Genomic DNA, 114,872 nt, shown 5'->3' on the forward strand with positions numbered 1-114,872 from the left:
TCCGGCCGACGCCGGGCAGCTTCGCGATGCTGGTCGACGGCAGCGGCCAGATCGTCGCGCATCCCGATGCGGCGCTGACCGGCAAGGCCTTGTCGACGCTGTCGCCCGATCTCGCGAACCTGCCGCTGGCCGCGCTCGACGCGACCGACAAGCCGTTCGTGGCACGCATCGGCGGCGGCAACAAGTTGTTGCGCGCGCAACCGATCGCGGGCACCGACTGGCGGCTGGTGGTGGCGATCGACGAGGCCGAGGCGATGGCGGGGATCCGCTCGCTGCTGGTGACCTTCGCGATCGTGTTCGTCGTGATCGTGCTGCTGGCCTCGGCGGTGGTGGTGGCCCTGACGGGCACGGCGTTCCGCCGGCTCTCGCAGGTGCGCGAGGCGATGGCCGCGATCGGCTCGGGCTCGGGCGACCTGACGCAGCGCCTGCCGGCCGAGGGGCGCGACGAGGTGGCCGACATCGCGCGTTCGTTCAACGCCTTCGTCGGCAAGCTGCACGACGTGATGCGCGAGGTGCGCGATGCCAGCGAATCGGTGCGCGCGGCGGCCGACGAGATCGCGGCCGGCAATGCCGACCTGTCGTCGCGCACCGAATCGGCGGCGGCCAGCCTGCAGCAGACGGCGGCCTCGATGGAGCAGATCACGGCCACCGTGGGCCAGTCGGCGAGCGCCGCCACGCAGGCCGACGAACGGGCCGGCGAGGCCTCGCGGATCGCCACCCACGGCGGCGAGGCGGTGTCGCGCGTGGTGGCGACGATGGAGAAGATCGAGCAGGCCTCGAGCCGGATCGGCGACATCATCGGGGTGATCGACGGGATCGCGTTCCAGACCAACATCCTGGCGCTGAACGCGGCGGTCGAGGCGGCGCGCGCGGGCGAGCAGGGGCGTGGTTTCGCGGTGGTCGCGCAGGAGGTGCGCAGCCTCGCGCAGCGCAGCGCGCAGGCCGCGCGCGAGGTCAAGGCGCTGGTCGAGACCACCGTGGAGCGGGTCGGCGACGGCGCCTCGCAGGTGCGCTCGGCCGGCGCGACGATGGACGAGATCGTCGGCAACGTGGCGAACGTGACGACCATCATCTCGGAGATCCGCCACGCCGCCAACGAGCAGACGCGCGGGATCCAGGAGGTCAATCACGCCGTCACGCAGCTCGACGAGATGGTCCAGCAGAACGCGGCCCTGGTGGAGCAGTCGACGGCGGCGGCCGCCGCCTTGCAGAGCCAGGCCGGCGCGCTGGCGGCGACGGTGGCGCGATTCCGCGTGGCGTGAAGCGGTAGGCGATGCCGGCGCGATGTGCCGGCGAGGTGCCGCCGCGTGGCTAGGTGGGCGTCACGAGCCGGACATGATGCAGACATGAGGCATCGCGATGCGCTTGCGATGCAGGACAAGAGATCAACGGGTTCGGCGCGAGCCGGGCGATGCCGGGTGCCACGGCCGTCGCCCGCGCGAAAACGGGCGGCCGAGCCCGCGGCAACACCGTGGTTCGACGCGTGACGTACGGCGATCGATGCATTCGCCGCGCGCCACGCGTCCCGTTTTCGCGAACAGTTCGGGTCGGTCGTACACGGTTTCGCCAGTTCGCGGCAGCGAGGACGGCGCCGGCGGATAATCGCGCTGGCCGCCGTGGTCGGGCTCGCGTCGCGCAGACAGGCGCGTCGCGGGCGGGGCCGACCGTCTGCCTTCACGTGGCGTCGCATCGCGTGCGCGGTTGCGGCATCGAGGTGGCCGGATCGACCCGGCAATTCCCGCATCGGCATCACAGGGGGGCGGGGACAGGAGCATGTAAAAAAGCGAGCCACTATCTCAAAATAGTGGGTTGAGACCTGTTTGAGCATTACCAACCGTCGCGCGCGCATCGACTCGACACAACCCATACAGGGCGAGCGGGGACGACGGTGTTCTACGAGGAAGCTGTCATGTCGAATTACCACGAGCTGCTCGCTCAGCTCAACGAGCTGACCCGCCAGGCCGGCGAGGCCCGCGAGGCCGAGCTCAAGATCGTGATCGCCGATATCCGTCGCGCGATCGCCGAATACGGGCTGACCGAACGAGACCTGTTCCCGCCGCGCCTGGGCCGGCCGCGCAAGGAAGACCAGAAACCGAAGCCGCGCTATCGCGACCCGGAAACGGGCGCCACCTGGACCGGCCGCGGCCGCGTGCCGGGCTGGATCGCCGGGCAGGATCGCGAGCGCTTCCTGATTTCCTGAGCGGCGCCGGCGGGCGCGCCCGCTGCCGTGGCGGATGATGCGGCGGCAGCGTTCCGCCGTCCCGCCGCGGCGGCCGTCAGTCGAACCACGGCCGGCAAGAGGTAATCGACGCTGCAGGGGAGGTTTCGGTGCGATTCGCGCGCCGGATTTTTTTTCGAATGACAGGTCAAACGTTTGCGCCTCGCCTGAATCGATCGAATTGAGGTTCCCGGCGCCGATCCGGCGCGAAACCACCGGCACCGAAGCGCAGCCGGCGCCCACCCGACCGACGCGGTCCACGATACCGCGTGACACCAGCCCCCCCGCCCGCGCCCCGCCATTTCCAGGCACGCGCCCCGACCAGAAACGTGACAGATTTTCCCGTTTTCGTGCATTGAGGCCGCGCGCCCATGCTTCTAGACTGGCTTGCCCGGTCCGATCCACGGCGCCGTCCGGCGCTGGCGCGAATCGCGAGGCCATGCCCAATCCAAGGAGACAGCCCGATGCTGCGAGCTTCACTACTGATCGACAACCAGGACCGCCAGGCCGCCAACGGCGCGAGCTTCACGCGCGCCAATCCCGTCACCGGCGAGGCGCGCACCGAGGCCGCCGCGGCCACCGTGCAGGATGCGCTCGATGCCGCCAACAGCGCGGCGGCCGCGTTCGCCGGCTGGTCCGCCACCACGCCGGGCGAGCGGCGCGCGATCCTGTTCCGCGCGGCCGATCTGATCGACGCGCGCGGCGAGCGTTTCGCCGAGGCGATGGCGGCCGAGACCGGCGCGGCCGCGAGCTGGGCGCATTTCAATTGCCGGATCGCGGCCGACATGCTGCGCGAGGCGGGCGCGATCACCACCCGCATCGTCGGCGAGGTGATTCCCTCGAACCTGCCGAACACGATGGCGATGGCGCTGCGGCAGCCGGCCGGCGTGGTGCTCGGCATCGCTCCCTGGAACGCGCCGGTGATCCTCGGCGTGCGCGCGCTGGCGATGGCGCTGGCCTGCGGCAATACCGTGGTCCTCAAGGGTTCCGAGCTGTGCCCGATGACGCATTGGCTGATCGGCGAGGCGCTGCGCGACGCGGGCCTGCCGCCCGGCGTGCTGAACGTGGTGTTCAACGCGCCCGAGGATGCCGCGCCGGTGGTGGAGGCGCTGATCGCGCATCCGGCGGTGCGGCGCATCAACTTCACCGGCTCGACGCGGGTCGGCCGCCGCATCGCCGAACTCGCCGCGCGGCATCTCAAGCGCTGCCTGCTCGAGCTGGGCGGCAAGGCGCCCTTCGTGGTGCTCGACGACGCCGATCTCGACGAGGCGGTGAAGGCGGCCGCCTTCGGCGCGTTCTTCAACCAGGGGCAGATCTGCATGTCGACCGAGCGCGTGATCGTCGATGCCAGGCTGGCCGACGATTTCGTCGAGCGGCTCGCCGCGCGGGCGACGGCGCTCAAGGCCGGGTTGCCGGGCGAGCCGGGCGCGGTGCTGGGCTCGATGATCGGCGCCGAGGCGGCCTCGCGCGTGCGCCAGATGATCGACGACGCGGTGGGCAAGGGCGCCGTGCTCGCCGCCGGCGGGCAGTCGCAGGGCAGCGTCATGCAGCCGGCGGTGGTCGACCGCGTGACGCCGGCGATGCGGCTCTACGGCGAGGAGTCGTTCGGCCCGGTGGCGGCCGTGACGCGCTTCAGCGATATCGAGGAGGCGATCTCGATCGCCAACGATTCGGAGTACGGCCTATCCTCGGCCGTGTTCGGGCGCGACGTGCAGCGCGCGCTGGCGGTCGGCCGGCGCATCGAGGCCGGGATCTGCCATATCAACGGCGCCACCGTCCACGACGAGGCGCAGATGCCCTTCGGCGGGGTCAAGGCGAGCGGTTACGGCCGCTTCGGCGGCACCGCGGCGATCGACGAATTCACCGAGCTGCGCTGGATCACGGTCCAGTCGGGGCCGCTCGCGTATCCGATCTGAGGTCGAGGTCGAGGTCGGCATGCGGCGGCGGCAGGCGACGCGCCTTGCCTGTCGCCAACGCCGCCCGGGCCGCCGGCGTCAGGGCCAATCGGCGTAGCTGCGTGTCGCGTCGTGGGCGACATCCGGCCCGTCCTGCGCCTGGCGGCGAAAACCGGCCGGCGTGAGGCCGGTCTTGCGGCGGAAGAAGCGGCTGAAGTGCGTGGTCGACTTGAAGCCGAGGTGGTCGGCCACCTGCTCGATGCTCAGGCCCGAGCGCACCAGCCGCAACCGCGATTCGTGCACCACCCGTTCGTGCAGCAGGGCGAGCGGCGTGCGGCCGAGGCTGCGCGTGCAGAGATCGTGCAGCCGGTCGGCGGAGATGCCGAGCTGCCGCGCATAGTGCTCGACGGTCCAGTGCGCGCGGAAATGCAGCTCGACCAGGTGCCGGAAGCGCAGCAGCAGCGAGGCGCCCGCGCCCTGGCCCTGCTGGCTCAGGTCCTCGCAGCCGGTCAGGCGCCAGCACTGGATCAGGATCAGCGCGAGATGCGCCGACAGCAGGTTCCACGAGCCGCGTTCCTCGCGGCGGATCTCGCGCAGCAACGCGTCGAAGCTGTGGCGCAGGTCGCCCAGCGCCTCGGCCGAGCCGATCGTCTCGATCGCCGTCGGCCGATCGGCCAGGTAGCGCAGTTGCACGGCCTCGGCGTTCTGGCCGAGCGCCTCGCGGGCGAGTTCGCCCGATACCGCCAGCAGGATGCCGGCCGAGCCGGGCGCGAGGCGCAGATGATCGTCCGGTGTGGCGGGTGTCCACAGCAGCGCGGGTGCCTGCAATTGATGGATCTGCCGGCCGGCGGCAACCTCGGCGCGGCCGCTGAGCAGCAGCAGCGCGGCGCGATCGAGGCCGGCTTCGCCCTGCGCGAGCGGGTAACGGCGCGATTGCAGCGCCGCGTCAAGCTGGCGGGCGGCCGCGTGCGCATGCAACTGGCTGCTGGATCGAGGAGCAGGGGGCGAGGTGTGGTCCATGCGTGGCGCGTCGGATGCAGGTGGCGCGTCGCGGCGCCGCCCGCCGGTGGGAAATGCGGCCGGCGTCGCGCAGTGTACCGCGCCGGTTGCTGCGGTTGCGCATCGCCGCGTCCTGGCCGGCCCGAGGTGATTGCGCGCAGGCGATCGCGGCACATGGTTTGCTCCGGCTGGCCCCGCGCCGCCAGGTCGCTCGGCCGCCTTGCGCTTCGCCGTCGGCGGCGCGCTCGCCTTGCGCGAAGCCACGCGCGCTCGAATCTCACCGAACCCCCAAGTCCGCCGTCGCGCCCCTGCCGTCGTCGCCCGGCCATCCCCCTGTCAGTTCACGCATTACAGCGCGCTTCCGTTTGCTTTACGCTCACGCGATCAATAACCGGGCCACATCGCATGGCTTCCCGCATCCGCCGCATGGCGACGCGCCGGCAATCCGAGGCAGCCGGCATCCGCACGTCGCCTTCGCGCGTCAGTCCGCTTGAAAAAACATCATCAGAACTGGAGGGGGACATGGCAACACATCGGGCAGCACGTCGTTTCGTGAAATCGCTGATCGCATCCTGTCTGTGCGCGGGCCTGCTGGCCGCGTGCAACGACGACGGCACGCAGTCGGAGGGCGTCGGCAGCCAGCCGGGCGCCGCCGCGCTGGCGTTCCGGATGGATGCCGGCGGCCAGGTCAACGCATTCTTCCGCCAGGACAAGGTGGCCGCGCACCTGCTGATGCGCTCGTCGACCAAGCCGCGCCTGCTGGTGGTGTTCCCGGCCGGCAACAGCGGCACCGGGCTGTGGTTCGACGACACGGCGCAGGCCGTCAACTGGAACCTCGACACGGCACCCTCGGCGATCTCGAACCAGGACCATCTCGGCCGGCCCTTGTACGGGATCGCGTCCGACGTGTCGGTCGACACCGGCACGCTGACGATCCGCCAGGGCCTGCTCAGCAACGTGCGTTTCCTGCGCGACTACAACGGCGGCGCCACGGTGCCGGCACAGATCGTGGTGGCGCCGGGCGTGCAGGGCAGCACCGCGCAATGGCAGCGCGACCGCGTGGATGGCGCGCCGGGCCAGGCGCTGCGGATCACGCTGCGCGACGGCGGCAGCATCAATACGACGGCCGACGGCAAGCTGGTGCTGCAGGCGCCGGCCGGCAGCCAGCGGCTGCGGCTGCACGTCGAGGCGCTGACCGGCGAGACGCCGCTCTCGGCGATCGGCCACGACGATCTGTTCGAGGCCTCGGTGGGCGCCGATCCGGTCAGCCAGGACGTGGTCGAGTTCCTGAGCTTCAACGACAAGCTGCTGGCCGGCTCCTGGCAATACGACACCTACTTCGGCCGCGACACGCTGATCTCGGTGCAGATGCTGATGCCGGTGCTCAAGGCGCCGGCCATCGAGGCCGGCCTGCGCTCGGTGCTGAACCGGCTCTCGCCGGATGGCAAGGTGGCGCACGAGGAGGGCATCGGCGAATTCGCGCTGATCGACAACGCGAAGAACGGCCGGCCCAACGATGCGACGCCCACCTACGACTACAAGATGATCGACGGCGACTACCTGCTCGCGCCGGTGATGGCTGCCTGGCTGCTCGACGACACGCGCGGGCAGGCGCGCGCGGCGGCATTCCTTGCGCAGTCGGCTGGCGCCGGCGCGACCAACGGCAGCCTGTTCGTGAGCAACCTGCTGCATGTGGCCAGCACCGCGCAGCCCTTCGTGCAGCAGCCCACGGCCGCCAACCTGATCCACCTGAGGAGCGGCGAGATCGTCGGCAACTGGCGCGACAGCACCGACGGGCTGGCAGGCGGCGTGGTGCCGTTCGACGTCAACGCGGTGCTGGTGCCGGCCGCGTTGCGCGCCGCCAGCAACTTCCTGGCGCGCGGCCTGCTCGATCCCTACCTGAGCGCCGACCAGCGCGCGGTCCTGCAGAACGCCGCCAACCAGGCGAGCGCCTGGGAGCAGCAGGCGCCGCCGCTGTTCCGGGTCGGCGTGCCGGTGGCCCAGGCCGCCAGCGACGCCTCGAGCTATGCCGCCTCGGCCGGCGTGCCGGCCGGCGCCGCGCCGGCCGCGCCGCTCGATTTCTATGCGCTGTCGCTCGACGCGCAGGGCAATCCGATCCCGGTGATGAACTCGGACGGCGGTTTCGCGCTGCTGCTCGGCACGCCGTCCGAGGACGAACTGCAGCGCATCGTCACCGATGCGATCCAGCCGTTCCCGAATGGCCTGATCACCGACGTCGGCATGCTGATCGCCAACCCCGCCTATGCCGATCCCGCGCTCTGGCCGAAGTTCACCAGCTCGGCCTATCACGGCACGGTGATCTGGTCCTGGCAGCAGGCGATGTGGGTGGCCGGGCTCGACCGGCAACTGGCGCGCCAGGATCTGTCGGACGCCACGCGCACGCTGCTGAGCCAGGCGCGGCAACGAATCTGGCAGGTGATCTCGAATGCGCGCGAGATGCGGACCTCGGAGATGTGGACCTGGTCCTGGGCCAACGGCCAGTACCAGGCCGACGCGTTCGGCACGCGCAGCGCCGACGCGACCGAGGCCAATGCCGCCCAGCTCTGGAGCACCACCTACCTGGCGATCCAGGATCCCGGCACGCGCGCCGGCAAGTTCTGGTGGCAGGCCTCGTCGGGGCCGCAGGCGGTGACGATGCCGACCGTCGCGCGGGCGGGGAGCCGCGGCGTGGTGGCGATGGGCGGGTCGTGAGGCACGGCGGCGAGTAAAAGCCGACAAGGCGAGCCAACACGACGAGCCGACACGGCGCGGCGCTGACCGCGTCGTGCTCGATGCGCGCGCAACCATCGCCGGCATCGATTCCTCAGATATGAACGCTCGCGCCGACGCAGGTTTCGTGCCGCGCCGGCGCGCGGCCCGCGACGCGCGGAATCGGCGCGATCCCGTGTTTTCCCGTCCTGCGCAAGTCGCGTCGAGCCGCTATAACGGGCAAATCGACGTTCGCACGGGAGAGGGCCGGGATGAGATGGCTGACAGGACTGCTGATCGTGCTGCTCGGCACGGCGCTGGTCGCCGCGCGGCGGCCCGATATCGATACGTCCGTGGTGCTGGCGGCCGGTTATGGCGCGACCGTGGTGATCGGCGTGATGGCCGGGCGGCTGATTCGGGCGCGCGCGGCTCGCAACCGGCGCTGATTCCGGCTGGTCAGGGCTGGTTCGCGTGGAGCCGCGTCGCTCGATGCCGGGCGGCGCGGCCGAGCCTCGCCGTGCCGGCTTGCCTCGTTCAACGGCTGCCGCGTGCGTTCGCGCCGGGCCGGGCCACCGCGCCACGTACCTCGAAGGCCACGTGGTCGACCGGCTTGCCGCCCGCGTCGAGCAGTTCCAGTTGATGCCGCCCCGGCCAGGGCAGCCAGGCCAGGCGCTCGCCATGGCCGATCACGCGGCCGTCGAGCCGCCAGCTGCCGCGCCCCCCGTTACCCGTTACCCGCTCGAACCAGACGCGCTGGTTGTGCGGCGGGATGTCGGGATCGAGCGCGAAGATGGTGCCGTCGGTCGGCGCGGCAATCGCCAGCGGCGCACGCGCGTTCGAACCGGCGCCGGTCGAGACGTTGCGGATCCGCGCGGTACCGGCGCGTGACTGAGCGGCCGCGGCGGGCGAGCCGCCTGCGCCGGCCGCCAGCCGCACCTGGCTGGTTTCGGTGCCGCGCACGAACCACTCGTCGCGCGAAGGCTCGATCGCGCGCTCGAAGTCCACGCGCTCGCGCACCACGCCGGCCGGCGGCCGCGGCGCGACGCTGCCGCCGTCGCGATGCAGGCGAGCGACCAGCGCCGCCCACACGGGAGCGGCACCCGTCACGCCCGATACCTCGCGCATCGGCGAGCCGTCGGCGTTGCCGACCCAGACGCCGATCGTGTAGCGCGAGGTGAAACCGACCGCCCAATTGTCGCGCATGTCCTTGCTGGTGCCGGTCTTGACGGCCGAGAACACGTGCGTGGCGAGCGGGCTGTCGAAGCCGAAGGTGCGCGTGCGCGCGTTGTTGTCGGCCAGCATGTCGGTGACGATGAAGCTGGCCTCGGGGCTGAACACGCGCCTGGCCGCCGGGCTCGCGCCCGCTTGCGTGGCCGCTCGTGAAGCCGCTTGCGGCGCCGCTTTGGAGGCCGCCTGCGCGGGGTCGCGCGGCAGGTCGTGGGTGGGCAGCGCGAGGCCGCCGTCGGCCAGCGCGCGATAGGCATTCGCGAGCGTCAGCAGCGACACGTCGGCGCTGCCCAGCGCGAGGCTGTAGCCGTAGTAGTCGCCCTCCTCGGTCAGCGGCAGGCCCAGCGAGGTGAGGGTGCGCGAGAAGCGATGCGGGGTGACCAGCACCAGGGTGCGCACCGCCGGCACGTTCAGCGAGGAGCCGAGCGCGCTGCGCACGCTGACCCAGCCCTTGAAGTCGTGATCGTAGTTCTGCGGCACGTAGAGGCCGCCGCCGGCGGCCAGGTCGACCGGCGAATCGTCGAGCAGGGTGGCGCCGGTCAGGCGCCGCTCGTCGATCGCCTGCGCATAGAGGAAGGGCTTGAGCGTCGAGCCGGCCTGGCGCAGCGCCAGCACCGAATCGACCTCGCGCGCCGCCGACAAGGCGCCCGAGGAACCCACCCAGGCGCGGATCTCGCCGCTGGCGTTGTCGATCACCACTGCCGCGCCGTCCTGCACGTTGCGCGACTGCGGCGGCGCGTTCAGCTCGGTCAGGGCGCGCGTGAGCGTGTCGCGCGCATAGCGCTGCAGTCCCGCGTCGAGCGTGGAGCGGATTCGCGCGCCGGGCAGGGGATGGGTTTCGGCGGCCACGCGGCGCGCGAAGTGCGGCGCCAGCGATTCGCCGTCCTGGAACGCCGAGGAGGGCGGCGCGGGCCGCGCGAAGGCCAGTTGCACGAAGCCGTCCAGGCCCTTGCAGCCGGCGCTGCCCTGCTGCATGTCGCGCAGGATCCGGCAGGCGCGCTCGGCCACCTTCGGATAGCTGGCGTTGGGCGCGCGGATCAGCGCGGCGGCCACCGCCGATTCGCGCTCGTCGAGTCCCGAGGGCGCCTTGCCGAACAGCGACCAGGACAGCGCCGAGAGGCCCACCGTCTCGCCCCGGAACGGCACCAGGTTCAGATAGGCCTCGAGGATCCGGTCCTTGCGCCAGGTCCGTTCGAGCCACAGCGCGTCGATCGCCTGGCCCGCCTTCTGCGGCAGCGAGCGCTGGCCCGAATGGCGCGAGCTGTCGCCGAGCAGGCCGGCCAGCTGCATGGTGACGGTCGAGGCGCCGCGCGTGCGCGAATTCCACAGGTTGGCCCAGGCTGCGCCGGCGATGCCGCGCCAGTCCACGCCGCTGTGCTCGTAGAAGCGCTTGTCCTCGGACACCACGATCGCCTCGCGCAGCGCCGGCGAGACGTCGGCCAGCGCGACCCAGTCGCCGCGCCGTTCGCCGGTGTCGACGCGGGTGCGCTGCAGGGGCGTGCCGTCGCGCGCGAGCAGGACCCAGTCGGAACTGCGAAAGTCGCGCCGCACGCTGTCGTAGCTCGGCACCGCCTGCGCGGTGCAGGCGGTGCCGAGCAGGGCGCCGGCCAGCAGCAGGCGCAGCGCGCTCGGCGCGCGCCGGAAGCCGTGCAGGGCGAGGCGCTGGTCGAGGCGCGCGGGCCGCGGCGGCATGCCGACGCTCATGGCTGCTGGCCCGCCACCGGCTGCACCACGATCGGCGCGTTCGGCAGCATGCCGTAGGCGGACGGCGCGTAGAGCGCTTCCACGCGCGTCGGCGGCAGGCCGAAGCTGCCGACCGCGTTGAGCCGCATGGTGTACTCGATCGAGGTCTTGCCGGCCGGCAGGTAGCTGTAATAGGCGCGGTAGCCGTCGAAGTCGCGCTCGATGAAGCTCGGCCAGGCGCCATCGCGATTGTTCTCGCCCTGCGTGGCGGTTTCCGAATCGCGGCCCAGGCCCGAGCCCATGATGCTGGTGCCGGCCGGCACCGGATCGTTGATCACCACCCAGGTCATGGCCGCCTGCGCGTCGATGTCGAGATGCACGCGCACCAGGTCGCCGCGCGTGTAGGCGCCCTTCACGGCAGGCTCGAGCGGGGTGAGCGTCTTGGTGATCCGGTAGCCGGACACCACCGGGCGCTTGAGCGGCACGGCCGCGAGGCTCTGGATCGTCGCCCAGGGCTTGCCGGTGCCGTCCTGGGTCAGCGACAGCGTGAGCGGCGCATGCGGCGCGGCCGGCCAGGGCAGCAGGGTCGAACGTGCCGCCGCGTTGCGCGTGGCGGCCGGCGTCGAGGCGGCCGCCGAGGGCGCGGCGGTCACCGCCGTTACCGGTGATGCGGCGCTGGCCGGCGCTGCCGCCGCCGCGCTGCCGCCCCAGGCGATGCTGCGTTCCACGTCGCCGAGGCGCAGCGTGGTGCGCCCGGTGACCGGCGTGGTCTCGTAGGTGCGCGAGAAGCGTTCGACGGCCAGCTCGCCGAGCAGGTTCGAGGTGGTGGTCTGCCAGGCGCCGTTGCGTTGCAGCGCCAGCAGCCCGGCCACGATCCTCGGCATCTCGTCCTTCCAGGCCGGGTTGCCGTTGAAGGCCAGGGCGAGCCGCGCGGCATTGCTGTCGTTGCCGCTCATCAGCCACCAGAGGTCGTCGTCGCGCGCGGTCGAGAACACCAGCTGGGTGCCCTGGTAGGCCAGCCGCGCGCGCAGCAGTTGCTCGACCTGGGCGCGTTTGTCCTCGCGCTGGGGGATGTCGGCCACGCGCGACAGGATCGCGTAGTAGTCGAGCAGGGCCGAGGTCGGCCAGCGCTCCGGCGTGATCGCGATCGAGCCGAGCATGCGCGCCTGGGCCGCGTCGTGGCGCGACAGCGCCTCCAGCGCCGCCAGCTTGCGTAGGTCGCGATCCTCGCGCGGCGCCCAGCTGTCGCGCGTGATGCGGCCGTCGACGAAGCTGGCCAGCCCGGCCTCGAGCTGCGTGCGCAGCGCGTCGGGCAGGGCGAAGCGCGGGTCGAGCTTGCCGGCCTCGTCGGTCACCGACAGCAGGTAGGCGGTCAGCGCGGTGCTGCCCTTCTCGCCGCTGTCGGCCGACAGCGGGAAGTAGCCGGCCAGGCCGTCGGCATCGAGATAGGACGGCATCTGCGCGATCACCGACTGCCACAGCGCCGCGTCGTGCAGGCCGAGCGCGCGCGAGGTCTGCTGCTCCAGGCAGCGATACGGATACTGCTGGAACCAGCGCGTGACGCCGGGCAGGCCGTCGGCCAGCTTCGACTGCAGGGCGACCGAGATGCCGCCGCGCGGCAGGCCGGCGCGATCGGCGGCCGCGTCGGCCGGCGCCGCGACCGGCAGCGAGAAGCTGCCGTCGACTTGCGTGAGGGTGGCCTGCTGGACCGTGACGGGCACGGCCGGCACGATCTTCTGGGTGATCTTCAGCGCATCGGCCGCGTGCGCGCCGCCCTGTTCGGCGGCCGAGATCGACCACGGCAGCGCGCCGCCGCCGTCGGCCGCGCCCACCGGGATCGCGACGCGCCAGCTCAGCTCGCGCGAGGCGCCGGCCGCCAGCTCGACGGTCTGGGCCGCAAGCGCGAGCCCTGGCGCGTTCGGCGTGACCAGCACCTTCATCGCGCGTGAGGTGGTGTTGCGCAGCGTGAACGGCGCGACCAGCGCGTCGCCCTCGCGCGCCAGCGGCGGCAGGCCCGAGATCAGCTGCAGGTCCTGGGTGCTGCGCACGCTGGCGCGGCCGGTGCCGAAGCGATCGGCGCCGACCGAGGCGATCGCCACGATGCTGAAGCGCGTCAGCGCGTCGTTGAGCTTGACGTCGACGCGCGCCTCGCCGTTCGCATCGAGCGCGACGCGCGGGCTCCACAGCAGCAGGGTGTCGAACAACTCGCGGGTCGGCGCGGTGCCGCCCCCGCCGCCGGCCGGCACGGCCTTGCGGCCGAAGTGACGGCGCCCGACGATCTCCATCTGCGCGGTGGCGGTTTCCACGCCGTAGCCGCGCCGTTGCAGCATCGCGCCCAGCAGGTCCCAGCTGTCGTTCGGCATCAGCTCGAGCAGGGCTTCGTCTACCGCCGCCACCGCCACCTCGGTGCCGGCCGGCGCGGGCTTGCCGTCGGGCAGCTTCACGGCGATCCGCACGTGGGCGGTGCCGCGCACCGGGTAGCTGCCCGCGTCGGGCGTGACGCTCACCGCGAGCTTGTGCGGCGCGGTGCCGACCTTGATCTCGGTCAGGCCGTAGCGGAAGGCAGGTTTCGACAGGTCGACCAGCGGCGTGGGCGGCACGTAGCGGCGCCCTTCGTTCCAGAAGGCGCGGGCCCATTCGACCGGCGTCTTCCAGCCCCAGGTGAAGAACGAGTACCAGGGCACCTCGCGCAGCCGGCCGCGCAGCGCCAGCACCGAGACATAGACGTTCGGCCCCCAGCTCGCGTCGACCTTCAGCTCGATGCTCGGGTCGCGTCCGTTCAACTGCACCACGTGGGTTTCCATCACGCCCGAACGCTCGACGGCGACCAGCGCGGTGGCTTGCCGGAACGGCATGCGCACCTGGAAGCGGGCGGTCTCGCCCGGCTCGTAGGACGGTTTCTCGGGAATCAGGTCGATGCGATCGGTATTGTTGCCGCCGAACCAGAGCTCGTCCTCGCGCACCACCCAGATCGAGGTGCTGCCGGTGGCGGCGCGGCCCGAGCCGTCCTTGACCTGGGCCACCAGGGTGACTTCGCCCGCTTCCTTGAGCTTGGCGTCGCAGGCCATGCGCCCCTTGTCGTCGGACTTGCCGCTGCACAGCGCGCCCAGGTCGCGCGTCTCGCTGCGGTTGTCGTAGGCGTAGAAGCCGCCCACCATGCGCTTGCGCGAGGAGGTGGTGACGCGCGCGTAGCCATGCACCTCGATCTCGGCGCCCGCGTGCGGCTTGCCGTCGAGGTCGACCGCCAGCGCCGTGACCGGCACCGAATCGCCCACCGCCACCCAGTGCCCGGCCTTGATGCCGGCCGCCAGCGCGGCGGGCCACAGCGTGGTGTCGCCGCGGATCGTCTGGATCTCGCCGTTCGGGTCGGCGAAGGTCGCCTCCAGCGCGAGGCGCTTGGGCGCGTCCACCTTGGGCAGCGATTTCAGCGAGACGGTGCCGCTGCCGTTGCGATCGAGCGTGACCGGCAGCTTGTCGGCCACCAGCTTCGGCGCGTCGGGGTCGGCGCTGGAGGCGGCGGTGTCGCCGCTGTCGTCCTCGTCGTCGCTGGCGCCGGCATCCGAGCCGGGCTGCTCGGCGCGCCAGGGCGTGAAGGAGAAGTCGGGATAACGGTCGCCGAAGGCCGGCGAGGTGGGGCGCAGCAGCGCCGAGACGCGCACCGGCTGGTTGGCGGCCGGCCCGCCCGACAGGTAGTCGAGCTGGACCGCCACCGCGGCCTCGCTGGCGCCCACCAGCGGGCTGGTCCTGGTATCGCGCACGTTCACGCTGCCCTTGAAGACGGGCAGGCGGAACGCCTCGACGCGGAACGAGCCGCTGCCGTAGCTGGCGCCCGAGCCGCCGCTCGAGTCGTCCTGGTCGTCGTCGCCGTTGTTGGCTTCGGAATCGTCGGATTTGTCGCCGGCCCGGCCAGTGTCGAGCGTGACAGTGTATTCGCCCAGCTTGGCGCCGGGCGGCAGCGTGAAGCTCGAATCGGCCGTGTGGTCGGCCGCCCACACGAGCGGCTGCCGGTAGACGTCGCCGCTGCCTTCATGGCGGATCGTCACCCGGTTCGGGTACTGCTTGGGGAAGGCCAGGCCGTCGAGCTTCTCGACGCGCAGGTAGTGCTTCATCGAGACCGTCTCGCCGGCCCGCACCAGGGTGCGGTCGAACACGGTATGCGCGATCGTGCCGGGGCGCGTGCCGTAGTCGCTCGGCACGTCGAAGCGCCAGGACTCGATGCCGCGATTCCAGTCGTCCACCACGAAGGCCATGTCGGGGCCGGTAACGGGATCGTTGACGCGCGCCGACACGAAGATGTTGCGATAGCTGGTTTCGTAGTCGCAGCGGCGGTGCTCGGCCAGCGGCCCGTCGATCTTCAGCAGCCCTTGCGCATCGGTGCGCCCCGAGGCGAGCGGCTCGCCGTTGCAGTCGGACACGCGGATCTCGGCGTTCGGCACCGGCTTGCCCTTGTCGAGCGTGGTGACCCACACCAGGCTGTTGTCGCGGCCGCGCTTGAAGTGCACGCCGAGATTGGTGACCAGCACCGTGGTGCGCACGTACATCGAGCCGGGCTTGGCCATCAGCGAGCGGCCCAGCGCCGGCGAGGCGAGTTCCAGCACGTAGAAGCCCGGCTTGGCGATCGGCACGCCGACCACCTCGAACGGGCGCAGCGTGGCCGGATCGGCCTTGGGCAGCACCAGCCGCTCGACGTGCTGCTGGCCGTCCAGCAAGGACAGCGAACGCACGTCGACGATCCGGTGCACGCCCACCGGCGGTTTCTCGCCGGCCGCGGGCGGCACGAACACCGGGTGCTTGGCGCGCTCGAACAGGCCCGGGCGCAGCGCGTCGATGCTGGCCACCGACATGCCGATGCCGTCCATCTGGTCGACCACGCGCATCCATTCGCGGATCGCGCTGTCGTCCTCGACGCGGATGTTCGAGAATTCGGCCTGGCCGGCGTTGAGCCCGGCGATCTTCAGGTCGGCCTCGACGTTGCGCAGCGTGACCGGCACCAGGGCCGGCGAATCGGGCTCGGCGTAGCGCTCGATGATGCCGAAGGTCGAGGACGAAAACTTCGCCAGCGGCGGCATCGAGGCGGTGCGCGTCTTGAGCGGGAACAAGTCGGCGTTGGACAGCGGGCGGCCGCTGTCGTCGGTCAGGCCGTCGGGCAGGGTGACGCTGAGCTCGGCGCTGGCCGGCAGCGGCGCGGCGAACTCGACCGTGCGCGTGTCGCTCGATTTGTCGTCGGGCTTGAAGCTCGGCGAGATCGCGCCGTCGGGGCCCTGGATGCGCAGCTTCTCGGCGTTGGCGCGCGAGATCGGCGCGTTGAATTCGATGCGCAGCGGACGCAGCGGCGTGCAGGGCGCCTTGGCGTTCTCGCGCTCGCAACTGAAGGAGGCCGCGAAGGGCTCGCGCACGCGGAAGTCGAAGCGCTTCTCGCTGCCGTTGGCCACCCCGCTGGGGCTCTGCACGCCGGCGCCATAGACCAGTTGCACCGGCTGGCCGGGCGGCAGGGTCTGCGCGCAGCCGAGCGTCAGCACGCGCGCCGCGTCGGCCTTCCAGTGGAAATGATCGAGCAATTGCGCGCGCGTGGCGGCATTGGCGAAGGTGATCGGGATGCGGTTGCCGATCCCGGTCGCCTCGCACCAGATGTGCTCGCGAAGCGAGTCCTCGGTGGCCGGGCCGGTCAGCTTCAGCACGAACAACTGGCGTTCCTCGATTTCGCTGCGGCCCGGGCGGATCTCGACCGGGTAGGGGCCGCTGGTCTGGAAGGCGAAGCGGCGCGGGCCCGTCACGGCATGGCCGGCCGAGGACTTGAGGCCGTCCTCGAGCGTCAGCGTGCAGCGCGTGCCGGCCGGCAGGGCCTGCTGGAACTGGGCCAGCCAGGTGCGATCGTCGTTCCAGACCGCGTCGAATTTCGCGGCCGCGGGGTTATCGCATTGCAGGCGGGCCGGGGCGGGCAGCGAGGGCGAGCCGAAGGCCACCATCGGCTCGTCGAACTTGAGCGTCACCTGCCGGATCTCGGGCGCCGAGCCTTGCGGCGAGACGCTGACGATCTTCGCCGCGTCGGCCGGCCAGCCGACGCCGCCGATCATGACCGCCGCGAGCGCCGACACGGCACTCCAATACAGGATTTTTTTTGATGTGCTTTGCTTCATCGCTCGCCCGCCCTCGGAGAGATGCTTTTCGGAATGCCTGCGATTCTAACCGAGCCCTTACGTCGGTCAGGCGCGATTTTGTCCTGTCCTGGCGCCTGTCCATGGCGCGCGACGGCGCCAGCCATAGCATGATTGCGTCGTCGCGGGAAGCACTGTGGCTTACAGCCGACAGACTATGCGTCGATTCCGTTTATCGAGGAGAGCGTAAGAATTCATATCCTATAAAGACATTGTCCGGCGGCTCGCAAACGCGTACATTTCCGGTCCGCGTCGACGCGCGGGGCCGGAACGGCACCCGGTGCCGGGCGCGAGGCGCCTGCCGCCCTCGCGCCGCCGGGGAATCGGCGAAACAGCCGGATCGTCGACGACTAAACAACAACAGCGCGTGCGCGAACCGTTTCGCGCCACGCGCCATGCGTGGCCCGGGGCACCTTCCTTGCCGGTCGCGAACCACAAGCGGGCCGCACGGAAAGTGCCAGTCAAATCTGAGAGAGATCTACAGGCAGGGGATATGAAACTTCGAATCAAAACCATCGCGGCGCTGAGCGTGGCCGTGCCGGCCGCGGCCTTCGCGCAATCGAGCGTCACGCTCTATGGCCGTATCGACGGCGGCGTCGAGTACCTCAACCACGTCGCGAACGCGACGCGCACCGGCAGCGCGACGCGCTGGAGCGCCGAGAGCGGCGACTGGGGCACCAGCATGTTCGGCCTGAAGGGCACCGAGGACCTGGGCGGCGGCAACACCGCGATCTTCGACCTCGAGACCGCGTTCCAGGTGATGAACGGCACCACCGGCGGCGGCCGGATGTTCTCGCGCCGCGCCTACGTGGGCTTGAAGAACAACGAGTGGGGCACGCTGCAGGCCGGTCGCAACCTGTTCATCGACAGCGACGGCGTGTGGGAATTCGATCCCTTCGTGCAGCAGGCGTTCTCGTCGGCCTCGCTGGTGCGCGGCCGCAACTGGCAGCAGACCAGCAACAACATCGAGTATCACAGCCCGGTGTGGAACGGCTTCGACGTGCAGGGGCAGTACGCCTTCGGCAACCAGACCAATTTCAACACCGGCCCGGCCAACGACTTCGGTCGTTCGGACGGCATCATGCTGTCGTATCACTCGGCGCTGTTCGACGTGCGCGGCATCTATGACGAGCTGCGCAACAACAACGGCAAGATGGACAACATCTTCACCGCCTCGCGCGAATACTTCGTCGGCACCAACATCTACGTACAGAAGTTCAAGATCCAGGCCGCCTACACGCACTACCAGGCACCGGACACGCCGCAGGGCCTGGCCGACCGCGCCGACCACGTCTGGCTGGGCGCGACCTACACGGCCACGCCGGCCTGGGCGGTGACGGGCGGCGGCTACTACGTGCGGGTCGGCAGCGGCAACGGCGATGCGACGCACGACGCGTCGGGCCACGCGATCATGTACGTGCTCGGCACCACCTACAACCTGTCCAAGCGCACCTTCCTGTACGGCACGGTGGCCTACATGCGCAACAGCGGCAACTCGAACTTCTCGCTGATCGCCTCCTCGCGCGACGCCACCAACGGCACCAACCCGCTGACGGGCGAATCGCAGACCGGCGCCTACGTCGGTATCATGCACAACTTCTAAGCGGCGCAACGGCCGGCTCGGTTCGAGCCGGTTCGCTCGGCGCCGAATGCCAATCAGCCCGGCATGGTGTCGACCATGCCGGGCTGATTGTTTTTGGGCGCGGCGCTGTGCTTCAGTCGCCGGCGGTCCACTCCACGTTGGCGCCGACCGAACGCAGGTTCTCGACGAAGTGCGGATGCGCGCGGCGGATCGGCTGGGCGTTGAGGATCTCGGAGCGGCCCTCGATGCTGGCGGCCACCATCAGCAGCGCGATCGCCACGCGGATGATGTAGGGGCTCTCGACGCGGGCCGGCGACAGCGGCAGGCCGCCGAAGGTGATCAGGCGATGCGGGTCGGACTGGAACACGTGCGCGCCGAACTTCGAGAGCTCGCCGGTCCAGCCCATCGCGCCGTCATAGACCTTGTTCCAGAACATCACGCTGCCCTCGGCCTTCACGCCGAGCGCGATGAAGATCGGCAGCAGGTCGACCGGCAGATAGGGCCAGGGTGCCGCCTCGATCTTGGTCAGGATGTTCTGCGTGAATGGCTTGCGCACGCGCATCACGCCGTCGCGCACCGCGCGCGACCAGCCGTTCTCGTGCGTGACCTGCACGCCGAGCTTGGCGAAGGTGCGGTCGATCAGCGGGAACATCTCGGGGCCGCTGTTGCGCACCGCGATGTCGCCGCCGGTGATCGCGCCGAGCGCGAGGAAGGTGGCAATCTCGTGGAAATCCTCGGCGAAGCGGTGCTCGCCGCCGCCCAGTTTGCCGCCGCCCTGGACCCGGATATGCGAGGTGCCGATCCCCTCGATCGGCACGCCGAGCATCGTCAGGAAGCGGCAGAACTCCTGCACGTGCGGCTCGGAGGCGGCATTCACGAGCGTCGAGACGCCGCCGGCGGCGGTCGCGCACAGCACGAAGTTCTCGGTGGTGGTGACCGAGGCGTAGTCGAGCCAGTGGTCGTTGGCCTGGAGCGGGCCGGCCACGCGCAGGATCAGCGAGTCGGAGGTCTGCTCCAGCGTCGCGCCGAAGCGCTCGAACACTTCCACGTGCGGGTCGATCTCGCGCACGCCGAGCGTGCAGCCGGTCACGTCGCTCTCGAGCCGCGCCACGCCGAAGCGGGCCAGCAGCGGCGGCACCAGCATGATCGAGGAGCGCATCTCCTCGGGCAGGCGGTGCACGGCCGGGTCGAACTGGGTGGCGCGGTGATGCAGGTCGAGCACGCCGGTGGCGTAGTCCATCGACACATCGCTGCCGAGCGTGCGGAAGATGTCGAGGATCTTGCGCACGTCGGTGATGTCGGGCACGCCGATCAGCTTCAGCGGCTGGTCGGTCAGCAGGGTCGAGCAGAGGATCGGGAGGACGGCGTTCTTGTTGGCGGACGGCGTGATTTCCCCGCGAAGCGGGGTGCCGCCGTTGACTAGCAGATTCGACATGGTTCGGCGCGTTTGGAATGAGAGATGGCGCAAGGTTCGTATCATGCCATCGTTTCGACGCCGGGGCGCGCGCAATCGCTGCCCGGCGGCCCCAGGCGCGGCGCGGACCGGCCCGCGGTTCCGACCCCTTGCGGAAGACGCCGAGCGGCGGATCGGCGCGTCGCCGCGCCCTGTCAATCGAGCCGCTTGCCGGCGCGTTCCTCGATGCTCGCTAGAGCGGCGAAGCTGAGCATGCCGCAGGCGATCGCGTACCAGGCCGGCGCGGTCGGATCGCCGGTGGCGGCGATCAGCCAGGTCACGATGAACTGCGCGAAGCCGCCGAAGATCGCCACGCCGAGGCTGTAGACCAGGGCCCCGCCGGTGGCACGTACCGCGCGCGGGAACAGCTCGCCGAGCATCGGCGCGGTGGCGCCGCAATAGAGCGCGTGCACGACGCTCAGCACGGCGATGGCGCCGAGCAGCGAGGCGGCGCCGGGCCAGCGGTTCAGCGCGACGAAGGCCGGGTAGATCGCCAGCGTCAGCACCAGGCGCGACCAGCCCGCCACCGGCTTGCGGCCGATGCGATCGGCCAGCGCGCCGCCCAGCGGCGAGACCAGCATCAGCGCCATGCCGGCCACGCAGCCGGCCAGCATGGCGATCCAGGCCGGCAGGTGCAGCGTGCGCACGCCGTAGATCGCCATGTAGAAGACGATGATGTAGTGCGTGGCGGTGCCGCCGATGGTCAGGCCCAGGCCCGCGAACAGCGCGCGGCGATGGCGCCGCAGCACCGCCGCGAGCGGCAGCGGCGCGGGGGCATTGCCGGCGCCGCTGCCGCTGACGCTGGCGGCGGGTCGATGCGCCTCGTCGATGCCGCGCCGCAGCCAGTAGCCGAGCGGCACGAACAGGGTGCCGATCACGAAGGGCACGCGCCAGCCCCAGCTGTCCAGTTGCGGCGCGCTCAGCGTCGCGTTCAGCACCGCGCCGGTCAGCGCGCCGGCCAGCGCCGCCAGCCCCTGGCTGGAGAACTGGAACGAGGCATAGAAGCCGCGCCGGTGCGGTGGCGCCTGCTCGATCAGCAGCGTGGTGGAGGCGCCCACCTCGCCGCCCGAGGCGAAGCCCTGCAGCAGGCGCGCGAGCACCAGGATCACCGGCGCAGCCAGGCCCGCCTGCGCGTAGGTGGGCGCCGCCGCGATCATCGCGGTACCCAGCGCCATCAGCAGCAAGGTCAGGATCATCGCGCTGCGGCGGCCCGCCCGATCGGCGTAGATGCCGATCACGATGCCGCCCAGCGGGCGCGTCACGAAACCCACGCCGAAGCTGGCCACCGCCAGCATCAACTCGCCGAAGGCCGAGCCGACCGGGAAGAACAGCCGGCCGATCAGCAGCGCGAAATAGCTGTAGACGGTGAAATCGTAGAACTCGAGCGCATTGCCGACGGCGGCCGCCGCGATCAGGCGGCGGGCCTGGCGGCGCGAGGCGCGGGCGGCGGGCAGGGCGACTTCGACGGCGGGCGATTCCATCGGCACCTCGGAGCGGAAACGGAAGCGAGGGAAGAAACGGAGCAGCAGCGGAGAAGCAGCGGAGCAGTCGCGCAAGGCAAACGGCTCGCGGCGCTCGGCCTGTCATCCCGCGGCGAAGCGGGAGCAGGCGGCGCCGCGCGCCTTGCTTGCTCAGTCGACCAGCCAGCCCTCGGCGACGCGCACCCAGTAGCTCGCGCCGATCGGCAGGATCGCGTCGTTGAAGTCGTAGCCGGGGTTGTGGACCATGCAGCCGCCACGGCTGCCGGTGCCGTTGCCGAGCAGCGCGTAACAGCCGGGGCGCTGCTCCAGCATGTAGGCGAAATCCTCGCTGCCCATCAGCGGTGCCGCGTCCATCTCGACGCGCGCCTCGCCGAGCATCGCGCGCGCGATGCTCGCCGCGAATTCGGTCGGCGCCTCGTGGTTGACGAGCACCGGGTAGCCGTGGTCGTAGTCGATCTCGACGCCGAGCCCGTAGGCGGCCGCGTGGCCGCGCACCAGCTCGCCGATCCGCGTTTCGAGCTGCGCGCGCACGGCGGCGTCGAGCGCGCGCACCGAGAGTTTCATCACCACCGTCTCGGGAATGATGTTGAAGGTCTCGCCGGCCTGCACGCTGCCGACCGTGATCACGGCCGCCTGCTGCGCGTCGATCTCGCGCGCGACGATGGTCTGCAGGGCCAGCATCAGGCTGCCGGCCGCCGACATCGGGTCGCGCGCCATGTGCGGCATCGCGCCGTGCCCGCCCACGCCCTTCAGGCGGATCGTGACGCGATCGCAGGAAGCCATCGCGGGGCCGCTGCGGAACGCCATCTCGCCGGCCGCGCGGCCCGGCATGTTGTGGAGCGCGAAGATCGCGTCGCAGGGAAAGCGCTCGAACAGGCCGTCGTCCATCATCGCCTTGCCGCCGCCGAAATTTTCCTCGGCGGGCTGGAAGATCAGGTTCAGGGTGCCCGAGAAGCGCCGCGTGGCGGCCAGGTGGCGCGCCGCGCAGAGCAGCATCGCCGTGTGCCCGTCGTGACCGCAGGCGTGCATCTGGCCGGCGCGGCGGCTCGCGTAGGGCAGGCCGGTGGCTTCGTGGATCGGCAGCGCGTCCATGTCGGCGCGCAAGCCCAGCGTGCGCCGGCCGTCGCCGGCACGCAGCACGCCGACCAGCCCGGTGCGGCCGATCCCGCGATGCACTTCGTAGCCCCATTGGGCGAGCAGCCCGGCCACCAGTTCGCCGGTGCCGGTTTCCTCGAAGGCGAGCTCGGGATGGGCATGGATGCGGCGGCGGATCTCGACGAACTCGGGGGCGAGGTCGGCGATGCCGGCGAGGACGGGCTCGGTGGCGGTCATGGAAACTCCGTGGGTGAGCGCCTGGAAGCCGCCCGGAGGTGGGCTCGGATCAGGCGAAATATCGAACGATCGCGCTCAAGCATAGGGATTTCCGACGCTCACCATAAGCTGATAAATTGCGTCGATGACAACCCGTGGTTGCCTCGGGAAAACCCTCGATACACGCGCCGGCCCAACCGCCGGATGCGCCTCCCCGCCATGAAATATCACCAGCTCAAGGCCTTCCTCTCGGTGGCCGACGAAGGCAGCATCCGCGCCGCCGCGCGCAGCCAGAACCTGTCGCCGGCCGCGCTGACCAAATCGCTGAAGGAACTGGAGCAGGCGCTGGGCGTCTCGCTGGTGCTGCGCACCGCTCGCGGCGTGCAGTTGACCGACTTCGGGCAGCGCCTGCTGGTGCGCGCGCGGTTGATCGTGGCCGAGATGCAGCGCGCCCGCGAGGACATCGAGCAGGCGCTCGGCGCGAGCCATGGCTCGGTGGCGGCCGCGATCACGCCGGCGGTGGCGCTGTCGCTGCTGCCCGATGCCTACCGGGCATTCCGGCGCCGCTTCCCGCTCACGCGCGTGAGCCTGCAGGAAGGTTTCCCGGGCGTGGCGCTGCCCAGGCTGCACGACGGCACGCTCGATTTCGCGGTGGCGGTGGTGGTGCCCGAGCTGCTGGCCGCCGAGTTCGACCACGACACCCTCTACACCAGCCGCCTGGCGATCGCCACGCGCCGCGGCCATCCGCTGGCGGGCGCCACCTCGCTGGCCCAGCTCGTCGAGGCCGAGTGGCTGCTCAATCCCTCTCCGGAAAGCTCCTCGCAGATGCTTTGCGACTGCTTCAGCGCGAACCGCCTGCCGGTGCCGGCGCGGATCGTCGAATGCCCGAGCTTCGGTGTCGCGCAGACCCTGATGGCCGGCACCGACCTGGTAGCCGCGCTGCCCGTGCAACTGCTCGATGCGCCGCTGGCGCGCGAGCGTTTCGTCGAGTTGGCGGTGCGCGAGACGATTCCGGCGCTGTCGATCCAGGTGGTGCGGCGGCGCGATACGCCGCTCACGCCGGCCGCCGCGATGCTGATCGACTGCCTGCGCGATGCGGCGCGCCGTGCCGGGTTGGCCCCGCCGCCTGCGCCGGCATCGTGAAAATGATCGGAATCCTCATGAATGTGAGGTGCGGGCACGCGTGATGCTACGCGCCAAAACAAAAAACCTCGCCGAAGCGAGGTTTTCGAGTGCCGGGCGCGGGCGACCCGGAAGACCCGGCGCCCGGCGAAGCCGATGCGGCTTACAGGCAGGTGCTGAGATCCGCGGCGGCCGGATTCGCGGCATCACCCACCGAGCGGAAGCCTACCCAGGTCGCGGCGCCCGAGACGCGGGCCGGACGCACCATCGCGGCGGCGCCGTTCGGCGGCTGCTGGCCCGGCACGTAGACGTCCATCGCCATGTCGTTGGCGAGCACGTCCTGCGAGATCACTTGCTGCTGGGACTTGTCGGCCCAGGTCTTGGCGATGCAGGCGGCCACCTGGTTCGCGGGCTTCTGGCTCTGACCGATGTTCTGGATGGTCCATTGCGGTTGCTGTTGCGCAAAGGCGGAAGCGGCGACGGTCAGGGCGATGAGCGGCAGCAGTTTCTTCATGTTCTCTCCTTGTTCGGTCGTTGGGACATGCCGGGCATCTTGTACGTCGATGTCGGCAGGGACTACGAAAGTGTCAGATCGCCAGTTTCCCATCATGTTCCGGTCGATTGCGCAACAGTTTGTTAAGTTGCTTGCCGAAACGTGACGAGACGTTTCCAGGTGTTTCGGAAAACGGGGCTGCCCTGGTCGCTGGTCTTGCGAAGTGGCATGGAGGGCCGGTCGGGAGGCTGCGTCGAACCGGCGGTGACGATCGGCTCGGCAGCGGCTGCGCCGGCGCGATCGATCGAGGGAAGCGAGGTGGCCGTCAGCCTACGCCGCGGTTCTGGGATCGCTGGCGTAGTGTCGGTGCTGAACGGTGGCCCCGTCGCGTTTGACTGCATGATCGCAAAAAAACGCGGGGAGGATTGTTAAGCACATTTAAATCCATCACGTCGATTGTGACGCTTCGTGCTCGGGGCCGGACGGGATTTTCGCGCGGCGCGTCGCGTGCCTGGCCAGGCCGCTCGCGCGCCGTTCATCGCGCCCGTGCGGCGCGGCGCGCGGGGCGCATCGGGCGCATCGCATGGAAGCGCTCGCGCTTGTGCTCCTCGTCGAAATGGCGCAGGGCCGGCTTGACTAGGTCGCTGCGCGAGACGATGCCGAGCAGGCGCCGCGAAACCGGATCGTCGAGCACCGGCAGCCGCTCGAGCCCGTGCACGGCCAGCCGCGTGGCCACCAGCCGGCAGGTTTCGTTCGGCTGCGCGCAGGCGCCGGGCGAGACGCCGCGCAGCGCGGCCTCGAGCGTGGCTTGCCCGCCATGGGCGGCGTCCAGCGCGTCGAGCCGCGCGCGGTCGAGCATGGCCAGCAGCACGCCGTCGCGCAGCACCGGATAGGCGCGATGGCGCTGGTCGGCGCCGAACTGGGCCAGGCGCGTCGCGGCGATCGTTGCGTGCGCATCGATCGCCGCGGCATCGCGCGTCATCACGTCGGCCACGTCGTGGCGTTCGAGCGGATCGACGCCGTATTCGCGGTAGATGTGATAACCGCGTCGCGCGATCTTCTCGGTCATGATCGAGCGCCGCATCACCAGCGCGGAGAAGCCGTGCGCCACCAGGGTGGCGGCCAGGAGCGGCAGCAGCGCGTTGGCGTCGTGGGTGAGGCCGAAGGCGAACACCACGGCCGTCAGCGGCGCGCCGAGCGTGGCGCCCAAGGTGGCGGCCATGCACACCAGCGGCCACAGCGCCGGATCGGTGCCGGGCAGCGCCGCGCCGAGCAGGGTGCCGAGCCCGGCGCCGAGCATCAGCAGCGGCGCCAGCACGCCGCCCGAGGTGCCCGAGCCGAGCGCGACCACCCACATCACCGCCTTCACGGCCAGGATCGCGACCACCACCTGCAAGGCCAGGTGGCCGTGCAGCAGGTCGCCGATCACGTCGTAGCCGACGCCCAGCGCGCGCGGCTCCAGCCAGCCGCCGATGCCGACCACGACGCCGCCCAGCGCGGGCCACCACATCCAGTGCAGCGGCAGCTTGCCGAACGCGTCCTCGGTGCGATAGAGCGCGGCCGAAAGGCCGCTGGCCAGCGCGCCGGACAACAGGCCCGCCAGCAGGCAGACGCCGAGCGCCGAGGTGGGCGGCGCGGCGGTGACGAGCGGGAACAGCGGTTCGCCGCCCAAGCAGAGCGCGCGCGCGAAGCCGGCCACGGCGCAGGCCAGCGCCACCGGCAGGAAACTGCGCGGGCGCCATTCGAACAGCAGCAGCTCGACGGCCAGCAGCACGGCCGCCACCGGCGTGCCGAACACGGCGGTCATGCCGGCCGCGGCGCCGGCCACCAGCAGCGTCTTGCGCTCGGCCGCGGTGAGCTTGAAGCATTGCGCGATCAGCGAGCCGAGCGCGCCGCCCGTCATGATGATCGGGCCTTCGGCGCCGAACGGCCCGCCGCTGCCGATCACGATTCCCGAGGACAGCGGCTTGAGCACGGCCACCTTCGGCGACATGCGGCTCTTGCCGAACAGGATCGCCTCGATCGCCTCGGGGATGCCGTGCCCGCGGATCTTCTCCGAGCCGAAGCGCGCGATCAGGCCGACCACCAGGCCGCCCGCCACCGGCACCGCGATCACCCAGGCGCCGAGCGTGTTGCCGGCCGGCGAGCGGTCGGCGAAGGACCAGTGGCCGAAGAAGAACAGGTTGGTGAACAGGTGTATCAGGTTCAGCAGCACCACGGCCGCGAGCGTGCTGGTCACGCCGATCACGGCCGCGAGCAGGGCGATGCGGGGCAGGCGGACATTCGGCGCGAAATCGCGCTTGTGCGGGGCGGCGAGGTGCATGGCGGGCAGGAGAAGAAGGGGGTAGTCAGTAGTCGATCCGCGGCACCTGGAAGGCGCCGCGCAGGGATTTCAGCTCGGCGCGGTGCAGCGCGGCCAGCCGCGTCAACACCGCTTCGCCGGCTTCGAGCAGATGGACCTCGACCTGGCGGCGATCGCTCGCGCTGCTGCGCCGCTCGACCAGGCCGGCGGCCTCGCAACGCGACACCAGCGCGACCACGCCGTGATGCTGGGCCTGCAGCCGCTCGGCCAGCTCGCCGATGGTCGCCCAGGCGCGCGCCGGGAAGCCCTTGATGTGGAGCAGCAGCAGGTATTGCAGCGGCGTCACGCCTTCGCTTTGCGCAGCGCGCTCGGAGAAGCGCTCGAAGCGGCGCATCTGGTAGCGGAATTCGGACAACTGCTCGAAGTCGCGCTTGTGCAGGACGTGGTTCGGATCGGTCATCGAAGCTCTGGCCAGTAAAGAATCGGCGAATATATCACAACATGATATATGTGACCGAAATCCAGGCTGGAAACGGCGAAACACGATATGAAGGATTGGTTTGCCGCTCAGGCGGCCTGCAGGACCTGGGTGCGCCGGTACAGCGCCGAGATCAGGTCGGCCTGCGTGACCAGCCCGACCAGGCGCGCCGCGGCGTCGACCACCACGATCACCGGCTCGCCGGCCTCGGCGAACAGCGGCACCAGGTCGGTGACCGGCTCGGTCGAGAGGATGCTGGGCACGCCGGTGAGGATCGCCTGCTGGATGGTCGGGTCGCATTTCGCGTCGAGGATGGCCGGATCGCGCCGGGATGCCGGGCTCGCGGCCGCGGCGAGCGGGGCCAGCCGCGCGCGGGTGACGATGCCGAGCACCCGGCGCGCGGCGTCGACCACCGGCAGCGTCTCGGTGCCGTGTCGATCGAACATGGCGAGCGCGCTCGACACGCGGGTTTCCGGGCCGAGGCTCGCCGCCGGCCGGGCCACCAGGTCGGCGCAGCTCATGGCGCCGAAGGTGCGCGCGTAGGCGTGCAGCTCGGTTTCGCGCAGCAGCGCGTCGAGATCGTCGGTGGAGACGTCGAGCCATTCGGTGCGACGCTTCAGGACCGCCTCCAGGTCCTCGCGCGAGAAGCCGCGCGCCGATGGCCGCCGCGCATCACGCGGGGCTGCCGCGCGATGCGGATAACGATGGCCGGTGAGGGCGTGATAGACCAGCGCGGCGGCCAGCAACGCGGCCGATTGCACGGCGATCGGCTCGAGCACGAAGCCGAAGCCGAGCGCATGCACCGAGGGGCCGCCGACCACCGCCGTCAGGGCCACCGCGCCCGAGGGCGGATGCACGCAGCGCAAGGCCAGCATCGCGCCGATCGCGAGGGCGATCGCCAGCGAGGCGGCCAGCACCGGGTCCGCGATCCAGCGCGCGCAGGCCACGCCGACCGTCGCTGCCACCAGGTTGCCGCCCATCAGCGACCACGGCTGCGCCAGCGGGCTGGCCGGCACCGCGAACAGCAGCACGGCCGAGGCGCCCATCGGCGCGACCAGCAGCGGCACCGCCTCGGGGATACCGGGCAGCAGGCGCATGCTGATGCCCACGCAGGCGATCCCGACCAGCGCGCCGAGGCAGGAGCGCAGCCGCTCGCGCGCGCCGAGCGTGACCGGCGAGGGCGCGAAACCCAGCAACCAGGCGCGCAGGCGGGCGGCGAACGACGGGGACGGTGAGGGCGGCGATGGCGGCAGGGAAGCGGGCGGCATGAGTCAGGCGAAGGGCGGCGATCGGTAGCCGCGAATTATATCGCAACATGATATTTATCATGGTGCGATCAGGGTGATCGTGGTGCGTACATGTGCGGATTCGGGGCGTCATGCGGCCATGGTGGTGCGTATCGTGACGATGGCCGGCGCACCCGTCACGGTCCTGTCGCCTAGCTGAACAAAATGAAATCGTGATGCGCCCATGCACGATTTCACCTGCTCAGGCGTACAATTCGCGCCAACTTCGATTGTTTCAGATCAAATTCCACAAACATGCCGCCCGCGATCCCGATCCCCAGCCTGCTTCACCGGCCGAGGTCGAGCCATCGCCGGACGTGCCGCGCGGCCCGGGCCGTCGCGGCTTTGCTCGATCCCTCGTTTCCCTGATCCCCCATGGACATGCTCGAAAACATGCGGCTGTTCGTGCGCGTCGTCGAGGCCGGCAGCTTCACCGCCGTCGCCAAGGAAATCGCCGCCACCACAGCGCAGGTATCCCGCGCCGTCTCGAACCTCGAGGCGCACGTTCAGACGCGCCTGCTGCATCGGACCACGCGCCATCTCGGCCTGACCGAAAGCGGGCAGCGCTATTTCGAACGCTCGAAATCGATCCTCGCCGAGATCGACCACGCCAATGCCGAGGCGCGCAACGCGCTGCTCAAGCCGAGCGGCAGGATGCGCATCCACGCGATGACCGGGCTGGGGCAGAGCCACGTGGTGCCGGCGGTGGTCCGCTACCAGGACGACAATCCCGAGGTATCGGTGGACCTGACGCTCGCGCAGCGCATGCCGAACCTGGTCGAGGAAGGCTACGACGTGTCGATCGTGACCGCCGCGCAACTGCCGGATTCGGGTTACGTGGCGCAGACCTGCGGGGAGAGCTGCAGCGTGCTGGTGGCCTCGCGCGATTACCTGGCGCGCCACGGCACGCCGAAGACGCCCGACGACCTGCTCAAGCACGTGTGCCTGCGGCTCGACACGCCGTCCTCGCCGGGCGGAGAGTGGCGGCTGGAGCGCAACGACGGCGAGGAGCAGCATTTCGACCTGCCGCCCTCGCCGTTCCAGGTGAACGTGCCGGATGCGCTGGCGGTGGCGCTGCGTGCGGGGCGGGGGATCGGCTCGATCGCGCTGTACACGGCGATCGACGACCTGCGCTCGGGGCGCCTGGTGCGCGTGCTGCCGAACTACCGGCTGCACACCATCCACGTGTATGCCGTCTACGCCTCGCGTCGCTACCTCGACGCCAAGACGCGGACCTTCCTCGACCACCTGCGCACCACCCTGACGCCGGCGCTCGCCCACGACCTGGTCGAACTGGAGCGCCTGGCCAGCCCCGTCGCGACGGGCGCCTGAGGAACGCGGCGGCGCGGGAACGCCGCGCCGCCGCTTGCGGGTTCAGTGCGTGATCGACAGGAACAGATAGGCCGCGAACAGCGACAGGTGGACCACGCCCTGCAGCACCGTGGTGCGGCCGGTGCCGAGCGTGAGCGTGCTGACCAGCAGCGTGAGCGCGAGCAGGGCGGTTTCCATCGGGCCGACGCCGAGCGTCAGCGGCTGGCCGGTCCAGACGAACACGGCGGCCACGGTGGGGATGGTCAGGCCGATGCTGGCGAGCGCGGAGCCCAGTGCCAGGTTGAGGCTGGTCTGCAGCCGGTTCGCGCCGGCCGCGCCGACCGCTGCCAACCCTTCGGGCAGCAGCACCAGCGCGGCGATCACGATGCCGACCGTGGCCTCGGGCGCGCCCAGTTGCGCCACGCCGCGCTCGACCGCCGGCGACAGCAGCTTGGCGAGCAGCACCACGGCCACCAGGCTGATGAACAGGAAGCCCAGGCTGGTCAGCGCGGTTCTGCTGCTCGGCGGCACCGCGTGGACCGATTCGTCGGCCGTGTCGGGCACCAGGAAATAGTCGCGGTGGCGCACTGTCTGCACGAACACGAACATGCCGTAGAGCACCAGCGAGGAGACGCCCGCGAAGGCGAGCTGGGACGTGGAGAACTGCGGGCCGGGCGCCGCGCTCAGGTAGTTCGGCATCACCAGCGAGAGCACCGACAGCGAGGCCAGCACGGCCAGCGCCTTGTTGGCGCCGCGCCCCTGGAAATCCTGCTCGCCGTGCTTCCAGCCGCCGACCAGCAGGCACAGGCCGACGATCCCGTTGCAGACGATCATCACCGCGGCGAACACCGTGTCGCGCGCGAGGCCGGCCTTCTCGGGGCCGGAGGACAGCATCACCGAGACGATCAGCGCGACCTCGATGATGGTCACGGCCACCGCCAGCACCAGGGTGCCGAACGGCTCGCCGACGCGGTGCGCGACCACCTCGGCATGGTGGACGGCCGCGAACACCGAGCCGGCCAGCGCCACCGCGATCAGCGCGATCGCGAAACTCTCGCCGGGAATGAAGCGCGACAGGCCGAGGATCAGCCACGCGGCAATAGGCGCCCAGAGGGTCCAGCGAGGCAGGGCATTCGAGGAGTGCGGCATCGGGGATCCTTGGGGCGGTGTGGAGGCGGGGGAAATTCTAACAGGCGCGGGCCGGTGTTCCGGCCCCGCGATACCCGGATGCGACGAATGGAGCGGCCGGCTCCGGCTCAGGGCGCCGCGCCGGTGGAGCGCGCATCGACCTTGCGGTCGATCTCGTCGCGGTTCGGCAGGGTCTTGATGTCGTAGTCGGCCTGCAGGGCCAGCCAGAACTCCGGCGTGGTGCCGAAGTAGCGCGACAGGCGGTAGGCCGTGTCGGCGGTGATGCCGCGCCGCTCGTTGACGATCTCGTGCATGCGGGTGGCCGGCACCATCAGCGCCAGCGACAGCGCGTTGACGCTGAGCGCGAGCGGCACCAGGAACTCCTCGCGCAGGATTTCGCCGGGGTGGATGGCGGGCATCGCGTTGACGGGCTTCACACTCTTGGCATTCATGCGGACCTCGCGGCTGAATCAGTGGTAATCGACGATCTCGACGAGCTCGGGCCCCCGGCTGCTCCAGACGAAACAAAGGCGCCAGCGCTCGTTGATCCGGATGCTGTATTGCCCCGCGCGATCGCCGAACAGGCCTTCGAGTTGGTTGCCGGGCGGCACGGCCAGGTCGCGCAGCGCCTGGGCCGCATCGAGCATGGCCAGCTTGCGCCGGGCCACTTGTGCCACGGCACCCCAGGCCGGCGGCGATTCGCCGGCGAACAGCGCGGCGGTGCGCTTGCATCGGAATGACTGGATCATAATGGAGTGGGTATAACGTGTAAAGTAATACGCGACCCAATCCGCGCAGATGTGCGGATTTGCCCGCGAGCCCCCTCGACTGTGAACCCCGCGCTCGCCGCGGCCCATTCGTCCAAATGGCCAGCGCGGGCGCGCGGCGCTGCACTACAATGGCGCCGGCCCGGGATTCGGCCGCCTTCGCGAGCGGCCCCGAGGCTCGATCCGCATCCCGCTTTCGCACGATCCCTTGATCCTTCCGACCGATGATCATTGACCGCCTGATTTCCGAGATCCTGTTCGGCTTTACCGGCCTGATGGGCATCATCAACCCCTTCGGCATCGCCTTCCTGTTCCTCGAGCGCACCGATTCGCTCACCGAGCGGCAGCGCGCCGTGCTCGCGCGCAAGGTGGCGATCAACGCCTTCATCGTGCTGCTGGTGGCCTTCTTCCTCGGCACCCCGGTGCTGCATTTCTTCGGGATCTCGATGGAGGCGCTGCGCATCGGCGGCGGTTTCGCGGTGGCCGTGTCGGGCTGGCAGATGCTCAACGCGCCCGACGTGCCGGGCGGCGACGCGGCCGTCAAGCCGATCGACCCGCGCAACGTGATGGCGCGCGCCTTCTTCCCGCTGACGATTCCGCTCACGGTCGGCCCCGGCTCGATCGCCACCGCGATCGCGCTGAACGCCAATCGCACCCACAAGCTCTCGGAATTCCTGCTCTCGAGCATCGTCTCGGTGGCCGTGTCGGCGCTGGTCGCGCTGGTGATCTGGCAGACCTACAGCCGCGCCGAGGTGCTGGCCCGCTATCTCGGCACCGAGGGCACCAAGGTCGCGCAGCGCGTGTCGGCCTTCCTGCTGTTGTGCGTCGGCGTGCAGATCATGCTGACCGGCTTCTCGGCCTTCCTGCAGCCGCTGGCCGACCAGATCAAGTAAAGCCTCGGGAGGGCAGCGCGCCGGCCGTTGGTGGACGCGCGGCGCGCGCCGGGGCCTGGAATCGAGCCGCGGAGGATGACGGCGCCGCGCCGCGCGGGCGGGCGCCGGGTTGATGCGTCAGGCGCCGGTGGCGGCGCGCAGCGGGTAGGTGAACAGCGCGAAGTGGATCAGGTCGAAGCCCGCATGGGCGAGCCAGGCCGCGCGCAGGCCGCCGAAGCGGTAGGCCAGGCCGTAGCCGATGCCGGCCAGCGTCGCGAAGCCGATCAGCGCGATGCCGCCCGAGGCGTGGGTGGCCGCGAACAGCAGCGAGGCGACCAGCACCGCCAGCCATTGCCCGCCGCCCACGCGGGCCAGCGCGATCTCCAGGCCGCGCTGCACCCAGCCGCGGTAGAAGGCCTCCTCGGCCAGCGCCACGATCAACAGGTTGTTGACCAGCCAGAGCCAGCCGAACGCCGGCCATTTCGGCGCGAAACCCACCGCGCCGGCCGTCAGCGCGACCGCCAGGCAGACCAGCGCGGTGCCCGCGGCCGAGGCCGCGCCGATCGGCACCGCCTTGCTCCAGCGCGCGGCGCGCACCGCCGAGGGCAGCACCCACAGCAGCCAGAGCCCGACCAGCGCCTTGTCGGCGTTCAGGTACATGGTGAACGGCACCGCGTCCGGCGTGACGCGCAGCGCGTGGATCACGCGCAGGTTGTGGAAGCCGGGCAGCCAGTGTTGCGACAGGGCGTAGCCCAGCACCGTGAACAGCACGCCGCCGGCGATGCGCAGCGGCCAGGCGCGCGTGCCGGCGATCGCCCAGGCGGCGAGCGCGAGACCGGCCAGCGGCGCCAGCGCGATCGGCGCGAGCTGGCCCAGCGCGAAGGCCGCGCCATAGCCGACCAGGGCCAGGATCAGGCTCGCGATTCGGAGCCGGGGACACCACGCGAGCAGCGCGGCGGCGAAGATCGCTGCCCAGGGCAACAGCATCGTCGTCGGGAAATCGGACATTTCGGGGAAGGATGAGCCAAACGGGCGCTCATCATAGCCTGCGTCGGGCGGTTTCCGCGTCGAGGAAATGTAGCGAGGACGGCGGCCGGCAGGGCGCGCGGCCGTCGCGGCCCGTCGATCGAGGCCGGGCGATGCGGGTCAATGCAGCCTGAGCCGCCCGAGCGGCCGGCATGGCGGACGAGCCCCGTCAGGCCGCCGCTGCGGGCCCGCCGTCGTCGGCAAGGCGCCGGCGCTGCGGCGGGCTCGCCGCGCGGGTCCGCCGGGGCTCGGTTTTCAGGACGCCGATTCGGGTTTCGCGCCGATCGTGAACTCGAACGAGGCCACGCCGTCGACACCGCCCGCGACGCGGTCGCCCGGTTGCAGCGCGCCCACGCCGGCCGGCGTGCCGGTGAAGATCAGGTCGCCCGCCTGCAGCTCGATGGCCTGCGACACGTAGGCGACGATATCGGGCACGGGCCAGATCATGTCGGCCAGGTCGCCTTGCTGGCGCGCTTCGCCGTTGACGGTCAGCCAGATCCGGCCGTTTTGCGGATGGCCGAGCTTGGCGGCCGGATGTAGCGGCGTGACCGGGCCCGAGGCGTCGAAACCCTTGGCCCAGTCCCAGGGGCGGCCCAGCTTCTTGGCCTCGGCCTGCAGGTCGCGACGCGTCAGGTCGACGCCCACGCCGTAGCCCCACACGTGGTCGAGCGCGTCGGCCGCCGCGATCCGGCTGCCGCCCCGGCCGATCGCGATCACCAGTTCGATCTCGTGGTGCAGCTCGGAGGTCAGCGTCGGGTAGGGGATCGTGCCTTCGGCGGGTACCACCGCGTCGGCAGGCTTGCCGAAGAAGAACGGCGGCTCGCGGCTCGGATCGGCGCCCATTTCACGGGCATGTTCCGCGTAGTTGCGGCCGACGCAGAACACGCGGCGCAGCGGGAAGCGGGCGGACGAATCGGCGACCGCGACGGAAACGGGGGCCGGCGGCGTGACGACGTAGTCGGCGGAATGGGCGCTCATGGCGTAACTCCTGGCTTGGACGGTTGGCGGGGGCCGCGGCTCGCGGCACGATGCAACGATAACAAGCCGCCGGCGGGCGCGATGCGACGAAGCTGTCGAGATTCTGGACAAATCTACGTTTCGCGCGGCCGGCGCGCCGGCCGCGGGTTCAGGCGCCGCCGGGGGCGTCGGATGTGTTTTCGGCCTTGGTTTCGGCGCCGCCGGCGCGAGAGTCGCCGGCAGGGGTGTTGTCATCGATACCGGCCGCTGCGGCGCCGGTTTCGGCATCGACTTCGGTTTCGCGCTCCGAATCGGCCTCGGCACCGGCCTCGGCAGCCGCCAATCCCGCCGCGCGCGCCTCGGCATCCTCGCCGTTGGCTTCGCGATAGTCCTTCGGCGACATCCCCACGCAGGCACGGAAGCGCCGCGAGAAATACCCCTCGTCGCGAAACCCGACGTCGTGCGCGATATCGGCGATGCGCCGCGTGGTGTGCGCGAGCAGCGACTGCGCGAGCGCGATGCGCCGCTCGGTCACCAACTCGGTGAAGGTGCTGCCGGTTTCCTTGCGGATCAGGTGGGCCAGGTAGTTCGGCGACAGGAAGGCGGCCTCGGCGGTGCCGGTCAGCGTCAGCTCGCCGCTGGTCAGGTTGGCGCGGATGTGGCGCATCACGCGGGCCAGCGCGTCGCGCCGGCCAGCCTTCTGGGCGCCGTGGCTCTGCGCCAGCTTGCCGAGCGCGCCCGCGTACTGGGTGCTGACCAGGCCGATCAGCTGCAGCAGGTAGCCGCGCAGCAGGGTCACCGAGCCGAAGCTGCGTTCCCGGTTCACGTCGAGCATGCGCTGCGCGAGCCGGCGCGCGTCCTCGAAGGCGTCGCCGGTCAGGATGTAGTCGAGCCGCTCCTGGAAGCGGAACGGCGCGAGTTCCGGCACGCGCTGCACCGGCACGTCGTCGAGGTCGAGCGGATCGACGTCGAGATCGCTGCGCAGGAACTGCTGCGAGAAGTTGATGACGATGAAGTGCGCGCCCGGCGGATGCGGGATCAGGTGCTCGCGAAACGGCAGGATGAAGGCCAGCGCGCCGCGCGGGAAGGGGCGCGTGACGCCGCCGATGCGTTGCTGCGTGTCGCCGCCGAGGTTGAACTGGATCTGGAAATAGGCGTGGCGATGCGGCTCGGTGATCGGCTGCCGGGTGGTCTGGTCCCGGATGTAGAAGTCGAGGCGGTCGCTGCGCTCGGGCATGGCATAGGTGCGCGGCTGCGAATTGGCTGGCATGGCGGATGATGCTGGGTGGTGCGGTTCGAGCCGCGATGGTACAGCGGTTGGGCGCCGCGCGTGACACTTCCGTTACGCGCGGCGGCCATGCCGGGCCGAACCGCGCCGGGCGGGAGCGGTTCCCGCCGACGTTCGGCCGGTGTTCCGGGCGGCGTCGCGGCCCGCTTTCCAGGCCACGCTCCGGGCCACGTTTCAGGCCGGCGCCGCCGCTGCTCGACGCGGGCGCACCAGCATCGCCACCAGCGTGCGCGCATTGTCATGCAGGCGCCGCGGCTCCTGGTAGACGCGCTCGATCACGACGATGCCGCGCGTGAAGGTGATGATCAGCGCCGCCGCTTCCTTCGCGGGCACGCTCGGCTCCAGCTCCGGGTCGGGCTGCGCCAGGCGCGCCGCCAGCACCGCCTCGAAACGGTCCAGCATGGCCGCCAGCGCCTGCCGGATCGGCTCGTCGATGCGATCGCCGGCCACCGCGGTCTTGGTCGACAGGCAGCCGCGGGTGGGCGTGCCGGTGGTCATCGAGGCGATCACGTAGGCGAAGAAGGCCTCGAGCGCCTGGTCGAGGCGCGGCGCCTCGAGCGTGCGTCGCGCGCCTTCCAGGAAGCGTGCCGCATAGACCTCGAACACGCGCAGGAACAGCGTTTCCTTGTCCTGGTAGGCGTTGTAGAGCGAGCCCCGCTGCACGCCGGTGGCGGCCGCCAACTCCTGCATCGAGGTATCCGCATAGCCCTTCTTCCAGAACAGGGCGAGCGCCTTGTCGAGCATCTCGCCCTCGTCGAACTGTCTTACGCCGGCCATGGTGGTCCTCCCGATTCCTGCTTGAAACGACTGTCGGGCGCCATTAAACAAATCTTTGACGGCACTGTCAAGTTTGACTAGAGTGTCGAACTTGACATCGATGTCAAAGATAAGCCGGCATCCATGCTTTCCCTGGTTGTTTTCCGTCATGCGCGGGCGCGAAGCTCGCGCGGCGTCACAGGAGTCCTTGCCTCATGTCCACCCCATCCTTGGCCGGCGCCCAGGCCGCGCCCGGTGCCGCCGCCATCTGGCGAGCCATCTTCGCGGGTTTGTGCGCGAGCCTGGTCGGCATCGGCCTGGCGCGTTTCGCCTATACGCCGCTGCTGCCGTCGCTGATCGAGGCGCATTGGTTCGCCGCCACCGACGTGGTGTTCCTCGGCGCCGCCAATCTCGCCGGCTACCTGCTCGGCGCGCTGGCCGGGCGGCCGCTGGCGCGGCGCTTCTCGAACCGCGCGGTGCTGCGCGCGATGATGCTGCTGGTCACGCTGGCCTTCGCCGCCTGCGCGTTCCCGGTTTCCGAAGCCTGGTTCTTCGTCTGGCGGCTCGCCTCGGGCATCGCGGGCGGCGCGATCATGGTGCTGGTGGCGGCCACCGTGCTGCCGCACGTGCCGGCCGCGCGCAAGGGCACCGCGAGCGGGGCGGTGTTCCTCGGGCTGGGGCTCGGCATCGCCGGCTCGGGCACGCTGGTGCCGCTGCTGCTCGGCTTCGGGCTGCGCGACACCTGGCTCGGCCTGGCGCTGTTCTCGGCGCTGCTCAGCGCGGCGAGCTGGTTCTGCTGGCCGGGCTCGGGCGTGGCCGCGACGGCTGCGGGTGCTGCCGGCGGCGATGCCGGTGCGCAGGCCGCGCTGCCGCCGCTGCCGGCGGACACGCCGCGCACCGTGCTGCTGCTCTATGTCGAATACGGGCTGATGGCATTCGGACTGGTGCCGGCGATGGTGTTCCTGGTGGATTTCGTGGCGCGCGGGCTGGGCGCGGGCGCCCATCTCGGCGCGCTGTTCTGGATCCTGTACGGGATGGGCGCGATCGCCGGGCCGCCGCTGTATGGTTTTCTCGCCGACCGGTTCGGGCCCACGCGCTCGATGCGCGCGGTGATGCTGGTGCAGGCGCTGGTGGTCGCGGGGCTCGCGCTGTCGACCAAGCTGGTGGCGGTGGGCCTGCTGACGATCGTGATCGGCAGCTTCCCGCCCGGCATCGTGCCGCTGATGCTGGCCCGCGTGCACCAGACGCTGCCCGAGCGGCATGCGCGGCAACATGCGATGTGGAGCCGGGCGACCACCGTGTTCGCGGCCTCGCAGGCGCTTTGCGGTTATGCCTATTCGGCGATCTTCGGCCTGAGCGGCGGCCGGCACGCGTTGCTGTTCGCGATCGGCGCGGCGGCGCTGGCGATCGGGTTCCTGGTCGATTGCGCGATCCGCCGCGCGCCCGCCGGGCCGCAAGTCGAGACGGTGCGTTGAGCCAGGCCGCCTCGCGCGCCGCGAGGTGATCGTCATGGTGGCGCGGCTTGCCGTCGATAGCGCGAGATGGCGGCGGCGCCGCGAAGAGGGGTGGATTTTCGAGCCGGATCGCCACGCGCGATGCCGCGTGGCGATTCTTCAGTGGTGACTCGATACCCCGGCTGCAAGACGGCGGCGCAAGCCGCGCCGCCGTCTTGCCTCGGAATCAGCGCGCGGCAGCCGAGGCCGGCACCGGCGCCGCGGCGGGCACCGACGTGCCGCTCGCGCCACTTGCGCTGCTCGCGCCGCCTTCGGCGCCCGCGACCGTCTCGCCATCCCAGCCGCCGCCCAGCGCCAGGAACAGGCGCACCTGATCCGCCGCCACCTGGCCCTCGGCCGCGGCCACCTGCGCATGCACGCTGGTCAGGGTGCGCGTGGCATCCAGGTCCGAAATGAAGGACTCGCGCCCCGCCGCATAGAGGCGATGCGTTTCGTCGGCCGAGTCGCGCGCCGATTGATACGCGGTGCGCAGCGCGTCGGCGCGCTGCGTATCGGCGGCGTAGGTGGCCAGGCTGCTCTGGGTCTCGCGCAGCGCGTTCAGCACCACGCCGTCGAACTGGGCCAGCGCGCCGCCGGTGGCGGCCTCGGCCTCGCGCACGCGGGCCCGCTGGCCGTTGGCGGGAAAGGTCCAGCTGATCAGCGGGCCGAACGACCAGCGGTTGGTGGTCGGCGAGAACAGGTCGCCGAAGATCCCGGTGGTGCCCACCGAGGCGCCGAAGCTGACGCTCGGATACATGTCGCCGATCGCCACGCCCACACGCGCCGTCGAGGCGGCCAGCTTGCGCTCGGCCTCGCGCACGTCGGGGCGCCGCCGCAGCAGCGCGGTGCCGTCGCCGACCGGGATCGGCTGGTTCAGCCGGGGCAGCCGCTGGCAGGCCAGGGCGGCGGGCGGCAGTTCGGCCGGCGCACGCGCGAGCAGGGCCGCGAGCTGGTATTGCGCGACCTTGCGGCGGCCCTCGAAGCGCGGGATGTCGGCCGCCAGCGTGCGCACCTGGGTGGTGCCGGTGGTCACGTCGGTCTGGCTGCCGCGGCCCGCGTCGCGCAGCCTGCGCGACAGCGACACGCGCTGCTGCTGCAGCGCCAGCGACTGCTTCGCGATTTCGAGTTCCTCGGCCGCCGAGCAGGATTCGACATAGGCGCGCACCACGTCGGCCACCACCGTGATACGGGCCAGGTCGCCGGCGGCCTTGACCGCGTCGGTATCGGCCCGCGCCGCCTCGACGCCGCGCTTGAGCTTGCCGAACAGGTCGAACTCGTAGGACACGTTGATATTGAAGGCGCCTTCGTTCACCACCGGCAGCTTCTCGGTCAGCAGGTATTGCTCGGCCGATTCCTGGGCGCGCTGCGCGCCACCCGCGAAACCGCCGGAGAAGCCGCCCTGGGCGTTGGCCACGTCGAGCGCGGCGCGCGAGCGGGCCAGGTTGGCGGCCGCCACGCGCAGGTCGGTGTTGGACTGCAGGGCCAACTGCACCAGGCCGTCGAGCACCGGGTCGTCGTAGAGCCGCCACCAGTTGGCCGGCACCGCGCCGTGAGAGACCAGCGAGCTGCCGTCGCCGGCGCCGTCGAGCGGCGCGTTCGCCAGCGGCGCGTTGACCAGGGCCTGTTTCGGCAAGCGGTAGTTCGGGCCGACCGTGCTGCAGGCACCCAGCGCCACCGCCAACGCGGCGGCGGCCAGCGGCGCGAGCGCGGCGCGCCGGCGCGATCGCGGGCCGCTCATCGCGAGGCCCCGCTGGCGGGAGCCGCCGTCGCCTCGGCCGGCGAAAGGGTGTTGATGGCGGCGCCGGAGCTGGGCGCGCCAGGGGCGCCGCTGGCCGTCGCGCCTGAAGCCGCAGCCGGGGTCGAAGTTGGGGGCGAAGTTGGCGCGGCGCCGCCGGCCGGCTGCGCCGCGCCTTGCGCCTTGCGCTGGTCGCGCGCATCGGGCGCGCGTATCGCCACCGTGGCGGTGCGGCCCGCGATCATGCGGAAATCGTCGGGCACCTCGTCGAGCGCGACGCGCACCGGAATCCGCTGCGCCAGCCGCACCCAGCTGAAGGCCGGGTTGACGTTGGGCAGCAGGTTCGCGCTCTGGGTGCGGTCGCGATCCTCGATCGCCGCCACGATGCTCTGCACATGGCCGCGCAGCGGCCGCGGCTCGCCCATCACGCTGATGTCCACCGCCTGGCCGATATGGATGCCGTGCAGCTTGGTCTCCTCGAAATAGCCGTCGACACGGAACGAATGCTGGTCGACCACCGACAGCACCGCGCGGCCGGCCGGCACGTATTCGCCCACGCGCGGCGCGCGGTCGTTCAGGTAGCCGTCCACCGGGCTGACGATGGTGGTGCGCTGCAGGTTCAGCCTGGCGGTATCGACATTGACCTGCGCGTCGGCCAGCGCGGCCTGGCCCTGGTCGACGCGGGTGCGGCTTTCCTCGAGCTGCTCGCTGGCCACCAGGTTGCCGAGCTTGAGATTGCGCGCGTATTCGCGCCGCGCCTGGGCCAGCGTCGCCGCGCGCTGCTCGAGCGTCGCCTGGGCCAGGCGCAGCGCGAGCGTGTAGCGCGCCCGGTCGATCACGAACAGCACCTGGCCCTGCGAGACGGCCTGGTTGTCGACCACCCGCACCTCGGTGATCAGCCCCGACACGTCGGGCGCGACCTGGATCACGTCGGCGCGCACGTGGCCGTCGCGGGTCCAGGGCGAGAACATGTAGTAGTTGATGATGCGCCACAGCACGAGGCCGGCGACGACCACCACGATCAGGGTCAGCAGGATCTGCCCCGCCGAAAACCAGGTTCTTTTCGCGTTCACGTTATTGGGTTCCTGGTGTTGTCAGGTAGCCACGAAATGATGGGAGGCGATCACGACGCCGGCCAGCACGAACACGTAGATGCCGAGGTCGAAGATCGAGCGATGCCAGACGAAGCGGTAGATGCCGGTGCGCGTGAGCAGCGCGCGCACCGCGATGTTGATCAGGTAGGCGATCAGCATCAGCACCAGCGGTGCCGGCACGAACACGCCGAAGATGTCGAATTCGCCGATCATGGTCGCGAGGAAATGGGCATGGTGTCGTCGGGATCAGGCGCGCGGGGTGCCGGGCGCGGTGGCCGGCGGCAGCGCCTGCATCAGCGCGGGATTGAGCGACAGGCGCAGGCCGACCAGCGCATGCAGCGCGTCGCGCAGCCCGCGCTGCAGCGCGGCGGCGGGGCGCGCGGCGCGAGACGCGGCAGGCGAGGCCGACGCGTCGGGCGCAACCGGAGTGGCAGGCGTTGCCGGCGCGGCGGGGCCGCCGGCTTGCGCGTCACCCGGGGCGCGTTCGCCGCGCGGCGGCGTGCCCTGCTGCGTGGCGCCGATCAGGTGGCGGATCGCGACCGCGTCGAGCGCGTCGTCGATCGATTCGAGCAGGGCCGGCGAGGCCGGCTGGCGCGCATTGGATTCGGCGCAGGCGGTGTAGTGCGCGTTCACGCCGGCCAGCACCCGGTCGATCGCCTCGGGCACGTCGCCGTCGAGGCGGCGCAGCGAGCGGTGCAGGTCGAGCGCGTTGAGCGCGACGCGCAGGTCGCGGAAGGTTTCGATCGAGGGATGGCGGTGATCGTCGGACGCGGACAGGCGCGGCAGCAATTGCGTGACGCGGTCGAGCATGCGCGAGGCATGGTTGCGCTGGTCGGCGATCGGCTGGCGCGAGGCGGACTTGGCGACGTCCTCCCAGCTCGAGCGCAGCAGCCGGCGCGCCGCCAGCTCGGCGCCGAACGGGCGCGTGGCGCGGGTCCAGACGAAGGCATAGAGCAGCCCGGCGACACCGGCGATATTGCTGTTGAGGAACACCAGGAAGTCGGCCGAGTAGGCGTCCTGGATGCTGATGAAGGTGGCGGTGTTGACGGCCACCAGCATCGTCACGAGATTGAACTGAGGGCGCGGGATCAGCGTGCCGATCAGGATGAAGGGCCCGGCGAAGATCAGCACCAGCATCACGAAATCATGCACGTGCGGCAGCACCACGAACAGGTAGAGCCCGGCGAACACCACGCTCGCGCAGGTCGAGAGGAAGAAGCGGAACACCAGGGGCGCGGGCTCGTCGAGCGCGGCGAAGAAGCAGCAGGCCACCGCCGCCAGCGTGACCGCCCCGGCGCCGTCGTTCCAGCCAGAGGAGATCCACAGCCAGCAGGCGAGCACGATCGCGCCGGCCGCCGTCAGCGTGGAGAACAGCATCATGCCGCGATCGTAGAAGCGCTCGGTGCCGCCGAGCCGCCAATGGCGGTAGCGCGGCTGCCAGACGCCGGCCTCGTTGTCGATCAGCGCGCGCAGCGAGCGGCAGTCCTGCCACACGTCCACCACCTGGCGCAGCCGCCACAGCGCGTTCGACAGCAGCGCGCCGTCCCAGCTCATCATCGCGTCGCCGGTCGGCTGCAGCGCGGCGATGCGCTCGCGCAGCCGGTCCGCCACCGGGTCGGCGATCGCGCCCGTGGCATCGGCCGGCGCCGGCAGCGGCGCGTCGAACCAGCGCGCCGCGTCGGCCAGCAGCGATGCCAGCTCGGCCGGTAGTGTCTCGAGCTCGCGCATCAGCGCGACCAGCGGATCGGCGAGCGCCGACATCAGCGGCATGAACAATTGCATGCGGCCGTGCAGGGCCTCGGCGCGGGCCAGCACGCGCGGATGGGCGTGATCGTAGCCGAGCTGGCTGAGCAGGAATTCCAGCGCGTTGAGGGTGGCGGCCAGCCGCTGCCGGCAGGCCGACAGCGCCTTGCCGGCCAGGTGGCCCGAGAGCGTTTCGCGGCCGTAGAAGGCGGCGTCGCGGAACCAGCCGTCGGCGCGCTCGATCAGGGTCGGCGCGAGCCGGTTCGGCAGGATCGCGCTGCCCACCACGCTGGCGCAGACGATCCCCAGGATGATCTCCTCGGTGCGCGCGATCGCCACGTCGAACACCGTGGTCGGATCGGTGACGGTGGGCAGCGCGATCAGCGGCATGGTGTAGCCGGCCAGCAGGAACACGTAGCTGCGCGCGGTGCGGTCCGACATCGCCAGGTAGAGCAGGGTGCCGGTCCACAGCGCCACGATCACGCTGAACAGGAAGGGCGTCTCGACGAAGGGCGGCACCAGCAGGATCGCGGCCGAGGCGCCGAGCGCGGTGCCCAGCGCGCGGTAGAGCGCCTTCGAGCGGGTCGCGCCGACGAAGGGATTCGAGACGATGTAGACGCTGGCCATCGCCCAGTAGGGGCGCGGCAACTGGAAATAGAGGCCGAGGTAGAGCGCCAGCATCGAGGCGGCGAAGGTCTTGCCCGAGAACAGCCAGTCGCGCAGGCTCGGGTAGGTCATGGCGCGCCCCGATCGCCGGCATCGCCCGAGTCGTTGAAGGCGTTCAGGACTCGCAGCGTGGCCTCGAGATCGGCGCGACTGACCGACTTCAGCACGCGCGAACGCAGCACGCGCAGGTCTTCCTCCATCTTCGCCGTGACGGCGCGGCCCTCGTCGGTGAGCGTGACGGTCTTGGCGCGGCGATCGGCCGGGTCCTCGTCGCGGCGCGCCAGGCCCGCCGCGCAGAGCTGGTCGAGCAGCCGCACCAGCGAGGGCCCCTCGATGCCGACGTGCTCGGCGAGCGTGACCTGGCGGACCGCCTCGCCCAGCCGGCCGGCGATCAGCAGCGGCGTGGCGCAGGCCTCGGACACGTTGTAGGCGGTGAGCAGCGAGTCGCTGGTCCGGCGCCACTTGCGGGCGGCGGTGACCAGGGTGCTGCTGACGGCCAGGCGCAGGGCATGGAGATTCGACATCCGGCGGATGATATCGGAATTCCATTCGATAGCAAACTATCGGTTTGAGGTAAACGCTTTACGAGTCGATCGGGGAGGGCACGGGCGGCGCCCGTCGAGGCGATCGACGCAGCCGGCAGCGTAGCGCGCGCTCGATGTCATGCCGATGTCGTCCGCCGCCGCGAGCATGACGCGATTCGATTGCTTCCCGGGCGCGACGCGGCACGTTTCATGCTGCGTCGCATGAAACGCGCGGCGACGGCGCGCCCGCCATCCAGGCCGGCGGCCGGGCCGGCGAGGACGGCGCGTCATGCTGCGGCGCATTCGAGCCGCGCCTCGACTTTCGAATCGGGTCGGATGTGCTTAAATTTCCAGATTGCAGCCGGCACGCGCCCCGAGCGGGCCGGATTTCCTTCAGCCCCGAGAGCCGCGAGGAGCGCGCGTGAAGAAGCCACCGGTCGTCACCTATGTTCGTCCGCGCCAGCGTGCCCAGACGCTGGCGATCCGCCGCAACCGCAAGATGGCGCGCTCGGTGCACGCCTATGTTCGCGGCAACACGGCACGCTATTACGAGTGGCTGGCCGACGCGAAGGTCGGCACGCTGCCCGAGGGGCCGGCGATCTGGATCTGCGGCGATTGCCATACCGGCAACCTCGGCCCGGTGGCCAACGATGCCGGCGAGATCGAGATCCAGATCCGCGATCTCGACCAGACCGTGATCGGCAATCCGGTGCACGACCTGATCCGGCTCAGCCTGTCGCTGGCCACCGCCGCGCGCAGCTCCGACCTGCCGGGCATCGTCACGGCGCGCATCATCGAGCAGGTCCACGAGGGCTACATGCATGCGCTGGCCGCCGGCAAGCGCAAGCGCGCGGCGATCCCCAAGCCCGACGTGGTGCGCATCGTGATGCGCACCGCGCTGGAGCGCACCTGGAAGCACCTTGCGCGCGAGCGGCTGATGGGCGTGAAGCCGGTGCTGCCGCTCGGCAAGCGCTTCTGGCCGCTCTCGCGCGCCGAGTCGAACGGCATTGCCGCGCTGGTCGACACGCCCGCCATCGCCGAGCTGGCCGTCGGCCTGCGCGGCAACCGGCTGGCCGAGCATGTCGAGCTGCTCGACGCCGCCTACTGGGTCAAGGGCTGCAGCTCGCTGGGGCGGCTGCGCTACGCGGTGCTGCTCGACGTCGACGGCGCCGCCAGCGAGGGCGACGATCTGTGCCTGGTCGACATCAAGGAGGGCACCACGGCGCTGGCGCCGCGCTATCGCGACAGCGAGATGCCGCGCGACAACGGCAAGCGCGTGGTGGAAGGCGCGCGCCATCTCTCGCCCTATCTCGGCAACCGCATGTGCGCGGCGACGCTGTCCGAGCGTTCGGTGATCGTGCGCGAGTTGCTGCCGGCCGACCTCAAGCTCGAGATCGGCAGCGTCGACGAGGCCGAGGCGCTGCGCATCGCGCGCTACCTGGCGCACGTGGTGGGCCTCGCCCACGCGCGGCAGATGGATACGAGCACGCGCGCGCGCTGGCTGGCGGAACTCAAGCGGGTGCGCTCGAAGACCATCGACGCGCCGTTCTGGCTGTGGCGCAGCGTGATCGAATTGATGGGCAACCACGAGGTGGGCTACCTCGAGCATTGCCGCCGCGTGGCGGCGCAGCGGGCCGGCAAGCGCTGAGGGCGGCCGTCGGTGAACCGGCGCAGGGGCCCACCAGCGGCGGGACCGGACGACAACGAGGACGAGGCGAGGACGAAAATCGATGAAGACCTTTCATTGCGGCAATTGCGGGCAGTTGGTGTTCTTCGAGAACGTGCGTTGCGAGCGCTGCGAGGCACCGCTCGGCTACCTGCCCGAGGTGGGCGAGGTGGGGGCGTTCGAGATCGACGCCTCCTCGGGCCAGTGGCGCAGCCTGCATCCCTCGGTGGCCGGGCAGCTTTACCGGCCCTGCCATAACTATTCGGTCGAGAACGTCTGCAACTGGATGGTCCCGGCCGATTCGCCGGCCAGCTATTGCGAGTCCTGCGTGCTGACGGAAACCATTCCCGACCTCTCCAACCCGGACAATCGTCCGCTCTGGTATCGCACCGAGGCGGCCAAGCGGCGCCTGGTCTACACGCTGACGATGCTGGGGCTGCCGGTGGAATCGCGCCTGCTGGCGCCGGAGCGCGGCATGAGCTTCGCCTTCAAGGCGGCCACCGAGAGCGAGCCGGTGATGACGGGTCACGCCAATGGCCTGATCACGCTCAACCTGGCCGAAGCCGACGATGCCGAGCGAGAGCGCGTTCGAGCGGCCATGCATGAGCCCTATCGCACCCTGGTCGGACATTTCCGCCACGAGATCGGCCATTACTACTTCGATCGCCTGATCGTCGGCAGCGCCTGGCAGGAGGCCTTCCGCGAACGTTTCGGCGACGAGCGCGCCGACTACCAGGCCGCGCTCGACGCGCATTACCAGAACGGCGCGCCGGCGGGCTGGGAGGACAGCTACATCAGCGAATACGCGAGCATGCATCCCTGGGAGGACTGGGCCGAAACCTGGGCGCATTACCTGCACATGGTCGACACGCTCGATACCGCGAATGCCTGCGGGCTGGTGCTCGATCCCGACGACGACAGCCTGCCGCATCTCGACGACCAGACCTCGGTCGATGAGGCCAGCTTCGGCAACCTGATGCGGCGCTGGTTTCCGCTGACCTATGCGCTGAACAGCCTGAATCGCAGCATGGGCGTGGCCGATGCCTATCCGTTCGCGCTGTCGCCGGCGGTGGTGGCCAAGCTGCGCTTCGTGCACCGCGTGATCAGCGCGACGCGCGAGGCGGCGCCGGACGAGGCGAGCGGGGCGCGGGCGGCCGGCAGCGAGGAAGCACGCGACGAGGCGGCGGGAAAGCCGGGCGGATCGACTTCCTGAACGAAGCCGCCCGGCGCCGGTCGCGTCAGTCGCCGGGGCGGGGAGAGTAGAGGCGAATCAACCGATCGAGGTTGACATGCGCCAGCGTCGTGAGCGGCGCGAATTCATCGGACAGGAACAGCGGCGTTTGCGAGCGTAGCTGCATCAGCGCCCGAAGCCGGCCGTCACGGAACGGCGCCGAAGGCGCCGCGGGCGCTTGCTCCCATTCGAGCGCGATCTCGCGGTCATAGGCCAGCAGGCGCTCGGGCGTCGCGGCCAGGATCGCCAGGTCGGCATCGAGGAACAGCGCGGCCGCCTGCCGGCGCGACGGATCGGCAAGCGCCGAAGCCGGCAGCCGATGCGACTTGGTGGCGAGCACCAGTTCGCAGGCGAAGCGCAGCGCGTCGGCATGCTCGCGCTGCCAGGCGGGCGGGCACAGCGCCGCCGCCGTCGCGGCCAGCCACGAGGCGCTGCGCGCTTCGTTGTCGGCGTAATCGGCAAGCGTGGTGGCGTAGACGATGTCGTGCGCCCAGACCGCCAGCTCGATCGCCAGCCGATGTGGCGCGTCGCGGTAGGGCGCGAGCTGCTCGAACAGCTCGGCCAGGTGCGCGAGCGTGTGGTAATGGCGCTGCGGCTCGCGATAGGCCTGCTCGACCAGCGGCCAGACGGCGGCCGTGCCGAAGCAGGCCGCGCATTCCTCGCGCAGGACGTCGAGCGTGGCGTCGTCGATCATGCCCGAGCCGCCGCGCCGATCTCAGGACTCGTTGCCGGTCCCGGCCGTGCCGCGCGGGCGGCGTGCCCGCGTGGTGCCGCTGCGCGTGGCGCGGGCGCGCTTGGCAGGGGCGGCCGGTGCCGCCTCGTCGTCGGCCGCCGCTTCGCCCGTGCCGGACAACAGGTCCTCCGGCGCCGCGGTTTCGGCCGCGGCATTCGTTTCCACCGCCGCCGCCGCGGTTTTCTTCGCGGCTACCTTGCGTGCGCGAGCCGGCGTCTTCTTCGCGCGGGTCGACTTGGCGGCCGTGGCCGGGGCTTCGTCGGCCTGCGTCGTCGCCGGCAGGTCGTCGCCGTGATCGGCGAAGGCCGGCACCACTTCGTCCGGCATGGCCGGCGTGCTCTCGACCACCACCGGCTCGGCCGGCGCGGACGCTTCGTGGGCCGGCGCGTCCTCGATCAGCGGCATCTGCTCCGGCTTGCGCGAGCCGCGTCCCTTGCCGTGCCTGCCTTCGTCGCGCTTGTTGGCGTGGCGGCGCTCGCCGTCGTGCCGCGATTCGCGCTTCGCCTCGGCCTGCAGCGGCTGGGCGAGCGCTTCGGCTTCCGCCTCGCTTTCCTGGCGACGGCCGCCGTCCTGGTGCGCGCGGCGCTCCTTCTGCTGCTTGTGCTCCTTCTGGTCGCGATGACGCGAGCCGCCGCCATGCCGCGCCGGCTGCTGCGGTACCGCTGCCGGGGCTTCGCCGCCGCCGAGCGCCTCGTCGGCCTTCGCCGCTTCCACGCCGAAACCCGGCTCGGCCGCCGCGCCCTGGGCCGGACGCGACACATAGGTGCCCGACTTCTCGTCGCGGCCGATCTCCAGCAGCCCGTGCGCCTGCGCCTCGTCGAGCAGGTTGCCGAAGGCGCGGAAGCCGTAGTAGGTCTCGTTGAAACCCGGCTTGCGCCGCTTGATCGCGCTCTTGAGCACCGAGGCCCAGATCTTGCCGCTGTCGCTGCGCTCGGAGGCGAGCGCGTCGAAGGTCTCGACCGCGATGGTGATCGCCTCGAGCTTGCGCGCGTCGCCGTCCTGCTTGCGCTGCTTGTCGTCGGCCGCGCGCTTGCTGCTGTCGGCGCCGGCGCGCGACTCGCGCTTGGCCTGGGCGCGCTGCAGTTCGCGGGCGAGGTCGTCGTAGAAGATGAATTCGTCGCAGTTGGCGACCAGCAGGTCCGAGGTCGAGTTCTTCACGCCCACGCCGATCACGCGCTTGGCGTTCTCGCGCAGCTTCGAGACCAGCGGCGAGAAATCCGAGTCGCCGCTGATGATCACGAAGGTATCGACATGCGATTTGGTGTAGCAAAGATCGAGCGCGTCGACCACCAGCCGGATGTCGGCCGAGTTCTTGCCCGACTGGCGCACGTGCGGGATCTCGATCAGCTCGAAGCTCGCCTCGTGCATGGCGCCCTTGAAGGTCTTGTAGCGATCCCAGTCGCAATAGGCCTTCTTGACCACGATGCTGCCCTTGAGCAGCAGTTTCTCGAGCACCGGTTTGATGTCGAATTTCTCGAACTTCGTGTCGCGCACGCCGAGCGCGATGTTTTCGAAGTCGCAAAAGAGCGCCATGTTGACGCTGTCCTGAGGCAAGGCCATGAGTTCTCCAACCGTAGGCTCGCCGAATCGGCGAGCGCTGAAATTGCGCACATGATAGCGGGCTTGGGTGGGCGATGACCGCGCGCGGGTGAAAAAGGCCGGCCGAAGGCGGCCGTCGAGCGGGGGGCACGTCGCGCGTCGGTCGCTGCCTGCGCGTGCTCAGGCGCGCGGTTCGCGCAGCCGGCGGATCGCCTGCCAGGCGCAGCCGGCCGCGGTCGCGGCCAGGCCCGCGAAGCTCACCATCACGCCCAGCGCGAAGCCGGCCGGCATCTCGCCGCTGTCGGGCGTGTCGGGGCGCGCGAACACCGCCGCCAGCGTGCCGGCCGCGATCAACGCGAGGCAGGCCACCCAGTAGAGCCGGCCGCGCGTGGCGCGCAACGCGTGCCAGCCGGCCCAGCCCAGGCCGAGCAGGTAGAGCAGCGCGAGCGTGCCGAGCGCGATCAGGTCGGTGGCGGTGGCGGCTTGGGCGAAGCTGGAGGAGGCGGGCATGAGGGAAAAGTCAGGCGGGACGGGAAGCGGATAAACAGCCGGCGACAGGCAGATAAACGCCGGTGGCTGGTGGACCAGCGCGGCGGACACGCACCGTGGGCGGGCACGACAGGCAAGCACGACAGGCAAGCGGCGCCCGGGGTGAATCTCGTCCGCGAGCCGGCAGCCAGGCGGCGTCGAGCCCGAAGCGTGACTGTATCGGCGGCGCGGGGGCGAACGCAAGCCCGATGCAAGCCGGGGCCGCTCTGTCTAGAATCGGGACTTTCCGCCATCGGACCTCGCCATGACCGCTGCCTCGCTCGACCCGACCGCTTTCTCCCTCGATGCCGCCTCGCTGGCCGCGCGTCTCGATGCCGTGTTCGACCAGGCGCTGCGCGAACGGCGCCTGGTCGGCGCGGTGGCGATCGTCGCGCGGCACGGCGAGATCCTGTATCGCCGCGCCCAGGGCCTGGCCGACCGAGAGGCAGGTCGGCCGATGCGCGAGGACACGCTGTTCCGGCTCGCTTCGGTGACCAAGCCGATCGTCGCGCTGGCGGTGCTGCGGCTGGTGGCGCGCGGCGAACTCGCGCTCGACGCGCCGGTCACGCGCTGGTTGCCCGAATTCCGGCCGCGGCTGGCCGACGGCAGCGAGCCGCTCGTCACGATTCACCACCTGCTCACGCACACGTCGGGGCTCGGCTACTGGCTGCTCGAGGGCGCCGGCTCCGTGTACGACCGGCTCGGCATCTCGGACGGCATCGACCTGCGCGACTTCGATCTCGACGAAAACCTGCGCCGCCTCGCCTCGGCGCCGCTGTCCTTCGCGCCGGGCAGCGGCTGGCAGTATTCGCTGGCGCTCGACGTGCTCGGCGCGGTGGTCGAGCGCGCCACCGGGCAGCCGCTGGCCGCGGCGGTGGACGCGTTGGTCGCCCAGCCGCTCGGCATGCGCGATTGCGGTTTCGTCTCGGCGGAGCCCGAGCGCTTCGCCGTGCCTTACCACGACGGCCAGCCGGAGCCGGTGCGCATGCGCGACGGCATCGAGGTGCCGCTGCCGGAAGGCCACGGCGCGGCCGTGCGTTTCGCGCCCTCCCGCGTGTTCGAGCCGGGCGCCTATCCCTCGGGCGGCGCCGGCATGTACGGCTCGGCCGACGACGTCCTGCGCGCGCTCGAGGCGATCCGCGCCAATCCCGGTTTCCTGCCCGAGACGCTGGCCGACGCGGCGCGCCGCGACCAGGCCGGAGTCGGCGCCGAGACGCGCGGCCCCGGCTGGGGCTTCGGCTACCTGAGCGCGGTGCTCGACGATCCGGCCGCGGCCGGCACCCCGCAGCACGCCGGGACGCTGCAATGGGGCGGCGTCTATGGCCATTCCTGGTTCGTCGACCGCGCGCTGGGACTCAGCGTGCTGCTGCTCACCAATACCGCCTACGAAGGCATGTCGGGCCCGCTGACGATCGCCTTGCGCGACGCCGTCTACGCGCGCTGAGCGGCACGGCATGGCTGGGGCCGCCCCCAGCCCCCGCCGGAGCACGAAAAAAAGCCGGGGCATCGGCCCCGGCCTTCATCGCCTTGCCGAGCCGGCCACGCCGGCCGGTCATGTCGGCTTCACAGATCGAAGAACACCGTTTCCCGCTCGCCCTGCATGTGGATGTCGAAGCGATAGACGCTCACGCCGTTCGCCGTGCTTTCGCGACGCGCGATCAAGGTCTGGCGGCGCGCCGCCGGCACCGTCTCGAGCACCGGGTCCGCCGCGTTGGCGGCCGATTCGTCGTCGAAGTAGAGGCGCGTGAAGGCATGCGTGAGCACGCCGCGCATCATCACCGTGACGTCCACATGCGGCGCGCCGGCGGCGGTTGGGGCCGGTTTCACGGTGCGCACCACGAAGCGATGCTGCGCATCGGTGCCCGTGCCGACCCGCGCGAAACCCGTGAAGCCGCTCGTCGCCGCCTCGGCGCGCGAGGCCGGGAAGCGACCGCTCGCGTCCACCTGGGTGAATTCCAGCATGGCGTCGAGGATGGTCTTGCCGTCGCCGTCGAACACCTGGCCGATCAGCACGATCTGCTCGCCCGCCGCGTGCGGCTCGGCGATGTCGGGCGAGAACAGGCTCTTCATGTCGAAGTTGTACTGCTCGGGGCAGAGGCCGTAGGCGAAGTAGGGGCCGACGGTCTGGGAAGGGGTCTGTTTCAGCGTCGTCATGATCAGCGCTCCATCGGGGTGGCGTCGCGGCCGCGCAGCACGATGTCGAATTCGTAGCCGAGCGCGTAACCTTCCTCGGTGACGTCGAGCGTGAAGCGCGAGACCAGTCGATCGCGCGCCTGTTCGGGCGTGCCCTGGAAGATCGGGTCGTATTGCAGCAGCGGGTCGCCGGGGAAGTACATCTGGGTGACCAGGCGCGAGCCGAAATAATCGCCGAACAGCGAGAAATGGATATGGTTGGGGCGCCAGGCGTTCGGGTGGTTGCCCCAGGGATAGGCGCCGGGCTTGATGGTCAGGAAGCGGTAGCGGCCCTGGTCGTCGGTCAGGCAGCGGCCCGCGCCGAGGAAGTTCGGGTCGAGCGGCGCGTCGTGCTGGTCGGCCTTGTGGACGTAGCGGCCGGCGGCATTGGCCTGCCAGACCTCCACCAGGGTATTGCGCACCGGCTTGCCGCCCTCGTCGAGCACGCGGCCCGTGACGATGATCCGCTCGCCCAGCGGCTCGCCGTTCTTCACGGCATTGCGCGTCAGGTCGTGGTCGAGCGCGCCGAGGTCGTCGGTGCCGTAGACCGGCACGAACTGGTTGCGCAGCTTCTCCTTGAGCGGCACCAGCGGCTGCGTCGGGCCGCGCTTGACCGAGGAACGATATTCGGGGTGCACATAGGCGGGATGCGAGGGCCAGTCGCGCGGGCTGAGGATGGAATCGTCCATCGCGGGGTCTCCTGTCTGGTATTGGCGGGGATGACGAGACTTTAGCCAAGAGCGAAAGTTATGCAAAATGACGTTTCGTCTTATCTCGTATAACCAGACGTTATGGAAAACCGTATCGCCGACGGCCGGGTCAAGTTCCGGCACCTGCAGTGTTTCCTGGCCGTGGCCCAGCTGGGCGGCGTGCAGAAGGCCGCCGAAAGCCTGTCGATCACGCAGCCGGCGGTCTCGAAGACGATCGCCGAGCTCGAGTCGCTGCTCGGCGTGAAGCTGTTCGAGCGCGGCCGGCAGGGCGCCCGGCCGACCCGCGAGGGCCAGCTGTTCCTGCCTCACGCGAGCGCCTGCGTGCTGGCGCTGCGCCAGGGCGTGGGCCTGCTGGCCGGCGAGAGCGGCGAGGCGGCCGCCACGCTGGAGATCGGCATGCTGCCGACCGTGGCCGCCTCGCTCGCGCCGGCCGTGATGAAGGCGCTGACCGCCCGCCTGCCGCGCGTGATCGTGCGGATCGCGACCGACCCCAACGCGCGGCTGCTGGAGCGCCTCAAGTCGGGCGAGATCGAGTGTGCGATCGGCCGGCTCTCCGAGCCCGAGCGCATGGTCGGCCTGTCCTTCGAGCAGCTCTACAACGAGCCGCTGGTGGCGTTGGTGCGCGCCGGCCATCCGCTGGCGGGCCATCCCGCGCCGGCCGGCGAACTGGGCCGCTACCCGGTGGTGGTGCCGCCTTACGGCACCCTGATCCGGCAGTCGGCCGAGCAGATGCTGGCCGCCTGCGGGGCGCCGCCGCTGGAAGCCTTCGTCGAGGTGCTGTCGGTCTCGGTGGGCCGCGCGCTGGCGCTGGAGAACGATGCCGTCTGGTTCGTGCCGCGATATGCGGCCGAATACGACCTGGCTGCTCGCACCCTGGTGCGCCTGGCGTTGCCGGCCGAGGGCGCCGACGAGCTGGTGGGGCTGATCCTGCGCACCGACGCGCGCCCCTCGCCGGCCGCGCAGGCATTGATTGACGCGGTGCGCAATGTTGCGCGCGATCGTTTCGCGCGTTTCGCGACACGGCGTACGGGAACCCGCAATCGACGTGGTTCCGCGGCGCCGCATCGGTGATAATGGCCGCTCGGCACACTTCACGGATACCGCTCCGCTCGGCGGTCCGCACGACAACGATGGATGACAGTACTGCCGGACGGCGCGGATGGAGAGATCCGTCGCCCCGGATGCCGCTGGGATATCTGGTGATCGCGGGCGGCGTCGCGATCGCCCTGGTGATGATGACGATCTGCGCAGCGATCCTTCGGGACAGCCGCGTGGACGCATTCGAACGCGCGCAGGACGGGGCGCGCAACACCCTGCTGATGATCGAGCGCGACGTGGCGCGCAGCCTCCATATCGACGACCTGGTCCTGCAGGGCGTCGCGGCCGGCCTGCGCGACCCGGCGCTGGCGGGCTTGCCGGTCGGCATGCGGCGGCGCCTGCTGTTCGATCGCGCGGCAGCGGCCAACGACATCGGCGGCATCTACGTGCTCGACGCGAACGGGCGCATGACGCTGTCCTCGAACGATATCGACACCGGCGACGAGCGCTTCGACGACCGCGATTTCTTCTCCGTGCAGCGCGACGATCCCGATGCCGGCCTGTTCGTCAGCAGCCCCTACGCGACGGTGATGCACGGCGAGGATCCCAGCATCGCGCTGTCGCGGCGCCTGAACGGCCCGGACGGCAAGTTCGCCGGGGTGGTGGTGCTGTCGGTGCGGCTGGAGTATTTCCGGCGCCTGTTCGCCGGGCTCACGCTGGGCCCGCACGGCGCGATCGCGCTGATCCACACCAATGGCCGCCTGATCATGCGCGCGCCCAGCGACGCCACCCTGATCGGACGCGACCTGCGCGGCACCGGCCCCTACACGCGGATGCTCAGCGGCGGCAGCTCCTTCGTCGACACCGCCTCGATCGACGGCGTGCGCCGCAGCTACCTGTTCCAGCGCCTGCCGCGGCTGCCGGTGATCGTGCAGGTGGCGGTGGCCGAGCAGGACGTCTATGCCGAATGGCGCCGCCGCGCCTGGCGCTTCGGGATCCTGACCGGCGCCTTCGGCATCGCATTCGTGGTGCTGAGCGCGTTCCTGGCCCATTCGCTGTGGCGCAAGTCCGAGGCCGAGGCGGCGCTGGCGCGCCTGGCCGGCACCGACAGCCTGACCGGGCTGCCGAACCGGCGCTCGCTGGATGCCTCGCTGGAGCGCGAATGGCGCCGCGCGGTGCGTGCGAGGCGGCCGCTTGCGATCCTGTTCGTCGATATCGACCACTTCAAGCGCTACAACGACGAATACGGGCACACGCTCGGCGACGAGGTGCTGGCCTCGGTATCGGCCCGCATCGCCCAGCAGGCGCTGCGCTCGCACGACGTGGTGGCGCGCTACGGCGGCGAGGAGTTCGTGGTGGTGCTGCCTGACACCGACAGCGCCGGCGCGCGCACCGTGGCCGAGCGGATCCGCGATGCGGTGCGCCAGCTCGGGATCGAGCATGCCGGCGCCGAGTCGGGCTACGTGACGGTCAGCGTGGGCGTGGCGACCTGGCGCCCCGATGCCGGTTACCCGACCAACGTGGCGGTGGTGATCGACGCGGCCGACCAGGCGCTGTATCGCGCCAAGGCCAGCGGGCGCAACCGCGTGTTCGAGGCCGAGATGGCCTGAGCGGCGCGAGCGCGTCGTCTTGCTCTTCGAGGCCGGCTCCGGCCTCGTTTTCCCTTCAATGCCCCAGCGCGGTGCCGAGGCTCGTGTCGAGCCGGTGACGCTGCTGCAGTTCCGCCAGCCGCGGCAGCGCGATGCCGAGTTCGGCGGCCGCCGCGGCCGGGTCCTCGCCGTGCCGCCGCAAGGCCGCGTCGAGCGCCTGCCGCTCGGCCGCCTCGAGCGTCTCGGCCAGCGTGCGGGGCGCCTGCGCGGCGTAGTCGCCGAGATCGAGATCCTCGGCCGACAGCACCGGATGCTCGGCCATCACCATCGCGCGGCGGATCCGGTTGATCAGTTCGCGCACGTTGCCGGGCCAGGCATAGCGGTACATCGCGTCGATCGCGCAAGGCGAGAAGCCGCGGATCCGGCCGCCGCCGTCGGCATCGAAGCGCTGCAGGACATGGCGTGCCAGCACCTCGATGTCGCCGCCGCGCGCGCGCAGCGGCGGCTCGTCGATGCGCAGCACGCAGAGCCGGTGGAACAGGTCGGTGCGGAAGCGTCCCTCGCGCATCGCGGCGTCCAGGTCGACATGGGTGGCCGACAGCACGCGCACGTCGATCGCGATCGACTCGCGCCCGCCGAGCCGCTCGATGCGGCCTTCCTGCAGGAAACGCAGCAGGCTCGCCTGACTCTCGTGGGGCATGTCGCCGATCTCGTCGAGGAACAGGGTGCCGCCCTGCGCGGCCTCGATCCGGCCGATCTTGCGCTGGGTGGCGCCGGTGAAGGCGCCGCGCTCGTAGCCGAACAGCTCCGATTGCAGCAGCGCCGGCGGGATCGCGCCGCAGTTGATCGGCACGAAGGGCGCCAGGCGGCGCGCCGAGCGTTCGTGGATCGCCAGCGCGGTCAGCTCCTTGCCGGTGCCCGATTCGCCGGCGATGAACACGCTCGCGTCGGTATTGGCCACCTTGCGGATGGTGCGGAACAGCGCCTGCATCGCCTCGCAGGTGCCGACCATCTCGCCGCCGCCAGCTTGGCCGGCATCGGCCTTGCCGCCGGGGCGCGCGCCGGCCGGCTCCGCGTCCTGCGCCGCGGGTTCGTCGAGCCGGGCCATGCCGTAGGCGTGGCGCGCCAGCAGGTCGAGCGTGGCGGGCGGGGCGCCCGACTTCAGGTAGTCGAAGCAGTAATGGCGCACCAGCCGCCGCACCTCGGGCTGCTCGAAACGGGCCGCCTCGGCCAGCGCGATCCAGGCGGTGGCCGGGCAGCGCAGGGCGCCGTCGAGCGCGGCCAGTTCGTCGTCCGCCAGGTCGTCGAGCGCCACGATGCCCGCCTGCGCGCGCCGCGGCGCGGGCCGGCGCGCGAACTCGGCCGGCGAGGCCGCCAGGCTGACGCTCCAGCCGTGCTGGGACAGGAAGGCGACCAGCACCGGATCGGGCCGGCGTGCCAGGTAGACCAGGGCGCGCGCGCCCTCGGCCGTCTCGGTGGCGGCGCGGCGGCGCCGGGAGAAATCGGCGGCGATGACGCCGGGAGGAACGCGGGATTCGTGCACGATGGGCTCCGGCGCGACGATCAGAACGTGTACGGGAAACGCACGCCGACCACGAAGTTCGGCGCGTCCGGCGTGAGGCCGACCGCCACCGAGGCATTCATCGTCAGGTGCTTGTTGAAGACGTGGTTGAGGCCGAAGTTCAGCGTCGACGCGGTGGTCTGGCTGCCCGGCACCTTCTGCCACGATTCGCCGGGCGCCTTGGTCTTGGTTTCCGGCTCGAAGGCGAGCGTGTAGGCGATGCTGGCCGAATCGCGCTCGGAGAAGGCCAGCGCCACGCCGCCGCCGATCTGCACGATGTCGCCGAGCTTGACCTTGGCCGGCTGCGTCTGGCCGACCACCGAGGAGATGTCGGAGAACGAGCGCGCCACGTTGTAGGTGTAGGACAGGCTGCCGAACAGCACGATCGGATCGTAGGTCTTCAGCACCGACATGCCGGCCGTGATGCTCCAGAAACCGGTGCCGGTGGGCAGCGTGTCCGGGGCGACCAGGTTGGTGTTGTTCGGATCGATCTGGCGCAGCTTGATGCCGAACGGCGAGGTGCCGGTGGGTGCCTTCACGCGCAGGCTGCCGACCACGTCGGGCAGGTTCTGCGTCTCCTTCAGGAACTGGTAGTAGATCCCGAAGTTGACGTCGCCCAGCGCGTGCGAGGTGCCGCTCGCATCGGACAAGGTGCTGGCCGCGCCGCCCGCACCGCCGACGATGAAGCTGCTGGTGCGGTAGACATAGGGCACGTCGACGTCGACGTTGATGCGGCTGGTCAGCCCGTAGCGCACGTCGACGTCGCTGGAGAGCTGGTGCGACTTGGTCTGGCCGAGGTTGAGGTTGCCCAGGAAGATCGCGTCGAGCGCGAGGAAGCCTGATAACTGGAGCTGCCGGCGATCGTAGTAGGTGTCGTTGATGCCCCAGTCGATCGTCAGCTTGTGGTCGAACAGCGGCGCGTGCTCGCGCTGCACCACGGCGTTCTCGGCCTCGGTGCGGATCGGCTCGGCGGCGCGGTTGTCGGTGCCGATGGTGCCCGGCGCGGGCGCGCTGGCATTCGCGCCGGCACGCGAACCGCCGCCGCCCGAGCCTGCGCCATTCGAACCGCTCGACGCGCTGGATCCTCCGGAGCCGGAGGCGGGCGGTATCACCGGCACGCCGGTGGCCGTGCCGGTGCCGTCGCCCGGCGCGGGCGACAGCGGCGTCGCCTGGGCGAGCGTGACGGTGCCCGCCGGCGCGTCGGACAAGCCGCGCCCGCGCTGCGCCATCTCCAGGTCGACCACCTGGGCTTCGAGCGACTGGATCTTGCGCTGCTGCGCATCGACTAGTTTCATCAAGGTGTTGAGCCGATCCTCGATCGACTGGTTCGCGAGCGATTGCGCCTCGACGCTGCTCGCGATGGCGAACAGCAGCACCGCGGCCGGAATGGCCGCGAGCGTGTGACGCGGTAACGATGTGGCCTTCATGGTCTACCCCCCCGGGTATGGTTTATGTCAGGAAGCGAGTTCGGCGTGCCGCTCGCCGGGGCAATCGCCCGGCGGCAAAAGGCGCGGCACATCCCTTGTGCTGTCATCGGCGTCCGTCGCGCGGGTCTGCACGCGGGCGCCATCGTTATCGATCGATCAGCGGCTTGCGCGCCGCCTCATTTCCTCACCGGGAAGGCAGCCTGCAGCGCCTGCAGCACGCCAGCCTGACGCAGCGCGCCGGCCGACATCTGTTGCGTGCGCAACTGCAGCTGCAACTGGTTGGAGACGACCTGCTGGTTGCCGGTGATCTGCAACAGCTGGGCGATCGAGCCGGCCTGGGCGGCTGCGGCCGGCGCGATGGTCTGGGTGGCGAGGCCGGCCGGCGTGTTGAGCGCGAGCGTCACGCCGTTGGCGCCGAACGAGATGGCGGCGCGGATCGAGCCGTCGGCATTGGACGCGCTGGCCGAGGGCGCGTTGCTCGCGCCGGCCAGCATGGTGAGCAGCTTGCCGTTCGAGCCGAAGTCGATCGACATGCCGTTGTTGCCGGCGTTGCCGTTGCCGGCCACCTGGGTGACCTGCGAGACGCCGTTGACGCGGATCGACTGGCCGCCGCTCGCGCCGTTGCCGGGTTGGGCGCCGGTTGGGCCGGCGTTGTCGCCGCCGACCACGCTGGCCAGCGTCTGCACCTGCGCGGAGAGCTGGTTGGCGGCATTGGCGACGATGTTGAGGGTGCCCTGGGCGACCGCCAGCGCGCCGTTGGGCAACTGCCATTGCGAGAGCAGGTTGACGACCACGCCGGAGATCATCGTCGCGTCGGCGAACTTGCCGGTCTGACGGGCCAGCACGTCGTCGTCGACCGCGACGACCGGCAGCGCCGCGGCGCCGGGCTCGCCGGCGAACGGCAGCGACATGCCGGCGGGCGAGACAGCCAGGGCGGCGCTGCCGGTGAGTGCGCAGGCGGCCGCACAGGCCGCATCGCGCAGGAACGAGAGTGAGCGATTCATGATGGGTCAGAACAGGTCTGCCTTGATCAAGCCGTACTCGACGAACGGAATCGCGGCGGAGCCGGTGGACAGCGCCTGTTCGCGCAGTTTCAGCGCCAGCGATTCGTTGTTTTGCAGCAGTGGGGAATCCTCCCTGAAAGGTTTGCCGACCACCGCGAACACCAGCCCGTTCCAGGACTTCGCGAAGTCCTGCTCGAACACGATGCGGTTGCCGAGCGCGGGATCGGCGATGAAGATGCGGCCTTCGGCGGCGCGCTTGACGATCACGAAGTGCTCGTAGCCGTCGATGTTCATCAGCACGATGACGGGGATCTGCAACTGGTAGAGCGCTTCGGTGCCGACCCGGAAGCCGCGGCCGCGCAGGCCGAGCGTCTCGACGAACTTCTTCATGTCGAGCATCGAGAAGCCGTGCTTGACGACCACCTCGGGGGTGGAAAACTCCATCATCCGGGCGATCATCTCGGGTTCGGGGATATCGATCCCGTAGCCGTACTTGAGCAGGGTGGCGAGCGCGGCCGAGCCGCAACTGAAATCGAATTGCTGGTTGACGATGTCGCGATGACGCAGCTCGTACATCGAGCGCACCGGCTTGTGCAGCGGCACGCCGGCAAACGGCAGCGTTTCCACGCTGGCTTGCGCGACGGCTGCCGGCACCAGGGCCCAGCACGCGCACAAGGCGACGAGCCGGGCCGGCCAATGATCGGATACCGCTGACATGGGCGTCTCCCCCGAGACTGCCGCGCGGTGCAACGAGCGCGGCGATGCGACTGGCGCGAACAGCACAAGGCGACGTCCCGCGCCGCCGTGATGGGCGATGCGGGACGTCGTGGCAGCGATCAGTGACCGCTGTTCAGTGCTGCGATGGCCAGGCCGTTGTGCTGCAGGTTGCCTACACCGCCGGCGATGTTCACCCCGATGTTGCCCGTGGCGCCGGTGAGGGTATAGCCGCCGAGCGCGGCGGTGCCGACGAAGCGACCGCTGACCTGGGCGTTGGCGATCTGCGTGTTGTCGTCGGTGGCGACCATCGCGACGGTCCGTGCATGCGCTGCGTCAACCGTGGTCATCGAGCCGGCCAGGCTGTTGTTCTGCACGTTGCCGATACCCGATGCGACGTTCACGCCGATGTTGCCGGACACCTGCGCGAGCGAGCCGTCGCCGATCGAGGCGTTCAGGATGAAGTTGTCGATCCTGGCGTGACCCATCGACGACTGATTGCTGAAGATCTGCGCATTGCCGAACACGTTGCCGACGTCGACCGAGGCCAGGGCCACGTCGTTGCTCTGCGCGTTGTTGATGCCTTCCGCGATGTTCACGCCCAGGTTGCCCTTGACGCCGGTGGCGGCATCGAGGCCGGTGGTTGCGGTCAGCGAGCCGGGCTTTTCGGTATCGATGTAGTGTGTGACGCTGCCCGTGGTCGAGACCGTTGACGAGTTGTAGTCGTTGCTGAAACCCCACAGCGTGGTACGCCATGCGGAGGAGGTTTCGTGAGCGGAGATCGACGCGCTTTGCGAGGATTGCGACTGGCTTTGCATGCCGCCGGCGCTCCAGGCCGTGCCGAATTGCGAATTGGTGCGGCTCGCGCTCGCATCGACATGCTGATGCGCCGATCCCGTGGCATTGGTGTAGGAGGTTCCGCCCCACACCGCGCCGGCGGCGCCGACGATATAACCGCTCTGATTCTGCGAGGCGCTGCCGCCGGCGACGAAACCGAACAGGCCTGGCAGGAAATAACCGCTGATCTGCCCGGACTGGCTGCTGCCCGAGGCGCCAGCGGCTCCGCCTGCGAAGAAGGCCGAACCGCCGGTATTGCCGGACTGATGCAGACTGGCGGACTGGTTGACCGTTGCGCTTTGATGCGACGAGGCGGTGCTGTACGAGCCGCCGGCAATCCAACTGCTGCCGCTGCGCGACATCGATTGCGAGGCGTTCGTCTGCATCGACGCATCAAGCGAGGAACCGTGTCCCGTGGCGAAATAGGATTGGCCGTAGTCGCTGGTCGACGAGTGGACGTTGTCGACCGTGGTCGTCACGGCTCCCTTGGTGTAGCTCTGGGCGAGCGGGTGCAATGACACATGATTCAGCGAGACCGCCTGGTTGTTGTTGATCACGGCGCCGGCCGTGCTCGATACGCCGACCGCGCCATACAGGCCGACGAAGCCGAAGATGCCGACCGCCTCGGTGACCCCGGTGACGTTGTAGAGGAAAGCGTCTGCTGCGTGGACCGAGCCGGTGGCCGCCGATGCGAGAACCGCGGCTGCAATGACAGTGCGTTTCATGATGCGCTCCGATACAGAAGTGGCTAGTTGATAAAAAGCGTGCCCGCCGGGGGACGGAGCACAAAACTATTTGCCGTGGAGTTACCGGCGCCGGCTGTCTGGTTGACTTGTACGATTCCGCTGATATGCTTGAATGCGTCGCCGCTAATCGACACATCCCGCCTATCCCGGCCCCCCGCCGGTATTCCCAGGCCTCCAGCCTTCGGAGCCGTTTCGGACAGTTCGCTGTCCGAAACGGCCTCGATCCCAACGCCCAGCGTGCCGATGGCCATGCTGTTGCGCTGAAGATTCGCGCTGCCCGCGCTTTGATTCACCATCGCCGCACCGGACAGGTTTGAGAGGGCACCGCCCTCGATTCGCACGCTCGTGTCGCCGGTATGCGCGGCGGCGCCGGCCGCCTGCAGCGAGGACACGCCGGCACCGGCCGCCGAGCCGATGCCGATCGCGAGCTGGTTGGCCTGGGCGTTGTCGAGCCCGGCCGTTTCGTTGATGCTCAGCACGCCGCTGATGCCGCGCGCCGCGTTGGCGCCGATCACGGCGGTGCCGGACACGTCGGGCACCGCCTGCGCCTGGGCCTGCGGCATCGCGGCCGCGACCAGCGCACAGACCAGCATGGCGCGAGCATCGAAAACGATTCGGATGACGAAACGATCGTTCGATGCGAAGGCGCGTGAAGGGCGGCGGCTCATTTGATCGCTCCCAGTGCCGTGACCAGCGGCGAGATCGCGCCGGTGATGGTGGTCGAGATGGTGTTGCCGAGCCCACCCAGGCCGGCGGTCGGCACCATCACGCCGGCGTTGCCGCGCCCGATCGGGCCGGCCAGGTCGGAGGTCAGCACCTGGGTGACGGCAGCCACCGTCGCGTTGGTATTGCCGACCGTGCCGGTGACGACGCCCACCGAGCCGCGTGCGTTGGTCAGGTCGAGATCGGAGACGACGGTCGCCATCATCGGATCGAAGGTATTGGCCGGGAAGGTGGTGGCGCGCACCGCCACCGGATCCTGCTCGACCGGCACCGGCCGGTAGGCGATGCGCGGCGTGACCGTGCGCAGCACGATGATGTCGCCGGGGTTCTGCACCTGCTGGGCTTGCGCGCTGCCCGCGGCGCAGGCGAGCGCGGCGAGTGCGGCAAGCAAGGAAGCGGTCGAGCGGTTCATGGCGATGTCCTCGCGGCGGGCCGGATCAGCGGCGCGTCAGGGTAAGGCTGTTGCCCTGCATCGGGCGGGGCGCGTCGGCCGGCATCGGCAGCGGCGAAGGCAGGGCCGGCGGCGCGAGTTCGTCCCACAGCGTGACGTGGTTGCCGGCGCCGGCCAGCATCGTCGGCGAGGCCGAGACCATCATCGTCATGCCGGCCGCGCGGCCGCGCTGGGCAGCCAGCGTGGTCTCGTCGAGCGGCAGCTCGCGCAGGCCGGCGAACATCTCCGGCGCGGCTTCGTCGCCGATCGCGGCGGCCAGCGGAATCACCTGCGCCTGCGCGGCCGGGATCGAGGCCAGGGCGAGCAGCGCGGCGGTGAGCATCAGGCAGAGGTGGCGGTTCAGGGCAGGCATCGCGGTTCTCCGTTGTGCGAGACATTCAGCGAATAGCGTGCCAGCGGCGCGAGAGGCGCGCCGTTGCTGGGTCGATGTCGAGATGAGCGGCGTGGCGCGGGGGAGCGGCGCGCGAAAACGTATCAGCGACGTAACACGGCAGGGGGCGCGACGTCGCCGAGGCGATACGAGCCGGCCCGGTTCGCATCGCGGGCGGCTCGGACACGGCCGGCAAGTCTTTCCGAATGGCTCGTCGAGGTGCCGTAGAATCCGCGCGGGTCGAGGCTTTCACCGGGAGACGACGAACCCGGGGCAAGGCTTGGCGCGGCGCCATGGGGCGCGCCTGAACGTATCAGCGAGGAAACGATTGTTAAACGCGCTGTTGCCAAATCGTAAGGAAAGGGCTGAGGAATCGGGGAAACCACGCAGGGCCGCCGAGGCGAGGCGGCGCGGCGCGCGGCACGCCTGGCTTGAAAGGGCCCGGCATGAAAAAACGCGGCGGCTCGCCGATCGGCAAGCCGCCGCGCTGTCATCGGCGCGGGGATCGACAGCGGCTCAGGAAGGCCGCAGCGCCGCGTTGTGCGGCAAGCCCTTGAGCGGCGAGCGCGCGTCGGCCGGCGTGGCGGCGGGGCGCGCCATCACCGAGAAGCCGAAGGTATTCCAGCCCTCGTCGCAGGCCACGAACACCGAACCGCCGTGCATGTCGGCCACCGCCTTGACGATCGACAGACCCAGCCCGTGGTTCTCGTTGCTGTTGCTGCGCGCTTCCTCGAGCCGGTAGAAGCGCTCGAACATGTGCGCGCGCACGGCGGGATCGATCGGCGTGCCCGGGTTCGACACGGCGATCATCACCTGCTCCTCCGCGGCGCGGATCTTCACGCGGATCGTGTCGCCGGGCCGCGAGTGCTGGATCGCATTGATCAGCAGATTGGTCATCGCGCGGCCGAACAGCGAGGTATCGACGCTGGCGCGCGCGTCGCCCGTCAGCTCGGCGCGCAGTTGCGCATCCTCCAGCGAGACCTCCAGGAAGTCGAGCATGCGCGACACCTCGATGGCCAGCGAGACGTCGCTGAGATTGGTGGCGCGCTCGCCGCGGTCGCTGCGCGACAGGAACAGCATGTCGTTGACGATCACGCGCAGCCGCTCGAATTCCTCGAGGTTCGACTGCAGGGTGCGCTGCATGCGCTCCACGCTGCGATCGCGCGAGCTGAGCGCCACCTGGGTCTGGCCGATCAGGATGCTGACCGGCGTGCGCAGCTCGTGCGCCACGTCGGCATTGAAGGACTCGAGCCGGTCGTAGGCGTGCTCGATGCGCTCCAGCGCGCCGTTGAACGAGCTGGCCAGGTCGTGCAGCTCGCTGGGCAGCGCATCGGTCTGCAGGCGCTGCTTGCGGTTGGCCGGGCTCAGCGCGGCGGCCTCCTTCGAGAGCCGCGCCAGCGGTTCGAGCCCGAAGCGCGTCACCGCGCGGCTCAGCAGCAGCGCGATCACGGTGGCCGCGCCGATCAGCCCGGCCAGCGTCAGCGCGATGAAGCGCAGCATCTTCTGGGTCCGGTCGCAGGTCGCGGCCACGATCAGGGTCAGCTCGGGGCGCACGCCGTTGGTCGGGATCACCGTGGTGCGCGTCATCACGTTGTAGCTGCTGCCCACGCAGTGCACCAGCTGGAACGCGCCGATCGGCATGCCCACCGGCTCGCCGTCGATCGGCGTGCCGAGCCGGAAGGCCGGATCCTCGCTGGTGACGATGTAGCGCGTGGAGCCGTCCAGCGGCTGCAGGTCGGTGAGCTTTTCCTGCGTGATGTGCCAGCGCGCGGCGGTGGTGGCGTGCGAGACGATCATCTCGGCCACCTTGGCGCGCGTCTCCAGCGTGGCGCGCAGCTCGGCGAACAGTTGCCGCTCCATCATCGCGAACAGGCCGATGCCGATCAGCGAGAACACCAGCAGCGAGGTGATGCCGAACATCACCGACAGGCGCAGCGAAATCGAACGTTTCATCGCAACCTCAGCGGCGCAGGTCGGGTTCGGGCTCGTCGCGGACCTCGAGCACGTATCCCATCCCGCGGATGGTATGCAGCAGTTTGTCGGAGAACGGGCCGTCGAGCTTGGCCCGCAGACGCTTGATGGCGGTTTCCACCACGTTGGCGTTGCTGTCGAAATTGACGTCCCAGACCAGCTCGGTGATGGTGGTCTTCGACAGCACCTCGCCGCGCCGGCGTGCCAGCACGCCGAGCAGTTGGAATTCCTGGGCGGTCAGGTCCAGGCGGATGCCGTTGCGGGTGGCGCGGCGGCTGATCAGGTCGACCCGCAGGTCGCCGATCGAGATCAGCGTCGATTCCTGCACGCGCGCGCGGCGCGTCAGCGCGCGCAGCCGCTCGATCAGCTCGAGGAAGGAGAAGGGCTTGGTCAGGTAGTCGTCGGCGCCGCCGCGCAGGCCGCGCACGCGGTCGTCGACGCGGTCGCGCGCGGTCAGCATGATGACCGGCGTGTCCTTCTGCGCGCGCAGCGCGCGCAACACGCCGAAGCCGTCGATCTTCGGCAGCATCACGTCCAGCACGACCACGTCGTAGTCGTATTCGACGGCCTTCCAGGCGCCGTCCTCGCCGTCGGTGGCGGTGTCGACCACCCAGCCTTCCTCCGACAGCCCGCTCTTCAGGTAATCGACGACCTTCGGTTCGTCTTCGACGATCAATACTTTCATTCGGCTTTCCCATTGGCTGGCCCGGCGGCGAGATCGGCCGCGCCCGCTCCGGCGCGGGCCGGCGTGTCGCGGCCGCCTGCCGGATCGGTCGCGGACCAGCCGCCGCCGAGCGCTTTTGCGAGATATACCACCAGCGCGGCACGTTGGCCACGAATCTGCACTTCCTGGCGTTCGCTGGTGAGCAGCTGCTGTTGCGCGCTGATCACGTCGATATAGGCGGTCAGGCCGCCCGCGTAGCGGTCCTGCGCCAGCGAGACCAGCCGCCGCGCGTCCTCCAGCGCGGCGCGGGCGCGCCGCTCGGCCTCGTCCAGCGTGGACAGGCCCGTCACCGCGTTCTGCACTTCCTCGAAGGCGCCCAGCACGGTCTGCCGGTAGTTCGCCTGGGCGGCCTGGTAGCCGGCCTGGGCGAAGTCGACGCCGGCCTTGAGGCGGCCACCCTCGAACAGCGGCTGCGAAACCGAGGCGCCCACCGACCACAGCAGCGACGGCACCGTAAACAGGCTGGCGAAGTTGGTGGCGTCCCAGCCGATGTCGGGCGACAGCACGATGCGCGGGAAATAGGCCGCGCGCGCCACGCCGATCTGGGCATTGGCGGCGGCCATCGCGCGCTCGGCCGAGGCCACGTCGGGGCGGCGCTGCAGCAGGTCGCTGGGCAGGCCGGTCGGCAGGGCCGGCGCGATCAGCGGCTGCACGCGCGGGGCGATCGAGAACGAGGGCGCCGGCGTGCCGACCAGGGTCGCGATCGCGTGCTCGTATTGCTGGCGCGTGTTGAGCAGCAACTGCGCCTGGGTGCGCGTGGCGTCCAGCAGCGAGCGCTGCTGCAGCAGGTTCAGGCCCGACACGGCGCCCAGCTCGTGCTGCGCGCTGACGAAGTCGAGCGCCTTCTGCTGCAGCGCCACCGAGCGGTTCAGCACGTCGATCTCGGCATCGGTCTCGCGCAGCGCCAGGTAGGCGGTGGCCAGGTCGGCCGTCAGCACCAGGCGGGCATTGGCCAGGTCGTCGGCCGATTGCTCGGTGCTGGCGCGCGCGGCATCGACGTTGCGGCGGATGCGGCCGAACAGGTCCAGCTCGTAGCTGGCCGTCGCGCCGATCTGCGTGTCGTTCTGGACCGTCGACTGGTTGCGCTGCGCGTAGTTGGTGAGCGGGCGGTCGGCCGAGATCTTCTCGCGGCTCGCGCCGGCGTTCAGGCCGACCGAGGGCAACTGGGCCGCCGCCGTCGAGGCCAGGGTGGCCCTGGCCTGGGCGTAATGGGCCGCGGCCGCGGCCAGCGTCTGGTTGGCCGCCAGCGCGCGCGTTTCCAGCTCGTCGAGCCGCGGGTCCTTGAAGGCCTGCCACCAGTCGGGCGTGAGCGAGGCATGCGAGGGGCGCGCGCGCTGCCAATAGGTATCGCCCGCCGACTGCTGCCAGGCGGCCGGCGTCTCGACCTCGGGGCGGTGATAGTCGGGGCCGACCGCGCAGCCGGCCAGTAGCGCGGCGGCCAGCGCCGGCAGCGCCAGGCCGATGGCTGCCGGCCGGCGCATCGCGGTGCCGGCGCGGGGCCCGGACGAGGCGCGCGGCGTCCTCACGATCCGGCCCCCGGCGCGGAAGCGCCCGATGCCGACGCTGCTGCCGCCGATGCGGGGGCCGGCGTTGCGGCCGAATTTACGGCTGGAGTTACAGCCGAATTCGCGGCCGGATTCGATGCCGGCTTGCCCGCCGCCTTGCCGGCGACCTGTTCCGGCGCGGTCGCCTTGGCGATCACCACGTCGCCGGTGGCGAGCGAATCGCTCGGATTCAGCACGATGCGGTCTCCCGGCGACACGCCGGTGTCGATCTCGAGCGTCTTGCCGAGCGTGCGCGCGATCTGCACCGGATGCAGGTCGACCTTGCCGTCGGCGCCCACCACCGCCACCGTCGGCCCCTCCGCGCGGAACAGCAGCGTATTGGCGGGGATCGTCAGGGTGCCGACCGCGGCCATCGGCAGGGTGGCTTTCACGTAGGCGCCCGGCAGCAGCCGGCCGTCGGCGTTCGGCAGCGTGATCTCGATCTGCAGCGTGCGGGTAGCCACGTCGATCGCCTGCGCGGTATGCGTGACGGTGCCGTCGAAGGCCTGGCCCGGCAGCTCCGATTGCGTGACCGCCACGTGCTGGCCGAGCCTGACCTGCTGCGCGTAGGTCTGCGGCACGCGCACGTAGAGCCGCAGCCGGTCGGCCTGGGTCACCACGAACAGCGCGCGCCCGGCGCCGCCGTTGCCGGCATTGACCAGGTCGCCGATATCGATGTTGCGCTGGGTGACCACGCCGTCCACCGGCGCGACGATCTTCTGGAAGCCCTTCAGCTCGGTGAGGCGGCGCACGTTCGCGTCGGCCGCCGACAGGTTCGCCACCGCCTGGTTGTAGGCGCCCTGGCGATCGTCGAGCTCCTGCTGCGAGACCGCATCGCGCTGGCGCAACTGCTGGGCGCGATCGAAGGAGGTCTTGGCCAGGGCCAGCGAGGACTGCACCTGCTGGCGCTGCGCCACGGCCTGCGCGTATTCCTGGTCGACCTCGGGCGTGTCGAGCTCGGCCAGCACCTGGCCGGCCTTCACGCGCGTGCCGATATCGACGTCCCAGCGGCTCACGTAGCCGTTGGCGCGCGCGTAGATCGGCGCCTCCACGTAGCCGCGCAGGGTGCCCGGCAGGGCCAGGCGCGTATCGCCCTTCGAGGGGCTCGGCTCGACCACGCTCACGTACTGGCGCGCGTTCTGCTCGGCCAGCCGGTCGAGCCGGCCGCGGTTCAGATAGTCGGCCACCAGGGTGCGCGCCGCGAGCGCGGCCAGCACCACGGCCACCACCACCAGGGCGAGCCGGGTGCGTCGGCGGACCTGCGCGCGGGCGGGCAGGTCGAGCCCGGATTCGTCGACGTGGAGCCCGACGGCGCTGTGACGTTTGTCTTCCATGAGTTCAACCGGTCTATACGAATCCAGGGGTCATGACACTTAGGCGCGATGCGCGCGCCGCTTCGCCAGGCGATGATGAACGCCCGCGAACACGAGCGGCACGAAAAACAGCGTCGAGACGGTGGCGAACAGCAGGCCGCCGATCACCGCGCGGCCCAGCGGCGCGTTCTGCTCGGCGCCTTCGCCGAGCCCGAGCGCCATCGGGATCATGCCGATGATCATCGCCAGCGCCGTCATCATGACCGGGCGGATCCGCGTGGCGCCCGCTTCCAGCGCGGCCGACAGCGCCGGCACGCCGGCATCGAGCCGCTGCCGCGCGAAGGCCACCACCAGGATCGAATTGGCGGTCGCCACGCCCACCGTCATGATCGCGCCGGTCAGCGCCGGCACGCTCAGGTGGGTGCCGGTCACGAACAGCATCCAGGCGATCCCGGCCAGCGCCGCGGGCATCGCGCTGATGATGATCAGCGGGTCGATCCAGGACTGGAAGTTCACCACGATCAGCAGGTAGACCAGCACGATCGCCATCGCCACCCCGGCGCCCAGGCCGAAGTAGGAGCTGCGCATGGTCTCGACCTGCCCGCGCAGCGTGATGCTGGTGCCGCGCGGCAGCGTCGCGCGCGCCTTGCCGACCAGCGTGTCGATGTCGGCGGCCACCGCGCCCAGGTCGCGCCCGTCGACGCTGACGTAGAGATCGGTGACCGGCCGGATGTTGTAGTGCGTGACCACCGCCGGGTCGACGCTGCGGCGCAGGTCGGCCAGGTTGGCGAGCAGTTGGTAGGGTGTGCCGAGGTTTCCGTTGGCCGCCACCGGCGTGCTGAGCAGGTCGCCCACCGAGTGGATCTGATATTGCGGCGTCTGGATCGTCAGCGGGTACTGCACGCCCGTTTGCGGATTGACCCAGAAGGTCGGGGTGGTCTGCGAGGTGCCGGCCAGCGAGATCAGCAGGTTCTGCGCCACGTTCTGCGCCGACAGGTTCAGTTGCTGCATGCGCGTGCGGTCCATGTAGGCGGTCAGCATCGGCTCGTCGATGCGCTGCAGGATGTGCGCGTCGACCGCGCCCGGCACGGTGCGGATCTGCTTGAGCAGGCGGCTGGCGATCGCCATGTTGGAGACCGCGTCGTTGCCCTGCAGCTGCACGTCGATCGCCGCCGGCTGCCCGAAGTTGAGGATCTGCGTGACGATGTCCGACGGCTGGAAGAAGAATTCGATGCCGGGGAAGCGCTGCGGCAGGATCCGGCGCAGCGTCTCGATGTAGCGGTGCGCGCTCGGGTGGCCTTCCTTCAGCGCGATCATGATCTCGCCGTCGAGCGTGCCGATCGTGCCGGCGTTGCTGTAGGACAGGTTGATGCCGCTCGAGGGCAGGCCGAGGTTGTCGACGATGGTGTCGAGCTGGTCCGGCGGCACCACCTCGCGCACCACCTGCTCGACCTGGTCGGCCAGGCGCGCGGTCTCCTCGATGCGGATGCCGGTCTGGGCGCGCATGTGCAGGCGGATGTTGCCGGAATCGACGCTCGGGAAGAAGTCGCGGCCGAGCGCGAAGACCAGCCCGGTCGACAGCAGGCAGAAGCCGAGGAAGGCGATCGCGGCCACCCGGCGGCGCACGATCAGCATGCCCAGCAGCACGATGTAGCCGGCGCGCAGGCGCTCGAAGGCGCGGTCGAAGCCGTGGTGGATGCGCGCGAAGCGCGACGCTCGCCGCGCCTGGGCCGGGTCGGTGTCGCCCGGATGCGGCCCGGCGCGGCGGAACAGCAGCATCGCCAGGGTCGGCACCAGGGTGCGCGACAGCACGTAGGAGGCCAGCATCGCGAACACCACCGCCTCGGCCAGCGGCACGAACAGGTAGCGCGCCACGCCGGTCAGGAAGAACATCGGCACGAACACGATGCAGATGCACAGCGTCGACACCAGCGCCGGCACCGCGATCTCCCCGGCGCCGTCGAGGATCGCCTCGCGCAGCCCGGTGCCCAGGTGCAGGTGCCGCTCGATGTTCTCGATGGTCACGGTGGCGTCGTCCACCAGGATCCCGACCGCCAGCGCCAAACCGCCCAGGGTCATGATGTTGATGGTCTGGCCGAGCGCCGAGAGCACCAGGATCGAGGTGAAGATCGACAGCGGGATCGACACCGCGATGATCAGCGTGCTGCGCCAGTTGCCGAGGAACAGCAGGATCATCATCGCGGTCAGCAGCGCGGCGATCAGCGCCTCGTGGATCACGCCCTGCACGGCGGCCTTCACGAACACGGACTGGTCGAACAGCGAGGTGATCTTCAGGTCCGCCGGCAAGGTGGCCGCCACGCTCGGCAGCAGCGCCTTGAGCGCGGCCACCACCTGCAGCGTGGAGGCGTCGCCGTTCTTCAGGATCGAGATCAGCACGCCGCGCTGGCCGTCCTTGCGCACCACGTTGGTCTGCGGCGTGAAGCCGTCGCGCACATGGGCCACGTCGGACAGGTAGAGGGTCGCGCCGTTCTGGGTGCGGATCGGCAGCCGGTTCAGCTCGGCCACCGTGTCGGGCGAGGCATTGGTGCCGACCCGGTACTCGGTGGGCCCGATCTTGGCGGTGCCGGTCGGCAGGATCAGGTTCTGCACGCCCACCGCGTTGACCACGTCGGAGGGCGTCAGGCCCTTGGCCATCAGCGCCTGCATGTCGAGGTCGACCGAGATCACGCGGGTGCGGCCCCCGTAGGGCGAGGGGATCTGCACGCCGCGCACCGTCACCAGTTGCGGGCGCAGGAAGTTCTGCGCGATGTCGGCCAGCGACTCCTCGCTCAGCGAGGAACTGGACAAACCCAGCTGCAGCACCGGGATGCTGGACGCCGAATAGCTGATCACCAGCGGCGGGGTGGCGCCGGGCGGCATCTGCCGCACGATCGACTGCGCCGAGGACACCGTCTGCGCGATCGCGGTCTGGGTGTTCGCGCCCGGCTGCAGGAACACCTTGACGATCGCGATGCCGGGCAGCGTCTGCGATTCGAGATGCTCGATATTGCTGACGGTGGTGGTCAGCGTGCGTTCATGGACCGAGGTGATGCGCTCGGCCATGTCGCGCGCCGAGAAGCCGCTGTAGCTCCAGATCACGCTGATCACCGGGATGTCGATCGACGGCAGCACGTCGGTCGGGGTCCGCATCAGCGCGAGCGGCGTCGCCAGCAGGATCATGATGGCCATCACGATGAACGTGTACGGGCGGCGCAGCGCGAGATTGACGATCCACATGGGGGAGGCGGGAGGGGCGGCTCGAGGGGCGGGGCGAGGATTGGGACTGGATGATAGTCAGGTGGCCGGGGCGCTTTCCTGACACCAGAATGGCCGAATTGTCAGGAATGGCCGGCTATTCGTCACAGGAATGCGGATTTGGCCCGGTTTCGGTGCTCAGATCTGGTCGGTGCCGATCGCGCGCAGGCCCGCGAGGTCGGTCACGGCGATCTGGTTGTAGGCGAGTGCCAGCAGGCCCAGCCGCTCCAGTTCGCGCAGCGCCTGGTTGACCCGCTGGCGCGACACGCCCACCAGCATGCCGAGTTCCTCCTGCGAGATCGGCAGGGTCGGGCCGGTATCGGGATAAAGATCGGGGTTGAACAACTGCGCGAGCGCCTGCGCCACCCGCGCGTCGACCTCGAGCAGCCGCGCGTTCTGGATCGATGCGATGAATTCGCCCATGCGATTGTTGAGCTGGCGGATCACGAAGCCGGTGAAGGGCAGGCTGCTGTCGAGCAGGGCATGGAAGGTGTCGGCCGGCACGAACAGCACCAGCGAGCGGCGGATCGCGACCACGTCGTACTTGCGCAGCTCGCGCTTGATCACGCTGCCCTCGCCGAACCAACCGCCCGAGGGCACGCCCGAGAGCGTGCAGCCGCGCCCCGAGGCGTTGTGGATCGACAGCTTGACCAGCCCGTCGTGCACGCCGATCCAGTCGCTGGAGGGCGCGTTGCGGCGCGCCACCCAGTCGCCGGCCTCGCGCTGCTCGGCGCGTGCATCGGCCAGCACGCGAGCCTGGTGCCCGGGCGCCAGCGCGCGGAACCAGCCGCAGCGCGCGAACAGCGTGGCCAGCAGTTCCGGCGTGATGCGCTCGGGCCAGGCGAGCGCCGCCACATCGCTGAAATCGGCATCGGCGGTGGCCGGCGAAGCCGTCTCGGCGAGGGCCGGCAGGGTGACGGAAGCGGCGTCGGACATGGACAGGGTTAGCGAGCTTAGGGATAACGCGGGTTCGCGGCGGGCGAGTCTGTCGTTTCGATGACAGACGGCTCACAATGCGCCGAGTAGCCTAGCGCAATTACGATCGGATCGATATCGCCAATAACGAGCGGGCGCGCCCGCGGGAGACAGCACATGACGCAATTGTTCGAGACGGGACTGGAGCGGCGCGAGGCCAACTACGTGCCGCTCACGCCGACCGATTTCATCGCGCGCGCGGCGGAGGTGTATGGCGATCGGCTCGCGGTGGTGCATGGCGAGCAGCGCTACACCTGGCGCGAGGCCTATGCCCGCGCGCGGCGCCTGGCCGGCGCGCTGAAGGAGGCCGGCATCGCGCCTGGCGACACGGTGGCGGCGATGCTGCCGAACATTCCGCCGATGCTCGACGCGCACTTCGGCGTGCCGATGGCGGGCGCCGTGCTCAACGCGATCAACACGCGGCTCGACGCCGCCTCGGTGCTGTTCATGCTGCGCCATGGCGAGGCGAAGCTGCTGATCGTCGATACCGAATACGCCGAGGTGGCGCGGCGCGCGGCCGAGGAACTGCCGGGGCTGCGCATCGTGTGCGTGGCCGACGCGATGCCGGCCGATCCCGCCAGCTTCGGCGGCGCCACCGACTACGACGCCTTCCTCGCCGGCGGCGATCCCGACACGCCCTGGGCGCCGCCCGCCGACGAATGGCAGGCGATCGCGCTGAACTACACCTCGGGCACCACCGGCGACCCGAAGGGCGTGGTCTATCACCATCGCGGCGCCTACCTGGCGGCGATCTCCAACCTGCTGGAATGGGACATGCCCAAGCACGCCGTCTACCTGTGGACGCTGCCGATGTTCCACTGCAACGGCTGGTGCTTTCCCTGGGCGATCGCGGCGCGCGCCGGCGTCAACGTCTGCCTGCGCAAGTTCGATCCGCGCACCGTGTTCGAGCTGATCCGCCGCGAGGGCGTCACCCACTACAGCGGCGCGCCGATCGTGCACGGCGCGCTGGCCAATGCGCCGGCCGAGTGGCGCGCCGGCATCGAGCACCGGGTGCATGCCCAGGTGGCGGGCGCCGCGCCCGCGCCGGCGGTGATCGCCAAGATGAAGTCGATCGGCTTCGACCTGATGCATGTCTACGGGCTGACCGAGATCTACGGGCCGGCCAGCGTATGCGCCACCCAGCAGCACTGGGCCGAACTGCCCGAGGAGGAACTCGCGCAGCGCACCGCGCGCCAGGGCGTGCGCTACCACCTGCAGGCCGGCGCGACCGTGCTCGATCCCGACACCATGGCGAGCGTGCCGGCCGACGGCGAGACGCTCGGCGAAATCATGTTCCGCGGCAATATCTGCATGAAGGGTTACCTGAAGAACCCGCGCGCCACCGACGAGGCCTTCGCGGGCGGCTGGTTCCATACCGGCGATCTCGGCGTACTGACGCCGGACGGCTACATCCGCATCAAGGATCGCCGCAAGGACATCATCATCTCCGGGGGCGAGAACATCTCGAGCATCGAGGTGGAGGATGCGCTGTACCGGCATCCGGCCGTCGCGGTAGCCGCCGTGGTGGCGCTGCCCGATCCGAAGTGGGGCGAGGTGCCCTGCGCCTTCGTCGAGCTGCGCGAGGGCATGCAGGCGAGCGAGGCCGAGATCCTCGCGCATTGCCGGACCCTGCTGGCCGGCTACAAGATGCCCAAGGCGGTGCGCTTCGGCGAATTGCCGAAGACTTCCACCGGCAAGATCCAGAAGTTCCAGCTGCGCACGCTGGTGCGGTCGGACAGCGCGATCGACACGGCGCCGGACGGCAAGAACTAGCCGGCGGCGGGTCAGCCGCTTCCCGGCGGGGGGGGGGGGCGGCCGGGCCCGCGCGCCGGGTTCAGCGCGTGACGAAAGGCATCGCCGCCGACGGCGCGCCGCGCGCATGCCGCCGCTGCCGCAGCAGCGCCACCCGGCAGTTCTCGCGCGCCACGTCGTGGCCTGCCTCGTCGAGCAGCACCAGGTCGCCGCGCATCACGTTGAAGGTGATCACGTCACCGCTCGGCGAGGCCAGCGTCTCGGGCGTGTGCACCGAACCGGCCGGCTCCAGCACCGTGCTGCCGGCGCGCGCCACCCAGTCGTATTCGCGGTAGCGCCATTCCCCTTCCAGCGTGTAGACGAACACCGTGCCTTCGTGGCGATGGCGCGGCAGCGTGGTGCCGACCGGCATGCGCAGCAGCACGCTCAGCTCGTCGCGGGCGACATCGATATGCAGGTACTTGATGGCGAGGCCGGGCAGCGCGTCGGCCATCGGCAGCCACGGCAGGTCGTCGTGCTGCAGGCAATGGATCGGCGGCAGCGCGAGGGGCGGGGCGGAGGCGGGGGAGCTCATGGGCGCGCGGGGTGGGTGGTCCTGGTGCGCGATTATGGCAGAGGCGCATGGCTTGAGCGCGGCGGCACGATTTGCTAGCATCGCCCGGGCGCTGGGCCGGCGGCTTGCCGGCCCGCCCGCGGAGCCGTCGCGCGATGGCTTCTCAACCGATCCGATGCCCTCGATTGATTCGCCATGCAGACGAATCAATCGAGGGCATCGGCGCAACCGGACCGACCACAACAATGACACGATTCACTCGCTACGGGATCGCGATGCCGCTCGCCTCGCTGATCCTCTCGACGTCATGCCTGGCCGTGCATGCCGCCGAATACCGCGCCAACTCCACCATCCTGTCGAACGACATCGTCTACGACGTGCATGCCGACGGCAGCTATACCAAGGACGTCACCGAACTCGATCGCATCGACACCGAGCAGGGCGTGCGCGAGGGCGGCGAATCCTCGCTGGGCTACAGCACCTCGCTGCAGGCGCTCGAGATCGTCGAGGCCTACACGCTGACCCGGGACGGCCGCCGCATCGACGTGACGCCGGACCAGATCCGCGAGCAGCAGAGCCCGGCCAGCGCGCGCGCGCCGATGTTCGTCGACCAGCGGCTCAAGGTGGTGGTGTTCCCGGCGGTGGAGGTCGGCGCGAAGCTGATGCTGCATTACCGCCTCACCCAGAAGACGCCGCTGTTCCCCGGGCAGTTCTCGGCTCTCGAGCAGTTCAGCGACGGCGTCCCGCGCGAATCGATGCAACTGACGGTGCGAGCCCCGGCGGCGATGCCGCTGCAGGCCGACGCGGTCGACCTGCCGGGCGGCCGCCAGCCCGCCGGCGAGGCCGGTGGTGAGGCGGGCGTCCAGGTCTGGCGCTGGTCGCTGTCGAAGCAGCCGGCGCGCACGCCGGAGTTGTATTCCACCGCCAGCCTCGATCGCAGCCCGCGCGTGGCGATCACCAGCTTCGCCGACTATGCCGCGATCGGCGCGGCCTACCAGCAGCGCGCGATGCCGAAGGCGGCCGTCACGCCGAAGGTGCAGGCCCTGGCCGATTCGCTGACCGAAGGCGTGAGCGACCGGCGCCGCCAGGCCGAGATCCTCTACGACTGGGTCAGCACGCACATCCGCTACGTGGCGCTCTATCTCGGCCTGGGCGGCGTGGTGCCGCACGACGCCGATGCGATCCTGGCCGCCGCCTATGGCGATTGCAAGGACCACGTGACCCTGCTCGAGGCCTTGCTGGCCGCCAAGGGGATCGCCAGCCAGCCGGTGCTGGTCAATCTCGGCAACACCTACTGGGTGCCGAAGGTCGCGCTGCCGCTCGGCGTGTTCGACCACGCGATCACCTATCTCCCCGAGTTCGACCTGTATGTCGATTCGACCGCCATGCTGGCGCGCTTCGGCGTGCTGCCGTCCTCCGAGCTCGGCAAGCGCGGCCTGGTGGCCGGCACCGACAAGCAGGCGGGCAGCCTGCGCACCCTGCCGCTCGGCGATCCGGCCCACGACACGGTGCGCGTGACCCGGCGCGTCGCCATGGAGGCCGACGGCACGCTGCAGGGCAGCGGGCAGATCGACAACGAAGGCATCTTCGACCTCAACGCGCGCAGCGTGTTCGCCTCGCTGCCGCCGGGCATGGAGGCCCAGGTCGCGGAGCGCATCCTCGCCCTCACGGGGCAGGACGGCACCGGCACCTATCACTACGCCGACGTGCGCGATCTCGGCAAGCCCTTCGTCTATGGCTCGGCGTTCCGCCTGCCCGAGTACGCGCTGCTGCCGGGGCCGGGCGCGATCCCGGTGCCGGTGGGGCTGGGCAGTATCAACGGCATCGCCTCGACCTTCGACGCCGCCGGGCTGGAGACGCGGCAAACCTCGATCGCGATGGCGGCGCGGCATGTTGTGGAGACCACCATCGTCACCTTGGCGCCCGGCGTGCGGGTTCCGCGCCTGCCCAAGCCGGTGGCGATCGATTCGCCGCTGGGCAGCTACCGGGCCAGCTATCGTCAGGACGGCAGCGACGGCGCGGTCGTGACGGTCACGCGGGACCTGCTGCTGAAGCCCGCGGGCCCGCTGATCACGCCGGCCGATTACCCGGCGTTCCGCAAGTTCGCGCTGGCGGTCAAGCGCGAGTTGCGCACCCAGTTGGTCTACTGAGCGGCTTGCGCCGCTTCGCCCCGTCCGACGCGGGTTCGGATGAGGGCGCCGCCCCCTGGCCGATCGGCGGTATACAGCAGGGCAGGCGCGTGATGGCCGCTTTGGCGGCCCGCGCGCGGCCCGGCCCGCCATCCAGACGATGACCCGCATCCCATCCCATTCCGTGCTGCCCGATTTCGCGCTGCCGGCCCGTGAGGGCCCGGCCGGCGCGCGCCCGGCCTCGGCCGGGCCGTCGGCGGCGCCCTCGGGCGCTGCCGACGCGCCCATCGCCGGGCTCAGGACGCTGGGCGTCGACGGCAAACGCTCGCGCGGCGGCCTCGACCCGCTGCGCCGGGAGGAGACGCGGGAGCGCCTCGGCCGGCTGCGCACCGAGCTGGCCCGCATTCGGCCGCTGCCCGACACGGCCGAGGCGGCACGCGAGGCGATCCTGATGGCGATGGCGCGCGCCGGCCTGACGAGCTGGAGCCTGCCCGGGCTGCAGGATGCGGCGACCCTGGCCTACCGCGACGGTTCCCGCCGCCTCGCGCTGATCTCGCACGCGATCATCCTCAATCCCTGGGGCGCGTTCCGGATCGTCGACCTGCGGGCCGGCGCGCAGGTCTATTTCGAACTGGCCGGCGCGGGGCCGCGCGATTTCGTGGCGCCGCGCGACCGGCAATCGATTGCCGGCGTAGCCGTGAAGCTCGGCCGCAAGGGCGCCTGAGCGGGGCCGATGCCATCGCGTCGGGCTCGTGCCCGAAGGCCCGCGAATCCTTGCTCGCTCGTCGGAACCCACCACCAGGCCATGCCTACCTGACTATCTGCGTCACCACGCCATCCTTGCCCGGTAGGTCACGCGACTGCGCATAGGCCTCGTCGAGCAGGCGGCGCCCGGCGTCGATCCGCGCCGACGCGCTCGGCGCGCCGAGCACCACCGCGAACACGCGACGCGCCATCGGCGGTGCCGCCTGCCGGCGCCGCGCGGTCGCGACGATGCAGTAGCCGGCCGCCTGCGTATGTCCCGTCTTCAGCCCGTCGACGCCCGGCGCACTGCCGAGCAGCCAGTTCTTGTTGCGCTTGTGGAAGCTGCCATGGACGAATTGCTGCCGCGCCGAGTAACGGTAGTAGACCGGGAAATCGGCCGTCAGGCGGCGCGCCAGCGTGGCGAGATCGCGTGCCGTGCTGTGGTTGCCGGGCGTGGTGATGCCCGAGGGCGTGGTGTAGTGCGTGTGCGTCATGCCCAGGCGCCGCGCGGTGTCGTTCATCCTCTGCTCGAAACCGGCGCGCGAGCCGCCCACCCGGCGCGCCAGCACCATCGCCGCGTCGTTGGCCGAGGCGACGATCAGGCCGCCGACGAGGTCCTCGACCGTGACGCTCCGGCCGGCCACCAGGTACATGCGCGCCTCGTCCTGGCCGAGATCGGCGAGATCGGCACCATCCACCCGCAGCGTCTCGTCGAGCCGCAGCGCGCCGCGCCGCAACGCGTCGAGCACCACATAGGCGGTCATCAGCTTGGTCAGCGAAGCGGGTTGGCGTTCGGCATCGGCATCGTGTTCCCCGAGGACGCGGCCCGATTCGCCATCGACCACCAGCCAGGCGGCGGCATGGATCGCCGGGTCGGCGCCGACGGCATTCGCGTGGCGAGGCGTTGCCCGCGAGGGCGCGGCGCCGATCAGCAGGCCGGCAAGGGATGGGAGCAACAGCTGAGGCAGGCGGCGGATCGGTTTCATCGAAGTCGGTCGGGCTCGATTGCTGGTGTGAGGGAATCGGAGCGCCGCATCATAAGCGTGACGGCCGCACCTGCCGATGCCGTATCGGCATGCCTTGATGCCGCAATGGCATGAGGCGCCCGCGCCGCCGCGCAGCCGGCGGATGACAGCCCCGCCGATGTCGGCGATACTGCGCCGCTTCGCTTTCCGACTTCGCCCGCCACCATGAGCCCGATCCTGCTCGATCGCGTCACGCCGGCCGATGCCGCCGACCTGATCGCCGCCAACCGCGCCAGCCAGGCCCATCACCTGCCTTGGGTCGCCTCCTTCACCGACCAGGCCGGCTTCGACGCCTGGTTCGCGCGCTGCGAGAGCGGGCCGCAGCTCGGCTTCGTCGCGCGCGAGCGCGCCTCGCGGCAGGTGGTCGGCGTGATCAACCTGAGCGAGATCGTGCGCGGCGCATTCCACAACGCCTATCTCGGCTATTACGGGATGGCGGCCTTCGCCGGGCGCGGGCTGATGCGCGAGGCGTTGCGGCAGGTGCTGGGCCGCGCCTTCGGCGAAGCCGGCCTGCATCGCCTCGAAGCCAATATCCAGCCCGGCAATACGGCCTCGATCGCGCTGGTCAGGCGGCTCGGGTTTCGCCTCGAGGGTTATTCGCCGCGTTACCTGCGCATCGACGGCGAATGGCGCGACCACGAGCGCTGGGCGCTGCTGGCCGACGAATTCGGCGGCGCCTGAGCGCGTCGCCCGCCGACCCTCCCGGCCTGCCAGCCGCGCCGCCAAAGCGGGTAGACTGCGCGTTTCCCGTTTTTCGACTTCCTGGAGCCGCGTGTGAAACACGTCCTCATCATCGGCATCGGCGCCGGCAATCCCGACTACCTGACCCTGCAGGCCATCGACGCGCTGCGGCGCGCCGACGTGTTCTTCGTGATGGACAAGGGCGCGGTCAAGGAGAAGCTGATCGTCCTGCGGCGCGAGATCATCGAGCGCCATGCCGGCCAGCGGCCCTGGCGCATCGTCGAGTCGGCCAGCCCCGAGCGCGGACCCGACGGCGACAGCTACGTGGGCGCGGTCGAGCAACTGAACCGCGACAAGCAGCAGGTGTTCGAGCGCCTGATCGGCGAGGAGCTGCGCGACGGCGAATGCGGCGCCTTCCTGGTTTGGGGCGATCCCGCGCTCTACGACAGCACCATGCGCATCGTCGCCGCGATCGCCGCCGGCGGCCGCCACGACTTCGAGCACGAGGTGATTCCCGGCATCAGCAGCGTGCAGGCGCTGGCCGCGCGGCACCGCATCGCGCTCAACGAGATCGGCCGCGCGGTCGAGATCGTCAACGGCCGCGGGCTCGGCGCGCGCCTGCCCGAGGCGGTCGACAGCGTGGTGGTGATGCTCGACGCGCACAACGCCTTCGAGCGCGTCGAGGACGATGTCGACATCTACTGGGGCGCCTACGTGGGCACGCCCGACGAGATCCTGGTGGCGGGGCGTCTCGCTGAGGTCAAGCCGGAGATCGTGCGCGTGCGGGCCGAGGCGCGCGCGTGCCACGGCTGGATCATGGATACCTATCTGCTGAAGAAGCGCGCGAGGCCGCAGGGCTGAAGCCGGGCGCGGCGCCCGCCTGTTGCGCGCCTCCCGCGCGGCGCCCCGCGATCAGAAGCGATGGCGGATGCCGCCGGCGACCAGCAACTGGCTGCGCCCGCTCGACGTATCGGCGCTGTTGATCACCGCCAGCGCGCCGGACGAGGCGCGTTGCAGCAGCGTCTCGGCATACACGTCGGTGCGCTTCGAGAATTGGTAGACGGCCTGCGCGGCGCCTTGCTGCCAGTGCGCGGCATTGCCGTGCGTGTAGGTGAGCATGCCCGCCAGCGCGAGCGCGTCCGTTGCCTGCCAGACCGCATTGACCTCGTAGTTCGAGAACGCCATCGAGGGCAGCGCAATGCCGCTGTCGGTGTTCGACACCCCCGTGTAGATCGCCCGCGACCAGGCGGCGCCCAGCGTCACCTGGCCGATCGCGTAGCTGGCGCCGGCCGCGACGATGTCCTGGCGCTGCGCGCCGAGCGGGGCCGGCGTGCCGTCCTCGCCCGGCAGGCTGGCCGGATCGTAGGCGCCGCCGGCGGCGAGGCCGCGCCCGTCGTGGTGCATCCAGGCCACGCCGGCGCTGAGGGCCTCGTGCGTGTAGTTCGCGGCGATCCCGTAGGCGCGGTTCCGTGCGAAGCGGCCGGCGCCGTTCGACAGCGCATAGAGGCCGCCGAAGCTGAAGCCGCCGTAGCTGGCGCTGGCGTATTTCACCGCGTTGGCGGCCAGGTAGGTGTTGTTGGCGTTGTCGTTGTCGAAGGGATGGGCGAAGGCGGTGCCGCCCGTGCCGCCGGTCAGCGTGAACGGCGCGGCGTAGTCGTGGATCAGGTCGTATTGATGGCCGAGCGTGAGCGTGCCGAGTCGATCCGATTGCAGGCCGACATAGCTCGGGTGATCGTTCAACTGGCTGCCGGCGGTGACGGTGAAGCCGCGCTCCAGCCGGAACAGTGCGTTGGCGCCGCCGCCGAGATCCTCGCTGCCCTGCAGGCCCCAGAAGCTGCCGTCGATCAGGCCGGAGGTGGCGAGGTACTGCGCATGGCCGCCGACGTTGCTGAGATAGGCCAGGCCGCTGTCGAGCTCGCCGTAGAGGGACAGGCTCTGGGCCGAGGCGGCGCTGCCCAGGCCGGCGAGCAGGCAGGCGGCGAGGGCGCGCGAGGCGGCGAGCGGCATGGCGATGCCGGGGATCGGGCGCACGTCGGGCGCCCGGTTTCGCGGGCGCGACGGCAGGCCTGGCCGGCGCGCGGTCGGGTTGGTTGTCATGGTGGCTCCACGGGGTTGCGCGCCCCGATCGGTCCGATCTTCACGACGAAGGGAGGTCTGGCTTACGTCGCGCGGGCGCGAGGCCGACGCGAACGGTCACAGTGGCGCGATCGCGCCGGATTCGCGCCGGCTTCCACGATTCGTCGTTCGTTTATGGGGATCCGTCTGGTTTTGTGTTGCTGCTCTGTATTGCTGTTTCGGGTCGCTTCAGCGCGGCTGGCCGCGGCGAAGCGGGGACAGCATAACGGAGGCCGGCGGGGAAACCAAGGGGCGGCCGCGGGCGCTTCGGGGCGTACCACGGCGCGGCGTGCCGGGGCCTGGCGCCGCGCTTGGGTTGTCCGTGAAAGCCGCGCTCAGCCGAACCAGCGATGGCTGCGCGCCCAGCGCTCGAACAGCCCCGGCCACGAGGCCGGCTCGCTGTCGGGCGTGCCGAGCGCCCAGCCGTGGCCGCCGGTCTGGTAGACGTGCAGGGCCGCCGGCACGCGCGCGTTGCGCAGGGCGGTGTGGGCCAGCAGCACGTTGTCGACCGGCACCACCGGATCGTCGACGGCTTGCGCGAGGAAGGTCCTGGGCGCGTTGGCGTCGATCCGCAGCACCGGCGAGAGCGATTCGGCGGTGCCCGGCAGCGGCGTGTCGCCGAGCAGGTGGCGGTGCGAGCGCGTGCGGTCGAAGGGCGGCAGCAGCGTCAACACCGGATAGAGCAGGGCGGCGAGGTTGGGGCGCGCCGACAGGCGGTCGATGCCGTCCGCCTCCGGATAACGGCGCGCGTTCGGGTCGAAGGCGGTCATCCCGGCCAGATGGCCGCCCGCCGAAAACCCCAGGATCGCGATCCGGTTGGGATCGAAGCCGTCGCGCTGCGCGCGCGAACGAATCACGCGCATGGCGCGCTGGCCGTCCTGCAGCGGCGCGGTGCGCACCCAGCCCTGCTCGGGCAGGCGGTACACCAGCTCGAAGGCGATCACGCCGCGCGAGGCGAGCCAGCGGCACACGGGGCCGCTTTCATGGGCCAGTTCGACGCGTTCGTAGCCGCCGCCGGCGATCACCAGCGCGGCGGCGCCGTTCGGCGTGGCCGGGCGGTAGACATGCAGGCGCGGCGCGACCACGCCCGTCACGGCGCCGTGACGGACCACCTGCTCGCCGTCGAACACCGCGGCGGGCAGCGCGTCGGGTGGGTTGCCGGGCCACAGCCGGATCGCCTCGTCGGACAAGAGGCGCGGGGCGCCGGCCGGCGGCGCGGCCGGGGCAGACGGCTCCTGGGCCCGCGCGCCGGGCAGCATGGCCGTGAGCCAGCCGCCGACGGCGGCGCCGAGCAGGTTGCGACGGGAGTCATCCATGACGCGGGCGAGATTCGTTCTGGTTTGGCAGATACCACGCATTTAACCGCATCGCGGCGCACGCGATGTGACGGAATGTATAAATCTCGTGTCGGTTCGTGCGCCCCGGCGCATTTCGGCGCCGCGCTCCATCGGCGGCGACCGTCCCGCCAGGCTAGTCCATGCGCGGCGCGTTCCCGTGTCATCATGGCGGGCGCGCCAAGCCGTTCGGGGCGGCCGATCCGGTATCCAGATCCGACCCCCGTCGAACGGCACGCGCTCCCAAGGACCTGCCCCAAGCCATTCCGTGTCATCCGCCGTCGCCTCTCCACCGCCTTACGCGTTCTACTACCTCGACAACTTCGAGCGTGCGCTCGGCTGGCTCGCCGAACGCTACGACGACCTGTTCGACATCGCCGAGCGCGCCTTCCTGCGCGATTTCGCGGCCTTGCCGCGCCCCTCGCGCGCGCTGCTGGTGCGCATGCTGATGCGCAGCGGGCCGTATTTCCGCCAGAGCAAGCTGAATTACCAGGAGATCGGCGCGACTGCGGCGGCGGCCGAGCCGCTGGTGACGCTGGGCTGGCTCGACGCGGCGCCGCTGCTGACGCTCGACGGCGTATTCGCGCTGGCCACGCGGCCCGAGCTGGCGCAGCGCTTCCCGGCGCCCAGGGGCGCGCGCAAGGGCGACTGGCTGGAGGCACTGCGCGAGCAACACGAGGCCGAGCAGCCCTTCGAGGCCTGGCTGCCGGCCACCGGCGATCGCGTGTTCGAGGTTCGGATCGACGCATTGTGCGACCGGCTGCGGCTGATGTTCTTCGGCAACCTGCACCAGGACTGGTCCGAATTCGTGCTGGCCGACCTGGGCGTGTTCCAGTACGAGACGGTGGCCTTCGAGCCGTCCTCGCGCGCCTTCCAGCAGCGCGCCGACGTCGATGTCTACCTGGCCTTGTTCCTGTGCCGCGAGGCGCTCGGCGCCTGGCCCGAGGATCGGCCCCACGACGAGCTGACCCGCCACGTGAACGCGATCGACTGCGCGCAGGCCTGGCTGGCGACGCGGCGCGCGAAGCTGCTGCACCAGATCGGCAATGCCTGCGAGCGGCGCGAGGACTGGGCCGGCGCGCTTGACGCCTATGGCGCCAGCGCCTGGCCCGGCAGCCGGCACCGGCGGGTGCGCGTGCTGGAGCGCTGCGGGCGCGACGCCGAGGCGCTGGCGCTGGCCGAGGCGGCTGCCGCCGGGCCCGAGAACGAGGAGGAGCGCCAGCGCATCGCGCGCATGCTGCCGCGGCTGCTGCGCCGCGCCGGGCGGCCCGTCGTGCGTCTCGCCGCGCTGGCGCCGGCCGCGCGCGAGACCCTGGTGCTGGCGATCCCGCAGGTCCCGCATTCGGTCGAGACGGCGGTCGGCGCGCACCTGAGCGGCGCCGGCGCGGTGGTCCATTACGTCGAGAACACGCTGATCAACTCGCTGTTCGGGCTGCTGTGCTGGGACGCCGTGTTCGCGGCCGTGCCCGGCGCCTTCTTCCACCCGTTCCAGCGCGGCCCGGCCGACCTGCACGCGCCCGATTTCCGCGCGCGCCGCGCGGCGGGTTTCGAGGCCTGCCTGGCCGAACTCGAGAGCGGCGCCTATCGCGACACGATCCGGCGCCGCTATCGCGAGAAAGCCGGGCTGCAGTCGCCCTTCGTGTTCTGGGGCGCGCTCGACGACGGCCTGCTGGCGCTGGCGCTCGACTGCATCGACGCGCGCCATCTGCGCCGCTGCTTCGAACGCCTGCTCGACGACCCGCGCGGCAACCGCTCGGGGCTGCCGGACCTGATACGCTTCTGGCCGGCCGAGCGCCGCTACGAGCTGATCGAGGTGAAGGGTCCCGGCGACCGCCTCCAGGACAACCAGATCCGCTGGCTCGACTACTGCGTGGCGCACGGCGTGCCGGTGCGCGTGATCGATGTCGAGTGGGCGGATGCCGAAGCGGAGCCGGGCGCATGAGCTACACCGTCGCGGTGCGCGCGATGTGCGAGTTCACCGCCAAGAGCGGCGATCTCGACCTGCGCTTCACGCCCGCGCCCTCGTCGCAGGAGGGCATCATCGGCCACGGCATCGTCACCTCGCGCCGTGACGACGGTTACGAGCGCGAGATCGCGCTGGCCGGCGAGCATGGCGAGGTGGCGGTGCGCGGGCGCGCCGACGGCTACGATCCGGTGCTGAACCGCCTCGAGGAGATCAAGACCTATCGCGGCGACCTGAACCGCATGCCGGCCAACCATCGCGCGCTGCACTGGGCGCAGGCGCGCGTCTACGGGCATCTGCTCTGCAAGATGCGCGACCTCGCGAACCTGACCGTGGCGCTGGTCTATTTCGATGTCGATTCGCATCGCGAGTCGGTGTTGACCGAGACGCACAGCGCCGACTCGCTGCGCGACTGGTTCGAGTCGCAGTGCGAGCGCTTCGCCGCGTTCGCGGCCAGCGAGGCCGCGCATCGCGAGGCGCGCGACGCGGCGCTGCGCGTGCTGCCGTTCCCGCATGGCAGCTTTCGCAGCGGCCAGCGCGCGCTGGCGGCCGACGTCTATCGCGCCGCGCGCGACGGCCGCGCCTTGCTGGCCCAGGCGCCGACCGGGATCGGCAAGACCGTCGGCACGCTGTTCCCGATGCTGCGCGCCTGCGGCGATGGTTATCTCGACCGCGTGCTGTTCCTGACCGCCAAGACGCCGGGGCGCGCGTTGGCGCTCGATGCGCTGGCCTTGCTGCGCGCCGCGCACGAGGGCGCGGCGGCGGGCTCTCCTGTCGGTGGTGCCTCCGCGTCGGCGGCTGCATCGACGGCTGATTCACCGCCTGGCGGCGCGTCATCCGAAGCCTCGGCCGATTTGCCGTCTGAAGCGTCGTCATCCGAAGCCTCGGCCGATTTGCCGTCTGAGGCGTCGTCGCCCGAAGCCCCAGCCGACCCGTCGTCCGAGGCAGCGCAGCCCGAATCCTCGCCCAATGCGCAGGCCGAGGCGGCGCCTTCCGCCGCCGTGCCCGGTGCAGCGCCGCTGCCGCTGCGCACGCTCGAACTGGTGGCGCGCGAGAAGTCCTGCGAGTATCCGGACCGCGCCTGCCACGGCGAATCCTGCCCGCTCGCGCGCGGCTTCTACGACCGGCTGGGCGGCGCGCGCGCCCAGGCGCTGGCGCTGCGCACGCTGGATCGCGCGACGGTGCGCGAGGTGGCGCTGGCGCACCAGGTCTGCCCTTATTACCTGGCGCAGGAGCTGGCGCGCTGGAGCGACGTGATCGTCGGCGACTACAACTACTACTACGACGGCAGCGCGCTGCTGCACTCGCTGGCGGTGCAAAACCAGTGGCGGATCGGCGTGCTGGTGGACGAGGCGCACAACCTGCTCGACCGCGCGCGCGGCATGTACAGCGCGACGCTCGACCAGTTCGTGCTGGCCGACGCCAAGCGTCACGCGCCGCCCACCCTGGCCGCGCCGCTGGAGAAGCTGAACCGCGAGTGGAACGCGCTCAACCGCGAGCAGGAAGCCGCCTATCTGGTGATGGACACGGTGCCTTCGGCGCTGCTGCTGGCCGCGCAGCGCTTCATCGGGCGCGTCAGCGAGGTGATGGCGGATGCGCCGCTGTCGATCGAGCCGAACGTGCTGCAGTTCGCCTTCGACGCGATGCACTTCGTCAACCTGGCCGAGCAGTTCGACACGCATTCGATCTTCGACGTCACGCGTGTCGAGGGCGAGGCGGCGCGCCAGCGTGGCTCGCGCGGCGGGCGCGCGAAATCGGTGCTGTGCGTGCGCAACGTGATCCCGGCCGATTTCCTCGCGCCGCGCCATGCGCTGGCGCGCGCCACCGTGCTGTTCTCGGGCACGCTGACGCCGTTCCATTTCTACCTCGACACGCTCGGCCTGCCCGAGGCGACTCCGGCGCTCGACGTCGAAGGGCCGTTCCGCGCCGCGCAGCTCAAGGTGACCGTGGCCGGGCACGTGTCGACGCGCTGGCGCGACCGCGAGCGTTCGCTGGCGCCGATCGTCGAGCTGATCGCCAGGCAATATGCCGAGCGACCCGGCAACTACCTCGGCTTCCTGAGTAGCTTCGACTACCTGCGCCGCATCGTCGAGCTGATCCGCGAGACCCATCCCGAACTGCCGGTCTGGATGCAGGAGCGCGGCATGGACGAGGCCGCGCGCGACGCCTTCCTGGCGCGTTTCCGGGAAGGCGGGCAGGGCATCGGTTTCGCGGTGCTGGGCGGCGCGTTCGCCGAGGGCATCGATTTGGTGGGCGACAAGCTGATCGGCGCCTTCATCGCCACGCTGGGGCTGCCGCAGGTCAACGAGGTCAACGAGCAGATGCGGCGCGCGCTGGAGGCGCGCTTCGGCAGCGGCTACGACTACATGTACCTGTTCCCGGGCATGCAGAAGGTGGTGCAGGCAGCCGGCCGCGTGATCCGCACCGAGCACGACGAGGGCGTGGTGCACCTGATCGACGATCGCTACCGGCGCCGCGAGGTGCAGCGGCTGCTGCCGCGCTGGTGGCGGGTGGAGTGACGATCGCCGGAGGCCCGCCCGGGCTCAGGCCGCCTGCTTGCGATCCGCCGAGGCCGATGCGGCGCCCGCGGCCGGCGTCCCCACCTTCCAGACGAAGGGCGGCTCGGTGCCGTTGACCGAGCGATCGCCCACGATGCGCGCCTTGTAGACCACCGGATTGTGCGAGGACACCGTGCGCGCGTTGCGCCAGTGACGGTCGAGATCGGTCGCCTCGCGCGTGGCCGAGGCACCCAGCGCGTTGAACAGATGGGTGGTCGCGCGCAGCACCAGCTCGGTCACCACCACCTGCCCCTGGGCCGATTCGAGCTCGGCGGCGAGGTTGGCGGCATGTTCCCCGGCGCTGTCCGAACCGTCGTGCAATGCATAGGCGAGTTGCGCCGGCTCGGCCGCGCGCAGCGCGATCGCCTCGGCGGCATAGGCCCAGGACGCCACCTCGCCGACCACCTGCAGGATCTGCGGATCGTCGCCGGCGCGCGTGCCGTTGCCGTGGCTGTAGACGCGCCGCCGCTCGCGCACCAGCCGCGCGGCGTCCTGCTCGGCCGCGTGCGCGATGCCGGCCAGCGTGGCCAGGTGGAACAACTGGTAGAAGGCGGTCTGGTAGCGGAAGCGCCGCGAGAATTCGACCAGCCCGTGCGGATCGACGCGCGCCGCCTGGAAGCGCGTGGTGCCGCTGCCGGTGGTGCGCTGGCCGAAGCCGTCCCAGTCGTCGACCAGGCTCACGCCGGGCTGGGCCGTGGCCACCGCCGCGATCACCGGGCTCAGGTCGTCGGCGCGCTGCGCGTAGACGTCGATCCAGTCGGCGAACAGGCTGCCCGTCGTATAGAACTTCTCGCCGTCGACCACCCATTCGCCATCGCGTCGCGAGACCTTGGTGCCGGCCTCGCCGAGCGCCGCCTCGCCGATCTCGCTCCAGGCATTGCCGACCAGCTGGCCGTCGACGAAGCGCGCCAGCCAGGTGTCGCGGGCCTCGCCGGGCTCGGCGTTGAGCCAGTCCTCGACGAAGGCGAAATGGCCGCGCAGCGCTTGCGGCAGGTTCGAATCGGCGGCACCCAGCTCGATCAGCAGGCGGAACAGTTGCGGGATCGAGGCGCCGGCGCCGCCGGCCTCGGCCGGCACGCGAATCGCGCCGAAGCCGGCCTGCTTGAGCCAGCGGATCGGTTCGACCGGCAGCTCGCGCCGGCGGTCGCGCGCCACGGCGCCTTCGGCGATGCGCGCGAAGATCGGCCGGAAGCGCGCGGCCAGCGTCTCGTAGTCGGTGCCGGTGGACAGCGCGGGAGGGGCGGTGCGGGACATGGGGCTTTCCTTGCGGGTGGACCAAGCCCGATTTATACGAAGCCGCGCGCGGCGCTGGCAACCAAGCAGTTCGGGGATCGATATTCCGGGCAAGGGAAAAGCGTCGGCCAGGGACCCGGCGCGGGCTCCGGGATGGATGCCGCCGTCGCGCCCACCCCGGCGGCAAGCGCCCGTTCAGCCGCGGCGTTGCACGGCCGGATCGGCCAGCAACTCGCCGAGCGTGCGGATCGCGCGCTCCAGCTCGTCCGACCAGGGATGGCCGAAGTTCAGGCGGATGAAGTTGGCGAAGGCATGCGAGGCCGAGAAGATCGGCCCCGGCGCGAGCCCGACGCCACGCGCGAGCGCCCGCGCGTGCAGGGCCATCGCGTCGATCTCCTTGGGCAGCTCGATCCACACGAAGTAACCGCCTTGTGGGCGGGTCCAGCGCACCTCGCGCGGCAACCAGCGCGCGATCGCGCGCGCCAGCGCTTCCAACTGGGCGGCCAGCGCCGCGCGCAGCCGGCGCAGATGGCGGTCGTAGCCGCCGTGTTCGAGATAGTCGGCCAGGCCCGCCTGCACCGGGATGCTGGCCGAGATGGTGGTCATCAGCTTGAGGCGCTGCACGCGCGCCGCGTAGCGGCCCGCCGCCGCCCAGCCGATCCGGTAGCCCGGCGCCAGCGTCTTCGAGAAGGAACTGCAGTGCATCACCAGGCCATGGCGGTCGAAGGCGCGCGCCGGCAGCGGCGCGCGGGAGCCGAAATGCAGCTCGCCATAGACGTCGTCCTCGATCAGCGGCACCTGGTGGCGCGCCAGCAGCTCGACCAGGGCGCGCTTGCGCGCATCGGCCAGCAGCGCGCCGGTCGGATTCTGGAAGCTGGTCATGAACCAGCAGGCGCGGATCGGATGGCGCGCCAGCGCCTCGGCCAGCGCGTCGAGGTCGAGGCCGCGTTCGGGATCGACGGGGATCTCCACCGCGCGCAGGTCGAGCCGCTCGATCGCCTGCAGGGCCGCGTAGAAACCCGGCGCCTCGACCGCCACCACGTCGCCCGGCCGCGTGACCGCCATCAGGCACAGGTTCAGCGCCTCCAGCGCGCCGTTGGTGACCACGATCTCGTCGTGGGGCTGGGCGATGCCCAGGCCCAGGTAGCGCAGCGCGATCTGGCGGCGCAGCGCCTCGTTGCCGGGCGGCAGGTCGACCACCGTGCTCCACGGGTCCAGCTCGCGCGCGGCCGTCGCCAGCGATTTCGCCAGGCGCGGCAGCGGGAACAGTTGCGGGGCGGGGAAGGCCGAGCCGAGCGGGGCGATGTCGGGGCGCTTGACGGCGTCCAGCACCGAGAACACCAGTTCGCTGATGTCGACGCGGGTGGAGGGCGCATGCGCGCGGGCGTCGTCGCCGGCACCGGCCTGGGGCCCGGCCGTGGCGGCGGAGCGGGCCGCAGCCGCCGCCAGGCGCGCACCCGGCGCGACGTAGTAGCCCGAGCGCTCCTGGGCGCGGATCAAGCCCCATTCCTCGAGCAGGTAGTAGGCGCGGAACACGGTCGACTGGCTCACGCCGTGCTGGGCGATGATCTGGCGCAGCGAGGGCAGGCGCGCGCCGACCGCCACGTTGCCCGAGCGGATCTCGTCGGCGAGCGCTTGCGCGAGCGCCTCGTAGCGCGTGGTCGCGGCGCTCGGGCCGGCGCGGCGGCTCATCGGGAACGGGCGCGCTGGAGGCAGGGCGCGGGCAGGCGGGGCATGGCGTGGAGGCGGAAACGTCGGTCGGCGCATTGTAGGGGATCGATCGCCGATCGAACAACGCGGAATCGATCGAGGGGGGCCGCCGCGGGGCGCGACGTCGGGCTTGAAAGGGGACTCGGATCGGGGCGGCACGACGAACCAAGCCGGTCGCGAGTCGAGCCGGCGCGAACCGGATGTGGCCCGAACCAATCGCGGCTCGAACCAGGCATGGCGCCGAACGAGCACGGCCCGAACCAAGTGCAGCCAGAACCAAGCATGGCCCCAAGCAAGCACTGCCCCAAGCAAGCACCCCCAACTGCTCTCCGCCCTTGCGGCGCGGGCCGGCCGAACGCTATGCTGATCGCCCAAGCGCCGCCGGCCCGCCCGGCCCGATCGATCTTCCAGGGAGACACCTCCATGCCGTTTTCCGCCGGTTCCTTCGACGCGGTCACGGCCGCGCTGCTCCCTGCGGTCGCGCCCTCGCGCGTGCTCGATATCGGCTGCGGCGCCGGCAAGTACGGGCGGATGGTGCGCGCGGCGCTGCCCGGGGCGCGGCTCGAAGGCGTCGAGATCGAGCCGTCCTATGTCGAAAAGTACGGCCTCGACCGGCTCTACCACCCGCTGCACCTGATGAGCGCCACCGAGATCCCGGCGCGCATGGTCGACGAGATGTTCGACCTGACCATCATCGGCGACTGCATCGAGCACCTGCCGAAATCGGCCGGCCTCGACCTGCTCAACTTCCTGACCTATCGCTCGGCCTACACCGTGATCGTGCTGCCCGAGGCGGCGATCCAGAATTCGGTCGACAACGTGCTGTCCGAGGCGCATGTCTCGGTCTGGTCGGAGCGCGACTTCGGCTGGCACGACAACTGGGCCTGGGCCCAGGTCTGGCAGATGCAGTATTTCATCCTGCGCGGCTACGCGCCCGCCCGCATCAGCCTGGCCGACCTGGTCGCGACGCTGCATGCGCGCCAGTTCGTGCTCGAATACGACTGGGTGCGCGCGCCGCTGGCCTTCACCCACGTCAACCACACCAAGCTGGTGCCGACCGAAGACGGACGCAGCGTCTACTGGCGGCAGCAATAGCCGCGAGGCCGGCCGCGTCTCGACAGGCGGCGATGCTTCTCCGCGCCGGCTGCCGGCGGCGAGCTCGCCGGCCGGCCTTCCCAGCGCAGCCCATTTCCATTTCAGGTTTAATCGCTTGGTCGCGCCGATGCGCGGCACTAGCATGGCGCATCGGCTCTCATCGCGCCGCCTGCCGCGCCTCGCGCGCGCCCGGCGGCTTCAACGACTCCATGGAGGACAGGCAGATGGCAAGGCGTTCACTCGGCAACTCGGAGATCCAGGTCTCGCCCATCGCGTTCGGCGGCAACGTGTTCGGCTGGACGGCCGACGAAGCCACCTCGTTTTCGCTGCTCGACGCGCTCGCGGACCACGGCATCAACTTCATCGACACCGCCGACGTCTACTCGGCCTGGGTGCCGGGCAACCAGGGCGGCGACTCGGAAACCATCATCGGCAAGTGGCTCAAGCGCAGCGGCAAGCGCGACAGCGTGGTGATCGCCACCAAGGTCGGGCTGCTCGAGGCGCGCGCGGGGCTGTCGCGCGAGAACATCCTGAAGGCGGCCGACGATTCGCTGCGCCGCTTGCAGACCGATTACATCGACCTCTATTTCTCGCATCGCGACCTGGCCGACACGGCCTCGCTGGAGGAGACGCTGGGCGCCTATCGCAGCCTGGTGGAGGCGGGCAAGGTGCGCATCATCGGCGCCTCGAACTACAGCGGCGCGCGGCTGCGCGAGGCGGCCGAGATCAGTCGTCGCGACGGCCTGCCGGCCTACCAGGTGTTCCAGCCCGAGTACAACCTGTACGACCGCGCCGAGTACGAGAGCGATCTCGAGCCGGTGGTGAAGGAGCTGGGCCTGGGCGTGATCAACTACTACGCGCTGGCCAGCGGCTTCTTGAGCGGCAAGTATCGTTCCGAGGCCGATTTCGGCAAGAGCCAGCGCGGCTCGCGCGTCGAGAAGTACCTGAACCCGCGCGGCCTGCGGATCCTCGAGGCGCTCGACGCGGTGGCCGGGCGGCATCGCTCGACGCCGGCCTCGGTCGCGCTGGCCTGGCAGATCGCGCGGCCGAGCATCACCGCGCCGATCGCCAGCGCCACCTCGCTCGAACAACTGAAGGCGCTCGGCGAGGCGATCCGCCTCGAACTGAGCGCCGCCGACGTGCGCGAGCTCGACGAGGCCAGCGCCCCGGCCTGAGCCGCCGAGGCCGATCCTCATCCGCCGTGGCCGGCCCGCATGCGCTCGCATGGGGCCGGCGCGGTGTCTTTCCCGGCGCTTCAGCCGCCCGTTCTCGAGTCCGGCCCGGGCACGGGAACTGCTCGTCGCCCACCCGAACATCGCGCATCGGGCAAGGCTCGCGAGCCGGTCATTCGTCAGCTTTATCGCCGACGATGCGCGCGGAGTTGCATGCGCAACCATCCCGTCATCTGGATGTTTCCCAGGCGAGCATCTCGAATCACGCGAGGATCGGTCAGCCCGCCACGATGGCGATATGTCCTTGGCTATTTTTTACCGATCGCCATGAATGATTTATCGAATGCCGGCTGAAATGATTCATTCGAAATCGTTGAATTGCAGAGACCAATCATTTCATTCGCGTCGATACCGGCGCTACGCGCCACCGTACCGGGATTCGCGGATTCGGCGACGACCTGCTCGGCAATCACGCAGCATCCATCGCGTTCGGCAAGTACCGGACAACATTGTGTCGTCACTGTGACGCTTTCCGGCAAATGGATTTGCCAGCATTCGTTATTTGGCTAGAATCGCCGTATTCAAAAAAAGGGCGGTCCAGTGGCGCCATGCCATGACCTTGTGGTTTGCCCGCTTGCCGATCGACGCACTGGAAATCGATGACGAGACGCCGCCTGTTCGATAAGCGGGAGCCAGACTCCCGCAATGACGACGCCGATACGAGACACGCCCGAGCCGCACGGATGGCGCGCATCATGCGCCGCTGGTTCGGCGTGGCCGCGTTGCTGGCGTCGGGCCTGGCGAGCGCGCCTGCCGCGCTGGCTGCCGACGATGCACCGGCGGCCCAGGCCGCCGCGCCCGCGGCATCCGTTCCCGCCGCCTCGCCGCTGAAGTCCGCCGCGCAACCGTCCTTCGCGCTCTATTACGGCAAGCAGCCTCCCGTCGAACTGCTGTCCGCCTACGACGCGGCGGTGGTCGAGCCCGACAGCGGCTTCGATCCGCTCGCGCATCCGCTGCCACACACCACCTGGTTCGCCTACGCCAGCGTCGGCGAGGTGCTGCCCTCGCGCGACTATTACGCGAGCATCCCGAAGAGCTGGTTCGCCGGCAGCAATGCCGCCTGGGCCTCGCGCGTGATCGACCAGGGCCAGCCCGACTGGCCGGCCTTCTTCGTCGATCACGTGATCCGCCCGCTGTGGGAGAAGGGCTATCGCGGCTTCTTTCTCGACACGCTCGATTCCTACCAGCTCGCCGCCACCACCGACGAGGCGCGTGCGCGCCAGCAGGCCGGGCTGGTCGCCGTGATCCGCGCGATCCGCGCGCGTTATCCGGCCGCGAAGCTGATCCTCAACCGCGGTTTCGAGATCCTCCCGCAGGTGCACGACCAGGTCTACGCGGTCGCCTTCGAATCGCTCTATCACGGCTGGAACCAGGCCCAGCAGCGCTACGTGGCGGTGCCGCAGGCCGATCGCGACTGGCTGCTCGGCCAGGCCAGGACGATCCGCTCGCAATACGGCCTGCCGGTGATCTCGATCGACTACTGCGCGCCCGGCGATCGCGCCTGCTCGCGCGACGCGATCGAGCGGATCCGCGGCGACGGCCTGGTGCCCTATGTGACCGACGGGGCGCTGGCCACCATGGGCGTGGGCGCGGTCGAGCCGCTCAAGCGCCGCATCCTGGTGCTGCAGGACCCGCCCGCGCGCACCGACCTGAACGTCTCGCCGGGCGTGCGCTATCTGGCCATGCCGCTCAACTATCTCGGCTACCAGGTCGACTACGTGGACGCGCGCGGGGAACTGCCGGGCGGCGCCTTGTCGGACCGCTACGCCGGCATCGTGCTCTGGCTCAACAACGACGTGCCGCGCGGCGCCGCCTATCGTGCCTGGCTCGAGGCGCAGGTCGACGCGCACATGCCGATCGCCGTGTTCACCTCGTTCGGCACGCCGATGGACGTGCAGCTCGCGCGCAAGCTCGACCTGACCATGGTGGACGGCGCGCCGGCCAAGGGCCGCCTCGAGGTGGAGAACTACGACCCGCGGCTGATGGGCTTCGAGATGAAGCCGATGCCCGATCCGCGCGACTACACGGCGGTGCGGGCCGGTGCGCACAGCCGCTCGCTGCTGCGGCTACGCTCGGGCGCCTTCGAGATCGACGGCGCGGCGCTCACGCCCTGGGGCGGTTATGTGATGCGGCCGTTCGGCGTCTACTCGCTGGGCGCCGTCAACCAGTCGCGCTGGGTCACCCAGCCGCTCGAATTCCTGCGCGCCGCGCTGCGCCTGCCGGCCGACATGCCGGTGCCCGACACCACCACCGAGAACGGCCGCCGCCTGCTGATGTCGCATATCGACGGCGACGGTTTCGCCTCGCGCTCCGAATATTCGACCGCGGCCATGCCCAACGCCCCGGCCACGCCGCTGTATTCCGGCGACGAGCTGTACCGGCTGCTGCGCGATTCGGGCATGCCGACCACGGTTTCGCTGATCGAGGGCGAGGTGAGCGACGAGGGCCCGTATCGCGCCTTCGCCGCGCATCTGCGCGGGATCGGCCGCAAGCTCTTCGAGCTGCCGAACGTCGAGGTGGCCACCCATACCTACACGCACCCGCTGCAATGGATGCGCGTGACGGGGCTGGGCGTGTCCGACGACGACGCGCCGGCCGAGGGCGGTGGCACCGCGAGTGCGAGCGGGCTGTCGATCGACATCCCCGGCTACCGCTTCAGCATCGACCGCGAGGTGGGTGGCTCGATCTCCTATATCGACCGCGAGATCGCGCCGGCCGCCAAGCCGGTGAAGATGGTGCTGTGGAGCGGCGACTGCCAGGTGCCCGCGCCGGTGCTGAAGGCGGCCTACCGCGCCGGGGTGCTGAACATGAACGGCGGCGACACGCTGATCACCAAAAGCTACCCGAGCTGGACCGCGATCGCGCCGCTGGGCGTGATGAAGGACGGCTACTACCAGGTGTTCGCGCCGAACCAGAACGAGGAGCTCTACACCGACCTCTGGCACGGCCCGTTCTACGGCTTCACGCGCGTGCTGGAAACCTTCGCGATGACCGACGCGCCGATCCGCTTCAAGCCGATGGACATCTACTACCACATGTTCTCGGGCACCAAGCTGGCCTCGATGAAGGCGCTCGAGACCATCTTCAAGGCGGTGCTGGCGCAGCCGGTCACGCCGGTGTTCTCGTCCGATTACGCGCGCAAGGTGCTCGACTCGCTGGACATGAGCATCGCGCGCGACGGCGATGCCTGGGTGATCCGCGATGCCGGCCGCCTGCGCACGGTGCGCCTGCCGGCTGGCAAGGTGCCGGACCTGCGCGGTGCCACCGGCGTGGCCGGCTACGCGCCGGGCCCGGGCGGCACCTACGTGCACCTGAGCGGCAGCCAGGCGCGCTTCGGCGTGATCGACGTCGCCCAGGCGCCGCGCATCCCCTACCTGGCCGACGCGAACGGCTCGATCGAGAACTTCGAACGCAACGCGCGCGGTTTCTCCTTCGACCTGCATTCGCTGATCGCGCCGCAGTTCCGCCTGGCCAATGCCGGCGCCTGCCGAGTCACCCGCCATCCGCTTGCTTCCACCCCTTCGAGCCTGCATGTTGACGTCGCCTGCGACATCTGAGCGCCAGCGGTTCTTTCCGCTGCCCGTGGTGCTGGTCCTCGGCGTGCTGATCGGCGCGCTGCTGCTGCTCGCCTATCCGCGCAGCAAGCTCGACGTGCGCGTGCTGGCCGGCACCGACAGCCTGTCGATCGCCTACCTGGAAGCCTGGCTGCGCATCGAGCCGAACAATGCCGAGGTGCAGGCGGTGCTCACTCGCGCCTACCTGCGCGGCGGGCGCAGCGCCGACGTGGCGCGCATGCTCGACCGGCTCGATGCCGCGCGGGACGCGTCGGCGCGCCAGAACGCGCTGGCGATCCGCATCTCGATCGCGCAGCGCAAGCTCTACGCGCTCAAGCCCGACGATCCGGCGCGCCCGGCACGGATCCGCGAACTCGACGCGCTGCTTGCGCAGGCGGTGGACCGCCCCTGGGACCTGGAGGCGCTCGGCGCCCTGGCGAGCCAGGCGCGCGGGCTCGGCGACAACGCGCTGGCCGGCCGCTATTACGCGCGGCTCGCGCAGCAGGATCCGGCGCATGCCGATGCCTGGCTCGCCGAGCTGGCGGCCACCCGGCTCGGCGGCCAGGACTATCGCGCGGCCGCCGATGCCTGGTTCGCGCTGCAGGCGCGCGCCGCCACCCGGGCGGCGCGGCGCGATGCCTTCATCGCCGGCGTCAAGGCGCTGCAGTCGGGCAACGACATGGGCGGCGCGATGGCCGCCGCGCAGGCGCACCTGGGCGATCTCGGCGACGATCCCGACACGCTGCGCTTCCTGTCGAACGTGGCGCTCGCGGCGGGGCGGCCCGATCTGGCCGCGCAGTATGTGAAGCGCTTGCTGCAGGTGCTCGGCGATGCCGGTGCGCAATCCGGCGCGATGCGTCTCGCGAGCCTGCGCCTCGATGGCGCCATGGGCAGGGCGCTTACGGTTCAGCGCTCGGGCGATAGCGCCGGCCCGGCGGCCGTGCACGCCGGCGGCACCGAGCACGACCAGCCGCTGATCGCCCATCGCAACGACCAGGGTCTGTGGCTGCGCGCGGCCTGGCTGCCGGCCGTGAAGCGCCGCGCGCTGCCGTTTCGCGACGCGGCGGCGCGTTCGGGCGAGGGCGTGCAACGGCTGCGGATCGCCTCGACCACCGCCTCGGCCTCGAGCGCGGATGGCAAGGTGGTGACGGGGCCGATCTCGGGTAGCGCGCCGGTTTCGGCGAACGCGCCCGCCGCGCCAGCGGACTCGGCCAGCACCACGCTCACGCCAGCCGTGCCGGTTTCGCCGCCTTCCGCCGCGGCGACCGACGCAGCCCCGAAGCAGAAGGCCGGCGATGCCGATTTCGCGCTGGCCTATCGCGTGTTCCTGGCCGCCGGCGATGTGGCCAGCGCCGAGCGCGTCGCGAACCAGGCGCTCGAGCGCGACCCCGGTGCCGCGAGCTGGCGCGAACGGCTCGCCCAGGTGGCGGAATGGAACCACCATCCCGACGTGGCGCTGGCCAACTATCTCGCGCTCGCGCAATCGCGCGGCGACGCCCATGCCTGGCAGCAGGTGGCGCGGCTCGCGCCGGGCCTGAACGACCAGCGCGCGATGCTGGCGCTGACCCTGCACCAGGCCGATACCAGCCCCGGCGACATCAAGCGGCTCGACGCGGTGGTCAACGCCTACGAGCTGAACGGCGACCCCGACGGCGCGCTGCGTTTCCTGCAGGCGCGCTTCAAGGGCCCGCTCGGGCGGCTCGCGCGCGAGCGCTACGCCACCGAAGCCGAGCGCAAGGGCGACGACGACCTGGCCCTGCGCAGCTGGCAGGACCTGGAGCGCGACTACGGCCCGAACGCCGGCTACGCGCTGAAGATCGCCACCATGCTCTACACGCGCACCCGCTTCGACGCGGCGCTGGCCGCGATGAACGAGGGCAAGCGCGGCGCCACGCCGGCCGACCAGGATTTCTGGCGCTTCTACGCGCTGCTCGGCACCACGACCCAGCAGCAGCACGACACGGGCGCCGGTTATCGCGAACTGCTGGCCAGCGGCAAGGCCGGCCGCGACGACCTCGAGGCGATGATCGGCTTCTACGACGACACCCCGATCGACGCGGCGCGCCTGGCCGAATACGGCTACCGGCAGACCGGCAACGTGCGGATGCTGACCCAGGCGATCTACTACTACGAGCGCGCCCACGCGCGCGGCCGCATCGCGCCCTTGCTGGCCTCGTTGAGCGCGGAGCAACTGGCGGCGGCCGAGCAGTCGGCGCCGTTCCTGCTGGCGCGCGCCCAGTACGAGCGCGACGCGGGCCGCCAGCAGGACGTGGCGCGCGACGTGCAGCGCGCGCTGGCGATCGCGCCCGACAGCACCGAGGCGCAGGTCACCTGGCTCTGGTACCTGAACGATCGCGGCACCGAGGCGCAGTTGCGCGACACGATGAGCCGCTACGGCGCCCATGCCGAGAGCGACGCGCCGCTGTGGCCGCCGATGATCGCGGCCGCGCTGCGGCTCGGCGACGGCCGCATGGCGCTGCATTACCTGCGCAAGCAGGCCGACGCGAACCGCCAGGATCCGCTCTGGCGCCTGACCTTCGCCGATGCGCTCGAGCTCGAGGGCCGCGCCGACGATGCCTGGCAGTTGCGCAAGTCGACCTGGGTCGAGCTGGCGCGGCGCCGCCGCGACCCGAACGCGGCGCCGTTGCCCGAAGCCGAGCGCGAGGACCTGGCCGGCCGTTTCGTTTCGTTGACCACCCAGTTCGCCAACGGCGACCAGTCGCGCGCGGTGCTGATCGCGATGCTGCGCGCCGACGCGGCCGGCGACGGCGCCGGCGACGATGGCAATGGCGGGCCGGGCGGCGCGGCCTATCCGTCGCAACTCGGCGATTTCGCCATGCTGCCGCCGCTCAAGCAGCAGGCGATCCGGCGCGAGCAGCGCGTGGTCTCGGCGATCGCGCGCGAGGCCGCCGTCTCCTGGGCGCAGGCCCAGCAGGAACCCGATCTCGAACATGCGTGGCTGACCAAATTGTTCATCGATCGCAACACTCGACCGGTCTATGCCGAGGCGCAGCTGGCGATCGACGAGGGCGACGTCGATACGCTGAACCGCCTGCTCGACACGCTGCCGGACCTGATCCCGCGCCAGAACCGCGTCGACGCCCAGGCCCTGACGGGGCGCCTGACCGACGCGCAGTCGACGGCCTACCAGTCGCTGATCGCCACCCCGCACGACGACGTGATGCAGCAGCAGTTGCGCGACAACCTGATGAAGAGCGCGCAGTCGGTCGATGTCTCGACGCGCTACAGCAACCAGGGCGCGCTGCGCTACAACGAGCAGAGCGCCTCGGTGGGCGCGCGGCTGACGCCCTCGCAGAGCGTGCGCCTCACTTACCGCCAGCGCGAGCAGTCGAGCGACGCGGCCACGCTGCCGCACATCCCGAGCCAGGACCGCGTGCTCAGCGCGATGTACCGCCACCAGGGCCAGGACGACCAGGAAACGCTGACGGTGGGCCGCCGCGAGGCGCTGCGCGATATCACCACCGCGCGCGTCGACGGCCGGGCGCGCCTGAACTCGAAGCTCACCCTGAGCTACGCGGTCGGCTACAACCAGGACGCGACCGAAACCACGCAATTGATGGTGGCCGGCGTCAAGGACCTGGCCTCGGTGGGCTTGAGCTACCAGTTCGATCCGCACTGGTTCGGCAGCGGCCGCTACGAATACTCGCGCTTCCACGGCCAGGACCGCACCTACTTCGGCGACGGCCACCTGCTGGAGCTGAGCGCCGGCTACAAGATCAAGGCCGACTATCCCGACTACACGATCCGCGCGGTCTTCACGCACGGGCAGTACAGCAACGCCGGCGGCGTGCCGGGCGCGCGGCTGGCGGCGATCCTGCCGGCCGGCACGCCGCCCACCGCGGCCGCCTTCATGCCGCAGACCTTCACGCAGGGCGCGCTGCTGTTCTCGTTCGGCGACGACCTGCCGGAAACCTATTCGAAGGGCTGGCGGCCGATGTTCTCGGCCGGCCCGGTGCGCGACTCGCGCGCGGGCTGGACCGGGCAGGTCGAACTGGGGCTCGCCGGCAGCGTGTTCGGCGGCGACCAGGCCTTGCTGTACGGGCTGTATCAAGGGGCATCGTCGAACAGTTCGACGTCCGTGAAGGAAATCGGCGCGCGGTACCGCTGGCTGTATTGAACGCAATCTGAGGAGAAACGCATGAACACGAAGCACGCATCGCGGCACCTGCGGGCCGTCGCGCTGGCCGGCGCGGTCACGCTCGCGGCGGCCGCGCTGGGCGGCTGCGCGGTGCTCGACCAGAGCGCGGCGATTCCCGCCGCCAAGGGCGAGACCTGGACCGTCCTGCCGATCGCCAACCACACCGAGACGCCGCAGGCCGGCCAGCGCGCCGGCTCGATCGCGCAGAGCCTGCTGCGCACCTTCGGCTACCAGAACCTGGTGGCCTACCCGGGCGGCGGCGACGACGAGACCCTGTTCGACCCGGCCAAGTCCGATGCGCAGCAAAACGCGCTGAACTGGGCGCGCCAGCAGAACATCCACTACGCGCTGACCGGCTCGGTCAACGAGTGGCGCTACAAGGTCGGCGTGGACGGCGAGCCGGCCGTCGGCCTGAGCTTCGACGTGATCGACGTGCAGACCGGCAAGGTGGTCTGGACCGGCACCGGCAGCCGTACCGGCTGGAGCCGCGACGCGCTGTCGGGCGTGGCGCAGAAGCTCGAGCGCGAGCTGCTCGCGCCGCTCGGCCGCTGAGCCTCCATGGGTTCGTGGGCGAGGGCGGGGCGGTGATGAAACCGATATCGACATCGATCAGGCGGTGGGCATGAATACCCAGGCAACCGGGCCGGACCCGGGCGAGTCGCGCGCGGCGCCGCGGTCGCGAACCGTGCGCGCGACCGGCGCGGCGGCATGGTGGAGCACGCTGATCGCGCCGCCCGAGGGCAGCGCGCGGCGGCGCACCGTCGCGCTGCTCGAGACGCTCGGCTTCACGCTGATCGCGATCGGCCTGTGCCGTGCCTTCTCGGCCGACGATCCGCTGCTGATCCACAGCGGCTTCGGGTGGATCTGGCTGGTGCCGGTGGTGGTCTCGCTGCGCTACGGCTCGGTGGCGGGGCTGGTATCGGGCTTCGTGCTGCTGGCCGCCTGGTATCTGCTTTATCCGGCCGTGCCGGTGCCGGTCGTCACCGCGGTGGCGGCCGGCACCGGCGGCGCGAGCGCGGTGTTCACCGGCGACACGGTGCTGAGCCGGCCGTTCCCGGTCGGCTTCTTCTTCGGCGGCTTTTTCCTCACGCTGCTGACCGGCCAGTTCGGCGACATCTGGATGTCGCGGCTGCGGCAGAACCGGATCGCCAACGACTACCTGTCCGAGCGCCTGTCGATCCTGACGCGCAACCAGTTCATGCTGCGGCTCTCGCACGAGCGGCTCGAGCAGGACCTGCTGAGCCGCCCGGCGACGCTGCGCGATTCGCTGGCGCGGTTGCGCGCGGTGGTGTTCGAGCAGTTGCCGACGCCGGCCGAGCAGGGCGATCTCGCGCTGCGCGGCGCCCAGGCCTTCCTCGACGCGGCCGCGCAGGCGGTGCAGCTCGAGGTGGCCAGCGTGCACGCCTGGCGGCAGGGCGCGCCGGCGGCCGAGGCGGCCGCCTCGGTGGGCGGCGCCGGGCCGCTCGACGTGCACGATCCGCTGGTGCGCGAGGCGATCGAGACGCGCCGGCTGGTGCATGTCGACGCGCAGGCGCATGCCGGCGCCGCCGCGATCGGCAGCCGCTACCTGGCCTGCGTGCCGCTGCTCGACGTGAAGGGCGAGCCGGTGGGCGTGGTGGCGATCGAGCGCATGCCGTTCCTGGCGCTCACCCGCGACAACCTGCAGTTCCTGCTGGTGCTCTGCAGCTTCTACGCCGACGGCGTGCGCCATGCCGAGGTCTCGCACGAGATGCTGAGCGCCTTCCCGGCCTGCCCGCAGCGCTTCGCGCTCGACTACGCGCGGCTGGTGCACCTGCGCCGCGATTCGAAGGTGCTGTCCTCGGTGGTCACCCTGGTGTTCGACAACGACGAGCAGGGCGCCGCGCTCAGCGAGCACATCGTGCGCACGCGCCGCGCGCTCGATTCGCAGTGGGAGGTGATCGGCAGCAAGCGCCGCGCCGTGCTGACCCTGATGCCCTTGTCCGGCGCGAGCGGCGTGGACGGCTACCTGCTGCGCATCGAGGACAACCTGCGCGCGCAGTTCGGCGTCGATTTCGAGGCGGCCCACGTGGCGGTCTATTCGATGAACGTGCCGGCCAGCGAGCCGATACGCCCGCTGGTCAAGCTGATGGAGCATTGCGGTGTCGCCGGCTGAGCCGCGCCGGTCCGATCCGGCCAGCCCGCGCGCGCCGGCCGGCGACGCGCTCGGCGCGCTGCTGGCCGCGCTGACGCTGGCGCTCGGCATCGCGCTGCAGCTGCTGGCCTGCCTGCTGACGCTGCGCAGCCTGCCCGATCCGTCGGCGCAATGGCTGAGCGGCATGCCGGTCGATGCCGGCGCCGCGGCCGCGGCGGCCGAGGCCAATACGCGAGTCTTCGCGCTGTGCCTGCTGGTGCAGCTGCTGGCCGCGCTGTTCGCCGCCACCGGCAGCGCGCGGTTGCTGCCGCGCCGGCTCAGGCCCGTTACCTGGCGTGGCCTGCTGCTGCTCGGCTTTCTCGACTTCGCGGTGCCGCTGGGCGGCGTCCTCTGCACGCTCGGCGCCTTCGTGCTGTCGCGCGTGCTGCCGGCCAACCGCGCGAGCCTGGCCGTCAACACGGTGGAGGAGCCCGAATTCGCCGAGTACCTGATCGGCTCGGTGTCCTACGGCCGCGGCGCGCGGCTCAAGGCCGAGCTGCGCAATGCCGAGGCCAGTGTCGATTTCCGCATGACGGCGCTGCTCGCGATGCAGTCGCTGCCGGTGCGCACCGTCTCGCCGATCCTGCAGGAGATGCTGGCCGACCCGCTCGACGACATCCGCCTGCTGGCCTACGGCAGCCTGGAGAGCAAGGAGAAGGCCCTGACCCAGCGCATCACGGCCGAGCGCGCCGTGCTCGACGCGCCCGGCGGCGCGGCGCGCTCCGGCGTCGAGCGGGCCCGCTCGAACAAGGTGCTGGCCGAGTTGTACGGCGAGCTGATCTACCAGCAACTGGTGACGGGCGACGTCTACGACAACGCGATCTCGCAGGCCGAGCGCTACGCCGAGGCGGCGCTCGCGCTGATTCCCGAGGACGCGGCGCTGTGGCGGTTGCGCGGCCGGCTGGCGCTGCTGCGCCGCGACCTCGACGCGGCCGACGCGATGCTGCAGCGCGCGATCGACTGCGGCTTCCCGCGCGACCGGCTGCTGCCCTACCTGGCCGAGGCCGCCTACTGGCGCCGCGATTTCCCGCGCGTGCGCAGCCTGCTGGGCGCGATGGACCGGCATGCCGTCACGCCGACCCTGCAGGCCGCCCTCGATTTCTGGCAACCGGCCGCCACCGCCGCCGGCGCCCCCCGCGTATGAGTTCCACCATGACCACACCGGCCACGCCCGCGCTGCCGCGCGCCACCTCCGCCGACGTGCTGCTGCTGCTAGAGGGCACCTTTCCCTATGTGAGCGGCGGCGTGTCGAGCTGGGTCAACCAGATGATCCGCGCCTTTCCGGAGCACAGCTTCGCGCTGTGCTTCCTCGGCAGCCGCCCGCAGGACTACGTCAAGCAGCAGTACGCGCTGCCCGACAACGTGGTGCACCTGGAGACCCACTATCTCTACGATTTCGCGCCGCCGCCGCTGGTGAAGAAGATGGGCGGCGACGCCCAGGCCTTCGCGCGCTCGGCGCAGCTGCACGAGACCATGCGCAACCCGGCGATGCGCGAGGTGGGCGCGCAACTGCTCAAGTCGATGCTCGAGGACCTGAAGCCGGGCGGCGCGCTCGGCGAGGACGCCTTCCTGTACTCGAAGCAGGCCTGGGATTTCCTCACCGACCAATACCGCAAGCACTGCACCGACCCGTCCTTCGTCGACTACTTCTGGACCGTGCGCATCATGCACAAGCCGCTCTGGCAGCTCGCGCGCGTGGCCGAGGGTCTGCCGGCGGCCAAGGTGCTGCATACCGTGTCGACCGGCTACGCGGGTTTCCTCGGCGCGCTCGCGCATTACCGCAGCGGGCGGCCGCTGCTGGTCTCCGAGCACGGCATCTACACCAAGGAACGCAAGATCGACCTGTTCCAGAGCGAGTGGATTCGCGACAACCGCAGCATCTTCGAGCGCGACGTCTCGCAGGTCGGCTATTTCCGCGATCTCTGGGTGCGCTTCTTCCAGGCCCTGGGCCGCGCCTGCTACGACGCGGCCAGCGACATCATCGCGCTCTACGAGGGCAACCGGCAGCGCCAGATCCTCGACGGCGCGCCAGCCGCGCGCACCGGCACGATCCCGAACGGCGTGAACCTGGCGCGTCTCGCGCCGCTGCGCGCGCAACGCGCCGCGACGGTGCCCAAGACGCTGTGCCTGATCGGCCGGGTGGTGCCGATCAAGGACATCAAGACCTTCATCCGCGCCATGCTGACCGTGCTGCGCCGCATGCCCGAGGCCGAGGCCTGGATCGCCGGCCCCGAGGACGAGGATCTCGCCTATGCGCAGGAATGCCGCGCGCTGGTGGACAGCCTCGGGCTCGCGGACAAGGTGAAGTTCCTCGGCTTCCAGAAGATCGACGAACTGCTGCCCAAGTGCGGGCTGCTGGTGCTCAGCTCGATCTCGGAGGCGCTGCCGCTGGTGGTGCTGGAGGGCTTCGCGGCCGGCGTGCCCTCGGTGACCACCGACGTGGGCTCCTGCCGGCAGTTGATCGAGGGCCTGCCCGGCGAGGACGCGGCGCTCGGCGCGGCGGGCCGGGTGGTGCAGATCGCCGACCCGCGCGCGCTGGCCGAGGCCGCCATCGAGCTGTTCCAGGACGATAACTGGCACGCCGCGCAGCGCGCCGGGGTGGCGCGCGTGGAGCGCTACTACACGCAGGAGCAGATGATCGGCGCCTATCGCACGCTGTACCGGCGCCTGGCGGATGCGCCGGCGCAGCCGGCCGCGGACGGGCCGCCGGCCCGCGCGGCGCACTGAGGAGGGCGGCGAACCATGGCCGGAATCGGATTCGAGCTGCGCAAGATGCTCCGTCGCAACACGCTGACGGGGCTGATGCAGGCCTATACCTACGCGGGGCTGATCGGCGCCGGGCCCTGGGTGCTGTCGATCGTCGGGATCCTGCTGATCGGCGTGCTGAGCGTGCCCTTCGTCAAGCCGAACGGCGCGGTCACGCAGTTCCAGGTGTCGGTCACCTACCTGATCGCGGTCTCGCTGGTGCTGACCGGGCCGCTGCAGCTCTGGTACACGCGCTTCACCTCGGACCGCCTGTTCGAGAAGCGCCGCGAGCTGGTGCTGCCGAACTTCCACGCGGTGATGCTGGTGGTGACGGCCGCCTCGGCCCTGATCGGCGCGCTGCTGGCGCTGTTCGCGTTCGGCGGCCAGACCGCCGGCTACCGGCTGCTGATGCTGGCCGGCTTCGTGGTGATGAGCAATATCTGGATCGCCACCATCTTCCTGTCGGGCATGAAGCGCTACGTGGCGATCATCGTGGTGTTCTTCGTCGGCTACGCGGCCACCGCGCTGGCCGCGCTGGCGCTCAAGGGCTTCGGGCTGACGGGCCTGCTGGCCGGCTTCGTGGCGGGCCAGGCGGTGCTGCTGTGCGGCCTGCTCGGGCTGATCTACCGCGATTTCGACAGCGACCGCTTCATCTCCTTCGAGATCTTCGAGAAGCGCTACCGCTATCCCTCGCTGATGCTGATCGGTTTCCTCTACAACCTCGGCATCTGGATCGACAAGTTCATGTTCTGGTACTCGGCGGGCACCGGCCAGCCGGTGATCGGGCCGCTGCGCGCCTCGATCATCTACGACATCCCGGTGTTCCTCGCCTACCTGGCGATCATCCCGGGCATGGCGGTGTTCCTGCTGCGCATCGAGACCGACTTCGTCGAGTACTACGACGCGTTCTACGACGCGGTGCGCGAGGGCGCCTCGCTGCAGCACATCGAGCGCATGCAGCGCGCCATGGTGGAGGCGCTGCGCGAGGGCGTGTGGGAAATCCTGAAGATCCAGGCGATGGCCGCGCTGATCCTGTTCGCGGCCGCGCCGACCCTGCTGCGCTGGCTGGGGATTCCGGCGCTCTACCTGCCGCTGCTCTACATCGACGTGATCGCCGCCAGCATGCAGGTGGTGTTCATGGGCATCATCAACGTGTTCTTCTACCTCGACAAGCGCCGCATCGTGCTGTGGCTGGTGGGCGCCTTCGTGGTGCTGAACGTGCTGCTGACCGCGCTGACGCTGGCCTCGAATCCCGCCGCCTACGGCTATGGCTTCGCGCTCGCGCTGTTCGTGGTGATGCTGGCGAGTCTCTACTGGCTCGATCGCAAGCTCGACACGCTCGAATACGAGACCTTCATGCTGCAGTGAGCGCTGCCGTCAGCGCTTCGTGCGGGCGGGCCCGGCCTGCGCCCGGGACGCCCGCCTCGGTGCCTCAGCCGACGGCGCCCGGGTGGAACGCGGACAGCGACACCACGCCGTCCGGCGCCAGTTGCAGCACCGCCTGCCGCGCGCCGTGCTCGATGCGGAACGAGCAGGTCGCGCCGTCCTGGCCCATCACGCCGCGCTCGACCGGGTTCGCCGCCAGCAGCTCGCCGGCCGCCGCCAGGTAGCGCTCCACCAGGTGCCGCGCCTCGTGGGCGGCCTGGTCGCGGTAGCCGCCATGGCGGACCATCTGCTGCGCGCCGCGCGACAGGCGCGCGAAACCGAGCATCCGCCCTTGCCGCAGCCAGGCCTGCACGGCGGCGGCCACCGCCGACGGACCGACCAGCCCGCCGACCTGCGGGCAGTCGAGTGCGCCAAACAGCAGCGGCAGCAGCGTCTGCACCGCCGTGCGCGCCGCGTCGCGGCGCTGCGCCGCATTGGTGGCGGCGTGGTTGCCGAGGCCGTCGACGCGGTCGAGGTAGAGCCGGAAGTAATCGCAGAATTCCTGGGGCGTGCGCGCCATCTCGATGCCGAAGGCCGCCGCCTCGCGCTGCAGGTATTCGGCATGGCCCGCCAGCTCCGGCAGTTGCCCGAGCGCGGCCAGCGCCAGGCTGCCGTCGAGGTCGAGGGCCTGGAACAGCGGCGCGGTTTCCACCCCCAGCTGGGCCAGCCAGCCGGTGCCGGTGGCCAGTTCCTCGCGCGGCAGCAGGTGATGCGCATCGAGCACCGCGCGCGAGCGCGACACGGCGAGGTCCGAATCGTCGCCGGCCTCGACGATCGCCAGCGCGCGCAGGTCGGCCAGGCTCAGCGTCAGCAGCTTGACCGGGCTGACCAGCAGTTGCAGCGTCGGCAGCAAGGTCAGCGGCGAGGCGTGCAGGCCGCGCTGCACGCCGTCCAGCAGATGCGTCTCGTCGGGGAACTCGTAGCGGGCGCTGGGCGAGGCGACGGCCCAGGCGAGCCACTCGATGCCGCCGTCGACGAAGGCGAGCGCGATCCGCGAGGGTTCCGACAAGCTGCCGAGGCCTTGCTGCAGCCGGCCTGAAACGATGACGGTCATGGGTGACTCCTGCTGGATGGAAAGGTGGACGGCAGGCCCGCCCGAGCGGACCTTGCCGCGTCCGTCATTGGAGGATGTGCGCCGTGGCTTCGCCGGTAGCGGCGGTGTCGATCGAATACAGCGTGGCCACGCCCATCACGGTGGCGGCCTGGGCGGTGATGTTCTGTTGCTGCTGGGCGCTGGTGGCGTTGTGGGCGGCGTTCGAGAGTGCCTGCGCAGTCGCCACGAAGAGATTGCCCATCGCCACGGCCGGGGCGTCGCCGAGCACCTCGGTATCGGCCTGGGTGACGGCATCGGTGATCTGGGTGTTGACGGCGGTCGGGAATGCCATGGTCGCTGCTCCTCGGTGAGGCGGCGCGAGCCAATGCGCGTCGCGCGCACATGGTGGCACGTCGGCCGGGGCCGCGCCAGCGTGTAAACCTGGGCCTGGACTTGGGCTTGTGCGCCGGGACGGCTTCCCGCCTTCAGCGGCTGCCGTCGTCGCCCTTGCGCTGGCGCTTGGTGGCGTACATGGCCTGGTCGGCGCGGTCGATCAGGCCCGTCATGTCGACCCCGTCGTCGGGCAGAATCGCGATGCCGACGCTCACGCCGAGATCGAGTTGGTGGCCCTCGAACTCGAAGGGCTCGGCCACCGTTTCGGTCATCCGCTCGCTCTGCCGCTCGGCATCCCGGCGGCCGCCGATGCCGGGCAGGATCACACCGAATTCGTCGCCGCCGACGCGCGCCACCGTATCCGAGCGCCGCACCGAGCGGGCGATGCGCAGCGCCGCCTCGCGGATCGCGGCGTCGCCGGCGCGATGTCCGAAGCGGTCGTTGATCGGCTTGAGGCCGTCCAGGTCGAGGTTGAGGATGCCGAGCGCGCCTTCCGAGTGCTGCGCCACCTGCACCGCCTGGCGCAGGCGGTCGTAGAACAGCGCGCGGTTGGGCAGGCCGGTCAGCGCGTCGTGGGTCGCGCGCAGGTAGAGCTCGTTGGTCTCGTTGTGGGCGGCATGGAACATCGCCGCCGCGATCAGCTCCGACATCAGCTTCAGCACCTGGATGTCGGCCTCGTCGAAGGCGCCGACCTCGGGCGACATCACCTTGAGCACGCCCACCGTGGTGTCGAGATGGCGCAGCGGGGTGACCAGCATCGAGCGCAGGCCGACGCGGCGGCAAGCTGCGCGATCGACGCGATCGTCGGTTTCGGAATCGTCGCAGCGCATGATCTCGCCGGTCTGCACGCACAGGCCCGACAGGCTGCCGGCGCGCTTCAGGCGCAGGCCGAGCAGGTCGGCGGCGATGCCGGCGGTGGCGCGGTAGACCATGTCGTCCTGCTCGGCGAGTTCGATCACCGCGCCCTGGGCGCCGGTCAGGCGTCGGCCGCGTTCGGCGACGAAGGCCATCACGCTGCCGAGATCGAGGCCGAGTTTCGCGATCTCGGTCTGGGCGTGAACGATTTCGAGCAGCGTTTCGGCCGAAGGGGAGGACGAAGGCGGAGGCTGGAGTGACACGGAGCTTTCCTGCGTGGGATGCCTGGGCGTGGCGGCCGATCGGCGGGCGCGGCCGGCATCGGGTGGAACCGGAGCAGCGATCGCGCGATGCTCGCCGGTGGACTGGCGCCGCGCTTGCGCGAAGCATAATGCAAATCGGGACGCTGGTGAGCGCCCTCGGCGCGAATGTATCGATGCAGCCCAGGCGGTTCGATCCCGGCTTCGGCCTTGCTCCTTTTTGTGACGATAGTTCCCGCCGCGAAGCCGTCCCGCAAGGCGTTTTCGAAAGGCCGGTGAAGTGGCCTCGAAGGCTTCGGGCACGGCTGCGTTTTCCTCATACGTGACACCGCCGCGACGCTTCGCACGCCGATGCATCGGTTCGCGAATTCACATCCGATTGGATCCTTGGGTGTCATGCCGGATCGATTCGTGCGGCCGGCGGGGCGGCTCGGCAAACGGGGGGCGACGCCATTGCGGTGTGCAGCGGGCGGGCCGCGGCGCCGGGTGCGGTCGCGCCGGGCTCACAGCACGTTGAGCATCGCCAGCGCGGTTTCCTGCAGCGAGGGCAGCACGCGCGCGAGGGCGGCCTCGGCCGTCTCGCCGCCGATCGGCATGTTGGTGCTGAGCGCGGCCACCACCTCGCCCTGGCGGTTGCGCAGCGGCACCGCCACGCCGCGCACGCCTACCTGCAACTGCTGCTCGATCACCGCGTAGCCGTCGTCGCGGGCCTGCTCGATCTTCTGCCGCAGCCGCGTCTTGTTGGTCAGCGTGTGCGGCGTGTAGGGCGGCAGCTCGGTGGTCGCGAGCCAGGCCGCCACCTCGTCCGGATCGTGCCGGTGCGCGAGCAGCACCACGCCGGCGGAGGCCAGCGGCGCCGGCACGCGCGCGCCGAGCACGAAGCCGGTGCTCATCACGCGCGACACGCCGTTGCGCGCGATCACCACCAGCTCCCAGTCGTCGAGCACGCTGACATAGGCCGATTCGTTGAGCGTCGCGCTCAGTTGCTGCAGGTAGGGCTGCACCATGCGCGGCAGCCGCGCCGAGTCGAAGTAGGACCAGCCTACCCGCAGCACCCGCGGCGTGAGGCCGTAGAGCCGCCCGTCGGTCTGCACGTAGCCGAGCGACTCGAGCGTGAGCAGGTAGCGTCGCGCGGCGGTGCGCGTGAGGCCGGTGCGCGCGGCCGCCTGGGTGGGCGTCATGCGCGCGTGCTCGCTGTCGAACGCCTCCAGGATCATCAGGCCTTTTTCCAGGCCGGCGATCCAGTCGCGTTTGTCGAGAGGGGCTTTCTTCATGGGCCGGGTCCGGGAGAGGCACGGCGGCCGGCGCGAGGCCGGGCCGCCGTGGCGGGCGCGCGCGTTTCAGGCGGCATTCAGGCGTGCTTCAGGCCGGGCGCATGCGCGCCGCGACGATCACCGAGATCAGGCAGCCGGCGGCCAGGTAGCCGGCCACCAGGTGCCAGGAGCCGCCGCCGACGCTGACCAGCGCCACCGCGATGAAGGGCGTGAAGCCGCCGCCCACCACGCTGGCGAACTGGTAGCCCACGCCCGCGCCGCTGTAGCGGTACTCGGCGCCGAACAGCTCGGTGAAGAGCGGCTGCTGCACGCTCACCACCATGTCGTGCGCGATATTGGCCAGCATCACCGCGAAGATCACGATCCACACCGTGGCGCGCGCCTCGAGCGCGACGAAGAAGGGCACCGCCGAGGCCAGCCCGATCAGCGCGCCGGTGATGTAGACGCGGCGCAGGCCGAAGCGGTCGGCCAGCCAGGCGAAGCAGGGGATCGTCACGCAGCTGATTGCCCCCACCAGCAGGCCGATGTTGAGGAACAGCTCGCGCGACATGCCGAGATTGGCGGTCGAGTAGCTGAGCGCGAAGGCGGTGACGATGTACATCGTGAACAGCTCGGCCAGGCGCAGCGCGACGATGTAGAGGAAGGCCTTCGGGTGGCGCGTGAGGGCCTCGATCACCGGCATCTTCAGCTTGCGATGGCCCTGCTCGACCTTCTCGACGAATTCCTGCGACTCCTCCATGCTGGCGCGCACCCACAGCCCGATCAGCACCAGCACCACGCTCATCAGGAACGGGATGCGCCAGGCCCAGGCGCGGAACGCCTGCTCGCCGAGCGTGTGGTTGAGCAGCGAGACCAGGCCGGTGGCCAGCACCAGGCCCACGCCGTAGCCGACCTGCACGCCGCTGCTGTAGAAGGCCTTCTTCCTCGCCGGCGCGCTTTCCACCGCCATCAGCGCCGCGCCGCCCCATTCGCCGCCCACCGCGAAGCCCTGGAGCGCGCGCAGCACCACCAGCAGCACCGGCGCCCACCAGCCGATGGTCTCGAAGGTCGGCAGCAGGCCGATCGCCACGGTCGAGATGCCCATCATCATCACCGTCAGCACCAGCATGCGCTTGCGGCCGAGCCGGTCGCCGTAGTGGCCGAACACCACGCCGCCGAGCGGGCGGAACAGGAAGCCCACGCCGAAGGTCGCGAACGCGGCCAGCGTGCCCATGGTCGGGCTGACCTTGGGGAAGAAGGCCGCGTTGAACACCAGGGCGGCGACGATGCCGTAGAGCAGGAAGTCGTACCAGTCGACGACGGCGCCGACGAAGCTGCCCAGCGCCGCCTTGCGCGCCTGGTTGCGGGCGCGGCGCGCGCCGGCCTGATCGAGTGAATCAAAAGCGGGGGTCATTGGCTGTCTCCTGTCGTCCCGGGGCCGGCCGCGGGCCTGGCCGGCTGCATCGCGTCGCGCCTGACTGTCGTCGCGACGAAAATGCTCGCAGCATAGGGGCGCGGCGTGCTCGCGACAATGCGTGGCGAACGCCGGCGCGCGATTATCGTTCAAATCCGTGCGATGATCGATCGTTTTCCGGGTTAGCACTAGGCGCGCGGGGAGGTGGCGGGAGCCAGCGTGGCCTTGCTGCTGGATGTGCCCGATTGCCGGACGAACCCGTCGCGCCGCAGACTGTCGGCTGCGAGACATGCGGCCCGATCGCCGGGAAGGCTTGGGTCGAAGTGAACGATCTGGTTAAAATTGCGGCTGCGACGGAACCAGCCGTCGCGCCACGCAGCCCCGCAACACTGTCTGTTCCTGGAGACCACGGATGTCCAGCCACTTTCCCGCGTCGACGGCCTCGGCGCGCCCCGTCCCGTCGGACGCGAACCCGCTCGGCATGGCGGGGCTCGAATTCATCGAGTTCGCGGCGCCCGCGCCCGACGCGCTCGCGCACCGCTTCGAGCAACTGGGTTTCAAGGCGATCGCGCGGCACGTCAGCAAGGCCGTCACGCTGTACCGGCAAGGACAGATGCACTTCCTGCTCAACGCCGAACCCGATTCCTTCGCCGCGCGCTACGCCGGCGAATACGGCATGGGGATCTGCGCGATCGGAATCCGCGTCGACAGCGCGCAGCGCGCCTTCGACCGCGCGCTCGAACTCGGCGCCTGGGCCTTCGAGGGCGAGCGCATCGGCCAGGGCGAGCTGGCGATTCCGGCGATCCAGGGCATCGGCGATTCGCACATCTATTTCATCGATCGCTGGCGCGGCCGCGGCGGCCTGTCGGGCGGCGTCGGCGACATCTCGATCTTCGACATCGATTTCCGGCCGATCGACCCGGCCACCGCCCACGCCGACCTGCAGTACGCCGGCACCGGGCTGGTCCAGGTCGACCACCTGACCCAGACGGTCGGCGCGGGGCGCATGCAGGAATGGCTCGATTTCTATCGCGACCTGCTGCATTTCCGCGAGATCCACGAGATCAACGCGAACTGGCATGTGTCGGAGGAATCGCGCGTGATGGTGTCGCCCGGCGGCGAGGTACGCATTCCGCTCTACGAGGAAGGCACGCGGCGCACCCAACTGATGCACGACTACCTGCCCGATCATCCGGGCGAGGGCGTGCAGCACATCGCGCTGGCCACCGACGACATCCTCGCCTCGGTGGATGCGCTGGTCGCCAACGGCGTGAGCTTCGTCGAGCCGCCGGCCGCTTATTACGACTCGATCGATACGCGCCTGCCGGGCCACGGGCTCGACGTGGCGGCGCTGCGCAAGCGCGGCGTCCTGGTCGATGGCGAGATCGTCGACGGCGTGCCCAGCCTGTTCCTCCAGACCTTCGTCAAGCGCCGGCCCGGCGAGATCTTCTTCGAGATCGTCCAGCGCAGCGGCCATCATGGTTTCGGCGAGGGCAACCTCGGCGTGCTGGCCAGGGCCAGAAAGGCAACGGGCGCCTGAGGCGCCCGCCGACCGGGATTTCCGCTACCCGGATTTCCCGCTTCATGGCGGCGCGCGGTTCTCGCGCGCCGTTTCGTTCTTCTCGCCCGGTTTCCTCGGCCTTACGCGACCTGCTTGTAGCGCGGCGCGGCGTGCACCTGCGAGATGTTCGGCAGGATCGCCTGGCGCGCGCCTTCGTAATTGCGCCACTGGCCGTCGTCGTGCAGGGTCGGGATGGTCACCGCCTCGTGCAGGTCGTAGCCCGCCAGCGCCGCGTCCACCAGCTCGTCCACTTCCATCACCGCCTGCAGCGAGTTCACGTCGGTCCCGGCGTGATCCCAGATCTCGGTGCGCGTGGCCGCCGGCAGCACCGCCTGCACATACACGCCCTTCGGTTCGAGCTCGAGCCGCAAGCCATGCGACAGGTAGGTCAGGAAGGCCTTGGTCGCGCCATACACGGTCAGGCCCAGTTCCGGCGCGAAGCCGACCACCGAGCTGATGTTGACGATCGCGCCCTGGCCCTCGCGCGCGAAACGCGGCGCGACGGCCGCGGCCAGCCGCGCCGGGGCGGTGGTGTTCAGCGTGATCAGGGTTTCGACCGCGTCGGGCGTCTGCTGCACGAAGCCGCCCGGGATGGTGGTGCCGGCATTGTTGACCAGCACGCCGATCTTGGCGTCCTCGGCCAGGCGCGCCTCGACGCGGCGCAGGTCCTCGGGCTTGGTCAGGTCGGCGTTGAGGATCTCGACGTTCACGCCGTATTCGGCGCGCAGGCGGTTCGCGACCTCGGTCAGGCGCGAGAGATTGCGCGCGACCAGCACCAGGTCGTGGCCGCGTTTCGCGAACCGGTCGGCATACACGGCGCCAATGCCGGTGGAGGCACCGGTGACGAGCACTGCGGGAAGCTTCGACATGCTGTTTCTCCAGGAAGGAAATGGGGGTAAGACCGGCATCGATTTATTCATGATGGCCGTCATGTTTTTAATCATGATGTCGATCATGTATCATGTCAAGCATTGGATGGGAGGTGCGTATGAGAGTGAGTCGGGAGCAGGTCGCCGAGAATCGGCGGCAGATCCTCGCGGCAGCCAGCCGGCTGTTCCGCGAGCGCGGTTTCGATGCGGTGACGGTGGCCGAGGTGATGAGCGCGGCCGGGCTGACGCACGGCGGTTTCTACGGCTACTTCAAGTCGAAGGAAGACCTGATTGCGCAGACCCTGGCCGAGGTGGTGAAGGGCAGCGAGGACCTGCGCGGGCTGAACGTGCTGGAGTACGCCGCCACCTACCTGACGCCCGACCACCGCGACCATCCGGCCGCCGGCTGCCCGCTGGCGGCGCTCGGCGCCGAGGCCTCGCGCCAGGCGCCCGAGGTGCGTGGCGCGTTGGGCGGCGGGCTCGGTCGGCAGGTGGCGCGC

General features: G+C 70.6%; 87 protein-coding genes (2 of these 87 cut by a window edge). 33 read left to right on the forward strand and 54 right to left on the reverse strand.

Annotated elements, in window-relative coordinates; genetic code table 11:
- From BM43_RS05945 to BM43_RS05955, 3 genes are all read left to right on the forward strand, one after another.
- Positions 1–1,262, forward strand: partial view of a methyl-accepting chemotaxis protein gene (locus BM43_RS05945; RefSeq protein WP_036056441.1) — the 3' portion only. Its footprint begins 538 nt before the window's first position; only the last 1,262 of its 1,800 coding nucleotides appear in the window; its start codon lies off the left edge, out of view; the stop codon is at positions 1,260–1,262.
- Positions 1,263–1,909: 647 nt separating this feature from the next.
- A complete protein-coding gene (locus tag BM43_RS05950) occupies positions 1,910–2,200 on the forward strand; it encodes an H-NS histone family protein (protein ID WP_013690187.1) in 291 nt (96 codons plus the stop codon).
- A 482-nt stretch (positions 2,201–2,682) separates the two neighbouring features.
- Positions 2,683–4,134 carry an aldehyde dehydrogenase gene (locus BM43_RS05955; protein ID WP_036056440.1) on the forward strand — a complete coding sequence of 484 codons (1,452 nt, stop codon included), beginning with the start codon at positions 2,683–2,685 and terminating at the stop codon, positions 4,132–4,134.
- Positions 4,135–4,212: 78 nt separating this feature from the next.
- Here BM43_RS05955 and BM43_RS05960 read toward each other — a convergent pair whose 3' ends face one another.
- Entirely contained in the window at positions 4,213–5,133 is a 921-nt protein-coding gene (locus BM43_RS05960; protein ID WP_080741936.1) for a helix-turn-helix transcriptional regulator, read from the reverse strand.
- Positions 5,134–5,634: 501 nt separating this feature from the next.
- On the opposite strand from BM43_RS05960, the gene BM43_RS05965 reads away from it, so the two are divergent.
- Both BM43_RS05965 and BM43_RS41280 read left to right on the forward strand, forming a co-directional pair.
- Positions 5,635–7,824 (forward strand): glucosidase family protein, encoded by a 2,190-nt coding sequence (locus BM43_RS05965; protein WP_036056436.1) that lies wholly within the window; start codon positions 5,635–5,637, stop codon positions 7,822–7,824.
- Positions 7,825–8,093: 269 nt separating this feature from the next.
- Positions 8,094–8,267 carry a hypothetical protein gene (locus tag BM43_RS41280; RefSeq protein WP_017920778.1) on the forward strand — a complete coding sequence of 58 codons (174 nt, stop codon included), beginning with the start codon at positions 8,094–8,096 and terminating at the stop codon, positions 8,265–8,267.
- An 88-nt stretch (positions 8,268–8,355) separates the two neighbouring features.
- Here BM43_RS41280 and pbpC read toward each other — a convergent pair whose 3' ends face one another.
- Entirely contained in the window at positions 8,356–10,740 is a 2,385-nt protein-coding gene (gene pbpC / locus BM43_RS05970) for a penicillin-binding protein 1C (RefSeq protein ID WP_230676434.1), read from the reverse strand.
- Positions 10,741–10,748: 8 nt separating this feature from the next.
- Positions 10,749–16,868: an Ig-like domain-containing alpha-2-macroglobulin family protein gene (locus tag BM43_RS05975; protein ID WP_036056434.1), complete on the reverse strand. Its 6,120-nt coding sequence runs from the start codon at positions 16,866–16,868 to the stop codon at positions 10,749–10,751.
- A gap of 511 nt (positions 16,869–17,379) precedes the next feature.
- On the opposite strand from BM43_RS05975, the gene BM43_RS05980 reads away from it, so the two are divergent.
- Positions 17,380–18,489 carry a porin gene (locus BM43_RS05980; protein ID WP_025100397.1) on the forward strand — a complete coding sequence of 370 codons (1,110 nt, stop codon included), beginning with the start codon at positions 17,380–17,382 and terminating at the stop codon, positions 18,487–18,489.
- A 112-nt stretch (positions 18,490–18,601) separates the two neighbouring features.
- Here the strand turns inward: BM43_RS05980 and BM43_RS05985 are convergent, their stop codons facing one another.
- From BM43_RS05985 to BM43_RS05995, 3 genes are all read right to left on the reverse strand, one after another.
- A complete protein-coding gene (locus BM43_RS05985) occupies positions 18,602–19,903 on the reverse strand; it encodes a UDP-N-acetylglucosamine 1-carboxyvinyltransferase (protein WP_036056432.1) in 1,302 nt (433 codons plus the stop codon).
- 173 nt (positions 19,904–20,076) lie between these two features.
- Positions 20,077–21,402: an MFS transporter gene (locus BM43_RS05990; RefSeq protein WP_036056430.1), complete on the reverse strand. Its 1,326-nt coding sequence runs from the start codon at positions 21,400–21,402 to the stop codon at positions 20,077–20,079.
- 150 nt (positions 21,403–21,552) lie between these two features.
- Positions 21,553–22,734, reverse strand: a complete 1,182-nt coding sequence (locus BM43_RS05995; protein WP_036056427.1) for a M20 aminoacylase family protein — start codon at positions 22,732–22,734, stop codon at positions 21,553–21,555.
- Positions 22,735–22,932: 198 nt separating this feature from the next.
- Between BM43_RS05995 and BM43_RS06000 the strand changes: the two genes are divergently transcribed.
- Complete coding sequence (locus tag BM43_RS06000) at positions 22,933–23,856, forward strand: LysR substrate-binding domain-containing protein (RefSeq protein WP_013690197.1); 924 nt, start codon at positions 22,933–22,935, stop codon at positions 23,854–23,856.
- Between the two features lie 142 nt (positions 23,857–23,998).
- Here the strand turns inward: BM43_RS06000 and BM43_RS06005 are convergent, their stop codons facing one another.
- From BM43_RS06005 to BM43_RS06020, 4 genes are all read right to left on the reverse strand, one after another.
- Complete coding sequence (locus tag BM43_RS06005) at positions 23,999–24,349, reverse strand: hypothetical protein (protein WP_036056425.1); 351 nt, start codon at positions 24,347–24,349, stop codon at positions 23,999–24,001.
- 514 nt (positions 24,350–24,863) lie between these two features.
- Positions 24,864–26,651, reverse strand: coding sequence for a chloride channel protein (locus tag BM43_RS06010; protein WP_036056424.1), 1,788 nt, complete (start codon positions 26,649–26,651; stop codon positions 24,864–24,866).
- A 25-nt stretch (positions 26,652–26,676) separates the two neighbouring features.
- Complete coding sequence (locus tag BM43_RS06015) at positions 26,677–27,090, reverse strand: MarR family winged helix-turn-helix transcriptional regulator (RefSeq protein WP_013690200.1); 414 nt, start codon at positions 27,088–27,090, stop codon at positions 26,677–26,679.
- A 107-nt stretch (positions 27,091–27,197) separates the two neighbouring features.
- Entirely contained in the window at positions 27,198–28,376 is a 1,179-nt protein-coding gene (locus tag BM43_RS06020; RefSeq protein WP_036056422.1) for an HPP family protein, read from the reverse strand.
- 393 nt (positions 28,377–28,769) lie between these two features.
- Between BM43_RS06020 and BM43_RS06025 the strand changes: the two genes are divergently transcribed.
- Positions 28,770–29,726, forward strand: coding sequence for a LysR family transcriptional regulator (locus BM43_RS06025; RefSeq protein ID WP_036056420.1), 957 nt, complete (start codon positions 28,770–28,772; stop codon positions 29,724–29,726).
- Between the two features lie 42 nt (positions 29,727–29,768).
- Here BM43_RS06025 and BM43_RS06030 read toward each other — a convergent pair whose 3' ends face one another.
- From BM43_RS06030 to BM43_RS06040, 3 genes are all read right to left on the reverse strand, one after another.
- Positions 29,769–30,854, reverse strand: a complete 1,086-nt coding sequence (locus tag BM43_RS06030) for a calcium:cation antiporter (RefSeq protein ID WP_036056417.1) — start codon at positions 30,852–30,854, stop codon at positions 29,769–29,771.
- Positions 30,855–30,961: 107 nt separating this feature from the next.
- Complete coding sequence (locus tag BM43_RS06035) at positions 30,962–31,285, reverse strand: HigA family addiction module antitoxin (protein ID WP_036056415.1); 324 nt, start codon at positions 31,283–31,285, stop codon at positions 30,962–30,964.
- An 18-nt stretch (positions 31,286–31,303) separates the two neighbouring features.
- On the reverse strand, positions 31,304–31,582 hold the full coding sequence (locus BM43_RS06040; protein ID WP_036056413.1) for a type II toxin-antitoxin system RelE/ParE family toxin: 279 nt from the start codon (positions 31,580–31,582) through the stop codon (positions 31,304–31,306).
- A 242-nt stretch (positions 31,583–31,824) separates the two neighbouring features.
- On the opposite strand from BM43_RS06040, the gene BM43_RS06045 reads away from it, so the two are divergent.
- Entirely contained in the window at positions 31,825–32,493 is a 669-nt protein-coding gene (locus BM43_RS06045) for a MarC family protein (RefSeq protein WP_025100406.1), read from the forward strand.
- A gap of 117 nt (positions 32,494–32,610) precedes the next feature.
- On the opposite strand, the gene BM43_RS06050 is transcribed toward BM43_RS06045, so the two are convergent.
- From BM43_RS06050 to BM43_RS06065, 4 genes are all read right to left on the reverse strand, one after another.
- Complete coding sequence (locus BM43_RS06050) at positions 32,611–33,480, reverse strand: CPBP family intramembrane glutamic endopeptidase (RefSeq protein WP_036056411.1); 870 nt, start codon at positions 33,478–33,480, stop codon at positions 32,611–32,613.
- A 273-nt stretch (positions 33,481–33,753) separates the two neighbouring features.
- The gene (locus tag BM43_RS06055) at positions 33,754–34,476 is read right to left on the reverse strand and encodes a fumarylacetoacetate hydrolase family protein (RefSeq protein WP_013690208.1); all 723 of its coding nucleotides are present in this window, start codon (positions 34,474–34,476) and stop codon (positions 33,754–33,756) included.
- A 148-nt stretch (positions 34,477–34,624) separates the two neighbouring features.
- Positions 34,625–35,725: a helix-turn-helix transcriptional regulator gene (locus BM43_RS06060; protein WP_036056409.1), complete on the reverse strand. Its 1,101-nt coding sequence runs from the start codon at positions 35,723–35,725 to the stop codon at positions 34,625–34,627.
- A gap of 192 nt (positions 35,726–35,917) precedes the next feature.
- Positions 35,918–36,520 carry a TetR/AcrR family transcriptional regulator gene (locus BM43_RS06065; RefSeq protein ID WP_036056407.1) on the reverse strand — a complete coding sequence of 201 codons (603 nt, stop codon included), beginning with the start codon at positions 36,518–36,520 and terminating at the stop codon, positions 35,918–35,920.
- 194 nt (positions 36,521–36,714) lie between these two features.
- Between BM43_RS06065 and BM43_RS06070 the strand changes: the two genes are divergently transcribed.
- Positions 36,715–37,974 (forward strand): YbfB/YjiJ family MFS transporter, encoded by a 1,260-nt coding sequence (locus tag BM43_RS06070; protein WP_036056405.1) that lies wholly within the window; start codon positions 36,715–36,717, stop codon positions 37,972–37,974.
- Between the two features lie 205 nt (positions 37,975–38,179).
- Here BM43_RS06070 and BM43_RS06075 read toward each other — a convergent pair whose 3' ends face one another.
- Genes BM43_RS06075 through BM43_RS06095 form a run of 5 tightly spaced genes read right to left on the reverse strand, consistent with a single transcriptional unit; the run spans position 38,180 to position 43,754 of the window.
- Entirely contained in the window at positions 38,180–39,730 is a 1,551-nt protein-coding gene (locus BM43_RS06075; protein WP_036056403.1) for an efflux transporter outer membrane subunit, read from the reverse strand.
- Positions 39,727–40,800, reverse strand: a complete 1,074-nt coding sequence (locus BM43_RS06080; RefSeq protein WP_036056401.1) for an efflux RND transporter periplasmic adaptor subunit — start codon at positions 40,798–40,800, stop codon at positions 39,727–39,729. Before BM43_RS06080 ends, BM43_RS06075 begins: the two co-directional genes overlap by 4 nt.
- Before the next feature lie 21 nt (positions 40,801–40,821).
- The gene (locus tag BM43_RS06085) at positions 40,822–41,034 is read right to left on the reverse strand and encodes a DUF1656 domain-containing protein (protein ID WP_013690214.1); all 213 of its coding nucleotides are present in this window, start codon (positions 41,032–41,034) and stop codon (positions 40,822–40,824) included.
- Positions 41,035–41,067: 33 nt separating this feature from the next.
- On the reverse strand, positions 41,068–43,302 hold the full coding sequence (locus tag BM43_RS06090; RefSeq protein WP_036056398.1) for an FUSC family protein: 2,235 nt from the start codon (positions 43,300–43,302) through the stop codon (positions 41,068–41,070).
- Positions 43,299–43,754 (reverse strand): MarR family winged helix-turn-helix transcriptional regulator, encoded by a 456-nt coding sequence (locus BM43_RS06095; protein WP_036037480.1) that lies wholly within the window; start codon positions 43,752–43,754, stop codon positions 43,299–43,301. The genes BM43_RS06090 and BM43_RS06095 overlap by 4 nt, the downstream gene beginning before the upstream one ends.
- Before the next feature lie 421 nt (positions 43,755–44,175).
- Between BM43_RS06095 and BM43_RS06100 the strand changes: the two genes are divergently transcribed.
- Together BM43_RS06100 and BM43_RS06105 are read left to right on the forward strand one after the other, a co-directional pair.
- Positions 44,176–45,402 carry a DUF2252 family protein gene (locus tag BM43_RS06100; protein ID WP_036056396.1) on the forward strand — a complete coding sequence of 409 codons (1,227 nt, stop codon included), beginning with the start codon at positions 44,176–44,178 and terminating at the stop codon, positions 45,400–45,402.
- A gap of 82 nt (positions 45,403–45,484) precedes the next feature.
- The gene (locus BM43_RS06105; RefSeq protein ID WP_036056394.1) at positions 45,485–46,633 is read left to right on the forward strand and encodes a zinc-binding metallopeptidase family protein; all 1,149 of its coding nucleotides are present in this window, start codon (positions 45,485–45,487) and stop codon (positions 46,631–46,633) included.
- 25 nt (positions 46,634–46,658) lie between these two features.
- Here BM43_RS06105 and BM43_RS06110 read toward each other — a convergent pair whose 3' ends face one another.
- The 3 genes from BM43_RS06110 to BM43_RS06120 form a co-directional block, all read right to left on the reverse strand.
- Positions 46,659–47,345: an HD domain-containing protein gene (locus BM43_RS06110; protein WP_052409060.1), complete on the reverse strand. Its 687-nt coding sequence runs from the start codon at positions 47,343–47,345 to the stop codon at positions 46,659–46,661.
- Between the two features lie 21 nt (positions 47,346–47,366).
- Positions 47,367–48,944, reverse strand: a complete 1,578-nt coding sequence (locus BM43_RS06115) for an NYN domain-containing protein (RefSeq protein ID WP_036056392.1) — start codon at positions 48,942–48,944, stop codon at positions 47,367–47,369.
- Between the two features lie 159 nt (positions 48,945–49,103).
- Positions 49,104–49,433, reverse strand: a complete 330-nt coding sequence (locus BM43_RS06120; RefSeq protein ID WP_013690221.1) for a hypothetical protein — start codon at positions 49,431–49,433, stop codon at positions 49,104–49,106.
- Between the two features lie 283 nt (positions 49,434–49,716).
- On the opposite strand from BM43_RS06120, the gene BM43_RS06125 reads away from it, so the two are divergent.
- Complete coding sequence (locus BM43_RS06125; protein ID WP_036056391.1) at positions 49,717–50,895, forward strand: serine hydrolase domain-containing protein; 1,179 nt, start codon at positions 49,717–49,719, stop codon at positions 50,893–50,895.
- A gap of 119 nt (positions 50,896–51,014) precedes the next feature.
- Here the strand turns inward: BM43_RS06125 and pcaG are convergent, their stop codons facing one another.
- Complete coding sequence (pcaG, locus tag BM43_RS06130) at positions 51,015–51,605, reverse strand: protocatechuate 3,4-dioxygenase subunit alpha (RefSeq protein WP_036056385.1); 591 nt, start codon at positions 51,603–51,605, stop codon at positions 51,015–51,017.
- Positions 51,606–51,607: 2 nt separating this feature from the next.
- Positions 51,608–52,312 carry a protocatechuate 3,4-dioxygenase subunit beta gene (gene pcaH, locus BM43_RS06135; RefSeq protein ID WP_036037467.1) on the reverse strand — a complete coding sequence of 235 codons (705 nt, stop codon included), beginning with the start codon at positions 52,310–52,312 and terminating at the stop codon, positions 51,608–51,610.
- A gap of 102 nt (positions 52,313–52,414) precedes the next feature.
- On the opposite strand from pcaH, the gene pcaQ reads away from it, so the two are divergent.
- Entirely contained in the window at positions 52,415–53,404 is a 990-nt protein-coding gene (gene pcaQ, locus BM43_RS06140) for a pca operon transcription factor PcaQ (RefSeq protein WP_013690225.1), read from the forward strand.
- Positions 53,405–53,514: 110 nt separating this feature from the next.
- On the forward strand, positions 53,515–54,981 hold the full coding sequence (locus BM43_RS06145; RefSeq protein WP_172877021.1) for a GGDEF domain-containing protein: 1,467 nt from the start codon (positions 53,515–53,517) through the stop codon (positions 54,979–54,981).
- A 55-nt stretch (positions 54,982–55,036) separates the two neighbouring features.
- Here the strand turns inward: BM43_RS06145 and BM43_RS06150 are convergent, their stop codons facing one another.
- From BM43_RS06150 to BM43_RS06215, 14 genes are all read right to left on the reverse strand, one after another.
- Positions 55,037–56,503: a sigma-54 dependent transcriptional regulator gene (locus tag BM43_RS06150; protein WP_052409059.1), complete on the reverse strand. Its 1,467-nt coding sequence runs from the start codon at positions 56,501–56,503 to the stop codon at positions 55,037–55,039.
- A gap of 20 nt (positions 56,504–56,523) precedes the next feature.
- Positions 56,524–57,948 carry a hypothetical protein gene (locus BM43_RS06155; RefSeq protein WP_036056378.1) on the reverse strand — a complete coding sequence of 475 codons (1,425 nt, stop codon included), beginning with the start codon at positions 57,946–57,948 and terminating at the stop codon, positions 56,524–56,526.
- Between the two features lie 176 nt (positions 57,949–58,124).
- A complete protein-coding gene (locus BM43_RS06160; RefSeq protein WP_036056376.1) occupies positions 58,125–58,952 on the reverse strand; it encodes a hypothetical protein in 828 nt (275 codons plus the stop codon).
- 6 nt (positions 58,953–58,958) lie between these two features.
- On the reverse strand, positions 58,959–59,669 hold the full coding sequence (locus BM43_RS06165) for a C39 family peptidase (protein ID WP_036056375.1): 711 nt from the start codon (positions 59,667–59,669) through the stop codon (positions 58,959–58,961).
- 119 nt (positions 59,670–59,788) lie between these two features.
- Positions 59,789–61,228, reverse strand: coding sequence for a hypothetical protein (locus BM43_RS06170; RefSeq protein WP_036056373.1), 1,440 nt, complete (start codon positions 61,226–61,228; stop codon positions 59,789–59,791).
- 23 nt (positions 61,229–61,251) lie between these two features.
- Entirely contained in the window at positions 61,252–61,917 is a 666-nt protein-coding gene (locus BM43_RS06175) for a hypothetical protein (RefSeq protein WP_080741934.1), read from the reverse strand.
- Positions 61,914–62,384: a hypothetical protein gene (locus BM43_RS06180; RefSeq protein ID WP_036056371.1), complete on the reverse strand. Its 471-nt coding sequence runs from the start codon at positions 62,382–62,384 to the stop codon at positions 61,914–61,916. The genes BM43_RS06175 and BM43_RS06180 overlap by 4 nt, the downstream gene beginning before the upstream one ends.
- A 25-nt stretch (positions 62,385–62,409) precedes the next feature.
- Complete coding sequence (locus BM43_RS06185; RefSeq protein WP_052409058.1) at positions 62,410–62,775, reverse strand: hypothetical protein; 366 nt, start codon at positions 62,773–62,775, stop codon at positions 62,410–62,412.
- 534 nt (positions 62,776–63,309) lie between these two features.
- Entirely contained in the window at positions 63,310–64,746 is a 1,437-nt protein-coding gene (locus BM43_RS06190) for a heavy metal sensor histidine kinase (protein WP_036056369.1), read from the reverse strand.
- Between the two features lie 7 nt (positions 64,747–64,753).
- Positions 64,754–65,449: a heavy metal response regulator transcription factor gene (locus BM43_RS06195; protein WP_013690236.1), complete on the reverse strand. Its 696-nt coding sequence runs from the start codon at positions 65,447–65,449 to the stop codon at positions 64,754–64,756.
- Complete coding sequence (locus tag BM43_RS06200; RefSeq protein ID WP_042283283.1) at positions 65,446–66,969, reverse strand: efflux transporter outer membrane subunit; 1,524 nt, start codon at positions 66,967–66,969, stop codon at positions 65,446–65,448. Before BM43_RS06200 ends, BM43_RS06195 begins: the two co-directional genes overlap by 4 nt.
- Positions 66,970–67,010: 41 nt before the next feature.
- The gene (locus tag BM43_RS06205) at positions 67,011–68,366 is read right to left on the reverse strand and encodes an efflux RND transporter periplasmic adaptor subunit (protein WP_036056367.1); all 1,356 of its coding nucleotides are present in this window, start codon (positions 68,364–68,366) and stop codon (positions 67,011–67,013) included.
- A gap of 39 nt (positions 68,367–68,405) precedes the next feature.
- Complete coding sequence (locus BM43_RS06210) at positions 68,406–71,582, reverse strand: efflux RND transporter permease subunit (protein ID WP_036056365.1); 3,177 nt, start codon at positions 71,580–71,582, stop codon at positions 68,406–68,408.
- Between the two features lie 156 nt (positions 71,583–71,738).
- Complete coding sequence (locus tag BM43_RS06215; RefSeq protein WP_036056363.1) at positions 71,739–72,536, reverse strand: Crp/Fnr family transcriptional regulator; 798 nt, start codon at positions 72,534–72,536, stop codon at positions 71,739–71,741.
- Between the two features lie 156 nt (positions 72,537–72,692).
- Here BM43_RS06215 and BM43_RS06220 point away from each other — a divergent pair, with 156 nt between their 5' ends.
- A complete protein-coding gene (locus BM43_RS06220) occupies positions 72,693–74,348 on the forward strand; it encodes an acyl-CoA synthetase (protein WP_036056360.1) in 1,656 nt (551 codons plus the stop codon).
- 61 nt (positions 74,349–74,409) lie between these two features.
- Here BM43_RS06220 and BM43_RS06225 read toward each other — a convergent pair whose 3' ends face one another.
- Positions 74,410–74,901, reverse strand: coding sequence for a 2,4'-dihydroxyacetophenone dioxygenase family protein (locus BM43_RS06225; RefSeq protein WP_025098944.1), 492 nt, complete (start codon positions 74,899–74,901; stop codon positions 74,410–74,412).
- Positions 74,902–75,125: 224 nt separating this feature from the next.
- Here BM43_RS06225 and BM43_RS06230 point away from each other — a divergent pair, with 224 nt between their 5' ends.
- Together BM43_RS06230 and BM43_RS06235 are read left to right on the forward strand one after the other, a co-directional pair.
- A complete protein-coding gene (locus BM43_RS06230; protein ID WP_230676433.1) occupies positions 75,126–77,030 on the forward strand; it encodes a DUF3857 domain-containing protein in 1,905 nt (634 codons plus the stop codon).
- 139 nt (positions 77,031–77,169) lie between these two features.
- Positions 77,170–77,733, forward strand: coding sequence for a hypothetical protein (locus BM43_RS06235; RefSeq protein WP_013690244.1), 564 nt, complete (start codon positions 77,170–77,172; stop codon positions 77,731–77,733).
- Positions 77,734–77,818: 85 nt separating this feature from the next.
- On the opposite strand, the gene BM43_RS06240 is transcribed toward BM43_RS06235, so the two are convergent.
- Positions 77,819–78,739, reverse strand: coding sequence for a D-alanyl-D-alanine carboxypeptidase family protein (locus BM43_RS06240; protein ID WP_036056356.1), 921 nt, complete (start codon positions 78,737–78,739; stop codon positions 77,819–77,821).
- Between the two features lie 204 nt (positions 78,740–78,943).
- On the opposite strand from BM43_RS06240, the gene BM43_RS06245 reads away from it, so the two are divergent.
- Together BM43_RS06245 and cobF are read left to right on the forward strand one after the other, a co-directional pair.
- On the forward strand, positions 78,944–79,459 hold the full coding sequence (locus tag BM43_RS06245) for a GNAT family N-acetyltransferase (protein ID WP_013690246.1): 516 nt from the start codon (positions 78,944–78,946) through the stop codon (positions 79,457–79,459).
- A gap of 93 nt (positions 79,460–79,552) precedes the next feature.
- Positions 79,553–80,320 (forward strand): precorrin-6A synthase (deacetylating), encoded by a 768-nt coding sequence (cobF, locus tag BM43_RS06250; RefSeq protein ID WP_036056354.1) that lies wholly within the window; start codon positions 79,553–79,555, stop codon positions 80,318–80,320.
- Between the two features lie 51 nt (positions 80,321–80,371).
- Here cobF and BM43_RS06255 read toward each other — a convergent pair whose 3' ends face one another.
- Entirely contained in the window at positions 80,372–81,556 is a 1,185-nt protein-coding gene (locus BM43_RS06255; RefSeq protein WP_088555550.1) for a porin, read from the reverse strand.
- Between the two features lie 353 nt (positions 81,557–81,909).
- Positions 81,910–82,890 (reverse strand): alpha/beta hydrolase, encoded by a 981-nt coding sequence (locus BM43_RS06260; protein WP_036056352.1) that lies wholly within the window; start codon positions 82,888–82,890, stop codon positions 81,910–81,912.
- Positions 82,891–83,176: 286 nt separating this feature from the next.
- On the opposite strand from BM43_RS06260, the gene BM43_RS06265 reads away from it, so the two are divergent.
- Together BM43_RS06265 and BM43_RS06270 are read left to right on the forward strand one after the other, a co-directional pair.
- Positions 83,177–84,850 carry a VRR-NUC domain-containing protein gene (locus BM43_RS06265; RefSeq protein WP_036056350.1) on the forward strand — a complete coding sequence of 558 codons (1,674 nt, stop codon included), beginning with the start codon at positions 83,177–83,179 and terminating at the stop codon, positions 84,848–84,850.
- Positions 84,847–87,390, forward strand: a complete 2,544-nt coding sequence (locus BM43_RS06270) for an ATP-dependent DNA helicase (RefSeq protein ID WP_036056348.1) — start codon at positions 84,847–84,849, stop codon at positions 87,388–87,390. Before BM43_RS06265 ends, BM43_RS06270 begins: the two co-directional genes overlap by 4 nt.
- 24 nt (positions 87,391–87,414) lie before the next feature.
- On the opposite strand, the gene BM43_RS06275 is transcribed toward BM43_RS06270, so the two are convergent.
- Together BM43_RS06275 and BM43_RS06280 are read right to left on the reverse strand one after the other, a co-directional pair.
- Positions 87,415–88,683 (reverse strand): acyl-CoA dehydrogenase family protein, encoded by a 1,269-nt coding sequence (locus BM43_RS06275; protein WP_036056347.1) that lies wholly within the window; start codon positions 88,681–88,683, stop codon positions 87,415–87,417.
- 174 nt (positions 88,684–88,857) lie between these two features.
- Positions 88,858–90,354 carry an aminotransferase-like domain-containing protein gene (locus BM43_RS06280; RefSeq protein ID WP_036056345.1) on the reverse strand — a complete coding sequence of 499 codons (1,497 nt, stop codon included), beginning with the start codon at positions 90,352–90,354 and terminating at the stop codon, positions 88,858–88,860.
- A 441-nt stretch (positions 90,355–90,795) separates the two neighbouring features.
- On the opposite strand from BM43_RS06280, the gene BM43_RS06285 reads away from it, so the two are divergent.
- Both BM43_RS06285 and BM43_RS06290 read left to right on the forward strand, forming a co-directional pair.
- The gene (locus BM43_RS06285) at positions 90,796–91,467 is read left to right on the forward strand and encodes a class I SAM-dependent methyltransferase (protein ID WP_036056343.1); all 672 of its coding nucleotides are present in this window, start codon (positions 90,796–90,798) and stop codon (positions 91,465–91,467) included.
- A 224-nt stretch (positions 91,468–91,691) separates the two neighbouring features.
- Positions 91,692–92,642, forward strand: coding sequence for an aldo/keto reductase (locus BM43_RS06290; RefSeq protein WP_025098931.1), 951 nt, complete (start codon positions 91,692–91,694; stop codon positions 92,640–92,642).
- Positions 92,643–92,947: 305 nt separating this feature from the next.
- Here the strand turns inward: BM43_RS06290 and BM43_RS41285 are convergent, their stop codons facing one another.
- The gene (locus tag BM43_RS41285) at positions 92,948–93,112 is read right to left on the reverse strand and encodes a hypothetical protein (RefSeq protein WP_155296497.1); all 165 of its coding nucleotides are present in this window, start codon (positions 93,110–93,112) and stop codon (positions 92,948–92,950) included.
- A gap of 270 nt (positions 93,113–93,382) precedes the next feature.
- On the opposite strand from BM43_RS41285, the gene BM43_RS06295 reads away from it, so the two are divergent.
- From BM43_RS06295 to pelG, 7 genes are all read left to right on the forward strand, one after another.
- Positions 93,383–96,256, forward strand: coding sequence for a bifunctional glycoside hydrolase/polysaccharide deacetylase family protein (locus BM43_RS06295; RefSeq protein ID WP_230676432.1), 2,874 nt, complete (start codon positions 93,383–93,385; stop codon positions 96,254–96,256).
- On the forward strand, positions 96,231–100,391 hold the full coding sequence (locus BM43_RS06300; protein ID WP_036056340.1) for a tetratricopeptide repeat protein: 4,161 nt from the start codon (positions 96,231–96,233) through the stop codon (positions 100,389–100,391). Before BM43_RS06295 ends, BM43_RS06300 begins: the two co-directional genes overlap by 26 nt.
- 21 nt (positions 100,392–100,412) lie before the next feature.
- Complete coding sequence (locus BM43_RS06305; protein ID WP_036056338.1) at positions 100,413–100,964, forward strand: DUF4136 domain-containing protein; 552 nt, start codon at positions 100,413–100,415, stop codon at positions 100,962–100,964.
- 70 nt (positions 100,965–101,034) lie between these two features.
- Positions 101,035–102,546: a PelD GGDEF domain-containing protein gene (locus tag BM43_RS06310; RefSeq protein ID WP_036056336.1), complete on the forward strand. Its 1,512-nt coding sequence runs from the start codon at positions 101,035–101,037 to the stop codon at positions 102,544–102,546.
- Positions 102,533–103,708 (forward strand): hypothetical protein, encoded by a 1,176-nt coding sequence (locus BM43_RS06315; protein ID WP_036056334.1) that lies wholly within the window; start codon positions 102,533–102,535, stop codon positions 103,706–103,708. Before BM43_RS06310 ends, BM43_RS06315 begins: the two co-directional genes overlap by 14 nt.
- A gap of 8 nt (positions 103,709–103,716) precedes the next feature.
- Entirely contained in the window at positions 103,717–105,291 is a 1,575-nt protein-coding gene (gene pelF / locus BM43_RS06320) for a GT4 family glycosyltransferase PelF (RefSeq protein WP_036056332.1), read from the forward strand.
- Positions 105,292–105,306: 15 nt separating this feature from the next.
- Positions 105,307–106,677, forward strand: a complete 1,371-nt coding sequence (pelG, locus tag BM43_RS06325; protein ID WP_036056330.1) for an exopolysaccharide Pel transporter PelG — start codon at positions 105,307–105,309, stop codon at positions 106,675–106,677.
- A gap of 64 nt (positions 106,678–106,741) precedes the next feature.
- On the opposite strand, the gene BM43_RS06330 is transcribed toward pelG, so the two are convergent.
- The 5 genes from BM43_RS06330 to shiA all read right to left on the reverse strand — a co-directional run bounded on the left by BM43_RS06330 (position 106,742) and on the right by shiA (position 111,942).
- Complete coding sequence (locus tag BM43_RS06330) at positions 106,742–107,788, reverse strand: hypothetical protein (RefSeq protein ID WP_036056328.1); 1,047 nt, start codon at positions 107,786–107,788, stop codon at positions 106,742–106,744.
- A 64-nt stretch (positions 107,789–107,852) separates the two neighbouring features.
- The gene (locus BM43_RS06335) at positions 107,853–108,119 is read right to left on the reverse strand and encodes a RebB family R body protein (RefSeq protein ID WP_036056326.1); all 267 of its coding nucleotides are present in this window, start codon (positions 108,117–108,119) and stop codon (positions 107,853–107,855) included.
- Between the two features lie 133 nt (positions 108,120–108,252).
- Complete coding sequence (locus BM43_RS06340) at positions 108,253–109,278, reverse strand: sensor domain-containing diguanylate cyclase (RefSeq protein ID WP_036056324.1); 1,026 nt, start codon at positions 109,276–109,278, stop codon at positions 108,253–108,255.
- A gap of 500 nt (positions 109,279–109,778) precedes the next feature.
- Complete coding sequence (locus tag BM43_RS06345; RefSeq protein WP_036056322.1) at positions 109,779–110,549, reverse strand: IclR family transcriptional regulator domain-containing protein; 771 nt, start codon at positions 110,547–110,549, stop codon at positions 109,779–109,781.
- Positions 110,550–110,637: 88 nt separating this feature from the next.
- Positions 110,638–111,942 (reverse strand): shikimate transporter, encoded by a 1,305-nt coding sequence (gene shiA, locus BM43_RS06350; protein ID WP_013690266.1) that lies wholly within the window; start codon positions 111,940–111,942, stop codon positions 110,638–110,640.
- Between the two features lie 412 nt (positions 111,943–112,354).
- On the opposite strand from shiA, the gene BM43_RS06355 reads away from it, so the two are divergent.
- On the forward strand, positions 112,355–113,482 hold the full coding sequence (locus BM43_RS06355; RefSeq protein ID WP_036056320.1) for a 4-hydroxyphenylpyruvate dioxygenase family protein: 1,128 nt from the start codon (positions 112,355–112,357) through the stop codon (positions 113,480–113,482).
- Between the two features lie 101 nt (positions 113,483–113,583).
- Here the strand turns inward: BM43_RS06355 and BM43_RS06360 are convergent, their stop codons facing one another.
- Positions 113,584–114,372, reverse strand: a complete 789-nt coding sequence (locus tag BM43_RS06360) for an SDR family NAD(P)-dependent oxidoreductase (protein WP_036056318.1) — start codon at positions 114,370–114,372, stop codon at positions 113,584–113,586.
- 119 nt (positions 114,373–114,491) lie between these two features.
- Here BM43_RS06360 and BM43_RS06365 point away from each other — a divergent pair, with 119 nt between their 5' ends.
- Positions 114,492–114,872, forward strand: partial view of a TetR/AcrR family transcriptional regulator gene (locus BM43_RS06365; RefSeq protein ID WP_036056316.1) — the 5' portion only. Its footprint extends 210 nt past the window's final position; only the first 381 of its 591 coding nucleotides appear in the window; the start codon lies at positions 114,492–114,494; its stop codon lies off the right edge, out of view.

The sequence above is a fragment of the Burkholderia gladioli genome (assembly GCF_000959725.1).
Classification (GTDB): Bacteria; Pseudomonadota; Gammaproteobacteria; order Burkholderiales; family Burkholderiaceae; genus Burkholderia; species Burkholderia gladioli.

What these genes read in the sequence shown, in the direction of transcription:
- BM43_RS05950 (WP_013690187.1), top strand. Translation starts at nt 1,910, where the DNA reads ATGTCGAATTACCACGAGCTGCTCGCTCAGCTCAACGAGCTGACCCGC.
- BM43_RS05955 (WP_036056440.1), top strand. Translation starts at nt 2,683, where the DNA reads ATGCTGCGAGCTTCACTACTGATCGACAACCAGGACCGCCAGGCCGCC.
- BM43_RS05960 (WP_080741936.1), bottom strand. Translation starts at nt 5,133, where the DNA reads ATGGACCACACCTCGCCCCCTGCTCCTCGATCCAGCAGCCAGTTGCAT.
- BM43_RS05965 (WP_036056436.1), top strand. Translation starts at nt 5,635, where the DNA reads ATGGCAACACATCGGGCAGCACGTCGTTTCGTGAAATCGCTGATCGCA.
- BM43_RS41280 (WP_017920778.1), top strand. Translation starts at nt 8,094, where the DNA reads ATGAGATGGCTGACAGGACTGCTGATCGTGCTGCTCGGCACGGCGCTG.
- pbpC (WP_230676434.1), bottom strand. Translation starts at nt 10,740, where the DNA reads ATGCCGCCGCGGCCCGCGCGCCTCGACCAGCGCCTCGCCCTGCACGGC.
- BM43_RS05975 (WP_036056434.1), bottom strand. Translation starts at nt 16,868, where the DNA reads ATGAAGCAAAGCACATCAAAAAAAATCCTGTATTGGAGTGCCGTGTCG.
- BM43_RS05980 (WP_025100397.1), top strand. Translation starts at nt 17,380, where the DNA reads ATGAAACTTCGAATCAAAACCATCGCGGCGCTGAGCGTGGCCGTGCCG.
- BM43_RS05985 (WP_036056432.1), bottom strand. Translation starts at nt 19,903, where the DNA reads ATGTCGAATCTGCTAGTCAACGGCGGCACCCCGCTTCGCGGGGAAATC.
- BM43_RS05990 (WP_036056430.1), bottom strand. Translation starts at nt 21,402, where the DNA reads ATGGAATCGCCCGCCGTCGAAGTCGCCCTGCCCGCCGCCCGCGCCTCG.
- BM43_RS05995 (WP_036056427.1), bottom strand. Translation starts at nt 22,734, where the DNA reads ATGACCGCCACCGAGCCCGTCCTCGCCGGCATCGCCGACCTCGCCCCC.
- BM43_RS06000 (WP_013690197.1), top strand. Translation starts at nt 22,933, where the DNA reads ATGAAATATCACCAGCTCAAGGCCTTCCTCTCGGTGGCCGACGAAGGC.
- BM43_RS06005 (WP_036056425.1), bottom strand. Translation starts at nt 24,349, where the DNA reads ATGAAGAAACTGCTGCCGCTCATCGCCCTGACCGTCGCCGCTTCCGCC.
- BM43_RS06010 (WP_036056424.1), bottom strand. Translation starts at nt 26,651, where the DNA reads ATGCACCTCGCCGCCCCGCACAAGCGCGATTTCGCGCCGAATGTCCGC.
- BM43_RS06015 (WP_013690200.1), bottom strand. Translation starts at nt 27,090, where the DNA reads ATGACCGATCCGAACCACGTCCTGCACAAGCGCGACTTCGAGCAGTTG.
- BM43_RS06020 (WP_036056422.1), bottom strand. Translation starts at nt 28,376, where the DNA reads ATGCCGCCCGCTTCCCTGCCGCCATCGCCGCCCTCACCGTCCCCGTCG.
- BM43_RS06025 (WP_036056420.1), top strand. Translation starts at nt 28,770, where the DNA reads ATGGACATGCTCGAAAACATGCGGCTGTTCGTGCGCGTCGTCGAGGCC.
- BM43_RS06030 (WP_036056417.1), bottom strand. Translation starts at nt 30,854, where the DNA reads ATGCCGCACTCCTCGAATGCCCTGCCTCGCTGGACCCTCTGGGCGCCT.
- BM43_RS06035 (WP_036056415.1), bottom strand. Translation starts at nt 31,285, where the DNA reads ATGAATGCCAAGAGTGTGAAGCCCGTCAACGCGATGCCCGCCATCCAC.
- BM43_RS06040 (WP_036056413.1), bottom strand. Translation starts at nt 31,582, where the DNA reads ATGATCCAGTCATTCCGATGCAAGCGCACCGCCGCGCTGTTCGCCGGC.
- BM43_RS06045 (WP_025100406.1), top strand. Translation starts at nt 31,825, where the DNA reads ATGATCATTGACCGCCTGATTTCCGAGATCCTGTTCGGCTTTACCGGC.
- BM43_RS06050 (WP_036056411.1), bottom strand. Translation starts at nt 33,480, where the DNA reads ATGTCCGATTTCCCGACGACGATGCTGTTGCCCTGGGCAGCGATCTTC.
- BM43_RS06055 (WP_013690208.1), bottom strand. Translation starts at nt 34,476, where the DNA reads ATGAGCGCCCATTCCGCCGACTACGTCGTCACGCCGCCGGCCCCCGTT.
- BM43_RS06060 (WP_036056409.1), bottom strand. Translation starts at nt 35,725, where the DNA reads ATGCCAGCCAATTCGCAGCCGCGCACCTATGCCATGCCCGAGCGCAGC.
- BM43_RS06065 (WP_036056407.1), bottom strand. Translation starts at nt 36,520, where the DNA reads ATGGCCGGCGTAAGACAGTTCGACGAGGGCGAGATGCTCGACAAGGCG.
- BM43_RS06070 (WP_036056405.1), top strand. Translation starts at nt 36,715, where the DNA reads ATGTCCACCCCATCCTTGGCCGGCGCCCAGGCCGCGCCCGGTGCCGCC.
- BM43_RS06075 (WP_036056403.1), bottom strand. Translation starts at nt 39,730, where the DNA reads ATGAGCGGCCCGCGATCGCGCCGGCGCGCCGCGCTCGCGCCGCTGGCC.
- BM43_RS06085 (WP_013690214.1), bottom strand. Translation starts at nt 41,034, where the DNA reads ATGATCGGCGAATTCGACATCTTCGGCGTGTTCGTGCCGGCACCGCTG.
- BM43_RS06090 (WP_036056398.1), bottom strand. Translation starts at nt 43,302, where the DNA reads ATGACCTACCCGAGCCTGCGCGACTGGCTGTTCTCGGGCAAGACCTTC.
- BM43_RS06095 (WP_036037480.1), bottom strand. Translation starts at nt 43,754, where the DNA reads ATGTCGAATCTCCATGCCCTGCGCCTGGCCGTCAGCAGCACCCTGGTC.
- BM43_RS06105 (WP_036056394.1), top strand. Translation starts at nt 45,485, where the DNA reads ATGAAGACCTTTCATTGCGGCAATTGCGGGCAGTTGGTGTTCTTCGAG.
- BM43_RS06110 (WP_052409060.1), bottom strand. Translation starts at nt 47,345, where the DNA reads ATGATCGACGACGCCACGCTCGACGTCCTGCGCGAGGAATGCGCGGCC.
- BM43_RS06115 (WP_036056392.1), bottom strand. Translation starts at nt 48,944, where the DNA reads ATGGCCTTGCCTCAGGACAGCGTCAACATGGCGCTCTTTTGCGACTTC.
- BM43_RS06120 (WP_013690221.1), bottom strand. Translation starts at nt 49,433, where the DNA reads ATGCCCGCCTCCTCCAGCTTCGCCCAAGCCGCCACCGCCACCGACCTG.
- BM43_RS06125 (WP_036056391.1), top strand. Translation starts at nt 49,717, where the DNA reads ATGACCGCTGCCTCGCTCGACCCGACCGCTTTCTCCCTCGATGCCGCC.
- pcaG (WP_036056385.1), bottom strand. Translation starts at nt 51,605, where the DNA reads ATGACGACGCTGAAACAGACCCCTTCCCAGACCGTCGGCCCCTACTTC.
- pcaH (WP_036037467.1), bottom strand. Translation starts at nt 52,312, where the DNA reads ATGGACGATTCCATCCTCAGCCCGCGCGACTGGCCCTCGCATCCCGCC.
- pcaQ (WP_013690225.1), top strand. Translation starts at nt 52,415, where the DNA reads ATGGAAAACCGTATCGCCGACGGCCGGGTCAAGTTCCGGCACCTGCAG.
- BM43_RS06145 (WP_172877021.1), top strand. Translation starts at nt 53,515, where the DNA reads ATGCCGCTGGGATATCTGGTGATCGCGGGCGGCGTCGCGATCGCCCTG.
- BM43_RS06155 (WP_036056378.1), bottom strand. Translation starts at nt 57,948, where the DNA reads ATGAAGGCCACATCGTTACCGCGTCACACGCTCGCGGCCATTCCGGCC.
- BM43_RS06160 (WP_036056376.1), bottom strand. Translation starts at nt 58,952, where the DNA reads ATGAATCGCTCACTCTCGTTCCTGCGCGATGCGGCCTGTGCGGCCGCC.
- BM43_RS06165 (WP_036056375.1), bottom strand. Translation starts at nt 59,669, where the DNA reads ATGTCAGCGGTATCCGATCATTGGCCGGCCCGGCTCGTCGCCTTGTGC.
- BM43_RS06170 (WP_036056373.1), bottom strand. Translation starts at nt 61,228, where the DNA reads ATGAAACGCACTGTCATTGCAGCCGCGGTTCTCGCATCGGCGGCCACC.
- BM43_RS06175 (WP_080741934.1), bottom strand. Translation starts at nt 61,917, where the DNA reads ATGAGCCGCCGCCCTTCACGCGCCTTCGCATCGAACGATCGTTTCGTC.
- BM43_RS06180 (WP_036056371.1), bottom strand. Translation starts at nt 62,384, where the DNA reads ATGAACCGCTCGACCGCTTCCTTGCTTGCCGCACTCGCCGCGCTCGCC.
- BM43_RS06185 (WP_052409058.1), bottom strand. Translation starts at nt 62,775, where the DNA reads ATGCCTGCCCTGAACCGCCACCTCTGCCTGATGCTCACCGCCGCGCTG.
- BM43_RS06190 (WP_036056369.1), bottom strand. Translation starts at nt 64,746, where the DNA reads ATGAAACGTTCGATTTCGCTGCGCCTGTCGGTGATGTTCGGCATCACC.
- BM43_RS06195 (WP_013690236.1), bottom strand. Translation starts at nt 65,449, where the DNA reads ATGAAAGTATTGATCGTCGAAGACGAACCGAAGGTCGTCGATTACCTG.
- BM43_RS06200 (WP_042283283.1), bottom strand. Translation starts at nt 66,969, where the DNA reads ATGCGCCGGCCGGCAGCCATCGGCCTGGCGCTGCCGGCGCTGGCCGCC.
- BM43_RS06205 (WP_036056367.1), bottom strand. Translation starts at nt 68,366, where the DNA reads ATGGAAGACAAACGTCACAGCGCCGTCGGGCTCCACGTCGACGAATCC.
- BM43_RS06210 (WP_036056365.1), bottom strand. Translation starts at nt 71,582, where the DNA reads ATGTGGATCGTCAATCTCGCGCTGCGCCGCCCGTACACGTTCATCGTG.
- BM43_RS06215 (WP_036056363.1), bottom strand. Translation starts at nt 72,536, where the DNA reads ATGTCCGACGCCGCTTCCGTCACCCTGCCGGCCCTCGCCGAGACGGCT.
- BM43_RS06220 (WP_036056360.1), top strand. Translation starts at nt 72,693, where the DNA reads ATGACGCAATTGTTCGAGACGGGACTGGAGCGGCGCGAGGCCAACTAC.
- BM43_RS06225 (WP_025098944.1), bottom strand. Translation starts at nt 74,901, where the DNA reads ATGAGCTCCCCCGCCTCCGCCCCGCCCCTCGCGCTGCCGCCGATCCAT.
- BM43_RS06230 (WP_230676433.1), top strand. Translation starts at nt 75,126, where the DNA reads ATGACACGATTCACTCGCTACGGGATCGCGATGCCGCTCGCCTCGCTG.
- BM43_RS06235 (WP_013690244.1), top strand. Translation starts at nt 77,170, where the DNA reads ATGACCCGCATCCCATCCCATTCCGTGCTGCCCGATTTCGCGCTGCCG.
- BM43_RS06240 (WP_036056356.1), bottom strand. Translation starts at nt 78,739, where the DNA reads ATGAAACCGATCCGCCGCCTGCCTCAGCTGTTGCTCCCATCCCTTGCC.
- BM43_RS06245 (WP_013690246.1), top strand. Translation starts at nt 78,944, where the DNA reads ATGAGCCCGATCCTGCTCGATCGCGTCACGCCGGCCGATGCCGCCGAC.
- BM43_RS06255 (WP_088555550.1), bottom strand. Translation starts at nt 81,556, where the DNA reads ATGACAACCAACCCGACCGCGCGCCGGCCAGGCCTGCCGTCGCGCCCG.
- BM43_RS06260 (WP_036056352.1), bottom strand. Translation starts at nt 82,890, where the DNA reads ATGGATGACTCCCGTCGCAACCTGCTCGGCGCCGCCGTCGGCGGCTGG.
- BM43_RS06270 (WP_036056348.1), top strand. Translation starts at nt 84,847, where the DNA reads ATGAGCTACACCGTCGCGGTGCGCGCGATGTGCGAGTTCACCGCCAAG.
- BM43_RS06275 (WP_036056347.1), bottom strand. Translation starts at nt 88,683, where the DNA reads ATGTCCCGCACCGCCCCTCCCGCGCTGTCCACCGGCACCGACTACGAG.
- BM43_RS06280 (WP_036056345.1), bottom strand. Translation starts at nt 90,354, where the DNA reads ATGAGCCGCCGCGCCGGCCCGAGCGCCGCGACCACGCGCTACGAGGCG.
- BM43_RS06285 (WP_036056343.1), top strand. Translation starts at nt 90,796, where the DNA reads ATGCCGTTTTCCGCCGGTTCCTTCGACGCGGTCACGGCCGCGCTGCTC.
- BM43_RS06290 (WP_025098931.1), top strand. Translation starts at nt 91,692, where the DNA reads ATGGCAAGGCGTTCACTCGGCAACTCGGAGATCCAGGTCTCGCCCATC.
- BM43_RS06295 (WP_230676432.1), top strand. Translation starts at nt 93,383, where the DNA reads ATGGCGCGCATCATGCGCCGCTGGTTCGGCGTGGCCGCGTTGCTGGCG.
- BM43_RS06300 (WP_036056340.1), top strand. Translation starts at nt 96,231, where the DNA reads ATGTTGACGTCGCCTGCGACATCTGAGCGCCAGCGGTTCTTTCCGCTG.
- BM43_RS06305 (WP_036056338.1), top strand. Translation starts at nt 100,413, where the DNA reads ATGAACACGAAGCACGCATCGCGGCACCTGCGGGCCGTCGCGCTGGCC.
- BM43_RS06310 (WP_036056336.1), top strand. Translation starts at nt 101,035, where the DNA reads ATGAATACCCAGGCAACCGGGCCGGACCCGGGCGAGTCGCGCGCGGCG.
- pelF (WP_036056332.1), top strand. Translation starts at nt 103,717, where the DNA reads ATGACCACACCGGCCACGCCCGCGCTGCCGCGCGCCACCTCCGCCGAC.
- pelG (WP_036056330.1), top strand. Translation starts at nt 105,307, where the DNA reads ATGGCCGGAATCGGATTCGAGCTGCGCAAGATGCTCCGTCGCAACACG.
- BM43_RS06330 (WP_036056328.1), bottom strand. Translation starts at nt 107,788, where the DNA reads ATGACCGTCATCGTTTCAGGCCGGCTGCAGCAAGGCCTCGGCAGCTTG.
- BM43_RS06335 (WP_036056326.1), bottom strand. Translation starts at nt 108,119, where the DNA reads ATGGCATTCCCGACCGCCGTCAACACCCAGATCACCGATGCCGTCACC.
- BM43_RS06345 (WP_036056322.1), bottom strand. Translation starts at nt 110,549, where the DNA reads ATGAAGAAAGCCCCTCTCGACAAACGCGACTGGATCGCCGGCCTGGAA.
- shiA (WP_013690266.1), bottom strand. Translation starts at nt 111,942, where the DNA reads ATGACCCCCGCTTTTGATTCACTCGATCAGGCCGGCGCGCGCCGCGCC.
- BM43_RS06355 (WP_036056320.1), top strand. Translation starts at nt 112,355, where the DNA reads ATGTCCAGCCACTTTCCCGCGTCGACGGCCTCGGCGCGCCCCGTCCCG.
- BM43_RS06360 (WP_036056318.1), bottom strand. Translation starts at nt 114,372, where the DNA reads ATGTCGAAGCTTCCCGCAGTGCTCGTCACCGGTGCCTCCACCGGCATT.